At 32.0% G+C, this 115,343-nt stretch carries 84 protein-coding genes (2 of these 84 cut by a window edge); 56 read left to right on the top strand and 28 right to left on the bottom strand.

Annotated features, from left to right (window positions below):
• The 21 genes from ITB9_RS04805 to ITB9_RS04710 all read left to right on the top strand — a co-directional run.
• On the top strand, nt 1–1,377 hold the 3' portion of the coding sequence (locus ITB9_RS04805) for a DUF3987 domain-containing protein (RefSeq protein WP_054851364.1). The gene continues 375 nt to the left of window position 1, outside the view; 1,377 of the gene's 1,752 nt are visible here — the last part of the coding sequence; its start codon lies off the left edge, out of view; the stop codon is at nt 1,375–1,377.
• 155 nt (nt 1,378–1,532) lie between these two features.
• Complete coding sequence (locus ITB9_RS04800) at nt 1,533–1,829, top strand: helix-turn-helix domain-containing protein (protein ID WP_038507003.1); 297 nt, start codon at nt 1,533–1,535, stop codon at nt 1,827–1,829.
• 15 nt (nt 1,830–1,844) lie between these two features.
• Nucleotides 1,845–3,098: a hypothetical protein gene (locus ITB9_RS04795; RefSeq protein WP_013622775.1), complete on the top strand. Its 1,254-nt coding sequence runs from the start codon at nt 1,845–1,847 to the stop codon at nt 3,096–3,098.
• 21 nt (nt 3,099–3,119) lie between these two features.
• Nucleotides 3,120–5,231: a Piwi domain-containing protein gene (locus ITB9_RS04790; RefSeq protein ID WP_054851363.1), complete on the top strand. Its 2,112-nt coding sequence runs from the start codon at nt 3,120–3,122 to the stop codon at nt 5,229–5,231.
• A gap of 63 nt (nt 5,232–5,294) precedes the next feature.
• Nucleotides 5,295–5,690 carry a hypothetical protein gene (locus tag ITB9_RS04785; protein WP_236630970.1) on the top strand — a complete coding sequence of 132 codons (396 nt, stop codon included), beginning with the start codon at nt 5,295–5,297 and terminating at the stop codon, nt 5,688–5,690.
• A gap of 123 nt (nt 5,691–5,813) precedes the next feature.
• Nucleotides 5,814–10,148 carry a CusA/CzcA family heavy metal efflux RND transporter gene (locus tag ITB9_RS04780; RefSeq protein ID WP_054851362.1) on the top strand — a complete coding sequence of 1,445 codons (4,335 nt, stop codon included), beginning with the start codon at nt 5,814–5,816 and terminating at the stop codon, nt 10,146–10,148.
• Nucleotides 10,149–10,152: 4 nt separating this feature from the next.
• Nucleotides 10,153–11,358: an efflux RND transporter periplasmic adaptor subunit gene (locus ITB9_RS04775; RefSeq protein WP_013622779.1), complete on the top strand. Its 1,206-nt coding sequence runs from the start codon at nt 10,153–10,155 to the stop codon at nt 11,356–11,358.
• A gap of 2 nt (nt 11,359–11,360) precedes the next feature.
• Complete coding sequence (locus ITB9_RS04770) at nt 11,361–11,774, top strand: Fur family transcriptional regulator (protein WP_054851361.1); 414 nt, start codon at nt 11,361–11,363, stop codon at nt 11,772–11,774.
• Nucleotides 11,775–11,841: 67 nt separating this feature from the next.
• Entirely contained in the window at nt 11,842–12,204 is a 363-nt protein-coding gene (locus ITB9_RS04765; RefSeq protein WP_013622781.1) for a DUF3703 domain-containing protein, read from the top strand.
• Complete coding sequence (gene merTP / locus ITB9_RS04760; RefSeq protein WP_054851360.1) at nt 12,201–12,788, top strand: mercuric transport protein MerTP; 588 nt, start codon at nt 12,201–12,203, stop codon at nt 12,786–12,788. Before ITB9_RS04765 ends, merTP begins: the two co-directional genes overlap by 4 nt.
• Before the next feature lie 5 nt (nt 12,789–12,793).
• Nucleotides 12,794–13,000 carry a GDCCVxC domain-containing (seleno)protein gene (locus ITB9_RS15315; RefSeq protein ID WP_076692386.1) on the top strand — a complete coding sequence of 69 codons (207 nt, stop codon included), beginning with the start codon at nt 12,794–12,796 and terminating at the stop codon, nt 12,998–13,000.
• A gap of 11 nt (nt 13,001–13,011) precedes the next feature.
• A complete protein-coding gene (locus tag ITB9_RS04755) occupies nt 13,012–14,964 on the top strand; it encodes a heavy metal translocating P-type ATPase (protein ID WP_054851359.1) in 1,953 nt (650 codons plus the stop codon).
• Between the two features lie 71 nt (nt 14,965–15,035).
• The gene (locus ITB9_RS04750; protein WP_036122971.1) at nt 15,036–15,449 is read left to right on the top strand and encodes a hypothetical protein; all 414 of its coding nucleotides are present in this window, start codon (nt 15,036–15,038) and stop codon (nt 15,447–15,449) included.
• A 107-nt stretch (nt 15,450–15,556) separates the two neighbouring features.
• Entirely contained in the window at nt 15,557–19,261 is a 3,705-nt protein-coding gene (locus ITB9_RS04745; protein ID WP_054851358.1) for an efflux RND transporter permease subunit, read from the top strand.
• A complete protein-coding gene (locus ITB9_RS04740) occupies nt 19,261–20,496 on the top strand; it encodes a TolC family protein (RefSeq protein WP_054851357.1) in 1,236 nt (411 codons plus the stop codon). The genes ITB9_RS04745 and ITB9_RS04740 overlap by 1 nt, the downstream gene beginning before the upstream one ends.
• A 4-nt stretch (nt 20,497–20,500) precedes the next feature.
• Nucleotides 20,501–22,996: a heavy metal translocating P-type ATPase gene (locus ITB9_RS04735; RefSeq protein ID WP_054851356.1), complete on the top strand. Its 2,496-nt coding sequence runs from the start codon at nt 20,501–20,503 to the stop codon at nt 22,994–22,996.
• A gap of 18 nt (nt 22,997–23,014) precedes the next feature.
• Nucleotides 23,015–23,497 carry a DUF305 domain-containing protein gene (locus ITB9_RS04730; protein ID WP_027879803.1) on the top strand — a complete coding sequence of 161 codons (483 nt, stop codon included), beginning with the start codon at nt 23,015–23,017 and terminating at the stop codon, nt 23,495–23,497.
• The gene (locus ITB9_RS04725; protein ID WP_054851355.1) at nt 23,487–25,265 is read left to right on the top strand and encodes an efflux RND transporter periplasmic adaptor subunit; all 1,779 of its coding nucleotides are present in this window, start codon (nt 23,487–23,489) and stop codon (nt 25,263–25,265) included. Before ITB9_RS04730 ends, ITB9_RS04725 begins: the two co-directional genes overlap by 11 nt.
• 32 nt (nt 25,266–25,297) lie before the next feature.
• Nucleotides 25,298–25,792, top strand: a complete 495-nt coding sequence (locus ITB9_RS04720; RefSeq protein ID WP_051881039.1) for a heavy-metal-associated domain-containing protein — start codon at nt 25,298–25,300, stop codon at nt 25,790–25,792.
• 1,131 nt (nt 25,793–26,923) lie between these two features.
• Nucleotides 26,924–27,436 (top strand): hypothetical protein, encoded by a 513-nt coding sequence (locus ITB9_RS04715; RefSeq protein ID WP_261975555.1) that lies wholly within the window; start codon nt 26,924–26,926, stop codon nt 27,434–27,436.
• Nucleotides 27,437–27,561: 125 nt separating this feature from the next.
• Entirely contained in the window at nt 27,562–28,203 is a 642-nt protein-coding gene (locus ITB9_RS04710; protein ID WP_054851354.1) for a DUF6266 family protein, read from the top strand.
• A gap of 965 nt (nt 28,204–29,168) precedes the next feature.
• On the opposite strand, the gene ITB9_RS04705 is transcribed toward ITB9_RS04710, so the two are convergent.
• Entirely contained in the window at nt 29,169–29,402 is a 234-nt protein-coding gene (locus ITB9_RS04705) for a hypothetical protein (RefSeq protein ID WP_054851353.1), read from the bottom strand.
• Between the two features lie 469 nt (nt 29,403–29,871).
• On the opposite strand from ITB9_RS04705, the gene ITB9_RS04700 reads away from it, so the two are divergent.
• From ITB9_RS04700 to ITB9_RS04625, 16 genes are all read left to right on the top strand, one after another.
• Nucleotides 29,872–31,650: a T9SS type A sorting domain-containing protein gene (locus ITB9_RS04700; protein WP_082396054.1), complete on the top strand. Its 1,779-nt coding sequence runs from the start codon at nt 29,872–29,874 to the stop codon at nt 31,648–31,650.
• A gap of 12 nt (nt 31,651–31,662) precedes the next feature.
• Nucleotides 31,663–38,307: an RHS repeat-associated core domain-containing protein gene (locus ITB9_RS04695; RefSeq protein WP_054851351.1), complete on the top strand. Its 6,645-nt coding sequence runs from the start codon at nt 31,663–31,665 to the stop codon at nt 38,305–38,307.
• A gap of 29 nt (nt 38,308–38,336) precedes the next feature.
• Entirely contained in the window at nt 38,337–38,708 is a 372-nt protein-coding gene (locus tag ITB9_RS04690; RefSeq protein ID WP_054851350.1) for a hypothetical protein, read from the top strand.
• Between the two features lie 713 nt (nt 38,709–39,421).
• Nucleotides 39,422–40,228: a hypothetical protein gene (locus ITB9_RS04680; protein ID WP_054851348.1), complete on the top strand. Its 807-nt coding sequence runs from the start codon at nt 39,422–39,424 to the stop codon at nt 40,226–40,228.
• A gap of 18 nt (nt 40,229–40,246) precedes the next feature.
• A complete protein-coding gene (locus ITB9_RS15880) occupies nt 40,247–44,611 on the top strand; it encodes a T9SS type B sorting domain-containing protein (protein ID WP_082396051.1) in 4,365 nt (1,454 codons plus the stop codon).
• A 302-nt stretch (nt 44,612–44,913) separates the two neighbouring features.
• Complete coding sequence (locus ITB9_RS04670; RefSeq protein WP_261975554.1) at nt 44,914–45,204, top strand: Crp/Fnr family transcriptional regulator; 291 nt, start codon at nt 44,914–44,916, stop codon at nt 45,202–45,204.
• Complete coding sequence (locus ITB9_RS15815; RefSeq protein WP_261975553.1) at nt 45,153–45,506, top strand: T9SS type A sorting domain-containing protein; 354 nt, start codon at nt 45,153–45,155, stop codon at nt 45,504–45,506. Before ITB9_RS04670 ends, ITB9_RS15815 begins: the two co-directional genes overlap by 52 nt.
• A gap of 392 nt (nt 45,507–45,898) precedes the next feature.
• Nucleotides 45,899–46,282, top strand: coding sequence for an HU family DNA-binding protein (locus tag ITB9_RS04665; RefSeq protein WP_028606379.1), 384 nt, complete (start codon nt 45,899–45,901; stop codon nt 46,280–46,282).
• A gap of 539 nt (nt 46,283–46,821) precedes the next feature.
• The gene (locus tag ITB9_RS04660) at nt 46,822–47,538 is read left to right on the top strand and encodes a hypothetical protein (protein ID WP_054851346.1); all 717 of its coding nucleotides are present in this window, start codon (nt 46,822–46,824) and stop codon (nt 47,536–47,538) included.
• 149 nt (nt 47,539–47,687) lie between these two features.
• Complete coding sequence (locus tag ITB9_RS04655) at nt 47,688–49,373, top strand: type I restriction-modification system subunit M (RefSeq protein ID WP_054851345.1); 1,686 nt, start codon at nt 47,688–47,690, stop codon at nt 49,371–49,373.
• Nucleotides 49,374–49,540: 167 nt separating this feature from the next.
• Nucleotides 49,541–50,908, top strand: coding sequence for a restriction endonuclease subunit S (locus tag ITB9_RS04650; RefSeq protein WP_054851344.1), 1,368 nt, complete (start codon nt 49,541–49,543; stop codon nt 50,906–50,908).
• A 229-nt stretch (nt 50,909–51,137) separates the two neighbouring features.
• Nucleotides 51,138–51,425 (top strand): GIY-YIG nuclease family protein, encoded by a 288-nt coding sequence (locus ITB9_RS04645; RefSeq protein ID WP_054851343.1) that lies wholly within the window; start codon nt 51,138–51,140, stop codon nt 51,423–51,425.
• Nucleotides 51,422–54,292, top strand: a complete 2,871-nt coding sequence (locus tag ITB9_RS04640; protein ID WP_054851342.1) for a type I restriction endonuclease subunit R — start codon at nt 51,422–51,424, stop codon at nt 54,290–54,292. Before ITB9_RS04645 ends, ITB9_RS04640 begins: the two co-directional genes overlap by 4 nt.
• A gap of 79 nt (nt 54,293–54,371) precedes the next feature.
• Entirely contained in the window at nt 54,372–55,301 is a 930-nt protein-coding gene (locus tag ITB9_RS04635; protein WP_054851341.1) for a phospholipase D family protein, read from the top strand.
• A 58-nt stretch (nt 55,302–55,359) separates the two neighbouring features.
• Entirely contained in the window at nt 55,360–55,635 is a 276-nt protein-coding gene (locus ITB9_RS04630; RefSeq protein ID WP_054851340.1) for a hypothetical protein, read from the top strand.
• Nucleotides 55,636–55,868: 233 nt separating this feature from the next.
• The gene (locus tag ITB9_RS04625) at nt 55,869–56,264 is read left to right on the top strand and encodes a hypothetical protein (RefSeq protein WP_054851339.1); all 396 of its coding nucleotides are present in this window, start codon (nt 55,869–55,871) and stop codon (nt 56,262–56,264) included.
• Nucleotides 56,265–56,428: 164 nt separating this feature from the next.
• Here the strand turns inward: ITB9_RS04625 and ITB9_RS04620 are convergent, their stop codons facing one another.
• Nucleotides 56,429–56,824, bottom strand: a complete 396-nt coding sequence (locus tag ITB9_RS04620) for a hypothetical protein (protein WP_054851338.1) — start codon at nt 56,822–56,824, stop codon at nt 56,429–56,431.
• Nucleotides 56,825–56,974: 150 nt separating this feature from the next.
• On the opposite strand from ITB9_RS04620, the gene ITB9_RS04615 reads away from it, so the two are divergent.
• Nucleotides 56,975–57,955, top strand: coding sequence for a hypothetical protein (locus ITB9_RS04615; RefSeq protein ID WP_054851337.1), 981 nt, complete (start codon nt 56,975–56,977; stop codon nt 57,953–57,955).
• Between the two features lie 17 nt (nt 57,956–57,972).
• Here ITB9_RS04615 and ITB9_RS04610 read toward each other — a convergent pair whose 3' ends face one another.
• The 3 genes from ITB9_RS04610 to ITB9_RS15580 are packed head-to-tail and all read right to left on the bottom strand — an operon-like array spanning nt 57,973 to nt 60,743.
• Nucleotides 57,973–58,614, bottom strand: a complete 642-nt coding sequence (locus tag ITB9_RS04610; protein ID WP_215906972.1) for a response regulator transcription factor — start codon at nt 58,612–58,614, stop codon at nt 57,973–57,975.
• Complete coding sequence (locus ITB9_RS04605) at nt 58,615–60,582, bottom strand: tetratricopeptide repeat protein (RefSeq protein WP_054851336.1); 1,968 nt, start codon at nt 60,580–60,582, stop codon at nt 58,615–58,617.
• Between the two features lie 23 nt (nt 60,583–60,605).
• Nucleotides 60,606–60,743 (bottom strand): hypothetical protein, encoded by a 138-nt coding sequence (locus ITB9_RS15580; protein ID WP_187294253.1) that lies wholly within the window; start codon nt 60,741–60,743, stop codon nt 60,606–60,608.
• Nucleotides 60,744–61,364: 621 nt separating this feature from the next.
• Between ITB9_RS15580 and ITB9_RS04600 the strand changes: the two genes are divergently transcribed.
• Nucleotides 61,365–64,586 (top strand): fibronectin type III domain-containing protein, encoded by a 3,222-nt coding sequence (locus ITB9_RS04600; RefSeq protein WP_082396047.1) that lies wholly within the window; start codon nt 61,365–61,367, stop codon nt 64,584–64,586.
• A gap of 136 nt (nt 64,587–64,722) precedes the next feature.
• On the opposite strand, the gene ITB9_RS04595 is transcribed toward ITB9_RS04600, so the two are convergent.
• The 4 genes from ITB9_RS04595 to ITB9_RS04580 all read right to left on the bottom strand — a co-directional run bounded on the left by ITB9_RS04595 (nt 64,723) and on the right by ITB9_RS04580 (nt 71,238).
• The gene (locus ITB9_RS04595; protein ID WP_054851334.1) at nt 64,723–66,984 is read right to left on the bottom strand and encodes a hypothetical protein; all 2,262 of its coding nucleotides are present in this window, start codon (nt 66,982–66,984) and stop codon (nt 64,723–64,725) included.
• Nucleotides 66,972–67,631 carry a DUF1266 domain-containing protein gene (locus ITB9_RS04590; RefSeq protein ID WP_054851333.1) on the bottom strand — a complete coding sequence of 220 codons (660 nt, stop codon included), beginning with the start codon at nt 67,629–67,631 and terminating at the stop codon, nt 66,972–66,974. The genes ITB9_RS04595 and ITB9_RS04590 overlap by 13 nt, the downstream gene beginning before the upstream one ends.
• A gap of 4 nt (nt 67,632–67,635) precedes the next feature.
• Nucleotides 67,636–70,116 carry a hypothetical protein gene (locus tag ITB9_RS04585; RefSeq protein WP_054851332.1) on the bottom strand — a complete coding sequence of 827 codons (2,481 nt, stop codon included), beginning with the start codon at nt 70,114–70,116 and terminating at the stop codon, nt 67,636–67,638.
• 66 nt (nt 70,117–70,182) lie between these two features.
• Nucleotides 70,183–71,238, bottom strand: a complete 1,056-nt coding sequence (locus ITB9_RS04580) for an SMI1/KNR4 family protein (protein ID WP_054851331.1) — start codon at nt 71,236–71,238, stop codon at nt 70,183–70,185.
• A 155-nt stretch (nt 71,239–71,393) separates the two neighbouring features.
• Here ITB9_RS04580 and ITB9_RS04575 point away from each other — a divergent pair, with 155 nt between their 5' ends.
• From ITB9_RS04575 to ITB9_RS04550, 6 genes are all read left to right on the top strand, one after another.
• The gene (locus ITB9_RS04575) at nt 71,394–72,299 is read left to right on the top strand and encodes a hypothetical protein (protein WP_054851330.1); all 906 of its coding nucleotides are present in this window, start codon (nt 71,394–71,396) and stop codon (nt 72,297–72,299) included.
• A 140-nt stretch (nt 72,300–72,439) separates the two neighbouring features.
• Nucleotides 72,440–73,696 (top strand): hypothetical protein, encoded by a 1,257-nt coding sequence (locus ITB9_RS04570; protein ID WP_054851329.1) that lies wholly within the window; start codon nt 72,440–72,442, stop codon nt 73,694–73,696.
• Nucleotides 73,697–73,711: 15 nt separating this feature from the next.
• Nucleotides 73,712–74,137, top strand: coding sequence for a DUF2262 domain-containing protein (locus tag ITB9_RS04565; protein WP_054851328.1), 426 nt, complete (start codon nt 73,712–73,714; stop codon nt 74,135–74,137).
• 29 nt (nt 74,138–74,166) lie between these two features.
• Complete coding sequence (locus tag ITB9_RS04560; protein WP_054851327.1) at nt 74,167–74,694, top strand: hypothetical protein; 528 nt, start codon at nt 74,167–74,169, stop codon at nt 74,692–74,694.
• Between the two features lie 4 nt (nt 74,695–74,698).
• Nucleotides 74,699–75,208 carry an endonuclease V gene (locus ITB9_RS04555; protein WP_054851326.1) on the top strand — a complete coding sequence of 170 codons (510 nt, stop codon included), beginning with the start codon at nt 74,699–74,701 and terminating at the stop codon, nt 75,206–75,208.
• Nucleotides 75,209–75,227: 19 nt separating this feature from the next.
• Nucleotides 75,228–75,656 carry a hypothetical protein gene (locus ITB9_RS04550; protein WP_028291097.1) on the top strand — a complete coding sequence of 143 codons (429 nt, stop codon included), beginning with the start codon at nt 75,228–75,230 and terminating at the stop codon, nt 75,654–75,656.
• Between the two features lie 100 nt (nt 75,657–75,756).
• Here the strand turns inward: ITB9_RS04550 and ITB9_RS04545 are convergent, their stop codons facing one another.
• From ITB9_RS04545 to ITB9_RS04520, 6 genes are all read right to left on the bottom strand, one after another.
• Nucleotides 75,757–76,131, bottom strand: coding sequence for a hypothetical protein (locus ITB9_RS04545; RefSeq protein WP_028291096.1), 375 nt, complete (start codon nt 76,129–76,131; stop codon nt 75,757–75,759).
• A gap of 52 nt (nt 76,132–76,183) precedes the next feature.
• The gene (locus tag ITB9_RS04540; protein WP_028291095.1) at nt 76,184–76,801 is read right to left on the bottom strand and encodes a hypothetical protein; all 618 of its coding nucleotides are present in this window, start codon (nt 76,799–76,801) and stop codon (nt 76,184–76,186) included.
• Nucleotides 76,802–76,966: 165 nt separating this feature from the next.
• Complete coding sequence (locus ITB9_RS04535) at nt 76,967–77,482, bottom strand: GNAT family N-acetyltransferase (protein ID WP_028291094.1); 516 nt, start codon at nt 77,480–77,482, stop codon at nt 76,967–76,969.
• A 75-nt stretch (nt 77,483–77,557) separates the two neighbouring features.
• A complete protein-coding gene (locus ITB9_RS04530; protein ID WP_054851325.1) occupies nt 77,558–77,737 on the bottom strand; it encodes a hypothetical protein in 180 nt (59 codons plus the stop codon).
• Between the two features lie 152 nt (nt 77,738–77,889).
• A complete protein-coding gene (locus tag ITB9_RS04525; protein WP_054851324.1) occupies nt 77,890–78,303 on the bottom strand; it encodes a hypothetical protein in 414 nt (137 codons plus the stop codon).
• Nucleotides 78,304–78,418: 115 nt separating this feature from the next.
• The gene (locus ITB9_RS04520; RefSeq protein ID WP_054851323.1) at nt 78,419–83,419 is read right to left on the bottom strand and encodes a DUF4132 domain-containing protein; all 5,001 of its coding nucleotides are present in this window, start codon (nt 83,417–83,419) and stop codon (nt 78,419–78,421) included.
• A gap of 421 nt (nt 83,420–83,840) precedes the next feature.
• Between ITB9_RS04520 and ITB9_RS04515 the strand changes: the two genes are divergently transcribed.
• The 7 genes from ITB9_RS04515 to ITB9_RS04485 all read left to right on the top strand — a co-directional run bounded on the left by ITB9_RS04515 (nt 83,841) and on the right by ITB9_RS04485 (nt 98,219).
• Nucleotides 83,841–86,960: a PAS domain S-box protein gene (locus tag ITB9_RS04515; RefSeq protein ID WP_054851322.1), complete on the top strand. Its 3,120-nt coding sequence runs from the start codon at nt 83,841–83,843 to the stop codon at nt 86,958–86,960.
• Between the two features lie 35 nt (nt 86,961–86,995).
• Entirely contained in the window at nt 86,996–93,175 is a 6,180-nt protein-coding gene (locus ITB9_RS15810) for a PAS domain S-box protein (RefSeq protein ID WP_054851321.1), read from the top strand.
• Nucleotides 93,176–93,363: 188 nt separating this feature from the next.
• Entirely contained in the window at nt 93,364–93,777 is a 414-nt protein-coding gene (locus tag ITB9_RS04505; protein ID WP_054851320.1) for a hypothetical protein, read from the top strand.
• A 5-nt stretch (nt 93,778–93,782) separates the two neighbouring features.
• Nucleotides 93,783–94,187 carry a hypothetical protein gene (locus ITB9_RS04500; RefSeq protein ID WP_054851319.1) on the top strand — a complete coding sequence of 135 codons (405 nt, stop codon included), beginning with the start codon at nt 93,783–93,785 and terminating at the stop codon, nt 94,185–94,187.
• A gap of 54 nt (nt 94,188–94,241) precedes the next feature.
• Complete coding sequence (locus ITB9_RS04495) at nt 94,242–96,209, top strand: T9SS type A sorting domain-containing protein (RefSeq protein ID WP_054851318.1); 1,968 nt, start codon at nt 94,242–94,244, stop codon at nt 96,207–96,209.
• 2 nt (nt 96,210–96,211) lie between these two features.
• Nucleotides 96,212–97,681 (top strand): hypothetical protein, encoded by a 1,470-nt coding sequence (locus ITB9_RS04490; protein ID WP_054851317.1) that lies wholly within the window; start codon nt 96,212–96,214, stop codon nt 97,679–97,681.
• A gap of 73 nt (nt 97,682–97,754) precedes the next feature.
• Nucleotides 97,755–98,219, top strand: a complete 465-nt coding sequence (locus ITB9_RS04485; RefSeq protein WP_054851316.1) for a hypothetical protein — start codon at nt 97,755–97,757, stop codon at nt 98,217–98,219.
• An 88-nt stretch (nt 98,220–98,307) separates the two neighbouring features.
• Here ITB9_RS04485 and ITB9_RS04480 read toward each other — a convergent pair whose 3' ends face one another.
• A complete protein-coding gene (locus ITB9_RS04480) occupies nt 98,308–99,057 on the bottom strand; it encodes a hypothetical protein (protein ID WP_054851315.1) in 750 nt (249 codons plus the stop codon).
• A 264-nt stretch (nt 99,058–99,321) separates the two neighbouring features.
• Between ITB9_RS04480 and ITB9_RS04475 the strand changes: the two genes are divergently transcribed.
• The 4 genes from ITB9_RS04475 to ITB9_RS04460 all read left to right on the top strand — a co-directional run bounded on the left by ITB9_RS04475 (nt 99,322) and on the right by ITB9_RS04460 (nt 104,406).
• Entirely contained in the window at nt 99,322–101,790 is a 2,469-nt protein-coding gene (locus ITB9_RS04475; protein ID WP_054851314.1) for an ATP-dependent Clp protease ATP-binding subunit, read from the top strand.
• Nucleotides 101,791–101,853: 63 nt separating this feature from the next.
• The gene (locus ITB9_RS04470) at nt 101,854–102,303 is read left to right on the top strand and encodes a hypothetical protein (RefSeq protein ID WP_028291083.1); all 450 of its coding nucleotides are present in this window, start codon (nt 101,854–101,856) and stop codon (nt 102,301–102,303) included.
• Nucleotides 102,304–102,306: 3 nt separating this feature from the next.
• Nucleotides 102,307–103,662 (top strand): DUF5458 family protein, encoded by a 1,356-nt coding sequence (locus tag ITB9_RS04465; protein WP_054851313.1) that lies wholly within the window; start codon nt 102,307–102,309, stop codon nt 103,660–103,662.
• Between the two features lie 96 nt (nt 103,663–103,758).
• On the top strand, nt 103,759–104,406 hold the full coding sequence (locus tag ITB9_RS04460; RefSeq protein WP_054851312.1) for an outer membrane beta-barrel protein: 648 nt from the start codon (nt 103,759–103,761) through the stop codon (nt 104,404–104,406).
• A 173-nt stretch (nt 104,407–104,579) separates the two neighbouring features.
• On the opposite strand, the gene ITB9_RS04455 is transcribed toward ITB9_RS04460, so the two are convergent.
• The 12 genes from ITB9_RS04455 to ITB9_RS04405 all read right to left on the bottom strand — a co-directional run.
• Entirely contained in the window at nt 104,580–105,305 is a 726-nt protein-coding gene (locus ITB9_RS04455; RefSeq protein WP_054851311.1) for a hypothetical protein, read from the bottom strand.
• A 17-nt stretch (nt 105,306–105,322) separates the two neighbouring features.
• A complete protein-coding gene (locus tag ITB9_RS04450; protein WP_054851310.1) occupies nt 105,323–105,814 on the bottom strand; it encodes a hypothetical protein in 492 nt (163 codons plus the stop codon).
• Between the two features lie 11 nt (nt 105,815–105,825).
• Nucleotides 105,826–106,650 carry a hypothetical protein gene (locus tag ITB9_RS04445; RefSeq protein WP_054851309.1) on the bottom strand — a complete coding sequence of 275 codons (825 nt, stop codon included), beginning with the start codon at nt 106,648–106,650 and terminating at the stop codon, nt 105,826–105,828.
• Nucleotides 106,651–106,656: 6 nt separating this feature from the next.
• On the bottom strand, nt 106,657–109,290 hold the full coding sequence (locus tag ITB9_RS04440) for an OmpA family protein (protein WP_054851308.1): 2,634 nt from the start codon (nt 109,288–109,290) through the stop codon (nt 106,657–106,659).
• Between the two features lie 5 nt (nt 109,291–109,295).
• Nucleotides 109,296–109,781, bottom strand: coding sequence for a DUF4280 domain-containing protein (locus ITB9_RS04435; protein ID WP_054851307.1), 486 nt, complete (start codon nt 109,779–109,781; stop codon nt 109,296–109,298).
• 12 nt (nt 109,782–109,793) lie between these two features.
• The gene (locus ITB9_RS04430; RefSeq protein ID WP_054851306.1) at nt 109,794–110,960 is read right to left on the bottom strand and encodes a hypothetical protein; all 1,167 of its coding nucleotides are present in this window, start codon (nt 110,958–110,960) and stop codon (nt 109,794–109,796) included.
• Nucleotides 110,961–110,982: 22 nt separating this feature from the next.
• Nucleotides 110,983–111,534 carry a hypothetical protein gene (locus ITB9_RS04425; protein ID WP_054851305.1) on the bottom strand — a complete coding sequence of 184 codons (552 nt, stop codon included), beginning with the start codon at nt 111,532–111,534 and terminating at the stop codon, nt 110,983–110,985.
• An 11-nt stretch (nt 111,535–111,545) separates the two neighbouring features.
• Nucleotides 111,546–112,577, bottom strand: a complete 1,032-nt coding sequence (locus tag ITB9_RS04420; RefSeq protein ID WP_054851304.1) for a hypothetical protein — start codon at nt 112,575–112,577, stop codon at nt 111,546–111,548.
• Nucleotides 112,564–112,734, bottom strand: a complete 171-nt coding sequence (locus tag ITB9_RS15575) for a hypothetical protein (RefSeq protein ID WP_187294252.1) — start codon at nt 112,732–112,734, stop codon at nt 112,564–112,566. The genes ITB9_RS04420 and ITB9_RS15575 overlap by 14 nt, the downstream gene beginning before the upstream one ends.
• Before the next feature lie 2 nt (nt 112,735–112,736).
• Nucleotides 112,737–114,554, bottom strand: coding sequence for a type VI secretion system Vgr family protein (locus ITB9_RS04415; RefSeq protein WP_054851303.1), 1,818 nt, complete (start codon nt 114,552–114,554; stop codon nt 112,737–112,739).
• Nucleotides 114,555–114,656: 102 nt separating this feature from the next.
• On the bottom strand, nt 114,657–115,070 hold the full coding sequence (locus tag ITB9_RS04410; protein ID WP_054851302.1) for a hypothetical protein: 414 nt from the start codon (nt 115,068–115,070) through the stop codon (nt 114,657–114,659).
• Nucleotides 115,067–115,343 carry the 3' portion of a hypothetical protein gene (locus ITB9_RS04405; RefSeq protein WP_054851301.1) on the bottom strand. It continues 359 nt past the right edge of the window, so the window shows 277 of its 636 coding nt (coding positions 360–636); its start codon lies off the right edge, out of view — the gene reads right to left on this strand; it ends in the stop codon at nt 115,067–115,069. Before ITB9_RS04405 ends, ITB9_RS04410 begins: the two co-directional genes overlap by 4 nt.

Genomic DNA, 115,343 nt, shown 5'->3' with positions numbered 1-115,343 from the left:
CAACAGTATAACAACGAAGTTGCAACAAACGTTGCAACTGTTGTCGATACAGCCAACCAATCAATGCCTACAATACCAGAAACGGTATATGAGAATTTGCCACAGTTTTTACAACAAGTTGTAAATCCTGCTAATGGACAAGAAGAAAAGGACATTTTATTGTTAGGTTCATTAACAGCATTTAGTGCGTGTTTTCCTAAACTCTTTGGTATCTATGACCAACGTAGAGTATTCAGCAACTTATATTTATTTGTAACCGCACCTGCATCTGCAGGTAAAGGAAGACTTAACCAAATTAAAAATTTGGTAGAGCCTGTTCATAAATTAAAACGAGAACAAGCCAAAGTATTAAAGCAGCAATTTCAAGCAGAAACTGCTACTTATAATATGAATAAAGGCAAAGATGAAAACTTGGAAAAACCGAGTAAACCGCCAGAGCGAATGCTGTTCATTCCTGCTAACAATAGTGTAACAGGCGTATATCAATTAATTTCTGATAATAAAGGCAGAGGTTTAATTTTTGAAACCGAAGGCGATACATTAGCACAAGCCTTTAAAAGTGATTATGGCAATTATTCCGATGGATTTCGTAAAGCATTTCATCACGAAACCATAAGCTATTATCGTAGAACAGATAGAGAATATGTAGATATTGAGAAACCGTGCTTGTCAACAGTATTATCAGGCACACCTAAACAAGTGGCAACCTTAATACCCAATGCAGAAAATGGGCTATTTAGTCGCTTTATGTTTTACTATATGAATATAAAACCAACTTGGAAAAATGTATTTCAAAATAGTAATAAGTTAGGTTTAGATGATTACTATAACCAATTAGGTAGTGAGTTTTTAGAATTGTACAAAACGCTAAAAAACAACCCAGAGATTGAAATACGATTAACCACAACCCAACAACAGCAATTCAATACGTTCTTTGAATCCTTACAGACCAAATACATCAACCTACAACCCGAAGAGTACATCGCAACAATAAGGCGATTAGGCTTAATTGCGTTTAGGATAATGATGCTATTCACAGCATTCCGAATTATGGAGGATGGTGATGTAAACGCAACTAAAGAATGTGAGGATATAGATTTTAAAAATGCACTAACCATAATTTCAATTTTAGTAAAACACAGTAGTAAAGTATTTAATGATTTACCAATAGAGCAAAAAGCAACAAAACGCTTAAATAGAAAAGAACGCTTTTTAGAAAGTTTGCCAAAGCAATTTAGCAGACAAGAGTATTTAGATTTAGCCACAAAACAAAGCATCGCACACAAAACCGCAGAAGGCTATATTACCAAATTTGTTGATGCAGGTTTAATATACAGAGAAGCACACAACAACTATTCAAATCCTGCAAAGACATAGTTAAGGATTTTAAGGATTTAAGGATATGATTAAATTGACTTCCTCAAATCCTTAATATCCTCATTACCTGTTAATAACTGTTTATATCTTTTTACTTTCCTTTGGTTTCCTTTTGTTAAATTAGACAAAATTTGACAAGTCTAAATAATTCTATTATGGAGTTTGGAGAGTACATACGTTCATTGCGTGAAAAACGCAATTTGCTATTAAGGGAAATGGCTGCAAACCTAAATATGGATGTTGCCTATTTAAGTAAAATAGAACGAGGAAATCGGATGGCAAGACGCGAACAAGTAGTTGCTTTTGCCAAAACATTAAAAGAAGACGAAAACGAATTAATTAAGCTATGGATGTCCGAACAAATTGTACTAATGCTCAAAAATGAAAAGGAGCGTACGGAAATCCTCAAAATAGCTGAAGAAAAAATTAGTAAGATTGTAAAAAAGGGTTAGGATTTAAAGTAATTTATGTTTAAAGAGAATAAATATTATGGCGAGGTATGGTTTAAATCTGCAGAGGATAATAAGTGCTTTTGTGTATTAGAGTTAATTAATGATGAAGTACACATAACGACCAATTTGTCAGAAAGATTACCTGCCTATCAAATAGAGTTAATTTATGGGGTTTTTACAGGTTTAGGCTATTTAACTTTTGTAAACTGCAAGATTAAAAACAGTAGCAATGGAATAGTAGAGACTAAAACTTATAAGCCTAAATATACGTTTGCTTGTGCATATCATTTAATTGAACCTATAGGTTTGAAAATTAATGAATTTCAAATTGACAATTTAGCAATAGTGAGTTGGGTTAGAAAAATGCATTGGTATAATTCTTTAGAAGACAAACTTGAAAAAGAGGATGACGTAGTCCACAATACGAATATTACTGAAGACTTATCTATTAAAATCACAAAATCAACATCATATACTTCTAACCACAACTTTTTTAGAATGGACAATGTTGGATATGTCGATTTTAAATCAGAAAAAAAATTGAGTATTCTTGAGAGTATAGATTTATATAATTCATTTCAAAAATTATTTCATTTTTTATACGGTAAGTCTGTACAATTTAAAGCTTTTAATTTTAAATGTTTAAGCTGTGGTAATTGGGCTTCGTTATATTACAAGGATGATTTCAACAAAGAAAACATATCTGGTTTTATAGCGCTTGACTATGATACTATTAAAGATGATTTGTCCAATATAATTAAGCATTGGTATAACAATGAAGGCATAGGTTATTGTGCTGATATTATTATCGAAAATTTACTCTCGGTTAAAACGAGCCATAGTAGGCGATTTACAAATTCCTATACAGCTTTCGAAGCTTATAGTTTGAAATTTGGTAATAAGATTAAGAACTCATCTTTTGCCAAAGATTTATTAGAACAAAAGCAATTATTAGTCGATATAACTAATATTCCAGAAGATGATATTAAAACATATGTATCAAAGATTGTTCGTCATCGAGATTATTTAATACATCGCACTAAAACAAAAAACAATATTTTTTCACAGTTTGAACTATTGTATATATCCTTTTTATTAGATTATTTGGTTGGTTTAGGCTTGGTGAAACAAATGGAAGTTTCTGATAAAATTATTGAAAAAATAATAGAGCGTGCTAAATCTACATACCAAGATATGCAGTCTGTAAATAGACTACTAAACAAAGATTTATTAGTTGATAACAATAATAAAGTTCAACCTTCTATGTAAAATTACAATATAATTTCATTTATGCAAGAACACCTCAAAACCAACATACTAAACTTTAAATGGCCTAATAGTGCGCCTACTATTTATTTAACTTTAGAGGATATTGAAGGTAGTCATCCTATCCATAAATCTAAATTTTCAAGGCAGATAAAAGAGGTGTTTCCAGATGCAGACTTATCTAACAAAGACCAAATATTTACAACATTTACAACAGAAATACCAGATGCACCAAGCATTAAGCTAAATTTAGTAGATGGTAGAGAATTAAGAATTTATAAGCAATTCCTTAAACATAAATTAAGAAGCTATTTTAAATCGAAAGACTATATAGTAGTAAAAAACTTCGTTGGTGATGTACAAGTGTGGATGCCTTCAAAAAAAGGGAATACAGCAGACTATAACCTCTACTATAAATTTTCATTTAAGATACAGTTTGCAAAACTCACAGACTTACCAGAGTTAATTGTATCATACGATGGTACTTCAAAAGTCCTTACAACATCGGTTAAGGATATAGAGGATTCAGAGTTAATAAAACGTTGTGTATATGGTCAAAAAACGTTCAATTACCAAATGGACCTCGATACAGAGGAAAAACAAGAATTTTACAATGCTATTCAGTTTGACCAAGCATACCCAATTTTTAATTTGTCATTAGCACGAGCATTAGATATACCTATTGAGGAACCTATAAGACCAATTAATAAATATCAAAAGTACGTAGCACTTATTAATAATTTTGCAACCAACTATCTGTTTAAAGAAGATTTTAAAGTCATATTTCCATTTAAAACTGATACGTTTATAGATGTGCCACTCAATCGTATCAACCATATCGACCCACAAGTAGGTTTATTGGAATTTGGTAAAGACCAATACGGTAACAAGAAAACCCATTTAGTGCCTAAAAAGGCAATGAATATCCTAAACCCTTACAGACGTCCAAACAATCAAAATATCAAGATATTTTTCATTTGCCATACTTCTCATAAAGATTCGGTATTGTCTTTCTATCAAAATTTAAAGGAAGGTGTAAATACAGAAAAGAATTATTATAAAGGATTAGAAGCCTATGTGAACATTAAAGCATCATCATCCAAAGAACACTTCATTGAATTTACCAACGAAAACGACCCAATACCAGAAATAATTGAAAAGTTAGAGAGTTTAACCTTCGACCACGATAATGTGCTTTACGCAGCTTTTTATTTAAGTCCTTTCGATAAGTTCACACAAAATCCCGAAGACCGCGAAATCTATATTCAAATCAAAGAACTGTTTTTAAATGAAGGCATTGTTACACAAGTGGTAGATTATGAAAAAATGGTGGTCAATATCGAGAATCAATACAACTTCCAATTTTCATTGCAAAATATGGCGTTAGCTATTCACGCCAAATTAGGTGGCGCACCTTGGAAACTTGCAGTAACCGATAAAAAAGAATTAGTAATAGGTGTTGGTGCATTTACCAATCAAGGCGAAAACAGACGTTATATAGCAAGTGCCTTTAGTTTTCAAAACAATGGCTTATTTAGAAAGTTCGAATATTTTGACCAAAGCGAAACAGACCTATTGGCAGGAAGTATATGTAAAGCCATTAGAGATTTTACATCGGTTGCAGAAGCAGATAAAGTAGTCATTCACTTCTATAAGGAAATGAGTTACGAGGAACTAAAACCAATTATTAGAGGGATGCATACATTAGGGTTAAAAATTCCGCTCTACATTCTAAATATCAATAAAACAGAAGCAGAAGATATTATTGCTTACGACCTTAATTGGAACAAAAAGTTAATGCCTGTAAGTGGTACATACATACGTATTAGCGAAAATCAATTTTTGTTGTTTAATAATGCACGTTACCCTAATTCACAGCGGTATTCAGATACAGATGGTTATCCGTTCCCAATAAAAATTAAGGTAAGCAGTCCAGATGAAGATGCTTTTGAAGATGCAGATGTAGTGTTAGAATTATTAACACAAGTGTATCAGTTTAGCAGATTATATTGGAAATCGCTTCGACAACAAAATGTACCAATCACAATAAAATATCCAGAAATGGTAGCACAAATAGCACCACGTTTTAATAATGGCGTTCCAGACGATGCTAAAGATGCTCTATGGTTTTTGTAATTTACCAATCAATTTATTTGCAACACCATTGCATTCAATAATTTGTATATTTGTATAAATTATATGAAAATATTTGTTTCCATATCAATGTCTATTTTATTCTTTTTTCAAGGGATAAGCATAGATATGGACTTTTGTGGTCCAATTAAAGAAATTTCAAATGTAATTACCCATTATCAAGACCATAAAGTTTATGGAGACTCTTTCTTTGAATATGTAGTTGAAGATTACATTGAGAGCGATGCTAAAAATGAAGAGCATCATCATAACCCAGATAAGGAGAATACACCAGTCCATTCCCATAATCAATGTTGTCACCCTTTGGTATTAATTATTGCGAACAATAATTTGGCTTTAACCAATCGATTAAAGTTTGAAGAGAAAAAACAATATAATTTACATAAAGTAAACTTCACTTCCAGATATTTGGAATCACTTTTCCAGCCACCTAAAGTATAATTCAGTTTTTTAATGGATAGCTATATCCAATTTTGAGCCTAAAGGGTTCATTTCATTTCGTGTAATTCTATTTTCTTATATCAGAATTGTATCGAATAGTTTAACTGAATTAATACATTTTCTATGATTAATAAAATCATTGATTTTTCAATCAATAACAAATTCATTATTGGTTTGCTTACGCTTACCATAATCGGAACAGGTATTTGGAGTATGACCAAAGTGCCAATAGATGCTGTTCCAGATATTACCAATAACCAAGTACAGGTTATAACACAATCCCCCAATTTAGGTACTGAAGATATTGAGCAAATTGTTACTTATCCAATTGAAGTGGCAATGAGCAATCTTCCTGATGTTCAGGAAATAAGGTCAATTTCTCGTTTTGGCTTATCTGTGGTTACTATTGTATTTGATGATGATATGGGAACATATCTACCTCGCCAATTAGTAGCCGAAAAACTAAACAAAGTCAAAGAGCAAATACCTGCTGGATTTGGCGAACCTACAATGGGGCCTATTTCAACAGGTTTAGGAGAGATTTACCAATACACACTAAAAGTTGCACCAGAGTTTAAAGACAAATACAACATTGCAGATTTACGCTCAATGCAAGACTGGATTGTACAGCGTCAAATGGCAATGGTTCCTGGTGTGGTAGAAGTAAACGCTATTGGTGGAAAAATAAAACAATACGAAGTAGCGGTTGACCCAAACGATTTAAATGCTATTGGCCTTACCATTACAGATGTGTTTAATGCACTTGAAGCCAATAATCAAAATACAGGAGGTGCATATATTGAAAAGAACCATCAAGCCAATTTTATTCGTGGTGAAGGCTTGGTGAGAAGTTTAGAGGACATTAAAAAAATCACTGTCAAGAATATTAATAATATACCTGTCACTATTGGCGATATTGCTACGGTACAATTTGGCTCTGCAATTCGTTACGGTGCATTAACCCAAGATGGTGAAGGAGAAGTTGTAGGTGGATTGGTAATGATGCTAAAAGGAGCTAATTCCAATGATGTTATTGCCAATGTAAAAGAGCGAATGACTCAAATTGAAAAGTCGTTACCAGAAGGCGTAATTATTGAACCATTATTAGACCGAAGTAAATTAATTGGCGAAACAACTTCTACAGTAACAACTAATCTTATTGAAGGTGCATTAATCGTCATTTTTGTGTTGGTCTTTTTATTAGGTAATTGGCGAGGAGGTTTAATAGTTGCCTCTACTATTCCATTATCCTTATTATTTGCTTTTATTTTAATGAATGTTTTTGATGTTTGGGTAAACCTAATGAGTTTAGGAGCAATTGATTTCGGAATCATTGTAGATGGTGCTGTAATTATTGTTGAAAGCACTGTTTTTCTTATAGCATCACAAGTTTTGAAAAAGAAACAACTTACATCTAAAGAAAGAGATAAAGTTGCTTCTAATGCTTCAAAAAAGATGATGAATGCTGCCTTCTTCGGTCAGTTGATTATCCTTATCGTTTTTCTACCCATTTTAGCCTTACAAGGTATTGAAGGAAAGATGTTTAAACCAATGGCTTTGACCTTTATTTTTGCTATGATTGGTGCAATGGTACTTTGTTTAACCTATGTGCCAATGATGTCAGCTTTAATATTAAGAGCACCTAAAAACGATAAAAAATCTTATGGAGATAGATTTGTGCATTGGGTTGAAGATAAATACCAACCTTTATTGGTTAGAGCCTTGCGAAAAGGGAAATGGGTAATTGGTATTGCAGTTGTGTTGTTCGGAATAACCGTTTTTATGTTTTCAAGAATGGGTGGCGAGTTCATTCCGCAACTCGATGAAGGTGATATTGCATTTCACGCTATTTTAAAACCAGGTAGTTCACTTACAGAAACTATTGAAACTACTACCAAAATAGAACAAATAGTAAAAGCAAAATTTCCAGAAGTTGATAAAATTGTGAGTCGTATTGGTGTTGCCGAAATTCCAACCGACCCGATGCCTATGGATATTGCCGATGTTTTTGTAATTCTGAAACCTAAAAGTGAATGGACTACTATAGAATCAAAAGATGAATTGATTGAAGCAATGAAAGAAGCAGTTGAAATGGTTCCTGGTGTTAATTATGAGTTTACACAACCTATTGAAATGCGTTTTAACGAGTTATTAGAAGGTGTTCGTGAAGATATTGCTATAAAACTTTATGGTGAAGACATTGATATTCTATCTCAAAAAGCCGAAGAAATATCTAAAATTATCGCAGGTACTGAAGGTATTGGTGATATGAAAGCGGAAGCCACAACAGGTTTGCCACAAATGACAATCAATTACAACAGGAATAAATTGGCGCAATATGGTCTTCAAATAAATACGCTTAATCAAACCGTACAATCTGCATTTGCAGGTGGTACAGCAGGTGTAATTTTTGAAGGTGAAAAACGCTTCGATTTAGTAGTACGATTAAGCGATCAAAACCGTAAGGATATTTCAGATGTTCAAAACCTGTATATCAATTTACCTTCGGGTGCTCAAATTCCTTTACGTGAAATTGCAGATGTAAGCTATAAAGCAGGACCAATGCAAATCAGTAGAGATAACACCAATAGAAGAACCTATGTAGGTGTTAATGTTAGAGGACGTGATGTAAAATCGTTAGTAACTGAAATTAAATCAAAATTAGATGCACAATTAGAATTACCATCAGGTTATTTTATTCGTTATGGTGGTGCATTTGAAAATTTAGAACGTGCCAGCAACCGATTACAAACCGTTGTGCCTATTGCATTGTTACTCATATTTATACTAATATATTTTGCATTAAAATCTTTACCACAGACCTTAATGATTTACATAGCTATTCCAATGGCAACTATTGGTGGTGTTGTGGCGTTGTGGTTACGTGATATGCCATTTAGTATTTCGGCAGGTGTTGGTTTTATTGTGCTGTTTGGTGTTGCAGTTTTAAATGGTTTGGTAATGATAAGCGGACTCAACGAATTAAAAGAAGAAGGTGTAACCAATCTAAAGGATAGAATAGTTGAAGGTACTAAACGAAGAATCAGACCTATTATGCTAACTGCTTTTACAGATGTATTAGGCTTTCTACCAATGGCTATTTCATCATCAGCTGGTGCAGAAGTACAACGTCCATTGGCAACGGTTGTTATTGGTGGATTATTAACTTCAACTTTGCTTACCTTATTTGTTTTACCAATTTTATATCATTGGGTAGAAAACAAATCTTTTACGTTTAAGCCAAATAAAAAGTTAGTAACAGCAACAGCAGTTGTATTATTACTATTTGGCTTTTCACCACAAAGTAATGCACAAGAGTTGAATGATACAATTCCCGAAATTTCATTACAGGAAGCTGTTAAACTCGCAAAAAGTAATTATCCATTATTGAAGCAAAAGCAGTTGGAAATTACAAAACAAGAACAATTAAAATCGACTGCCTATGATTTCGGAACGACTCAAATTTTTACAGGTGGAGAAGAAATTGATAATGGAAATGGCATCTATACAACCATTGGTATTGGTCAATCAAATATCGATGTATTTGGCATTGGTTCTAAAAAGAAGCTACAAGAACAACGCATTCAATTGGAACAAAAAGCCTTTCAACTTTCCGAGTTGGAATTAGAATTGGAAGTTAAAAAAGCTTGGTCTAATTGCTATCAAATGAAACAAAACTATGATTTGTATAAGGAATTGGATTCCATTTATTCCAAATTCGAGCAAGCAGTAGCTTTAAATTATGAAGTCGAAGCTATTTCTAAATTAGAATATTCGGCAGCAAAAAATCAAGCGTTTCAAATTCAGAATAAAAAAGCGCAAGCCTATAGTAATTATCTTATTGCCTTACAGCAATTCAATTTGTGGTTGGTATCAGAAGAAATTTTTACAGTTTCAGATGAATTTGAGGTAGCGATAGATAGTGATATGGAAACATTCAGTATTGAAAGTCATCCATTGTACAGTATGTCGCAGAGCATTGTAGATGAAGCGGAAGCTAAATATAAAGCTGCAAAAGCAGATAATTTGCCAAAGTTCAATCTTCAAGGTGGTTTACAAAAAGTAAATGGCAATTCAGGATTTTACACCTATCAAGCAGGAATTTCAATTCCGTTTTTATCAGGTTCTAGCAAAGCACAAGTTAGAAGTGCCAGAATTGATAAAGAAATAGCGGAAACCAATGTAGCGTTCAAAAAACAGGAAGTACAATCAAGGTTTGTTCAGGCTAAAGAAAATTATATGAAATGGAAAACATCTTGGGAGTTTTACAAAGACCAAGTTTTACCATTAACAAAAGAGCAAAAAACAGGTGCATTACTGGCATATAGAGAAGGCGAAATTGATTATACTGCATTTACGCAGTTGATAAAAGAAGCAATTCAATCGGAACTGGAAGCACAGACTGCATTAGTAAACTATTTAGAAAGCACATTTCAATTACAATATTTTAATAAATAAGACAATGAAAAACAAAATATATAAAATCCTTACCGTAATGGTGTTAGCCATATTTGTTTCAGCTTGCGGAAATAAAGAAAATCATAACGAGAATGATGGTCATTCCCACGATGAGGAAGAAAAAACAGAAGTTAACGAAGAGCATCACGATGAAGACGAAGTAATGCTTTCACAACAGCAATTCGATGCATTGAAAATGAAAATAGATACGTTAGCATTACGTAATATGAGCGGCTATGTAGAAGCAAACGGAACGTTAGAAGTACCACCACAAAACGAAGCAGCTATTACTACTGTTGTTGGTGCAAATGTCGTTTCAATTGAAGTGATTGAAGGTGATAAGGTTAATAAAGGTCAAGTTGTGGCTTATCTATCGCACCCAAATATCATACAAGCGCAAACGGATTATTTAAACGCTTATAGCAATAGCGAGCTTGCAAAGAAAAATTATGAACGTCAACAAAAATTATACGATGCTGGTGTTGGTTCTGGTGCTAATTTCCAGAAAGCAGAAGCAGAATATCAAGCATCAAAAGCAATGGTTAATGGTTTAGAAGCGCAATTAAGAATACTCAACGTTAACACTACATCAGTTCGCAATGGAACAATTGCACAGCGCATAGCATTGCGAAGTCCAATAGAAGGCTTTGTGCAAAAAGTTGAAGTAAAAACAGGTCAATATGTAGAGCCACAAACCGAATTATTTGAAATTGTAAATACGCATCACGTTCACGCCGATTTAATGGTTTTTGAAAAAGATGTTTATAAAGTACAGAAAGGTCAGAAAGTTAACTTTACGGTACAATCCATACCAGATGCAGAGCTTATCGCAGAAATCTATTCCGTAAGCAAAACCTTTGAGGACAACCCAAAAGCAGTCCACGTTCACGCAGAAATAGAAAACAAAAAAGGTAACTTAATTCCTGGTATGTATATTCAAGGTAAAATTCAAGTAGATAATACCCAAACAAAAGCTTTACCAGAAAGTGCAATTATAAAAGAAGGCGAAAGATATTATGTGTTTTCAGTAGAAAAAGAAAATGACGATTGGAGCTTTAAACCTATCGAAGTTGTATTAGGCACTAAAGATGGTGATTGGGTATCGGTTCAATTTACTGAAAACATAGAAAGTAATACAAAATTTGCTTATAACAATGCTTATTATCTTAACGCAGAAATGAAAAAAGGAGAAGCAGAACACGCACATTAATTATGGAAACAATAGAACAAGTATTAGAGTCAAAAAATATTCGTGTTACAGCAATGCGTTTGCTTATATATAAGTTTCTTACAGAAAAAGAGGTCGCTGTTACTTTAAGTGATATTGAAAATGCTTTCTCAAAAGCAGACAGAACCACTTTATACAGAACTATTAAAACCTTTGAAGAAAAGGCTATTGTGCATCAAATAGACGATGGTACAGGGATTACAAAATATGCATTATGTGAAAAGGGATGTAATTGTGAAATTGAAACCGATTTGCACTTACATTTCCATTGTAATAATTGCAATGAAACCATTTGCTTAACAGAACATAAAATACCTCAAATAAAAGTGCCAGATGGTTTTGTGTCAGAGAATGTAAATTTGGTGGTAAAAGGTATTTGCGATAAGTGTAGTGTCTAATTATTGCACTTCCATTGCACTTCCATTGCACTTACTATTAAAGTACATTTATCCAAAATTAGAGGATATGAAGTTTAATACTAAAATACCTAAACATCTAAAACAGGCGTATAACCAAGAATTAAAACAATACAGTTTCTGTTTAGAAAATAAGCAGTTTGGTAATGCTTGGTATCATTTAGAACGTAGTCATATAATAGGACAATCTTATCCTATAGAACATACCTATTCACATTGGCTTATGCTAAAGTTTGGATTTAGACAAAAAGATACGAAAGAAGTAATAGGTCAAATAATTAGGTTGCTTGTGGGTGGCTGGAAATCATTTATAAATCACGTTCCACTTGGTAATACTGGTGGAGCAAACGTGCCACCATTAAAACGAATGCCTATTCCCAATGACATTGAAAAATTATTAGATATTAAATGAAAAATAAATTAGCGGTTACAAGTATCCTAACAGCAATCACAGCTTCATTGTGTTGCATCACACCTGTTTTGGCATTAATTGCAGGTACAAGTGGTGTAGCTTCAACTTTTTCTTGGATAGAACCATTTAGACCTTACTTAATAGGGCTAACTATATTAGTTCTTCTCTTTGCTTGGTATCAAAAATTAAAACCAGAAAAAGAAATCGACTGTGAATGTGAAACGGATAAAAAACCAAAATTTATTCAGTCAAAAACCTTTTTAGGAGTTGTAACAGTATTCGCAATAGTGATGTTGGCATTACCATACTACTCAAGTATGTTTTATCCAAATTCAGAGAAACAAATTGTTATCGTTGATAAATCAAATATCAAAACAACAGTGTATAAAATAAGTGGAATGACTTGTGCCAGTTGTGAAGCTCACGTAAACCACGAAGTAAATAAACTTAACGGAATTGTAAACTCAAAAACATCATACAAGAATGGTAACGCAATCATTGAGTATGACCAAACTAAAACTAATGAATTAGAAATTGAGAAAGCAATTAATTCTACGGGTTATAAAGTAACTGATAAAAATTAAAATTGATGCAAACTATATTAAAATCGGAAATCACTTGCCCAACCTGTGGTCATAAAAAGAAAGAAGATATGCCAACTAACGCTTGTCAATTCTTTTACGAGTGTGAGCATTGTAAAACGGTTTTGAAACCAATCGAAGGAGATTGTTGTGTGTATTGTTCTTATGGTACAGTTCCTTGTCCACCAATTCAACAAAACAAAAGTTGTTGCTAAAACAAAACTAAATGAAAAAAAAGAAAGTCAATTTAAGAGATTTAAAACCAAATTCAGAAGAGCAACATTCTCACGATGATGGTCACGACCACGGAGATGGAAGTGCATTCAAGACATACATTCCTGCTATTATAAGTTTTGTTATGTTAATGGTAGGTATCGCTGTAGATTATTTTGATGCGATTCCTCAATTTGAAGGATTGATTCGAGTAGTTTGGTACACTTTAGCATATATTCCAGTTGGATTTCCTGTAATTAAAGAAGGATGGAAAAGTCTTATAAAAGGCGATGTTTTTACCGAGTTTTTTTTAATGTCTATTGCCACCATTGGTGCGTTTATCATTGGTGAATATCCTGAAGGTGTGGCAGTAATGCTATTTTATGCAGTAGGAGAATTATTTCAAAACGCAGCAGTTAATAGAGCAAAAGGAAATATTAAAGCCTTATTAGATGTTCGACCAAAAGAAGCCAATGTATTTCGTGATGGTGATTATGTTAGTGTGTCGCCAGAAGCTGTAAATATTGGTGAAAAAATACAAATTCGAGTAGGTGAGAAAATACCGTTAGATGGGATTTTATTATCCGAAAAAGCATCTCTAAACACCGCAGCGTTAACAGGCGAGAGCAAACCAGATTCCATTCAGAAAGAAGCAAAGGTTTACGCAGGTAGTATCAATTTAGAAAGCGTTATTGAAGTTGAGGTAACTAATAAGTTTGAAGACAGTTCTATTGCGAGAATATTAGATTTGGTTCAAAATGCTACAGCTCGTAAGTCTAAAACAGAACTATTTATTAGACAGTTTGCTCGTATCTACACACCAATTGTTGTGTTTTTAGCTATTGGTGTTACTTTTATACCTTACTTTTTTGTAGATGATTATGTATTTAGAGATTGGTTATACAGAGCATTAATTTTCTTGGTAATATCTTGTCCTTGTGCGTTAGTGATTTCAATTCCATTAGGTTATTTCGGTGGTTTGGGAGCAGCTTCAAAAAATGGAATTTTATTTAAAGGTGCTTCATTTTTAGATGCAATGACCAAGATAAGTACTTTGGTAATGGACAAAACAGGAACCGTTACCAAAGGTGTTTTTAAAATCAAAGAAGTAAAAGCAATCGGTTGGAAAGAAACCGAATTTATGCAATATTTAATGGCGATGGAAGAACAATCCACGCATCCAATTGCTAAAGCAATTTTAGAGTATAAATCAGAGGGAGAAGATTTTGAAGCACAAGACGTTTCTGAAATTGCAGGTAAAGGTTTAAAAGGCATTGTAAATGGTAAAACAGTTTTAGTAGGAAATAAAGCCTTAATGACTACTAATAATATTGATGTTCCATCTGAAACGGAATCTATTGTAGAATCTATTGTTTTAGTAGCAATCGATAATCAATTTGCAGGTTATGTAGTCATAGCAGATGAATTAAAGGAAGATGCAAAAGAAACTATTACAGCATTACACAAAGTAGGCATTAAAAATATTATGATGCTTTCCGGTGATAAAGATTCCATCACGCAACAAGTCGCTAAAGAGTTGAATATCGAAAATGCTAAAGGTGGTTTACTTCCAGAAGATAAATTAAACGAAGTTGAAATTTTAAAGAAAAATCCTGAAAACAAAATAGCCTTTATAGGTGATGGTATTAACGATGCACCTGTTTTAGCAGCAAGTAACGTTGGTATTGCAATGGGTGGTTTAGGTAGTGATGTAGCTATTGAAACAGCAGACGTTATCATTCAAACCGACCAGCCTTCAAAAGTAGTTAGAGCCATTAAAATAAGTCGTTCTACAAGAAAAATTGTTTGGCAAAATATCATTTTAGCGTTTGGAGTTAAAGTTATTGTCTTGATATTAGGAGCAGGTGGTTTAGCCACAATGTGGGAAGCTGTTTTTGCAGATGTAGGAGTAGCATTATTAGCAATTTTAAATGCAGTTCGATTGCAGAAAATGAAATGGGATTAAGCAGATTAATCAATTAAACTTCTGTTAAACAAAATCAATAGTTGTTAAAATTTCGTAACTTCGCAATCAATATGAAGCAGATTTTCCATAAAATAATGTCTTTAGCAATGACTTTTGTAGTGTTATTCTCTACAATGTCATTTACTGTGAATATGCATTATTGTGGAGATACTTTAGTAGAATCTGCTATCTTTCAAAAAGCCAAAGGTTGCGGAATGGAAATGGAAAAGCCTTCAACCGAAGAATGTTCTATTACCAAGAAAAATTGTTGTGATGATAAACAATTAGCAATTGAAGGTCAAGACGAATTACAATTGCAAGTTGACAAAATCACGTTTGAGCAACAAGTATTCATCGCTTCATTTGTTTATACTTACATTAACCTTTTTGAAGGTTTAGACAGTAATGTATCTACCTACGAAGAATACAAACCACCACTCGTCATAAGGCAACTCTACAAGATTGACGAGACATACTTAATTTGATTTTTAAACAATAGACTCTTTTATCCTATGACTGCAATGTCGTAAGGATAATTTACTGTATTCGGTGTTTTTACAACACTATTGTCTAATTGTTTAAAATCAATCATATGCTAAATAAAAGCATCAAATTTTTAATAGAAAACAAACTCGTTGCAGTTTTACTACTTGTCCTTTTTATTGGATGGGGAACTGTTAATGCACCTTTTAATTGGGATACAGGATTTTTGCCAAGTAACCCTGTAGCAGTAGATGCTATTCCCGATATAGGTGAAAATCAACAAATCGTATTTACCAAGTGGGATGGTCGTTCCCCACAAGATATAGAAGACCAAATAACCTATCCATTAACCACATCATTATTGGGTATTCCTGGAGTGAAAACCATTCGTAGTTCCTCTATGTTTGGGTTTTCAAGCATCTATATCATTTTTGAAGAGGATATAGAATTTTACTGGAGCAGAAGTCGTATTCTCGAAAAACTTAATTCCTTACCAAGTGGTTTATTACCCGAAGGTGTTAATCCAGCGTTAGGTCCAGATGCCACAGGATTAGGACAAATATTTTGGTACACACTTGAAGGTCGTGATGAGAACGGTAATGTAACAGGTGGTTGGGATTTACACGAATTACGTAGTATTCAAGATTACTATGTTAAATATGCCTTGTCCTCTGCAAGCGGTGTTTCTGAAGTTGCATCAATTGGTGGTTATGTTCAAGAGTACCAAGTGGATGTAAACCCAGAACTAATGCGTCAATATAACATTGGGTTACATCATATTGTTAAAGCTGTAAAAGAAAGTAATAAGGATATTGGCGCACAAACCTTGGAAATTAACCAAGCTGAATATTTAGTTCGTGGTTTGGGGTATGTAAAATCCATTGCAGATATTGAAAATGCTGTAGTTGATTCTGAAAATTTCACTTCAATAAAAATTAAAGACATTGGAAAAGTTTCATTAGGTCCAGCAACAAGACGAGGTTTATTGGATAAAGAAGGTGCTGAAGTTGTTGGTGCTGTTGTGGTGGCTCGTTATGGAGCAAACCCAATGGAAGTCATTAATAACGTAAAGGAAAAAATTAATGAATTAAGTGCAGGATTACCTTCAAAAGTTTTGGCAGATGGAAGAACATCACAAGTTACCATAGTGCCTTTTTATGACAGAACAGAATTGATACAAGAAACTTTAGGTACACTCAATGAAGCCTTAACTCTTGAAATATTGATTACCATTTTGGTTATAATCATTATGGTGTTTAATCTTCGAGCTTCTGTCTTGATTTCAGGATTATTACCAGTTGCAGTCTTAATGGTATTTATTGCGATGAAACTCTTTGGCGTCGATGCTAATATTGTCGCATTATCTGGTATTGCAATTGCTATCGGAACAATGGTCGATGTTGGTGTTATACTATCAGAAAATATCATTCGGCATTTAGATGAAGATGATGGAACACAATCCATTAATACAGTAGTTTACAACGCAACAGCCGAAGTTTCTGGTGCAATCGTAACCGCAGTAATGACTACAATTATAAGTTTCATTCCTGTATTTACAATGATTGGCGCTGAAGGTAAATTGTTCAGACCATTAGCATTCACAAAAACCTTTGCATTAACAGCTTCAATAATTGTAGCATTGTTTTTAATTCCACCTTTTGCAGCGTTTTTATTCAGAAAGAAAAGCATAAAAACGCATTTTAAATATGCTTTAAATGGCGTTTTAATAGTATTAGGGATAATAGCAATAATCTATGGTTATTGGTTAGGATTAATATTGATAGCTTTTGGTATCACAGCATTGTTAAGTACTCAAAATAAAATAACAGAAAAACAATCCAACTTAATTAATATCATAATATGTACAACTGCAATAGTATTTCTGTTAGCGGAATATTGGAGACCTTTAGGAGTTGATAAAAGTATCTTCTGGAACCTCATCTTTGTTGGTGTCATTTGCTTTGGCTTATTGGGTGTTTTCTCATTGTTTATCAGGTATTATACTCGAATTTTAAGATGGTGTTTAGATAATAAATTACTATTTCTTTCAATTCCAACTGCAATTGTCATTGCTGGTTTTTTCATTATGAAAAACACAGGTAAAGAATTTATGCCATCATTAAATGAAGGTTCGTTTTTATTGATGCCTACTTCTATGCCACATTCTGGTGTAGAAGAAAATAAGCGTGTTTTACAGCAGTTAGATATGGCAGTTGCCAGTATTCCTGAAATCGAAACTGTAGTTGGAAAAGCAGGTCGTACAGAATCTGCATTAGACCCAGCACCACTATCAATGTATGAAAATGTTATTCAGTATAAGTCAGAATATATGCTGAATGAAAACCGAGAACGTCAACGCTACAAAGTGAATAATGATGGCTTGTTTGAATTAAAAGATGGTCGATTTATCGCAAATCCAAATAATACAGAAAATGTCACCTTGAGCACAGTCGAAAGGTCTCAACTCATTCCAGACAATAATGGCGAGTTCTATCGAAATTGGAGACCTGAAATACAATCACCAGATGATATTTGGAATGAAATTGTTAAAGTTAACAAACTACCAGGCGTTACATCTGCACCAAAATTGCAACCTATTGAAACCCGATTAGTAATGCTACAAACTGGTATGCGTGCACCTATGGGAATAAAAGTTAAAGGTCAAGACTTAAAACAAATAGAAGCATTTGGTGTTCAGTTAGAAGATATACTTAAACAAGCTGAAGGTGTTAAAGATGAAGCAGTTTTTGCAGACCGTATAGTAGGTAAACCATATTTGTTAATAGACATTGATAGAGAGAAAATTGCTCGTTATGGTGTAACCATTGAGGAAGTTCAAAATGTTTTAAAAGTGGCTGTTGGTGGTATGGTATTAACACAAACAGTAGAAGGTCGTGAGCGTTATGGTGTTAGAGTTCGTTACCCAAGAGAATTAAGAGCAAATCCAACCGATTTAAAACAAATCTATGTGCCTGTTGAAAAAGGAAGCCCTGTTCCGTTAAGTGAATTGGCGACTATAAAATATGAACAAGGTCCACAAGTAATTAAAAGTGAAGATACTTTTTTAGTTGGCTATGTGTTATTTGATAAAATGGATGGTTTTGCAGAAGTAAATGTGGTTGAAAATGCACAAACCTTAATTCAAGAAAAGATAGATAATGGCGAATTGGTTGTACCAAAAGGCATTAACTATCAATTTACAGGAACGTATGAGAACCAATTACGAGCAGAAAAAACTTTATCGGTTGTTGTACCATTAGCTTTGGCAATTATCTTTTTGATACTGTACTTCCAATTCCGTTCTGTTGGAACATCCTTAATGGTATTTACAGGTATTGCAGTAGCATTTGCTGGTGGTTTCTTAATGATTTGGCTCTATGGTCAAGATTGGTTTTTAAACTTTAATTTCTTTGGAGAGAATCTACGTGAATTATTTCAAATACATCCAATTAATTTAAGTGTAGCAGTTTGGGTTGGTTTCATTGCTCTTTTTGGTATTGCAACAGACGATGGAGTTGTAATGGCAACTTATTTAACACAAACATTTGATAGAAATACACCAGAAAATAAAAAAGAAATCAGAGCATCAGTAGTAGAAGCAGGAGAAAAACGTATTAGACCTTGTTTAATGACAACTGCTACTACCATATTGGCATTATTACCAGTATTAACATCTACAGGAAGAGGTAGTGATATTATGATACCTATGGCAATACCAAGTTTTGGTGGAATGTTAATCGCTTTAATAACACTATTTGTAGTCCCTGTTTTATATAGTTGGAAAGCAGAAGTTAAACTTAAAAGAACAGTATAATGAAACATATAAAATCACACATAAAGTCAGTCATTTTTCTTTGTTTTTTAATCTTTGTTCTCAAAGGAAATGCGCAACAATTAGATGTGCTCATTAATGAAGCATTAGATAACAACCCTGAAATTCAAAAATTTGAATTGCAATACAAAAGGGTTTCAGAAAAAGTAAATGAAGTAAATACGGTTCCTAATACAGAATTTGGAGTTGGTTATTTTGTAAGTGAACCAGAAACTCGAACAGGTGCTCAACGCTTTAAGGTGTCTGCAAAACAAATGTTACCGTGGTTTGGTAATATTTCGGCAAGAGAAAATTACGTTAGTTCGTTAGCAGATGTTAAGTATGAAGATATTGTAATTGCGAAGCGAAAACTAATGTCTTCAGTTTCACAATCTTATTATAGACTATATGCTAATAAAGCAAAACAAAAGGTATTAACAGAGAATATCAATCTGTTAGAAACTTATGAAACAATGGCTTTGACTTCTGTTGAGGTTGGTAAAGCATCAGCGGTTGATGTATTGCGTTTACAAATGCGTCAAAACGAAATGCAACAATTAAAAGACGTATTGCAACAACAATTTTTAGCAGAACAAACTAACTTCAATAATCTATTGAATAGAGGTAATGATGTTACCGTGAATGTGGTAGATAGTTTAATGATACCTTCTGAAGACTTTGATATTACTTTTGAAAAATTAGTATTACATCCTGAATTACTAAAATTTGATAAACTCTATCAATCCATAGAGCAATCAGAATTATTGAATCAAAAAGAAAGCAGTCCAATGATTGGTTTTGGATTAGATTATATCAATGTTGCTGAAAGACCAAATATGGATTTCAGCGATAACGGAAAGGATATTGTAATGCCAATGGTTTCGGTATCTATCCCAATTTTCAATAAGAAATATAAATCCCAAACCAAACAAAATGATTTGCAACAGCAGGAAATTACTGCTCAAAAACAGGAACGTTTAAATGCATTGGAAACGCTTTTAGACAAAGCGAATAACGAACGCATTTCTGCAAGAATAAGTTATGCTACCCAAACCAAAAACCTACAGCAAGCCAAAGATGCAGAAGACATTTTAATCAAAAGCTATGAAACAGGAACGATTGATTTTAATGATGTTTTGGATATTCAAGAGTTGCAGCTAAAGTTTCAAATGAACCAAATAGAATCTGTGAAGACCTACTATGTGCAAAGTACAATCATTAATTATTTAATTCAGTAAAACAATGACACACACATATCACATACACGGAATGACCTGCAACGGTTGTCGCAGTCACGTTGAGGAAACGCTCTCTAAAGTAGGAGGTGTTTCAAAAGCAACAGTCGATTTAGATAAGGCAGAAGCTAACATAGAAATGGAATCACATATTCCCATAGAAACATTTCAAGAAGCCTTAAAAAAGGATGGTGGTACATATAGCATTCATAAACAAGGTGAACACCATCAGCATTCAGAAGCTAAAAAGGAAAAGCAACCTAAAGGTACAGGCACATTTTATTGTCCTATGCATTGCGAAGGCGATAAAATCTATAACAAACCAGGTGATTGTCCTGTTTGCGGAATGGATTTGGTGGAAGAACAAAATCTATCAGCAACTTCAAAGGAACAATGGACGTGTCCGATGCATCCAGAAATTGTAAAAGAAGAAGCAGGTTCGTGTCCTATTTGTGGGATGGATTTAGTGCCAATGGAAGCAGATAGTTCAGCAGAAGAAAAAACGTATAAAAAGCTATTAAAGAAATTTTGGATTGCCACAGCATTTACCTTGCCCATTTTCTTAATGGCTATGAGCGAAATGCTCAATAACAATCCGTTGTACGATATAATGGAACAGAAATATTGGAACTGGATTCAGTTTGCATTATCAATTCCAGTAGTGTTTTATGCCACTTGGATGTTCTTTGAACGTGCCTATAAAAGCATTAAGACTTGGAATCTCAATATGTTTACACTTATTGGGATTGGTGCAGGTGTGGCGTGGTCGTTTAGTGTTTTTGGTATGTTCTTTCCAGACGTATTTCCAAGTCAATTTAAAACAGAATCAGGTGCAGTTCACGTCTATTTTGAAGCAGCAACTGTGATTTTAACGTTAGTGCTTTTAGGTCAATTGTTAGAAGCTCGTGCACATAGTAAAACCAATTCGGCAGTAAAAGAACTGTTGAAATTAGCACCTAATAAAGCCATAAAAATAGTAGATGGTGAAGAAGTTGAAGTCAGTATTGACGAGATAGAACTTAATGATATTCTAAAAGTGAAACCAGGAGATAAAATTCCTGTGGATGGTGTGATAACTGAAGGCGAAACAACTATTGATGAATCTATGATTACAGGCGAACCTATTCCTGTAAACAAATCTCAAGAAGATAAAGTAAGTAGCGGAACCATTAATGGGAATCAATCCTTTTTAATGAAAGCAGAAAAGGTAGGAAGTGACACTTTATTATCACAAATCATTCATATGGTTAATGATGCCAGTAGAAGTCGTGCACCTATTCAAAATTTAGCAGATAAAGTTTCAGGCTATTTTGTGCCAGTTGTAGTTCTTATTTCTATTATCACATTTATTGTATGGTCTATTTGGGGACCAGAACCAGTTTATGTGTATGCGTTTGTCAATGCAATTGCAGTACTAATCATTGCTTGTCCTTGTGCTTTAGGTTTAGCAACACCAATGTCTGTAATGGTTGGTGTGGGTAAAGGTGCTCAAAATGGTGTATTGATTAAAAATGCTGAAGCTCTTGAAAAAATGGATAAGGTAAATACGCTTATCGTTGACAAGACAGGAACAATTACCGAAGGAAAACCAACAGTTGAAACCGTTGGAGCTTTTAATGATGCTTTAAGCGAAAAAGAAGTGTTACAATACATCGTGTCATTAAATACAAATAGCGAACATCCTTTGGCAGAAGCGACAGTTAAATATGGCAAAGAACACAACGCAGAAATTTTAAAGTCCGAAGATTTTAGTGCTGTTACAGGAAAAGGTGTTGAAGCTAAAATTGATGGAAAAAATGTAGCATTAGGTAATCCTAAAATGATGGAATATGCTAAAGCGGATATTACTTCTAAAATGAAAGACGAAGCTAAATCTTACCAAGAACAGGGTAAAACAGTTTCTTATTTGTCAATAGATGAAACCGTAGTTGGATATGTAGTTATAGGCGATAAAATAAAAGAAACAAGTGCTAAAGCCATTAAAGCACTTCAAGATAAAGGGATAGATGTAATAATGCTAACAGGTGATAATCACAATACAGCACAAGCAGTAGCATCAGAACTAAATCTTGCAGATTTTAAAGCCAGTATGCTACCAGAAGACAAACTCAAAGAAGTAGAGAAACTACAAAAAAATGGAAAAGTAGTTGCTATGGCAGGTGATGGCATTAATGATGCACCAGCATTGGCAAAAAGTGATGTAGGTATTGCAATGGGTACGGGAACAGATGTAGCGATAGAAAGTGCTATGATAACACTCGTAAAAGGCGATTTACACGGTATTGTAAAAGCAAAAAATTTAAGTAATGCTGTAATGAAGAACATTAAGCAAAACCTATTTTTTGCACTTATCTACAACACTTTAGGTGTGCCTATTGCAGCAGGTGTGTTGTTTCCATTCTTCGGAATACTACTCTCGCCAATGATAGCAGCTTTAGCAATGAGTTTTAGTTCGGTTTCGGTAATAGGTAACGCACTACGATTAAGAACAATTAAAGTATAACTATAAAATCAAATAATTATGGAAAATTCAAAAAAACACTCAAACAAAGGAAATTACAAAACCTTCTTTATAATGTTGGCTTGCTCATTTGTAGCAATGTACATCACAATGTATTTAAACACCTATTCCATAGACCACGTATGGTTTAGTTTAACACGATTCTATATGACGTGTTTAGGAATTTCAACAATGGCAGTAATAATGTGGTTTTTTATGCGAAAAATGTATAATGATAAAAAGAAGAATATCGCAATACTCGCAAGTAGTTTCATTCTGTTTGTAGGTGCATTAGGGTTGGTGAGAACACAAGCACCAATTATTGGTGATGTCCTTTGGATGAAAGCAATGATACCACATCATTCTATCGCTATTTTAACAAGTGAAAGAGCAGATATTCAAGACCCAGAAGTTAAAAAATTAGCAGAAGACATTATAAAAGCACAACGTAAAGAAATAGAAGAAATGAAAGCAATGATAAAACGATTAGAGAATGAAAAATAATAAAATAGTCATATATATTGGCATACTCGTAGTAGGTGTGTTATTGGGTTGGTTGCTTTTTGGTGGCTCATCAAATGAAGAAATAGACCATAATCACGATGCGGTTGCAGCAACCAATCAAATGTGGACGTGTTCTATGCATCCACAGATTATGCAACCAGAGCCAGGCGACTGCCCCATTTGTGGTATGGATTTAATTCCTGCGGAAAGCGGAAGTGATGGCTTAATGGCAGACCAATTTAAACTAACAGAAAATGCGATGGCATTAGCCAATATTCAAACAACTGTTGTAGGCAAGGGAAATGTTGAAGGCAACACCATAAAGTTATCTGGTAAAATTGCTGAAAACGAAGAAGCCAATGCAGTACAGGTAAGTTATTTCGCTGGAAGAATTGAACGTTTGAATGTGAGTTTTACAGGCGAAGAAGTTCGTAAAGGTCAATTATTGGCAACCATTTATTCGCCAGAACTCTATGCAGCACAACAAGAATTAATCACAGCAGCTTCTTTAAAAGAATCTCAACCTGCTTTATACAAAGCAGTCCGTAATAAATTGAAATTATGGAAACTCTCTGAAAATCAAATCAACCAGATTGAAGAAACAGGAAAAGTAAAAGAAAACTTTCCTGTTTATGCAACCGTTTCGGGTACTGTTACAGAAAAATTGGTAGAGCAAGGCGATTACATCAAACAAGGACAACCCTTATTAAAAATTGCCAATCTCAACACAGTTTGGGGAAACTTTGATGTGTATGAAAATCAGATTGACCGCTTTAAAAAAGGACAGGAAGTGATGATAACAACCAATGCTTATCCTAATAAAGAGTTTAAAGGTAAAGTTGATTTCATTGACCCAGTTTTAAACACGAAAACAAGAACTGTAACCTTACGTGTTGTTTTAAGCAATAAGGACGATGTATTTAAACCAGGAATGTTTGTAACCGCAAATATTGAAGGCAGTACAGCTAAAAATGATGAAGTATTATCAATTCCTGCATCTTCTGTATTATGGACAGGTGAACGTTCTGTGGTGTACCTTAAAACAAATCCAGACCAACCTATTTTTGAAATGCGTGAAATTAAATTAGGCAATCAAATTGGTAATGAATATGAAGTTGTAGAAGGTTTATTTGTTGGAAATGAAATAGTGACTAACGGAACATTTACGGTTGATGCAGCAGCACAATTACAAGGCAAAAAGTCTATGATGAATAAAGATGGTGGTAAAGTAATGACTGGACACGAAGGTCATTTAGGTATGGATAACAATGCATCTAACAAAGAAAGTGACCACACTAATATGAATGAGCGTTTGGAAGTATCAGAGAAATTTCAACAACAGTTAAATAGTGTTTACAATGCGTATATCAATTTAAAAGATGCTTTAGTAAAAGAAGATTCAATAAGTACTTCAGCAAACGCAACAACTTTATTAAATAAATTGAACAAAGTAGATATGAAATTGTTGTCAGATAATAAGGCGCATAACCATTGGATGTCATTAGAAGGCGAAATAAAATCTTCTGCAACTTCAATTTCTGAAACGTCCGATATAAAATCACAAAGAGACCATTTTAAACATTTATCATCACATCTAATCAATGCTGTACAACTATTTGGTATCAATGAAAAGGTCTATGTAGAATTTTGTCCAATGGCAGATAACAATAATGGTGCTTATTGGTTAAGCAAAGAAGAAAAAGTAATCAATCCATACTTTGGCGAAGCAATGCTAACCTGTGGTGAAGTAAAACAAGTAATAGAATAATAAATCAAGTAATAACAATTAAATTTTAAACAATGAATTTTTCAAAGAAAAATCACGAACACAAAAACAAAAATGTAATCGACGTGAGTAAAAAAGTAATTTTAAGTGTAGCTGTAATAGCAGCATTAGGTTTAACAAGTTGTAAAAACGAAACCAAAAAAGAAACAGAAACCACAACTACTGAAATGTCAAAAGATATGGCAATGACAGACCTGTCTTTTGGTGTAAGAGGAAATTGCGGAATGTGTAAAAACACTATCGAAAAAGCAGCTAACGGTGTTGAAGGTGTTGCAAGTGCTAATTGGGATGTCGATAAAAAGAAGATTGATGTGTCTTTTGATGATACAAAAACCGATGCAATGGCAATCCATAAAGCAATCGCAGCTTCAGGATATGATACCGAAAAAGTAGCAGGTGATGAAGAAGCATATGATGGTTTACCAGGTTGTTGTAAATACGACCACGAAATGATGATGAATCAATCTGGTGAAGAAGAAAGTGATGACCATTCAAATCACGACCATTAAGCAATAATGAAAGAGTCTTTTTCGGAAGGCTCTTTTTTATTCCCCACAACCCAAAACCCAGTTTTTTCGTACCTCAAAATCCTCTGTCTTTTGTGTTGTTCCGCTCACCTAACAAGTTTAGCGTTTTTTTGTCTTTAAGGTAATAGCATATTACAGCTTTGGTTTTCATAAAATCAAACCAAACTGCAATAAGCTATTCTGTTATTATTATATCATAAAACCCTAAACTCACCCAAGCTATGTTACATAATACAAGTTATAGGAGCAAAAATCCTTTCAATGGTTGCCTATGGCGTTTTATTATATTTTCGTCGCTATAACTGCTATTATGTAAAATATCCGCTAATCCAACGCTCACATCCGAACATTTAACTATATTTTGAACTATTATTAAACAGTAGAAAGTTTAAGTTAATTATAATATTAGTTATCTCATTCAAGCTGCACAAAACCATCGTTAAGTCCAAGTATTCCTTACCTCAAGTCTTTGTTTGTTTCATTTCGCTAACAAATATAAAAGTCCACTTTTCCCCACCACCCAAGTAATAGGATATAAAAAAATAGGTTTAAGATAAATAGTACTACGCCATAGCACATTACTTTTTATCGTGCCTCAAAAAAGCAATAAGCTATTGTCTAAAAGTCCTGTATAAGTAGCTTGTTTAAATGCTGTTTTATCAAACAACTATTTAAAACGCTATATATACAAACGCTTCATCCTATGCTCAAAAACGAACTGAAACCTATTTTTTTAAGTGTTAATTCCCCAGAAAAGTTATATTTAATGTATGAAAAAACTGATTGAATCATTATTTGATTTATTCTTTCCTCACGATATAGATGAAAACGGTAATAAAATCGAAAATCCTGAAGGAGACGATTCTTATTCTACAAAATTTTTCACAATAGTTGTATTGATAATAATAGTAATATTTGCATTTATAGGATTAAAATAAAAAAAGGTAGCAAATATATGTGGCTACCTCTGCCAACCGCACAAGGCTATAAAGGTCAAGCCCTACGGGTTTTGAATAAAACTTTTTTCAAGACCCTTTTTCTTTTGATTTAGACATTCAACTCAAAAAACTTTTATCCAAAAACCTTGACAGCCTTACCCACGCCACAACAACTATGGCTATCTTTTTTCTTTTCAAAAAAAATAATGGCGCGAAGCGTAGCGAAGCAATTTTAAATTGGATAGCTATGTCAACTTTTAAACTGAAAACACATCGAGCAGGAAAAACTTACTCAAACCCTCATTTTTTTATACTAAACAAAGGGCTAAACAGCGGAAAACCACTCTTAAAATCCTGTGCTAACTGTTTCGTTGTCACTACTACAACAGAAGAGGTAAAACACACACTTTTTCACTTATCTATGATGTTACAAATAGGCGGTTTTTACGCTTACTATTTAAAAGGAAGTGTTATTCCGTTTATTTCAATAGATGATTGCAGAAATACTCTAAAAAATAGTTTTATATCATTAATAAATAATGAATTTCAATTGCAAAAGCATATTAATATAGTGTCAGCAATTTGTGAAAAAGAAGCCGAACTTCAAAAAGTCATTTCGAAAATGGCAGATTTGAAAGTATCATATATTCAAAGTTTATTTTCTAAAATGCAAAAAGAAGCAATCTAAAGCAACAAAATCCATATCAAAAGAATAGCATAAAACTTGCCATATATTTCAGCGGAAGGTACAACTTCGTGTTAAGTCCGTACCAAGTCCGAAGAAAATTATGTTTCATTTAAATTATTTATGTTATGGGTAAAATTTCCCAAGGTATTTTAGGAGGGCTTTCAGGTAAGGTTGGAAACGTTATCGGTGGAAGCTGGAAAGGAATTGATTACATTAGAATTAAACCTTCAAGTGTAGCCAATCCAAGAACTGTTGGTCAAGTAAACCAAAGAACGAAGTTTACTGCCACTTTAGAATTTTTACAGGCTGTAAAGCCTTTTATTAAGTTAGGGTATAAAGGATTAGCTGTTAAGAAAACAGAATTTAATGCTGCAATGTCGTATGTGTTGAATAATGCGATTACAGGTACAGAACCAAACTTTGTTGTTGACTATCCAAACGCTTTAGTAAGTCGCGGAGGTTTATCTGGTGCGTTAAACCCGACGACTGATTTAGCAACTGCTGGAGAAGTAACTTTTGGGTGGGATGATAACTCTGCTGAAGGTAACGCAAATGCTACTGACAAGGCAATGTTATTGGTTTACAATCCATCAAAAAAGGAATCTATTTCTTTACTTGATGGAGCAGACAGAACAGTAGGTTCTCAAATTGTTTCAATCCCTACAACTTATGCAGGTGATACGGTAGAGTTATTTATGGCGTTTATTACTGCTGATGGTAGTCAAGTATCAAACAGTATTTATTTAGGCTCTGGTACAGCTAATTAATGCTTGGTGTTTTTATTTGGAAACCGCTCTAATTGAGCGGTTTTTTTTATGCTATATTTGTTGCTTTATTTATTGATGTTTACTCTTTATTTACTCTTTTTATGTGTTTTTTGTATCCTATTTGTTGCCCAAACGGCTTAACGCTAATAGATATAAGGATAGTTAAATATTGTATTGGCAAGTAACTACCTCAAAGTAAATATATAGCAGATATAAATAATTGATTTTCAGTTTTTTTATAATTTAACCCTTTATTTATCTTTTTATTTTGTTTTAATAGTTGTTTATTTTGTACCTATGTGTATATTTTTTGTGTTTTTGCTTATGAGATACAAATATTTTTATTTGCTATTAGTATGAAATAAAGGTTCTTAAGTCCTGTTAATCGCATTTATATACCCTTATGAGCAGTCCGACTTTCAGGATAAATAAGATATGTTAACAACGTGGGATATTGTTTGTAGCTCAAAAAACCACTACTCGATTTTACTCTCATAAAAGCAATTAGAAAACTATAAACTTCGAAAAAAAAATAGAGAAAAAGAAGTTGGCCGAGGCTGATATATCAAATAAGATTATTAGCGTGAAAACTTATGCTGTTAATGTGGAAATATTAAAAACAAAACCATATTTAGCAGTTAAGTAAATTTCAATTTTACTTAATTGCTAAATTGAAACAGTTTATAGGCTTATTGAAAGTAGAGAAATAGAATCCACAAGATTTTCATACGTATGATACGTATAAGATATGTAGATTTATAATAGAAGTTTTAATGACAAGGCTACCTTTCGATTGCTTTTTAAAATAATAATAAAATAATTTTTTAACTCTTCTTTACAACAAATCAAATTTTTCACTGATGAAAACCAACTATCAGTCAAAACATTATCAAAATTCATTTTACCACTACATTTACGCAACATCTATCTAAACAGTTTATTTTTAGTTTTACTGCTTTTACGTTTTAGTTTTCTGTTTTTTCATCGGTTACCAACATGTCTTTTTTGATAAACTCAACACCGCAAGTAAATTGCATACCACCAACTTCCAATAAAGCAGTTAGAAAATTACCCCCTTTTGTAGATCGTCCAAATACTTGGTCATAATACCAAGTGTTTAATTTGCTTTTATCTGTGTATTGCTTTTCTTGTATAGAATAATCAAAACTTAAAATAATGGTTTCTTTAGATTGACTCAATTCTTCAACATAAGGTTTTGCCTTTTTCTATAGAAATTTACTGTCATAAACCCAGTAGATAATGACCTTGTTATTTTGTCGTGCTTTATAGAAAGTAAAGAAGACATCCCTGTCGCTATAGTATAAGATATTGAACTTATCAAATAATCTGTATATAAATCTACAAAAATTAAATTATTTTTACTTAAGGTGAGTTATTAATAAAAAAAAATATACTATTAATTCTTAACTTAAAGAGCAAAAATTAAAATAGAGAAAGAAATCGAAAATAAAGCATTATGACCAAAAAACCTTTTAATAAGTGGATGTACTTATAAATGAAAACATCTTTCCTAAAGTTAATTACGGTTTTCCCGTAATTAACTTTAAATGTAAAATTCTATGGGGGTATTGGAATATTATGATTTTTTTTGTTTTTTTGAACCCTAAAATCTTACAAGATTTTCAACTAATTTTTAAACATTAAAATATGAATTTAAGACTACTTTTTATTTTACTTGTCTTTGTGTCTAGTACTATGGTAACTAATGCACAAAACCTATTAGATACTTCTACTTGGACTGTAGGAAGTGGTTCAGTTGGAGGGTTTTCTAGAAATGGAGAAGTTTCTGAAAATGTGAGAGAATTTGGAACAGATCCTTTTGGCAACTCATCTATCCTATGGAAAGGAGTGAATGATGCTGTAAGTAATGCTGATGGTGGTTGGAATTCAAGTTGGCATAGCATTGATCATGGAGAAACATACCGTTTTACAGTTTGGTTAAAGAAAACAAATTCTAACAATGGGCATTCATATTTAGGTTTCAACGCGAACAATAGTGGCTCTTTACGATTAAATGATACATATAATGCAAATCCATATTTTTGGGTAGGAGATTTACCACAATTAAATAAATGGTATCTAGTTGTGGCTTATGTACACGGAAGTAATTACAACTCAAACTTAAGTTATGGAGGTGTTTATGACCCAGTTTCTGGTACTAAAGTAGTAAATATAACAGATTATAAGTTTAAAGAAACAGCTACATTGGCTAGGCACAGAACCTACTTGTATTATGACACTAATACATCTGATAGACAGTATTTCTATGGCCCAAGAATGGAAATGGTGAATGGTAATGAACCTCCTATTGCTGATTTGTTGGGACTGAATGAAGTTGAAACTAACCTTTTGGATGATTCAACTTGGACTATTGGATGTGGATCTGTTACGGGTTTTTCTAGAAATGGACAAGATTCAGAAAATTGTAGAGAATTAGGAAGAAATCATGTTGGTGATGAAGTTATACTTTGGAGAGGCGGAAATGATTCTGCAAGTGACGCTGATGGTGGTTGGAATTCTAGTTATCAAAATATAAATCATACAGAAACTCATCGTTTTAGTGTATGGATTAAAAAAACAAACTCAAATGCAGGTAATACTTATTTGGGATGTGCTAGTCCGAATAACATATTAAGACTTAATGGAACAGTAAACAATAATCCATACTTTTGGTCTGGCGACTTACCTAAACTCAATCGCTGGTACTTAATTGTTGGTTATGTGCATAAGAGTAGTTATACCTCAACAACAAATCTTGGTCGTATTTATGATGGTTTTACTGGTGAAGAAGTAGCTACGATTACCGATTACAAGTTTAAAAATACAGCTGTTAATGTAAGGCACAGGTCTTATCTTTATCATGACACCAATACTTCTGATAGGCAGTATTTTTGGGCTCCGAGAATTGACCCAGTTACAGGGAATGAACCCACCATAACAGAACTTTTACAAATTAACGAAGATTCAAAACTGATTTTTAGCTACGATGATGCTGGTAATCAAAAACAACGTTTTTATTGTGAAGAGGATGGTTTTTGTTCACCACCAGCACCTACAAGTAGGATGATTAATGAAGAAGGAGTAAAAATGCAAGAAGAACAAGGTGTTGTTGTGGCAGAACAAACCGATGTGCCTCTACCTGGAGAACAAATCAAAGAAGAAACAGAAGTATTAGATGTAAAACATACTATCTATCCTAACCCAACCGATGGCAGAGTAACCATTCAGCTTTCAGGTAAAGATTATAATTTAACAAATTCAATCAATATTTATAGTGTTAATGGTTCTTTAGTTAAAAGAATTAATATCAACAACCCAACTAATCAAATAGAATTAGATGTGTCTAATTTACCTTCTGGAACATATTTTATTCATATGCATTTTTCAAATGGTAATGTAATCAACGAACAAATCATCAAAAACTAAATAGCACCATAAATGAGAAGAATTATATATATACTATCAATAATCTTTTTTGCTCTTGTAAATAAAATAAATGCACAACAAGATCAAATACTAATTGAAGAAGATACATTTACCTATGAAAAAATCGATGTAACCGATAAAGAAGAAGGGGCTTTATCAATTGAGGGTGGTAAAACAAAACAAAAATCAAATACTGAAGCCTCATTTGAAAGTAGAAGTTCTAATTCAGGTATTGGCGAAACTCCAAGTAATTTATCGGTATCATTAACAGGTGGTGCAAATTATGAAATCCCAATTGCTGTACCCTCTGGAATAGATGGTATTGTACCCGAAATCTTCTTGGGGTATAATAGTCAAGCAGGAAATGGGCTAGCGGGATACGGTTGGAATATAAAGGGCGTTTCTTCAATAACAAGAATACCGTCTTCTAAATTTCATGACAATAATATTGATGGCGTGGATTTTGATAATCTTGATAGATTTGCTTTGGATGGTGAACGTTTGGTTTTAAAGAGTGGAACTTATGGTGCTAATGGCGCCCAATACGAAACGGAAAGGTATTCTAATATAAAAATAACGTCTCATGGCACTTCTCCATATGGAGCCTCTTATGGACCATCATACTTTTTAGTGAAGTACCCCGATGGTTCTACAGCATATTATGGTAACACTTCTAATTCAAGATCCCGTTTAAGTTATTCAATTTCATATTGGCAAAATCCTCAAGGTGTTAGAATAAGTTATGAATATATTGGAGGTGACAGTAAATCGATATATAAAATAAAATATGGTAGCCTTGGTACTAATACTCCAATAAACGAAATTCGATTTGGCTATGGTACAAGAAATAGATTAGAACAATCTTATGTGCAAAATGTCTCTATTGTTAGGTCACGTATTCTCAAAAACGTTGAATCTTACAGCAATGGTGTCAGATATAGAAGATATAATTTATCTCACTACAGTTCAGATAGAACAACTTTAGAATATGAAAGATTATCAAGAGTAACCGAATATAGTGGTGATAACACAGAATCTCATTCATCAATTATTTTTTCATATCCCGATTCTAACTCGTTAATAACTTATAATAACTTGACCACTGACTTAACGGTGCAAAATATTGAACAAAGAAATGCAGAAGTAGTGCCATTGGATATGACTGGTAACGGTAAAATGGATTTTATTGTTTATCCAAAAAGTCCAAAAAATAAATTTTGGATGTTCTCTGATATTCAGGTAGGAGGTTTTAATTCGGCAAATCAAGTTAACACTGGAACTTTTGAAGCAATCTTTCCATCTAGACAGTTAAATCATCAAAATAAGGTATTGTCTGGGCAAGGATTAACCATTGTTCAGAAATCAGGGACTCAAGTAAGATTTAAAGTGTATTCTAAGGCACCGCCTTCAACAGGATTACCTATAGGTTACGATTATACAAAAATTTGGAATGCTCCCACTTATTCTTATACATCCTCTCCGACAAGTTCTACACAACGTAGCATACCAATGGAATATATATCTGGAGATTTTGATGGAGATGGCTTAACAGATGTATTGGCAATTGGTAAACCCTATACTGGTAGAAGCTGTTATTATCATGGCGATTGTGATGATCCAGACCCTTGTCCAGACGATGAAATTATCTCAATTGATGACCCTTGCATGATCGGATTTCAAAAAAAATCAGGACAATTAGAAGAAACTAGAAATGTTGATAAAAAATATAATAAAAACGGAAAAGTTGATGAAAGTTTAGAGATAAGTAAACCTTTTGATTTTGAAACTTATAATAACAGAGATTTAACTCCTATAAATTCTAACTGTCCTTATTCTTGTTATTCTTATACATCCAATTATAAGAGTGCTTATTTAATTAATTTGAGAAGAGATGTTTCATCAGGGTTTTCTAATTCTGCAGGCTATCTTCAATTACATTTAAGCGGGAATTATGTACTACGAACAGGAGACTTCAACGGAGATGGCAAAACAGATTTAGCACACATTATTAACGGCAAGATATACGTTTATACTTTAAATAGTAATAACAACTTAAGTCTACTTTGGCAATTAACCGATTCAGATATTACAACTACTGCTCCACCTATAATGGGGGATTTTAACGGGGATGGTAAAACTGATTTAATGGATCCTGAAGCCAATAATAGTAGTATGTTTAATATGTATCTTTCTACTGGAACTCGATTTGTTAAGGGGGCATATTCACAACCGTTTACATACAGGAAAACTAACTGGAATGGTAATAATGGTGTGCTTTCTGGTTATAATTTAGTACCATTAGATGTTAATGGAGATGGGAAAACGGACATTATTGAGTATAACACAGTCACGTATAATGATTCTCCTCTTCCTTGGATACCTACACCAGAAGGTACGCAAACCATAAAAGTATATAACAACCAAGGAATAAACAACGCAAGTTTAGTAACCCGAATAAAGTTTGATTATGTAGGTACTTCGACTAAAACTGGGAATTTGAAACACTTTCCAATTCCCGTCTTTTTAACATCAAGTGAACCTAATAAAAATTTAGACTTTGCATCTATAAGTAATAAGTGGGTCACAAATTTTTCATTTACACATGACCATAGAGAAGATGTACTCCTCAAATCAATAACAAATAATGGTGTAAAATATGAGATTGATTATAACAGCTTAGACCCGGATCAATATAATAATGAATATTACACTAAAATTTATCAAGCAGAATACAATCAAGTTTACCCAAATATAGACTTAAAGATTGCCCCAAGCACAAAAGTCGTATCTGCTTTTAGGCGTTATGGGTATTTAGATTCTGGTACTGTACTTTCAAAAAGAGTTTTTGCCTATAAAGGCGCTGTATTCAACTCCGAAGGATTAGGGTTTTTAGGGTTTAGTGCAATTGCACAAAGTAATTGGCATACAGGTAATTCAGATAGAATATTTTCAGTTTCTAAATACGACCCTAATTTAAGAGGGGTTATGGCAGAAAGTTATTCAATGAAGAATTACTTCAGTTTTAATACACCAACCTCTAATTACATTAGTAAAACCACAAACCAGTATTCATCATCCTTATCAAGTAGTAAAGTATTTAAACTATGGATGGACTCTAGTTTAAATGAAAACTATTTGGAAGGGACTTATACGAATACAACATACCAATATGATACCTATAATAATCCTGAAACTATTTCAGCCACTTATATGGGAGGTAGTAGAACTCAAAACATAAGCTATTCAAATAGTATAGGCTCTAACTATCACATAGGAAGACCAACTAATACGACTATTAGCACCACTATTGGTAGTGAAACATTTTCTACTGAACAACAGTTTATTTACTCAGGTTATTTATTAATTGAAAGAAAGGTTAAAGGTAATGGAACACCGTTTAACTCTGAGACTTATCAATACGATATCTTTGGTAATATTATCAAAGAAACCACCACTCCTAACGGGGAATCATCTCGTGAAATAGAATTTGAATATGATTCATCGGGTCGTTTTATTACAAAATCTATTGATGTTGAGGATTTGGAGACAACCTATGAATACAATATCAATAACGGAAACTTAACCAAAGAAATAAACCCTTTTAATCAAGAAACTACATATGAATATGACTCTTGGAACAGAATGGTTAAAGTTATTGACTATCTAGGTAAAGAAGCTACAACCAATTTTACAGAATCTAATAATGCTTATACAGTTACAGATGCTGCTGATGACGGTAGCGAAATGATTGTAGAGTACGATCAATTACAAAGGACTTCTGTTATTAAAGAAAAGAATGTTCTTGGGGCTTGGATAAATAAAAAGTTTGAATATGATGCCCTTGATCGTTTAGTAAGAGAAAGTGAGCCATATTCAGGCAGTTCACCATCGCAATGGAATGAAGTCACTTATGATGGTTATGGAAGACCTACGTCTCAAACGTTATATACAGGACGTACTATTAATATTAGTTATAACCATCTAACAACTACAGTAGATGATGGTGTTAAAACAGTTACCAGTGTAAGAAATCAATTTGGAAATATAGCATCTGTTACCGATCCTGGTGGAACCATAAATTACACCTATTATGGAAATGGAAATCTTAAATCATCAAATTACAATGGTGTTGTTATTTCTACTGAACAAGATGGTTGGGGTCGTAAAACAAAATTAATAGATCCTTCAGCAGGTACTTATGAGTATGACTATAATGGATTCGGGCAGACACTTAATGAGACCACACCAAAGGGTGCAACAGATTATGTATATTCACCTACAGGTAGGCTAATAAGTAAAAGTATTTCTGGGGATAATACCCCTAACACTACTATTAATTACACGTATAATCCAACATATAAGTATGTAGACGCTATAACGCAGACCAGTGCTGATGGTAATAATAGTACCTATACATATGCATATGATAATTTTCAAAGATTAACTGATGTTTCAGAGTCTAACCCATATGCACAATTTACAAGACAGTTAACGTATGATGACTTTGGAAGAGTAGAAACAGAAATGTATTACGGTAAGTTATTGTCTAATGGTAAAACTAGTACCAAAAAGGTGAAAAATATATACCAAAATGGGGTGCTAAAAACTATTAAGGATTTCAGCACTAATAATAATATTTGGAACGCAACTGGTATTAATGGCAGAGGACAACTTACGTCTGCTTCCATCGGTAATAATATAACTGACAGTAGGTCTTATGATGCTTATGGGTATTTATCAAACACCAATATTGCTAAAAGCACAGGTGGAACTTCACAGGTTTTAATGCAATTAGCAACAGATTTTAATGCAGAAAGAGGTACATTAAATAGTCGTTCTAATAGCATGTTTTCTTGGTCTGAAACCTTTGAGTATGATAACTTAGATAGACTTATAAGTTTTGATGATAATGATGGGGATAATCATATGACCTATGATGATTTTGGAAGAATAACCTTTAACAATACAGTTGGAGGCTACAATTATTCAGGCACATCGTATCAAGTAAGTAATATAGGCCTTAACAATCAAGGCGACTTATATTACCAACAGAACCGACTAGAGCAGGTTAAATATAATGCTTTTAAAAAGCCTTTAGAACTTAGCGAAGTTGGTAAAGAAAAAATTGGTTTTCAGTACAATGCGTTTATGGGACGATCTCATATGTTTTATGGAGACGAAGAAACGGATATATTAAACCGTAATAATCGTAAGCACTACGCCTATGATGGTAGTATGGAAATCAGTTATGATGAGGATGAAGATAAAACCTTATTTGTAACCTATATAGGTGGAGATGCTTATAATGCGCCAGCTATTTGGAGATCTGAGTCTACATCATCAGGAGATATAGCGGATTATTACTATTTACATCGCGATTATTTAGGAAGCATCTTACTCATTACAGATGGTAATGGTAATGCCAAGGAAAAACGCCATTTTGATGCTTGGGGTAAAACCGTAAAAATAGAAGATGGTAACGGTAATACTTTAGATAAACTAACCTTTTTAGATAGAGGTTATACAGGGCACGAACATTTGCAAGGCGTTAACCTTATACACATGAATGGTCGTTTATACGACCCTAACTTAAAACGGTTTTTATCTCCAGATAATTTTGTACAAGATCCATATAACACACAAAATTATAACCGATATGGTTATGTTTTAAATAACCCTTTAATGTATGTAGATCCTAGTGGCGAAACATATAATAATTCAGGGACGGAAACTGGCGGTTTATCTAGTGGTGAGCAAGTAGGTTTAGGTGCAGCAATAGCATCTATTTTATCAAGTATAAACTGGGAAGGTTTAAGGTTTAATGATATTGATAATTGGACTACTAAAAATATATTTAGACCCATACAAAATGCTGCGGACGCTGTAAGCGACTTTTTTGAAGGCTTATTTGGCGGTGGTAAAAAAGATGCGGCTCCTGTGGAATACGCCAATTACGATGGCTTATCCAGTGATCCTATGGCGGGCAGCTCTATGACTACACCAATAGAGTCGTTTAATGCTAGTGGGGCAAATAGTGGTGGCTTAGGTATTACGGCTGGTGATGTTGCCGATGTAGTAACAGATTTTACACCAATTGTAGGTAGCGCTAAAGATATATACCAAGGCTTTAGAGATGGTAACTGGTGGCAAGCTGCTGCTGGAATTGGTGGCTTGATTCTTGATGTAGGTTCTCTTGGAACAGCATCCTTAGTAAAAGGAGCTATTAAAACTGGAATTAAACAAGGTATAAAGTATGGTTCAAAAATTGCAGCGAAAAATATATCAAAAGTTGCTGGTGCTGAAGGATTGCTTAAAGTTTCGGATGACCTTTACGCTTTGAAACCAATTAAAGGTTATGTAGATGTTCTAGTTCATGGTACGCCAACATCTTTAGCATCATCCATTGGAGATATCACTAACAACCTAGCAAAAAAAGGATTAAGTAAAAAGCCTATTAGATTATGTGCTTGCAATGCAGGAGCTTTAGATAATGGTATAGCAAAACAGTTGGCAAATGCTACAGGTCAAAGGGTCATTGCTCCTACTGGTTTTTTGCATACTTTTAAAACAGGTCAACATAGTATACAATCATTTTCAAGACCTCTATTAAGATGGACAAAATCTACAGGTAGGTGGAGAGGCTTTTTACCTGATTAAATATAACTTTAGATTAACAAAAATAAAATATGACTAAAAAGTATATAATTAAAGATATTTTAAACGTAATATTAAATAATGATGAGAGTATTAATTTAGATTTTTTTGATTGTGGTATAATAAAAAATAAGAATATTATAATAAGGTATTTAAGAAATGGATATGAGGTCTCTAGTGTATCTACAGCAAAAGAGTGTGAGATATGTAATAAACCTGTAGGGAGTACACTATATTTATCAGACGGATATTGGATATGGCCAAAGTGGTTGATTCATTATGTACAAGAACATAATATGAAACTTCCAAATGATTTTTTAATACATATAGAATCTAAAGATTTTGAAATAGATCAACGTTTGGTAAAAAAAATAATTGAAAATGAAAATACTGAAATTGCATAATAAAAAAATGCTAGATAAATGGTTAGAAATTTTCATGACGGCTTTTAAATTAAAAAAGACCATTATTGAAACTAAAAATAGCGAGTTTGAATTTAGAGTTTTTAAGTTCAAAAATACAAGTAATGAATATATGATTATTTGAAATGTAAAAACATTGAATGCTTTTACTGTATCTTGAATGAAGGTGGATGAAAAAATATTAGTTGATGTTATTGATATTGATTCTGAGAATAGTGATGATTTGAGTGAACTAGGCTATTTACCTAAAAAAAATAATATTTGAAGATTCTAAACCATACTAAGAACATTGAAAAAAAGTTATCAAATACTTGAACCAGAGGTATTAGAGAAATTATTTAATTATAAAAAATATTCATTAAATATTACTAATTCATTATTATCATGGTTTTCTTATAAACTATCTAATGAACTTAGTAAAAGAAAAATAAATGTAGAAATTGATGTTGTAAAAGTTAAATATCAATCGTAGTATCCTGCTATAGGAGCTTATTACAAAGATCAAGAGCATAGAAATATCGATGATGATGAGGATATAGAAAACTTAATAGAATCATTAAGTAATGATATTTTAAAGAACGCAACATTTTTTGAATATTTAAATTTCATTAATACTCATAATCAGGAAATTAAATATAATTTAACTAACTATAACAACAGTTAATATTCTTCAGATAAATTAAAAAATACTCAAAATGAGAAAACTAATATTTCTAATACCATTATTATATTTTGCTTGTAGCTCTGATGACGAGACAAGCATAGATAATCCCGATGTTTCTACATTTGATGTTACAGTATCACAGGATATAAATACAGCTGTAGTAGACCAAGTAGTAACATTAACAGCTACTGCTAATGAAACTATAAATGAAATTAGCTACTCCACAGATAATGGCGCTACATTTCCTAGTAGTTTTAGTACACAGTTTGGGAATACAGCCAATTTATATTTTAGCTTTGATACTTTAGGCTCAAAAACTATAGTTTTTAGAGTTAAAAATGTAGCAGGCGATATAGCAGATAATACGGTAACTATTACTGTAGAAAGAGGTAATGCTGTGCAATTTCAAAATGTACAGCTTAATTCGTTCTTTGATATGGGAAATAGTTGGGATAGTGAATATCCAACAAGTAACCCAAATCATTTGGCAGATGTGTTTTTTGCATTTTTAAAACCACCGCTTAATGTATTTGATGGCACAAGAAGTGGTGTGCCAACAAGCTCTTGGTTATGGTATACTTCAGCCGTAAGAGAAAATGAAACTAACCTAAACTGGAATATTACAAATGAGAATTTGTATATTAATCCAGAGCTAGTAACACCTTATATTGCATTTGCAGATGATGATGGTGATGGTACTTTAGCAGGAGATTTAATGCTCGGACCACCTTTTGAAAGTATAATTCTTTTGTCAAATTATACAGATACACAACCAAGTTCTGTCACAATCCAAGAAACAAATATTAACTTAGAATATGTTATTGGTTTAGATTGGTAAATAATTTAATGAGATTTGATGATGAGGAGGTTTTGGTTCTTTTTAATAGTACTTTTAATATCAAATATTGGCTTAACTCAAAACGAAGCCAACATTTGGTATTTTGGAGAAAATGCAGGTTTAGATTTTAATTCTGGTAGCCCTGTCGCATTATTGGATGGGCAATTAAACACGCTTGAAGGATGCTCCACTATTTCTGATGCTAATGGTAATTTACTATTCTACTCAGATGGTATAACAGTCTGGAATACAAATCATTTAGTGATGCCTAATGGTACAGGATTAAATGGAGGTACTTCCAGTACACATTCTGCATTAATTGTACCTAAACCTAATGATTCTAATATTTACTACATCTTCACTGTAGATGCTCAAACTGGTTCTAATGGTTTGCAATATTCGGAAGTTGATATGTCTTTAGATTCTGGATTAGGAGCAATCACTGCAAATAAAAATATTCAGTTAGCTACTCCAGTTACTGAAAAACTAACAGCAATTAAGAGTTCAGTTTCAAATGAGTATTGGGTCGTAAGTCATAGATGGGGTGGTAATCAATTTATTGCTTACAATGTAAGTAGTACGGGTGTTAATAATATTCCTGTGAGTAGTGGCGTAGGGTCTTTTGTAGGGGGAAGCGGTAATGCTTTAGCCTCTGTTGGACAAATTAAAATATCTCCTGATGGTACTAAGTTAGCAGTAGTAAGAAGTGTTAGTTATTCTGAAGCTCAATTATTTGATTTTGAAGCTAGTACAGGTGTGGTTTCTAATCCGATTACTCTTTTTGATTTGCCTGATTTCCAATCTCCGTATGGCGTAGAGTTTTCACCAAACAGTAAAGTATTGTACATTTCGGTTACAGGTGATGGTGTTTATCAGTACAATCTAGAGGCAGGATCACCTACGGATATAATTAATTCTGAATATTTAATTACGTCAAATCCGAATTCATATTCTGCACTGCAATTAGCTACTGATGATAAAATTTATATAGCAAATTCGTTAGCACAACATTTAGATGTTATTAATGAACCAAATAATGTTGGTGTCACGTGTAATTACCAAGCAGATGCAGTATATCTTGGAGGTAGAATTGTTCAAAGAGGGCTGCCACCATTTATCCAATCATTTTTTAATGTGACGTTTCAAGTCAATAATTTATGTTTGGGACAACCGACCTCCTTTACCGCCAACACCCCTACTACTTATGATAGCTTGGAGTGGGATTTTGGAGATGGAAATACTTCAAATCTAGAAAATCCAACACATACTTACACAACTGCTGGCAATTATAATGTAAGTTTAACTGTAACTTCTGGGACAGAAACATCTACTGACAGCCAGTACATTACCATTTATGAGCAGCCAACAGCAACACAACCACAAGACATTTTAATCTGTGATGATAATAATGATGGTTTTTATGATTTTGATTTAACGACACAAGATTTGGATATTTCAAACGGTCAAAGCTTATCTATTTTCGAGGTGACTTACTACGCCTCTATGATGGATTATACAAATAACAACCCCATTACAGATCCAAATAATTATACTAATACAACAGCTTATACTTCACAAACCGTAGTAGCCAGTATAAGAAATAGTAATAATATTGATTGTGAGGATACAACAACGTTCAATATTGAAGTTTTTGAATCGCCAACACCAAGCACTAATATTACAAACCTATCTTTTTGTGATAATACCAGTATAGGAACAGATACAGATGGCATAATAGAATTTGATTTAACACAAAATGAATCTATTATTTTAAACGGGCAATCAGTAACAGATTTTACAGTTAATTACTATACGGATTTTGGATTAGTTAATCAGATTACAAATCCATCAACTTATCAAAACATTAATGAAATAGAGACGATTTATGTGGAAGTGGTCAATAACGATAATTTAACTTGTGTAGCACAAACATCTTTTGGTATTATAGTTTTTGAACACCCTACAGTAACACCTTTTGTAACGCTAAGACAATGCGATGATGATCTGGATGGGTTTTCCGTATTCAATTTAACAGAAGTTAATGCTGAACTATCAGCCAACCACTTAAACGAAACCATAAGCTTTTATGAAAGTGCCACAGAAGCAGAAAGCGAAAACAATGCAATCACAAATATAGCCACCTACACCAACCAAACCGTAAGCACCGATATAATTTGGGCACGAATACAAAACTCAAATAATTGCCACAGAACAGCTCAGGTAAACTTAGTAGTTTCTACCACACAAATACCAAATACCTACACACGAGACTTCTATCAATGTGATGATGAGACAGATATAACTAATGGTATTGCCACATTTGATTTTAGTTCGGTAAATACCGAAATTCAAGCACTATTCCCAGTAGGGCAGCAACTCTTCATTAATTATTATCGTAATCAAGCTGATGCCTTATCTGAAACCAATCCTATTGCAGATATTAGTAATTATCAAAATATTGATTATCCTAACATGCAAGATATTTTTATCCGTGTAGATAGCGCATTGGATAATGACTGTTTGGGCTTAGGACACCATATCACCTTACATGTAGAAACGGTTCCAGTTGCCAATTCTGTAATTATAGCAGAGCAATGTGATGCCGATGGTGATACGCAGTTTGAATTTGATACCACAACAATTCAATCCACTTTACTCAATGGACAAACTAATGTGAATGTGACTTATGTAGACGAATTAGGAAATCCACTACCAAGTCCGTTACCAAATCCATTTACAACAGCAACACAAACTATTACAGCAAGAGTCATAAATAGCACATCACAAGATCCTGATGGGGCTTGTTTTGATGAAACGCAAATTACCTTTACTGTAGATGCCGCAGCAGTTGCCTATACTGTACCTGATTTTATAGCCTGTGATGATGATAACGACGGACAATTTGCTTTCGATACGTCTAATGTAGAGACTACTGTTTTAAATGGACAAACAGGAATGATGGTAACCTATACTGACGAAGATGGAAATTCATTACCAAGTCCATTACCTAATCCATTTACTACCGATTCCCAAACCATAATTGTTAGAGTGGAAAATCAATTGAGTGCTATTTGTTTTGATGAAACGACAATTACTTTTACAGTAAGCGAACAACCAGAAGCCTTTGCAGTAACGGATGATTTTGTTTGTGATGATCCTTCCAATGACGGTGAAGCAATCTTTGTGTTTTCAGATTATGATGTTCAAGTTTTAAACGGGCAATCTAGCATAACTTTTGAAGTAATCTATTTTGATGATCCCAACAATGCGCAGAACAACCAATTTCCGTTAGCCAATAATTATGTTGTTAGTTCTACTTCACAACCAATTTACGCCAGAGTTCAGAATATAAATAATTCTAATTGTTTTGCAATTACCTCGTTTACTTTAGGTGTAAATGTATTACCAATCGCTAATCAACCCGATGATATGTCCGTCTGTGATGATGACACTAACGATGGTGAGGAGCTATTTGATTTAAGCAGTCAGAATACAACTATTTTAAATGGCTTATCAGATACAGATTACACCATTAGTTATCATTTATCACTTAATCATGCTGAAAGTGACAGTGACGCAATTAATTCCAATTTTACCAATACAGATACCCCGCAAACCATATATGCGCGTTTAGAAAATAACATATCACCAGGTTGTTATACGACTACACAATTCGATATTATCGTTAATGAGCAACCTGTATTACTTATGGATGACCTATGGCCAATATGTGAAGGTTCTACGGTAGACATCATTGCCGATGCAGGATACGACCAATATATATGGTCAACAGGAGAAACAAGTCAGTCAATTATTATAGACACAGTAGGGACATATGAAGTAACAGCAACTAACATTTATGGGGATTTAAGTTGTAGTATCAGTAAGACTATAACAGTCACCAATTCAAATATTGCCACAATTACTGATATTGAAACTGTTGATTGGACACAAAATGATAATGCAATTACAGTTTTTGTTGAAGGAAATGGAGATTATGAATATTCACTCGACGGTTTTATATATCAAGATTCTAATAAATTTATAAACCTTACAATTGATGAATATACTATTTATGTAAGAGACAAGAATGGTTGTGGTGTTACAACTGAATCTGTATATCTATTATATTACCCAAGGTTTTTTACACCAAATAACGATGGTTATAACGATATATGGCAAATAGTAAATTCCAGTAGAGAACCTAATAATAAAATCTATATTTTTGATCGTTACGGAAAATTACTAAAACAATTAAGTCCCACTGATATTGGTTGGGATGGAACATATAATGGAAGTGGACTACCTACAAATGATTATTGGTTTATGCTAGAAAGACAAAACGGAAGAACCTATCGCGGACACTTTACTTTAAATCGATAAAATGTAATTCAGTATTAATATGGAATAACTAAATGAATTTGAAGCTAAAATAGTATCAGCAAGTCGAGATTTAAAATGGGCAGTTGATCGAAAGATTTTAAGTAATTTTTTTAGATAAAAGGCTCACTAAATACCAATACAATCTTTGATTTGTTATAGTTTTATTTTGTGCTGATTTGATAAGTTTTGTACCTTAAAATTGTATTTTATTGAATATCAATATTAGTTATTTTCTGTATTGGTAAATAAGTCACATAAAAGTTAAGTATTTGTAACACATAAAATTTACAGCAATTTTTATTATGCATGCTAAGTATAATTTACTAAAACAACATTTTGAAGAAATCGTTTCTTTAACCAATGAGGAGTGGGACTTTATACAATCGCACTTTGAATATAAAAGCTTAAAAAAACACCAATTTTTAATACAAACAGGACAATCTGTAGATTTTGAATATTGGATTATCAATGGGCTAGTAAAAGCCTATTCTATAGATGACAAAGGGAAAGAACATATTCTTCAATTTGCTATGGAAAACTATTGGGTGAGCGACCATTACGCTTTTCAGAATATCAAACCAAGACTATTTTAGTTTTAGAGCAAACTGAGTTTTTTGAAGAAGAACCTTCTAATTTAGGACCAATAATAGAAACGTTTACGCTTTATCCTAATCCATCAAATGGCGTTTTTAATGTAAGTATAGAATTGCGAGAAACATTGCCAGTAAGTTTAAAAATATTTGGATTAGCTAATAATACGATGATAGATCATCGCTCATTTCAAGAGGACACCAGTTATACTACCTCTTATAATTTAAACTTACCTTCAGGTGTTTACTTTTTAATTTTGGAGACTGCATATGCCACTCAGTTAAAAAAAATAATCATAGACTAACTCTCATTAAAAACCAATACATAAAAAAAGTCCTATTTGTAATAGGGCTTTTTTTATACCACAACCCTAAATACCTCATCAAAATCATAAAAAATAAGTGTTGTTTTTAAAAAAAACGGTCTAAAACCAAAAAAACACTGATTATCAGCGGTTTAAATAGGGGGTATTTCGTACACATTTATTTGACGTTAACTTATTGATTTTTAGTATTTTAATATGTAAAACCACTATAAAACACACAAATCTTGTTGAATACTTGTTGACAAGTCCTAATAAACTCCCTTTCTAGTCTAAGGCATTAAATGTAGTTTTGTGATGTCAGTTAGACGTTTGATAGTTAATGTGTTAAGCGTACTAAGGCAAATGTTTTTTTTAATTAATATCATTTAAATATGAGTATTAAGTTTAAGGCGCAAGCCAAACGAAATCCTCAGGACATTACGTTACCTGAGAAGTACTACGCTGCTGCAATTGCAGATGGTGAAGTAGATTTGGATATACTTGCTGAGCAGATTGCTTACGAGTGTACCGTAACCGAGTCCGATTGTCATGCGGTCCTATTATCCTTAGAGCGAAACATTATACACTCGCTTAAACAAGGACGAATAGTCAAACTAGGACGATTAGGTAATTTTCAAGTTGGGTTAAGCTCCTCTGGTGTAGATACCATAGAGGCGGTAAATGCCAGTTTAATTACCAAAGCGCGTATTTTGTTTAGACCAGGTAAACGGTTACGACAATTATTAACAGGTTTAACTTACAAAAAAGCCAGCTAGAATCTCGTTTTTAAGTGACCTATTATAAGGTCTTGAGTGTTGTCTTACCACTCAGGGCCTTTTTTTATGCCCTAATCTTACCCTAAAAAGGTGCGCAACTTACAACTCCAAGGTGCTGAGCTTTGCTATACAAGGTGCTGACCTGACACTTTAAAGGCGCTTAGCTTTTAAAATCTTACTTTTTAAGCACAAAAAAAGCCTAAATACCAGCTAGAATCTCTGTGTTTAGGCTATTATTATAAGGTCTTAAGTGTGTCTTACGCACTATGTGTACCAGTAGTACACCACAAATATAGATGTTTTTACATTGTTATCATAAAAAAATAACCCTTTGTTTAATAAGGACTTACTAAAGTGTTGCAGCACCTTTTGTAATAATTACGAGTATTTACAGTATTATTTTTTTAAAAAGGCTTTATATTTAAACCCTCTCCCTAATTATAATTGATTTTTTCAAACATGTATTTTGTTGTTGGTAGAATACTAACGCAAACCTTACATGTGTTATTAAAACCATCTAACTAATAATAATCAATAACATGAAAAAAGCTATTTTAATCCTATTGGTATCACTTTATTTGATGCCACAAAATAGTAATGCTCAAAATGAAGGTGCTGCTGTAGTTGCAGGAGTACTGGCTATTGGTGCAGGTATTGCAGCTGTAGAGCAAATGAAAGAACAAGCCGAGTTAACCGCAACACAATGGGTATTATCCAACCATCCAGAGCTTAGTAGCTTCTCATTACAAACCTTAGATTTTAATGGTAAAAAATTAAAAGACATGTCTGCGGTATCTGTAATGACGTTTAAAATACAAGAGTTTACCCCTTCAGATAAGCCAGAATTAGATGGAAAAAAACAAGTGCTATTTGGTTTTACTTCTGCAGGATGGATTAGTGAGTATGGTATTAATTTTGAAAAAGTAAACTGGTACTTGGTGGACGATGCAGAGTGGTTAAACATGATGGTCTCTTACGTAAAAGTAGCTTCTAGTAAGACCAATACCTCAGACATTAAAAACATTTTAAAAGACGGTAGAGTTGTAAATAAAGGGGTTAAGGTTAAAAGTAAATTAGTAATTCCTTTTTTTAAACTAACAGGAGACATGTATGTAGTTACAGATTATTCTGAAAGCATGAAACTAGTGTATAACGAGCGCTCATTGGGTATCTTTTTAAAAGACACGCAAGATTTGGTTCAAATAAGTCGTAGTGGTATCATAGATATACATTACTTCTTTTTTTCTGAAGAATAATTCATCATTTTTTTAAAAAATAAACAAATCATTTTTTAAAAAGGTTCTATATTTAAACACGTCCTTTTAATATAAATTTCTGATAAAAACAAAGTGCTTATTATTAGAATTTTATAGGTATACAATAAATTTAAACATATAAGTTTTACATGTCCGAAGACCAAAAACAAGCATTACTAAAACAAACCCTGTGGAATATTGCCAATGACTTACGTGGTAATATGGATGCAGACGATTTTAGAGATTATATACTAGGCTTTATTTTTTACAAATATTTAAGCCGAAAAATGAAACTCTACGCTAACGAAATCTTACAACCAGATGGTTTAACCTTTGATGATATTGAAGGTCATGAGCAAGAAGAATTACTAATAAACAACGTAAGAGATTTTGCTTTAGAAAAACTAGGTTACTTTTTAAAACCAAGCGAACTCTTTAGCGAGCTTGCCAAACGCGGAAACTCTGGAGGTAAAAACAACTTTATTCTAGGTGACTTAGCCAATGTGCTAACCAGCATAGAGCAAAGCACCATGGGAAGCGAAAGCGAAGACGATTTTGGTAACCTGTTTGAAGACCTAGACCTTACCAGTAGTAAACTAGGGAAGACCGAAGACGCTAAAAACGAACTGATAGTAAAAGTACTTACCCATTTAGAAACCATCGATTTTGACCTAGAAAACTCAGATAGCGATATCCTTGGTGATGCTTACGAGTATTTAATTGGTCAATTTGCTAGTGGAGCAGGTAAAAAAGCAGGCGAGTTTTACACACCACAACAAGTTAGTAAAATACTAGCGCAATTAGTAACTACAGGAAAAACCAAACTAAAAAGCGTGTACGATCCAACCTGTGGTTCTGGCTCTTTACTATTACGTGTAGCCAAAGAAGTAAACGATGTAGGCGAGTTTTATGGGCAAGAAAGCAACCCAACCACCTATAACTTGTGCAGAATGAACATGATTATGCACGATGTACACTACAAACGTTTTGATATTTATAACGAAGACACCTTAGTCAACCCAAGCCCTAACCATATAGACAAACGTTTTGAAGCCATCGTTGCCAATCCACCATTTTCGGCAAAATGGACTGCAAGTCCTTTATTTATGTCTGACGATAGGTTTTCGGCATACGGTAAACTAGCACCAAAAAGTAAAGCCGATTTTGCATTTGTGCAACACATGGTGCACCAACTAGCGGATAATGGTACTATGGCTTGCGTATTACCACACGGTGTGTTGTTTCGTGGTGCAGCCGAAGGACACATACGCAAGTTTTTAATAGAAGATAAAAACTATCTAGACGCAGTAATAGGTTTGCCAGCAAACATATTTTATGGCACAAGCATACCAACCTGTATTTTAGTATTGAAGAAAAATAGAACAGAAGACCCACGTCATTCTGAACTTGTTTCAGAATCTCACCCAAAAGACAACCAACGTCATTCTGAACTTGTTTCAGAATCTCATCCTAAACGTCACGAATCCATCCTATTCATAGACGCCAGCCAACATTTTGAGAAAGTAAAAACCCAAAACGTTTTACAAGACAAACATATTGATAAAATAGTAGACACTTACAGAGCGTACTGTCATTCAGAGCGCATTCAAAGTGCAACTATTGATAAGTATTCATACGTTGCCAGTTTAGAAGAAGTAAAAGAGAACGACTACAACCTAAACATACCACGTTATGTAGATACCTTTGAAGAAGAAGAACCTGTAGATTTAGCCACAGTAGCCAAAGACCTAAAAGCCTTAGAACAAGACATAGCAGAAACCGATGCCACTATTGCAGACTTTTGTAAACAGTTAAATATTGAAACACCATTTTAAACGTCATTGCGAGTGCTTGTTGCGAGGAACGAAGCAAACTCGACGCGGCAAACTGAAGCAATCTCATGAAAGGAAACGAAAGCCAAACGAAGCAATCTCATGAAACATAGAAGAAATAATAAACAGATTGCCACGACCAAAGGTCTCGCAATGACAGACAAAAACAAATGACTAACACAACAACACATACAAAAACATCATCGCAACCGTCATTGCCTCGCAACCGTCATTGCGAACGCAGTGAAGCAATCTCATTAAAAGAAGCCAAAAGCCTAACACCCAAACTACGCTTTAAAGAATTTGAAGGTGAATGGGAACAGAAGAAGTTAGGTGAAATAGCGGAAAGAATAGGTGATGGACTTCATGGAACACCCAAATATGTTGAAGAGTCAGATATATTTTTTATCAATGGGAATAATTTAATTAATGGAAGGATTACTTTAACAAGTAAAACAAAAAAAGTTGATAAGAGTACATTTCTTAAAAATGACAAAAAATTAGGATTAAATACTTTATTGATTTCATTAAATGGTACGATAGGAAATATTTCGAGATTTAATAATGAAAAAGTTATGCTTGGTAAAAGTGTTGGTTATTTTAATTTTAAAAATAATTCAAATTTTCATTATCATATTTTAACATCTCCAAAAATTCAACAGTTTTTTATATCTGAATTAACAGGTTCAACTATAAAGAACCTTTCACTAACAACTCTTCGAAAAACTAAAATCAACTTACCCAACCTCCCAGAACAACAAAAAATATCCAATTTTCTAACCGCAGTAGACACCAAACTACAGCAACTCACCACAAAAAAAGAAACACTAGCCTTATACAAAAAAGGCGTGATGCAACAACTGTTTAGCCAACAACTGCGTTTTAAACCAGACGTCACCAATGACACCGTCATTGCGAACGCAGTGAAGCAATCTCAAGAAGCAACCTCATCAAGTGAAACGGAATTTCCGGAATGGGAAGAGAAGCGTTTGGGGGAGGTAGTTACACGTATTGGTGATGGTATTCATAGTACACCTAAATATGATGAAAATGGGAAGTATTTTTTTATAAATGGGAATAATTTAACGAAAGGTAAAATAATAATAAATGAATCAACTAAAAAAGTAAATAAATCAGAATTTGAAAAGCACAAACGTGATTTAGATCAGAATACTATTTTATTATCAATTAATGGTACAATTGGAAATATTGCTTTTTATGATGATGAAGATATTGTATTAGGTAAAAGTGCGTGTTATATAAATTTGAAAAATAGTATTGATTTATACTTTACATACTATTTACTTCAAAGTTCTAGTATTCAGAATTATTTTTATTCAGAATTAACAGGTTCAACAATTAAAAATTTATCGTTAAAGACAATAAGAGAAACGAAACTAAAATTACCTTGTTTCGAAGAACAACAAAAAATAGCCAATTATTTAAGTGCCATAGATATAAAAATAGAAGCCGTACAAACGCAAATCATGCAAACGCAAGCGTTTAAAAAAGGGTTGTTGCAGCAAATGTTTGTTTAAAAATGTCACTACCTCGCGTACGTCATTGCGAGGAGTGAGGTACGAACGACGTGGCAATCTCATGAAAAGAAACGTGAACAACAAACAGATTGCTTCGTCCTACGTCCTCGCAATGACGGAACGATAAACAGATTGCTTCACTGCGTTCGCAATGACGAAAAAGAGGCACAATGGCGTAAAGAGTAGAATTAATAATTAACAGATTGCCGCGCTGCGCTCGCAATGACCTATGAAACCAGGATATGTATACCTATTAACCAATAAAAACAACACAACACTTTATGTTGGTGTAACCGCTAATTTAAAACAGCGTATCCTTCAGCATAAAGAAAAACATGATAAAAAATCGTTTACAGCTAGATACAATTTAGACAAACTAGTATACCATGAAGCACACCAACTAATTGGTGATGCTATTGGCAGAGAAAAACAATTAAAAGCAGGCAGTAGAGCAAAAAAAATAGCATTAATAGAAAGTATAAATCCAGAGTGGGAAGACCTCTTTAATGAATTATGACAAAACAATCTGAAGCACAACTAGAAAACAACCTAATTAAACAATTAGTAGGTTTAGGCTACCAAAATGTAACCATACCAGATGGAGACACTTTGGTATCTAATTTAAAATTGCAATTAGAAGCGTTTAACAACACAACGTTTTCTGCTAAAGAGTTTGAGACTATTTTAAACCATTTGGCAAAAGGCAATGTGTTTGAAAAAGCCAAAACCTTACGCGATCGTTTTAATATTACTAGAGATAATGGCGATAGTTTTTATGTACGCTTTTTTAATAGTGAAGATTGGACAAGTAACCTGTTTCAAGTCACCAACCAAATCACCCAAGAAGGAACTTACAAAAACCGTTACGATGTTACACTTTTAGTAAACGGTTTACCATTGGTGCAAATAGAGTTAAAACGTCGTGGTTTAGAAATTAAGGAGGCGTTTAACCAGATTAATCGTTACCAGCGTCATACGTTTTGGTCTAATCATGGCTTGTTTCAGTACGTACAATTGTTTGTTATTAGTAATGGTGTAAACACAAAATATTTAGCTAATAATAAGTTGCAGTCTGTAAAGCAAACCTTCTTTTGGGCAGATGTAAACAATAAAAATATTACAGATTTAACGCAATTTGCTAGTTCGTTTTTAAACCCAAACCATTTGGGTAAAATGATAGCGCAATACGTGGTGCATAACGAAACGCATAAAATATTAATGGTCTTACGTCCTTATCAGTTTTATGCAACAGAGCAGTTGGTAAATCAAGTCACAACAGGTAACGATAATGGTTACATTTGGCACACCACAGGTTCTGGTAAAACCTTGACCTCGTTTAAAGCAAGCCAGATTATTATGGACTTGCCAAACGTACACAAAGTCGTGTTTGTGGTAGACCGTAAAGATTTAGATTACCAAACCATGTTAGAGTTTAATAGCTTTAAAAAAGATAGCGTAGATGTTACAGATAATACGCAGTCTTTGGTAAAACAATTAACAGACGATTCTAAATTGGTGTTAACTACCATACAAAAACTAAACAATGCCATTTCTAAAGCTAATTACGAGAAAAGCTTAACGCATTTACAAGATAAAAAAGTAGTCTTTATTTTTGATGAGTGTCACAGAAGTCAGTTTGGAGAAACCCACAAAAAAATTACCGAATATTTTAATAGTAGTCAGCTGTTTGGTTTTACAGGTACACCTATTTTTAAAGATAATGCGTCTAAAAACGATTTAGGAAAACGTACTACTAAAGATTTGTTTGGTCAATGCTTACACAAATACGTTATTACAGATGCTATTAAAGATCAAAATGTTTTACGTTTTGGTATTGAATATGTTGGTAAATACAAACAAAAAGGAAATACCTTAATTGATATTGAGGTAGAAGCAATAGATACTGCTGAGGTTTTTGCGGATGAAAAACGCCTTGAGAAAATTGCAGATTATATGATTGCGTATCACAATCAGAAAACCTTTAATAAAGACTATTCGGCTTTGTTTGCAGTGAGTAATATTGAGACGCTAATTAAGTATTACGATATTTTTAAACGTAAAAAAGAAGCAGGCGAACATGATTTACGTATTGCAACAATCTTTACTTACGGAACCAATGAGGAGGATGAAGACGCACAAGATTATATTCCTGGAGATGCATTACCGCTAGCAGCAGAGCCAAGAGCACAATACAAAACAAGTCATACCAGAGAAAAGCTAGACGAATATATTGAGGACTACAACCAAATGTATAACACTAGTTTTTCGACTAAAGATAGTCAGCAGTTTGAAAACTATTTTAAAGACCTAAGTAAGCGTTTAAAAGAACGTGAAAAAACAACCTTTCAAGATAAAGACCGTTTGGATATTGTTATTGTGGTAAATATGATGCTTACAGGTTTTGATGCTAAAAAAGTAAACACGTTATACGTCGATAAAAATTTAAAGTATCATGGTTTAATACAAGCTTATTCCAGAACCAACAGGATTTTAGGCGAGCAGAAATCGCAAGGAAATATATTGTGCTTTAGAAACTTAAAAAAAGCAACAGATGAAGCAATTACCTTGTTTTCAAACAAAGAGGCTATTGAAGACATTATTTTACCACCTTATGAAGCGATTGCAGAAAAATTTGATGACGCGTTAAAAAACTTGTTAGACATTGTGCCAACGTTTCAAGAGGTAGATAATTTACCAAGTGAAACCGAAGAGTTAGCTTTTATACAAGCGTTTAGGCGTTTATTACGTGCAAAAAACATTTTAGAATCTTATACAGATTTTGATTGGGACGATTTGGGTATTGATGAGCAAACTTTTGAAGATTATAAAAGCAAGTATTTAGATTTACACGATAAGGTTAAAAACGAAAGCCAAAAGCACAAAACGTCTATTCTAGATGATATCGATTTTGAGTTAGAGTTAATCCATCGTGATCAAATTAATGTCGCTTACATTTTACAACTCTTAGCCAAATTAAAAGACGCTAAATCTGCAGATGCAAAAGCACAGAAAAAAGCCATTATAGATATGCTGTCTGGTGACGTAGAGTTGCGTAGTAAACGCGAGTTAATAGAAAAATTTATTGAAGAAAACTTACCACATATTAGTGATGTAGATGCTATACAAGATGAATTTGAACGCTTTTGGCATGAAGAAAAGATATTAGCTTTAGCCAAAATATGTGAAGAAGAACATTTAGACCAAAAACAATTTAAAGCCTTAATAGAAAGCTACACAGATTATGGAAGAGAACCTTTAAGAGACGATATTTTTAAATGTCTAGACAACAGACCAAGTATTTTAAAAGCACGTGAAATTGGAGAGCGTATTTTAGATAAAATGAAAGAGTTTGTGCAGGTATTTGTAAGTGGTATGGTAGGGTAAAAAAGGCTAAAATCAACAAGTTAATTACAAAACAGAGTTAAATAATTTAAATACATTAAAAGAACAGAATTAACCAATTATGAGTGCATTTTTAACAGGAGATAATCTTAATAACGCTATTGATGATATTATTGCAAATGCCAATAAGTTTATCCATATTACATCGCCTTACATAAAATTAGACGATCATTTTAAAGAACGATTTAATTTAATAAAAAACAATCCATCTATTTACCTTCAAATCTTGTTTGGTAAAAATGAGGATAATTTTTACCGAAGTATGAAAAGTGAAGATTTAGACTATTTTAAATCTTTTCCTAACGTGTCAATTATTTATGAGCCAAGGTTACATGCTAAAAGCTATATTAATGAGTCTAATGGTATTATTACCTCTATGAATTTGTATGATTACTCAGCAGAGAATAATGTAGAATATGGAGTTGCTTTTAGTAAAAGTACGTTAACCGAAAAAGTTTATCAAGAGCATCTAGATCATCATCATTACCTATTAGAAGAAAGCGCACATTGTATTTATATTAAACGACCAGTATATAAAACTATGTTATTAGGCCTGAGTAAAAACTATTTAAGGTCTGAAGTATTGTTAGATATATTTGAGTCTTTTGACCCTAGCAAAAAAGATTATGAGCGTGTTGTTTACAAAGATATAGATGTTATTAGTCTAGATGATAAAGATGTTGTTCCGGAATTAAAATCTAGAGCAGAAAAAAGAAACGAGAAGGTTCTAAAACCAGTTTTAAAAAAGAAACCTTTTAATATAACCCAAAAGGTTGAGTCTAAAGCCCCTAAAACAGGTTATTGTATTAGAACAGGTGTGGAGATTGATTTTAATCCAGAGCGACCATTTTCTTATAAAGCTTATAAATCTTGGGCTCAGTTTGAAAATTACGATTATCCAGAAAATTACTGTCATAAAACAGGTGAAAAGTCTAACGGTAATACTAGTATGACAAATCCTATATTAGGTTATAAAAATCCTGCTTGGTAGTAGCCTAAATAATATAATATTTACCTTAAATTTTAAAAAAAAACTAAAAACCAAACCCATGTTAGAAGCATTTGCAATAGCCTATTTTATTAAACAAATTAAATTAGTAGCCGATCAAAAAGGGATAAAACCCGGAAAATGGATAGCTGGTACCGTTATTACTTGGATTGTTGTGGAAGCCTTAATAATTATAACCGCTTTTATGACTTTAGATTTGTCTCAAGATGATCTTATCATGGTGGCTATTCCTGCCATATTAGTATCTGCTGCATCAGCTTATTTTATTTTAGAACAATTAAAAAAGCAACCAGCTGTTAAACCTACAGAACTGTAATAGTTTTAAACCCTACAGGAATAAAAAAACGCTTTATATAAAGCGTTTTTTTTATGTCTTAACATGATGCATTACAGTGATTAATTTATAATATCACGGTAAACCGTGAGTTAAACTGTTATAAAAAGCACCAAATTTGTGATGCACTTATACAACTAGGCATCTGGTTTTACTGGATTTAAATGTAGTTAGTATAGTCACAAAATAATGATATAAAAACTAAAACACGACACATGGAAGATCAAAATCAATTAAAAATAGAATTAGTATTAAAAAAAGATAGTACCACAAAACAAGTCTTTGCATTAAGCCAGTGTGATTATAATTTTTCGCCATCGTATTATCAAGAAGAGGATAATAAACCACCTATAGCATTTAACTTGTCTGGAGGTGTTAAAAGTATTACAGATCCTATCTTATTAGATTGGTTGTGTGATCAAGAAGGGGAGTGGTCTGGTAGTATAAAGTTATATAAACAAGAGACTTTGACTTTACATATGACCTTTAAAAAATCTAAAGTAACAGGGTGTAGTCAGTCGTTTTCAGAACATCATCAATTTGAAGGACTTGAAACTTATTTTAGTGCTAATTTAGAAGGCGTTACCTTAAATGAAACCACTATAAATTAAACGGATATTAGTTTAGTTGTCCAAAGTCTTTAAGTGTTAAGCTTAAAGGCTTTTTTTTGTTAGTCAACCAGAAGACGTGACAGTGAGGTATAAAAAAAACAGGACCTGTATTACGTGTCCTGTTTTTGGTGGTTGCTATTAATGGTTTGGATAATGCGGTTGTATTATAACTTATTTTCTAAATAGTTTTGTATGGTAATATCAGGAAAAAAACCACTGTGATGTCCGCCCCAACAGGCAGTTAAAGACAACACACCAGCGTCTAATTTTAGTTCTTTTTTAGCTTCGGCACCTTCATTAACGATACAAAACACGTGTATGTTTTTTATTTGATTTTGTACAGCAGTTTTACCCAAATGATCTTGGCAAACCCCTTTTAAGGCATCGGTAAGACGTTGTAAACACACGCTTGGTACAAACTTGATATAGTCTAATTCAAAGGTATCCCAATGGATGGTAATTGGAGTGTCTTGTCCAATAAGTGTATTAATGTCGTTTTGATACGCTGATAAGTATTGGTCTTCAATAGCTTTGGCAGCGCGTTGTTCTTGCAGTCCCATGGGTTTGTGTTTGGGGTTAGTAATACCTCAAAGTTACACGCTTAAGCGCTGTTATTAGCACCATTTTTTAGTGAAACTAAAAACTCACTGATTTCAGTGAGGGTAGCAATACATTAGACGTCTACCTTTATTTTTTAAAGTCAATATGTAATGCGTTACCTACTAATCCCGCTTATTGTTTATATCCTGTATTTAATTGTGTTAGGCTGCTCTAAGTACATTGGCATCTCTACCACTCAGGCTAAAAAGAATTTGAAGACCTACTTAGACCGTGAGTTTGAAGACGATGTCAGTTTTAAGCATTTAAATCGGTTTTTTAATGCAGCAACCATGAATCCAAATATTTTTAGTGTTTTGATTTATAATACCAATATTCCGGAAATAGAATGTTACTTACACCTTAACCTTAAAACCATATTAGAAGATGCGGTTTTACCATTACGTGCTACTGAGCAATTGACCTGTCTGGAGGCCTACCAAGCCTCAAAACAACGGTATGATGCCAGACAGACAGTAATTGCAGCGTTACAGCCTGATTTTGATTTACAATTTGATTATAAAGCGGTAAACATAACATTGGACACCCAACCAACACCAGAAGTTTTAAGGTTTATAATGCAACGCTGTGTAGACACATTAAATAAGTACCATACCGCCTTAGACCATTATGATGATTTTGAAGTGACTATTACAACACCAGAGCAACCACAAGGGTTTGTGACGTTTACTTTAGAAGATGACCGACAACAATGGACCCGTTTGCCATTACAGTTGTCTGTTAATTACAGTAATTATAATCCCTTATTAGCACGACTAACCCGTTATGCTTTACAGCAAATAGCAAGTCTTAAAACACCCTATGCTTTAGCCGAAAGACATACTATTTATATAGATACTAAAACCATGTCTAGAGCAGCTTGGGTACAGTATTTAGACGATACCAGTATAGATAATACAACGCAAGGCGCTTGGATAAACCCACAAAAAGGGATTTATGTGATTTATTTTGACCTGGATTCTAATTTTATTTACAGAGGAACAGTACTAACAGAAACCAATGATACTTTGGATTACACCGAAACTTTTGCACTTATCCAATCTGCACTTACTACCGAAGGTATTGCATTTTAAATGAATATGTTACAGGTTTAGTCAAACAAACCAGACTCGATGGCATATTTTACAGCACCTGTTGTGGTTTTAGAGCCAGTTTTAAGTAAAATATTTTTACGGTGTGTCTCAACGGTATTAACCGATATGAATAGTTTTTCAGAGATTTCTTTAGAGGTTAACTCTTCTGCTAACCATTTAAGGACTTCTTTTTCGCGAGGGGACAGCGTGATGTTTTTATATTTCTTTTTTTCAAAAACACTTTCCATATAGCGTTGTTTAATGATGTCTGAAAAATATTGTTCGTCATTTAAAACCGTACGTACCGCTTTTTGTAATTCGTCTTTACTAGTAAATTTTGGTACAAAACCATCTGCGCCTTTTTGGATGACTTTATGTACAGTTCTGTGGTTGTCTAACATGCTAAGCATGATAATTTTAACGTTGCTATGCTTTTTTTTAATGCTAGTTAGCAACTCCAAACCATCCATTTTAGGCATACTAATATCGCTAATAATTAAGCCTATCTCAAATTGACTAAGTAGTCTAATGACTTGGTTGCCCTCTGTGGCTAAATGGATGTCACCAACCTCTTCCATATCGCTTAATATGGTGTTTATGCCTTCCAGAAACATAAGATGGTCGTCCGCTATGATGATGTTTGTTTTGTTCACTGTCATTTAATTTGTTGGCATGTCTATAGTAATAGACGTCCCATGATTATAGCTACTGTCTATGTCTAAAGACCCTTTTATTTTTTGAAGGCGTTCTTTAATATTACGTAGTCCAATACCTTGTGTTTTAGTGTTTTTAAACCCTTTACCATTATCGTTTATAACAATGTTTAAATGGGTGTCGTGCTTGGTTAAATGTACATCTGCTGTTGTGGCTTCGGCATGTTTTATAATGTTATTGATTAACTCTTGCACAATGCGGTAGGCATCAGCCAGTAATACTTCTGGTAGTTGATCGATCTCGTCTTCAGGAAAAAAATAAGTATTAATTTCAATCTCAGAGGTAGCATTAATTTGAGTTACAAAATCTTTTAAAAAACTGGTAAACCCTATTTTAGAAAAAGCTAATGGATGTAATTGATGCGATAAATTTCTAATATCCTGACAGGCATTATTAATAGCTGTGGCTATTTTTTTAGACTGTGTTTGGTCTTGGTAAGGCTCGCTATAATGCTCAAAAGCAATTTTAATACTTGCTAAGTCACTACCAATACCATCATGGATCTCTCGAGCCAGTCTAGAGCGTTCTTCGTCTTGACCTTCCTGGTAGCGCTCGATAACAGAGAGTTTGTGATCCTTCATCATCTCACTAATTTTCTGTTTTGCATTTTCTTCTTGCTGTAAGTTAAGTTGCTTTTGTATTTTCAAACGTTTTACATAAGACCATCGTAAAATTACTAATATAATTAACGCCAATGCAATACCAGTAATAAGCGTATTTCTTACAAGACGTTGTCTTTTAACAGTAAGTTCTACTTTTTGTAATTCGGCTTCGCTTAGTTTTTGCTCTTTTTCAAGCAGTTCTATTCGGGCTTCTTTTAATTGCGTCTCGTAACGTTCTTGTATGTTAGCTACATATTTTTCTTTGTCTAAAGTCAGCTGTTCTGCACCAGTAGTTACCCCTTTTTGATAAAATTCTAGTGCTTTTTCAAAGTTTTTTTCCTCTTGATAGAGTTGTGCTAAGTTTTTATAGATGTCTGCTTTGTAAAGCAATAACGATTGCTCATCACCAATAGCTAAGGCTTGATTAAAGTAATTAATAGCTTCGGTTTTATGCCCTAATTTGGTTTCGCAAACCCCTAAATCGTTTAAAACTATGGCAATGTCCGAGTTAAACTGAAGCGCTTTTAATAAACCCAAGGTTTTTTTTAAAGCCACAACCGCTTCCTTACAACGTTTTTCCTGCACAAGCATTTGCGACAGGTTGATGTTTATATAAGCAATAACCGCTTGATTTCCTTCTTTTTCTCGGTAGCCTAAAACGGTTTTGTAATGCTCTCGTGCTTGATCAAATTTGCCTTCTTCCTTTAAAATATTAGCAAAATTAAACAGTGTGGTGAGTACACCATCATCATCACCAATCTCGCGATATAAATTGGCAGCACGATCTAAATTTGCTGCCGATTTTTTATACTCCTTTTGCAATAAATATAAGGTTGCAATATTTTGGTATGCATTGGCTTCTTGTGCTTTACTGTTAGTTGTATTTGCAAAACTTAAGCATTGCATGTAGTTATCCATAGCCTTTGGATAGTCACCTAAATTTTTATAAGCTGAAGCTAGAATATTATAACAGGCAGCCTTGCCTTTGTCTAGTTCTAGTGTGTTTAATAAAACAAGCGCATCATTGGTGTATTGTATCGTGCTTTTATAGTCTCCTGTAATATTGCTTAAGTTACCAAGTGCATATAAGGCTCTAACTTCTTGTAAATCTATCTTTTGTTTTTGACTTTCTTCTAGCCATTGTAAGGCAGCTTGTTTTGCAATTACTGGATTTGTTTTTACATGATTGTAATAGACTGTTGCTAACGAGTCTATTAAACCGTTGTTTTTAGATTGTTGGCCTATACAGACGTGGTTAACGCTAATACATAGCGTCAAGAAAAGGATGATATTTTGGGTTAATAATCGCATAGCAACATGCAAAACTAATAACTTTAACTGAAATAGGTTGTGCTTATTTTAGATTTGATTGCTTTTAATCGTTCCGGTTGATTGTTTTCTAATGCTGCGTCAGAATGCATGATTTTTTCTAATAGATTATGACGACTAAAAAGGGCATCTGTTTTAGACATGTCAATCCATTCTAGATGCTTTAATAAGGTACTAACCGAAGGTTGTTTTGATCCTTAGGTAAATTAAAAAGATAAAGCAAAAGAATTGTTTTTGGATGGTGGATACATAGCAGAAAAATAAGCTAAAGTTATTATTAAATGTTAAATGAAAAGCAAAGTATACCAAAAAGAATATTACAATAAACCCGCAAACGCAGTGCGATAACTTACAAATTTAAATCCAAAATTAGAATAAGAGAAGCGTCTTTGATTTGGGATTGCAAAGTGGGCTATGAATGAATTGGTTCTAAAAATTAGTATAGCTATTAGAATTACTAGTTTAATCTCTTTAACCTATAGTCTTTTTAGTAGTTAACCAGTTAAAAGATTAAAAAACAACTTATTAATGGGTAGATAAGTAAAGTGTAAAAGTCATATTTTTCCTTCAAAAATAAAATTTTTATAGTATCATTGTTTCGTGATTTTTTAGAAAGTACTAAACGGGTTCTTGTCTTTTTAAGAAATAAAACTAATTTTTAGAACCCACCTAAAACAGAAATACAAACACAAAAAAAAATCAAACCAAAACACAAACAAACTAAAAAAAAATCAAACCAAAACACACAAACAAACTAAAACAAAATGACACAACAAACTAAAACAAAACGATCCTTTAGCTATTTTCTATGGTGCATGTTTTTTATGACCCAATTATCTATAGCTCAAAATATTTATGTCTCAAAATCCGGTAATAATAGCAACGACGGTTCTACCCCAAACACAGCATTACTTACTATACAAGAAGCTGTTAATACTGCTAATGTCGGAAATACAATTCTAGTCGAAGACGGAATATATAATGAAAAAATATCTTTTTTAGATAAAACAAACGCTAATAACACAAGCAACTACTTAACACTAGAAGCATCTGGAAGCAATGTTGTTATATCTGGATTAGGACTTGTGCCGGATGGTAGAGAAGGACTTATTACTATAGACAACTCCGATAATATTAAAATTGATGGTTTTGAAATTAGAGATTTTAAAACTAGTGATAGTGGGCAAACACCGGTTGGTATTCTTGTCCGTGGATCATCTTCTAATATTTCAATTATCAATAACAAAGTGCATGACATAAAACATTCAAGTACTTGTAATGAGGATGATGGTGACTGTGAAGTCGGAGCACATGGTATCGCAGTGTATGGAAATACGCAAACAGGAATCAAAAACATAACCCTTGAGAATAATGAGGTCTATAACAATATACTACAATCCAGCGAAGCCTTTGTACTAAATGGCAATGTGACTAAGTTTCTAGTAAAAGGCAATTATGTACACGATAATAATAATATAGGATTTGACTTCATAGGGTATGAGGGAGAGTGCTACGAATGTGTAGAGAATGATAATTATAAAGATAGAGTACGTAATGGACTGGTTACTCAAAATATCGCAGAAAACAATAGCTGTGATAGGAATCCTTGGTATAACTTACCTGATGAACCATACGATAAGCGAGATCGAAGTGCAGGTGGTTTTTATGTAGATGGTGGAACAAATATTATGTTTGAGCGTAATATCTCTAGAGGTAATGATTTAGGGTTTGAATTTGCCAGCGAACATAATGGTAAGAAGACAGATAATATAATTATGTCTAACAATGTTGTGTATCAAAACACAGAGGCAGGTGTAGCTATGGGAGGGTATTCTTCAAATGGAACAGGTAGTGCTGATAATATATATATTATAAATAACACTTTTTACAAGAACAAAAATGATTCCGGTTGGGGGACAGAAATTACCTTTCAAAATAGAGTAACAAATATTAGAATAGCCAATAATATTATTTTTGGATCTTTTAGTGTTGGAGGAAACTATGTAGGAATCAACAAAAATGGTAATACTAATATTACATTTAAGAAAAACCTATGGTGGGGAACGTCCACAAGTGGTCAAAATAATTTACCAGGTAACCGTGTCGTTGCTAACCCCCAATTTAATAATATTTCAGAATTTGATTTTAACTTAAGTTCAGATTCACAATCTATAAATAATGGATTGTCGGAAGGATTTATAACAACCTGGATAGATTCATTTTGGGCTGACCTATATCCAAACGGTATCCCTTTAATTGGATTAACCGATTTTAATGGGGAAAACAGAACTGTAGGTTCAGTCGATATAGGAGCTTTTGAATTTATGGCAACTACTGTTAGTGCACCTTTAGCACCATCAAATTTAGAAGGTGTTTCGAATACGACCAATAGTATTTCAATAAATTGGGTAGATAACGCTGATAATGAATCTGGATATAGTATAGAAAGATCGTTAAACGAAAATTCTAATTATCAAGAAATTAGTACTGTAAACACAGATGTCACTTCTTATCAGGATGAGAACCTAAACCCTAATACTACGTATTTTTATAGAGTTAGAGCATATAACGATGTTGGTTTTTCTGAATACAGTAACGTACTAGAATTGACAACCGAAGCAGTTGTGGTTTCTTTGCCTGCACCTTGGGAGAATGCCGATGTAGGAAACCCTACAATCTCTGGAAACGCTTCTTATGATAATGGAACATTTACTGTAAATGGAACAGGATCTGATATCTGGGGTCAATCGGATCAATTTCATTATGTGTATCAACCTTTAAATGGAGATGGAGAAATTATAGCTAAGATTGAAAGTGTTGACAATACTAATAATTGGGCTAAAGCTGGTGTAATGATCAGAGAAACATTGAACCAAGGATCTAAACATGGTATGTTAGTAGCAAGTTATTCTGAGGGTATTGCTTTTCAAAGAAGAACAGCCACTGGTGGTGTCACTACACATACAGGAGCTGCTGGTAGCGCTTCTTTATGGCTTAAATTAGTTAGATTGGGTACTACAATAACAGCCTATCAATCAATTAACGGAAATAATTGGACAAAAGTAGGTGAAGACACTATAGATATGGCAACAAATGTCTATATAGGCTTAGCAACAACTAGCCATAATCAACAAGCTATTTGTTCTGCTGTATTTAACAATGTAGAAGTAAAGGGACCTGTAGATACTGGTGTAGAAATTACTATTGATGGAAATGCTACTGATTGGAGTAGTATTGCATCTATTTCTACAAATGGTACTGGAGGTTTAACTTCTTTAAAAGCATACGATGATAGCGATTACATTTATATCTTGGCTCAAGGTACAATGAATAGCAATTATATTTTCTTTATTAACACAGATAATAACACAACTACTGGGTATAAAAATGGTCTTTGGTCTCCAGAAGGAAGTGATTATAGTATAGAAAATGGAAGCCTATTTGAATACTCTGGATCTGGAACTAATTGGAGCTGGACATTAAAAGGTTCTTCCTCTATTACAGTAGTAAAAAATGCCAATATGATAGAGCTTAAGGTTGCTAAGAGTGCCTTCCCTAATCTTCAAAATGCTATAGGAATTGGTTTAGATATTGAAAATAGTTCATGGAATACCGTAGGAACTTTACCTGCATCTGGTACGCCTCTTGCTTATTACATATTACAAGATGGAGGTAGCCTTAACAGAGTAGGAATAGAAAGTAATAACGCTTCTGTTATAAAAGGAGCCTACCCTAATCCATTCTCTGCTGAAGGTATTAATATAGATATAACCACGGATTCTCCTAAGGAAAACTCAGTTACAATATTTAGTATATATGGTGAAAAACTGAAGCAATTAAAGCCTAGTCAGAAATCTAAAAACGTGTATAGTTACCACTGGAATGGACAAAATGGAAATAACAGGCCAGTATCGCCAGGAATTTATTTAGCTAGAATTAAGTTAAATACGACTTACAAAACGATAAAAATTATTAAAAATAAATAATTGTTTATGGTTTGTAAAATTTAGCAATCCTCTAAACCCTCTTAATATATTAAGGGGGTTTTTTATATCTTGTTATCCCACACGCTATAAAAAGGATAATGTGCTTAGGGAATAATTACATTAAATACTAATAACTTTAACTGAAATAGGTTGTGCTTATTTTAGATTTGATTGCTTTTAACCGTTCCGTTTGGTTGTTTTCAAATGCTGTGTCAGAATGCGTGATTTTTTCTAATATATTATGACGACTAAAAAGGGCATCTGTTTTAGACATGTCAATCCATTCTAGATGCTCTAATAAGGCACTAACCGAAGGTTGATCTTTACTTAAAAATAGCGCATTATATTTGGCGTTATCTTCAACTTTACCCAAGGCTTTCGTTATATTTTTTAAAGTTTGTAACAGCATGTTGTTTTGATCCTTTGGAAAATTAAAAAAGGAATGATCAGGATAGCTTTTTAATAATTGTTTAAAAGCAAGTAAAGCTTGGTCGTATCGTTTTGCTATATACAAGAGGTTTGCATAGTCGTACTCTATATTCCAATCATAGGCTTCAGGCGTTTCTGTTTTAATAACCTCACATATGTCTATGCTTTTTATAGTATTACTCCCTTCTTTAGCACATGCTAACGCTAATTTAAAATAGTAGGCTTTATTAGTTGCTAAAGATGCAGCCTTTACTAAGGCGTCTGCACCAGCATTAGTATCTCCTGTCATCCAATGGATTAAACCATTATTGCGATAGTCGGTAAAAGTGATTGGATCTGGTATTAAATCTTCAATGGAAGCGTCATTGATGTCTTCAGGTTTTTCATTTAAAAAATCATAAAAGCAAATCCATTGAAACACTGGATACAGTTCTGGTAATAAATACTCTTGTTCATGATTATAGATGGCGTATTTATAGCATTCTTCATAATCTTCCTTTTCCAAAAGGACTTCAATAGCCATATTTATGGTACTACAATATTCGCTATCCCCTTCTTGATAATAATAGATTTCAGAATTAAGATCTTCAAAAAAGGCGTCGTAGTTTTGGTTGATTTTATGAATGCTCATGCGTAAGTTATAAAACCAAGGCGCATACGAATGAGGTGGTAAAGGAAATCCAGTTAAAGCGTCATTTATAACCACTAAAGCATCATCAAACTCTTGTAGTTTAACTAATGCTCGTGCTTTAAAATAAAGTGTTTTAAGTGTTGGTGGATTTTTAATATGAAATTGAGCCACAATATCTAAAATACCTTGCCAGCTTTCTATTCTGCTATTAACTTCCAAGAGATATAATAAATATTCGCTTGTTCTGAGTCCATTTTTAAACGCTGCATGATACATAGCTCCTGTATCTTTATAATTAGCTTCTAGAAAAAAGGACTTTGCTTTTAAAACAAAAAATAAAGGGTTATTGGGGTTTAAGGCTAAGCCTTGAGCGATAGCTTGCTCTAAAACCGTTTTATTTTTAGTGTAATAATAAGCAGCGTTACCTATTTGTACATAACTGTGTTGTGCTTGTTGCCAGCCAGCATTAACTAAGGCCTGCATGTAATTTTGATACTGCGTAAAGGTGTTATATTGCACCTCAGGAAATTGTGGTGTTGCAGGTGCTTTTATAATTTGTGCGACCATCTCATACAGCATAAAAGCTTTAGCGTAGTCTGTTAATACAATTTGAGTAGTGACTGATAGGTCCAAAAATTTCCATTCTGTTTTCCATTGTTTTAAAATCTCAACCGATTTATTTTCCCATAAATCCACTTGTATGTTAGCTAGTTGTAAACTGGTTTGATCTAAACGGTCATCTAATTGTAAACCTTTTAAAACGTCTAAATTATGGGTTGATGACGCTAATTCTAATAGTTGATCAGCATCAGATTCTTGAGCAGAACTGCATAATTGATCTAGTAAAGCAGCTTGAATATCTCTTAGTAAAAATCTAGCTTCGGTTAAACTAGGATAACATTCTAAAATGTATTTTAAGGTGGTGATTGCTTCTTCAAAACGCTGTTCTTCTTTTAGTTTTAAGGCATAATGAATGTGTAAAGTTTCGTTTTGAGGGTATAACATTAAGGCTTTATGAAACACGTAGTCTTGACATGTTGCATAATAGCTACAAACAAATTCAAAATCTGAGGCTTGTACTTCGTTTATATTAATTAAAGCATTTAAGTAAGATTCTAAAACCGGTATGTTTATGTCTTCAAAAACACTGATGTATAACATGTACAGTCTGTAATACCTAGCGTAGTCCGTGTGATTGTCCTCGTCTAATGCCTCTAAATTATCCTTAATTATAGTCATTACAGCTTGTAAATCATTATATAAATTGGCTTTATATAATGCTTCAGCACGCTGGATATGTGCAATAACGTCTTCTCTAGATAAACTTATGTGTTCCATACTTTAAACTCATTTTTTTGTTCAATATGTAATCTTTGATACGTGTCCCAAAGGGTATCTGTTCCAGGAAATTTGCTAATATCTTGTTCGGTTGGTCCTAAAACGTATTCATAACCTAAACAGACGTTATTATGGAAGGCTTCCCAACTATTAAAAGTAGATTTTATAGTGTTGTTAGCGTCTTCTAGTCGTAAAAGGACTTCGTGAGTTGTAATAAAGCCAGAGACTAAACCTAATCGCATTTGAAAAATATAGTTGGCCATCTCATAGCCTGTAAGTTTTTGATCTTTAAGGCTAAAACGATACGTCCACACTAATTTGTAAATGTGTTTGGTTTTTGGATTTTGCTCAGCATTATATTTAGCTTCAAAGGACGTGGTTGAATCCATTCTGAATTGTGTGGCTAATTTTTGAAATGTATTGGATACCATTTGTCCACTTTTATAGCGTTGTAAGCTATTACGTAAATGAAACCCAGATTTTATACCATATAAATTTAACAGTCTTTTAGCCATTTGGACCTGTAACGCTTCTGATAAGTCAAATCCTGACCAACTGTTTAAGTCTGCTTTTTTGTGGTGTTTTTTTAAAACTAAAGCCGATAAATTAAGATGATCTTGAATTTTTGGTGTGATAGTGTCTGTCATTTTTTTAAGCGATTATGTCTTTAGCAACTTGTGATAAAACCGTAGATACATCTTCTGGATAAGCTCCGGATTTAACCATTGTTTTTAAACCCATAGCATAAGAACTTGCCATTTTAGTCCCTTGTACTAATTGTACAAACAGTGTTTTACAAGAGTTAGTAAACGTTGCTAATGCAACGTCTGAAGCTAAATTAGTATCTAATAAGGTTATGTAAAGTGCCTGACTAAGTCTAGACCTTATATTATTTGGATCATTTTGTAGCCAAACTTTAAACTCGGTTATGTTGTCCAGTAAAAACGTTAGGGCTTCTGTGTCATAAATTTTGGTTTGAGGGTACTGCTCTAGGTTAGAAAGCACGAACTCTACAAACTTTTGATTAATCTCATTAGGTTGCATTTTTATATCCACAGTATTTAAAGACGTGTTGCTTTTATCAGCTTCGGATTTTGTATTAAAGTATAGGTTGTTTAATGTTGTAATGTTATTATTTAATGTGTCTTGAGAGGTAAAACCATTGGTTTGGACTGTACAGTATTCAAATAAAAAACGAACCGTATTAGCATTAAGTTTGTTTGTTTTTAGTTGATCTAGAAAGTCCATTAAAAAAACTTCTATACTTATCCATGTTTGAGGTGTAGCGTCATTATCGATTTCTGTCTTTTTACTTTTTTGATGTATAGTTATAATGTTTTTTATGACTTTGTCTAAAAAGTAGCTGACATCATCATTAATTTTATTAAAGAAGTTTGCAGTTCTGACACCTTGTGTAGTTAGCATGTCATTTACCCAAATGGCTTCTTGTTTAAAGCTATAATAATAGTCTGACAAATAACTAAACCAAGCTTGTATTTGATTAAGTGTTAACGGAGTATTTGGGTTTAGATAATGTTTAGCAGCAAATGTATTGCAAAGCGTTGTAATACAGGGATCAATATCTTTTAATGCCCAAATTTGGTTTACACGTGTGTAATTACCCGATTCTGCACATAAAATGCTTAATGTGTTAACAATAAATGGAAGGTTTTGGGTTTTAATAGCGTCTTCAGTTTGTGTTGCTGAGTAAGCTAGTTCTAGCAAAAATATTTGTAAAGCTTCAAGCTGCTCTTTATTATATAAATTAAACAATTCTTGATTAGCATCATAAAACACGCGAACTAAAAACTGATTTAAAGGATTTGAAATACCACAGTTTTGAAAACCTTTTAAAAATACATCTAAATTATTAGTGTTTTGAAACACATGTGTGATCACAAAAAGTCCTGTTAGCTTAAAAGTTTCATATTGATAACGCATACTTGGTAATGCATTTTGATTATCATCAAGTAATAATTTTGAAAAAATAGCATTATAAGTTTCGGTTTGACTTTTTATCCCAGATTTTGGATGACAGGTATTAAACCAAAACGCAAGACTTGTTAAAGGTAATACGGAAGCTGTCGCTTGCTGTAATAGTGGTTTGGCAAAATCTGTAAATACTTCGGTATTAAAATGCAGGTTTTTATTTATGCTTAGCCATTCTAAAAATTGCTGATAGCATAGGTCTAATAGATTTTGCGGAATGCCTTTATTAAGGTCACTAAATAAAATAACATCACCAGAGTCCCAAGTTTTTGTACCTAAGGCATTAATAAAAGGGTAGTGGTTGTTATTTGTTTTAAGGTGTAAAAGTGCAGTACTTTTAACTTCTGCAAAAATCCAACGCTCTTTTATTGCTTCAAGCGCTTCTAGTACTGATTGTGTGTTATTTGCATAGTAATCTGCTAGGTCTGACGATAACCAATTAGCTATTATAGTATAGGCACTGGATTTGTAAACATGACCAACAGGTAATATTTGATGAAACGCAGTAATAAAACAGGACCAATCATTATTAAAAAAATGCTTGATAAACGTGTCGTTAATTTTAAACGGATACGTGTCTAGAGTATCTTTGTTTTGATTAGCAGAATACGTCGAATTTAGTATGTTAAATTGAATGCATTGTTGTATCACAAAGTCTGAATTTACGATGTTAGTAAGATCAAAAATACTATCTATTAAAAACTGATTTACAACTATTGAAGCTTCAGATGTACTTTCTGAAAGTAGTTTGATAACTTCAAAAATTTGATTTTTAACGGTTTGATGACAATGTTCAGATTCAAAATAATTTAAATTGAATTTTAAAAAATGAATAAATAGTTCGGTACTTTTTTTGTCAGGAAAAAACCCTTGTTTTACCAACGGAAGCCAAGCCATAACAAAGGTTATACCTTGTTGTGTATTACTATATAGTTTTGGATGATTGTATAGTTGTTGAGCCAGTGTATTAGTAAATGTAGCGCTTAAAGTTTTGGTTGATGCATTGCCTTTAGCATCTTTATAAACCTTACTATCTGTGATGTCTAAAAGTTCTAAAATTGTAATTAGCACTTGTTGTTCTGATGCTTCTAATGTTTTTAGATTAAGGTTAGGCAGTATGTCTTCTTTAAATATAGATGGCATTTATACGGATGTATTCAAATTAAGATTCACTTTTTGTAGTAAACTAGGGTTGGTTGAGTTGCTATTCTAGTTAGTCTGTAGCCACTCAAAATCTTCGATATCAGACTGATCATTAGCAAGGTTTAATAAAAAACTGTTTAAGTTTTTATCTTCTATGTAACCAATTTCTTGATCTGCACCAAACCTGATGATTTGTCCTGGAACCCCTTTTGTATTTGGCGCAAAATCCATAGCTAAAAAGTTTCCGTTTTGTAAGTCAAAAAACGGAATCCAATAGGGTGTTGTGTACATTAATAAGGCTTTACCTTCATTTGTACTGTAGTTATCTAACAAATCGCCTTGTGTCCAATCGTCATAAATCATTTTCCAATTCACCCATTCAAGTACAATTTGCTCGGCAGACATAAAAGCAGTGTTTTTAATACCATTATGCAAGGTTAAAAATGATTTTAAAATCTCAGGAAAGTCAAAACCAGCTTCGTTTTTAAACTTAGCATAAGCAGTATCGTTATTTTTTGCAGGTGTAACGATTAAGTTTTTTTTAGCTACTAAGGTTTCAAAACTCGTTTTAATATCATCCAAATTATAAGTCACGTCTAACTCAATGTAAGGCGTAATAAAATCGGTTTTTTCTTTAGTCAATTGTTCTGCAATAAATTGATTGGGTATCTGATGCATAATAAATTCGCCTGTATTTTTTATGATTAACTCCTTATCATAATTAGACGACGGTTGTTTACTAAATAAGTTATCAGCAAACGAATATATGTTTGAGGAATCTGTTTGTTGGTGTTTGTCCTTTTTGTCAATAGCGTCAAACCAAGTCTTAAAAGTAGGCGTTACTTTAAAGTTTACAGTTGCAATAGTTTTGTTGTCTAAAAACGCAATGCCATAAAATTTTCTGGTTAAACTCTGATCAGGAGTGATAAATAATAGTTTAAATACGGCTTGATTAAAATGGTCTTTTATAGCTTGTAATAAAGCATCTCTAAAAATAAAACTGTTTTTATAATGTGTTGGGTTATCTAGTTTTGGTAAGGTATTGATAGAGATGGTTTCAAAATTAAAATCTTCCCACTTCATGTCTTTTACAAGATCTGTATAATCTACGATTGTCTTCATTTTAGTATAAATTTTGAATGTGCTAAAGTAGTTTAGTCGTTGTAAGTTTTTATCACTGAAACTAATGATTTTAATTTTTAATAAAATAAATATCACTGAAAACAGTTAGAAAAAATCAAAGTAAATAAAGCATATTTGTAACACTAAATTTATTTATGACTTCACTACAATTATCATCTATTGGACTTCAGATAAATACTGTAGCTATCCAATTTCCGGTTTCTATTAGCGCTTTAAAAAGAGTTTTAGATCATGATTTTAGAGCATTTAAAACTAAAAATAATACCATATATACTTGGGATGATTTAGGAATTACGTGTTATTCTAAAAACGGAATTTTAGCAGAGTCTTTAACCGCTAATTTTAAACCTGATGGTTATAATTTTAGTCCTACAAACCATTTTAATGGCCAATTTGAATATCATAATCATGATATTATTGAATATTATAAAACCAATAAAAAAGAGTGTGTTAAGCTTTTTGAAGGTGATGATGGAGGTGCATTAGTCTCTAATACCATTAGTGCTTGGTTTGATGTAGATGAACAAGGGGTTAATGCTATTGAAGTAAGCACTTATAAACCTTATGATAAAAGTGAAGGCATACCAGAAGACAAATACACCATTAGACCTTTAGAGGAAGCGATAATACCTTTTGAAGATTTTGGTTTTAAGTTATCTGTTATAGAAGAGTTAATGTATAATAAAGAGTTGCTTAAACCTAAATTTGATATTTACGAATTTGCTAAATGGTACAAAAAACGTGACATTAATATAGATGAAGAAGGATATAATCAAATCCCTGAAGTAGAACAGTATTTTAAAGACTTACCAATCCCTAAACGCTTGGCACCTGCTTTAACCGAAATTTATCAGGATGGAGGTAATGATATTTATATGAATTTATCACCATTTTCTGGTGGAGCTGTAGACTATTGGGACATTAAAACCAGTGAAGATGTTAAGCATTTTAATAATTTAAAAAAAGCCACATTATGTTATGCAACAGATACTGCGTATGATGAGATGATTGCCTCAGGAATAGATGCAGAGTGGTTGTAGCTGACTGTTAGGTTTTCATAAAAGTCTAATGTGGTTATTTACAGATATCATTAGTTTCAGTGATTAAAACGATAACATTTAATTATAATTTTGAACAACTAATGAAGAACTTTAGTGCTATAACATTAAACGTATAAAAAATGAAACTAACCAATCAGAAAATAAACGAGATAAAAACAGAATGGAATACCTTGGGTAGTCAATATGCTATTGCTGTAAATGAGATGGTTAAATTTGGCGATACCAATGGTTGGGAGAATTGGAAAGGAGAAGACCCTAAAGATGAAAGAGACCATTTGTCTGATGCTGTTTTTCAACTTTTAAAGGATGCTAATACTAACAATACAGTTGCGCAGTTTAGACAAGATTTTCCGCCAGCACACACACCTTTATTAAAATTTTTAAAAGATAAAGGACAAAGTATTTCGCAACTCAATTTTATAACGAAACAAAAAATTGTGTTTTTGGTTGGTTCTGCATATCAAAAACGTCAAGCTTATATTCTTGATAATACCACTGTTTTAGAGTTGGATGCTTCAATAGATATTATAGGTAAATCCAAACAAAACAATGTATTTGCTATAGCTTCAAATAATGCTATTGTAACCACTCAAGGTTGGGAAGGTGAAATAATATCAACGTTTCAATTAAAAGACACAAAAGATATAGCAATAACAGATTTGATTCCGTTTAACGATGGTAAAAAAGTCTTGCTAGTATCATCAGATGGGATTTTTATTATTTCAAATGAAACAGAGCATAGGATTCATCCTTTACCTGATCCAGAAGATGAAGAATGGGAACCATATTTAGATATGGAAAATGCAACACTGTCAAATGATAATAAGTATATAGTTGTTGGCGATCAATGTTACGATCATCGTATTTTAAATAGCAATGGAGCGCAATTAGGAGATATTGGACCACAATCGTCTTATCCGCATTTTTGTTTGTTTTCTAAAAATGATAATCAGCTAATTACAAATTCTTGTCATTTTTACAACGGTGTTACTATTGGTGTAGATACCTCAGACCTTGAAACGATTAGTGTCGAAGCTTATCAAGACAGTGAGGATTTTACGGTTATTGATGATGGTATGCGTGTGTATTGTGGTATAGCGACTTCAAAATACTACATTTTAGGTGATGCTTACGGTTATATAAAAGCTATAGATGCTAAAGGAGATTGCATTTGGAAATACTTTTTAGGATCTACCATTAGCGGAATGACTATTTCTGAAGATGAGAAGACATTATGGGTAGGATCATACTCTGGAATGTTACATAAACTGCAATTGGATAAAGGATTGCGAGATAATCATACTATAGGAACAGGTCAGCATTACGAAGATTTTAGATTGGTGATTTGGAAAGACGAACCTATTAGAACATGGTAATAAGTAATCAGAATTATGAAAATCACTACAAATAACCTTGAGAAAGACCCAGATTTAGAAGGTAGTTACAAAATAGTATTATCGTTTAATGAAGATGCTATTGTATTTAGATTAAGTCCTGATGATGCGACTTTAAACGAAACTTTAGCATTAGCTAACAATGTAGCAAGCAATTTTAAAGCCTATAAACAACTTGCAATAGAAGCTATTACTAGAGACTTTTTAGATAATTATAATGATAATTGGGCAGATGAAGACGAAGGGTATCCGCAATTAACTAAAGAGGCATTTATAAGCAAACTAACCATTACAACTATAAATTTTACTTCAACAGATTTAATAGATGTGTTTTTTAATGAAGATGGTATGTTTGGTTACCATACATTAATTGCTCAATCTTTTGATGGTGAAACTTTTGAAGACACCACTATGTTTGGGTAATTACACTAAAATTATCACAATAAAAAGTTATGGAAAACACAAAGATAGAACAAGCCTATCAACATACATTTTCAGGTTTAACCATGTATTACAGAGATTGCGAGCTTGCAGAACATTTGGTTACACGCTATAAAATAAATCAAATTATACAAGAGCGTGGTTTTACAGATGTCTCTAATCAAGCTGAAGGTTTAGCTAAAACTGTACGCTTTGCTATTGCTTCAAATAACGCTTCAAATTTAGGAGCCATAAATCCTGAAGTGGCTAAATATGGATTTCATTTAATTGCTTCTGGAGCCTATTTTAAAGTCTTGGATATTTATAAAATTGAAGATAAAACCCAAATACTACTAATGCATTTTGATGAGGTCTATCGAGATGTTTTCAACAGCACTACGTCTAATATAGAAGAGCAAATAATACAAGTTGGTAGAAACAGTTTAGAGACAAAAATACAGCTACAACCCAATAGTATATTAAATAATGAAGACTGGACCGAGCGCACAAAACATCCAATCGGGATGCTAGATTCGGGTGTGTTCTTTTTAAATAATTAAACACATGATACTTGCTTTTGACACCTATTATTACGACGGAAAAGCCAAAACCATTGCGGTAAGTTTTGACGATTGGGAAGACGACGAACCAACAAAAATTTATACCGATATTATTGAAGGTGTAGCCGATTACCAACCAGGATCTTTTTACAAACGCGAATTACCATGTATTTTAAGCTTGCTTAAACAAGTGAATTTAGAAACAGTAGACTTAATAATTGTTGATGGTTACGTTATTTTAGAAGAAAAACATTTGGGTTTAGGTGGTTATTTGTACCAGGCTTTAGAAGGTAAAATCCCTGTTGTTGGCATTGCTAAGTCAGAGTTTGTGTCTAAAACTTCGGTGTTTAAAAAAGTGTTTCGTGGTGAAAGTAAAAAACCATTATACGTCACATCTATAGGTGTTGATACAGCTGCCATTTGCAACGCCATACAACGTATGCACGGAAACTACAGAATGCCAACATTGTTGCAGATTGTTGATACAAAAACTAAAGAAAACACTAATAAATAATGTATTAAAGAGTTAAAATATGAATGAAGATTTAATCGTAGACAACGTTAATCTAGCTGATAATTTATTTACAAAACACTATAGCAATTTTATTAAAGAAAAACCAAGAACAGTTACTGTTGAAGAGGAGGATTTTAAACTATTTAGTTTTGAAGAAATGATTGCTCTAACAACCATAGATGGTATGGAAGTAAGTAAAGTTAGAGCTTTAAAAGCCTATGTAAATACTTTAAAAAACATTTTAGGACCAACGGTTTACGATCAAAAAGGAAAACAGTGGTCTATGTTAATGTTATCTGCAAGCCTTACCATTGGTGAAAATACAGAAGGTGATTTATTGTTTATTGACAGACACGATAGTAAAACGCTATATATTTTTCGTCATGATGATGGTAGCTTGTATAAAACAAAAATGACGTTAAACAAACTAATTAAAGCTTATTCTTAGTAAGCTTTAGTTACTCCTAAATAATAAAAAAGCCCGATTACAATGATGTAAAAGGGCTTTTTTTATGGTTTTTATTTGCTTGTAATTCAGTTAAAATGGTTTAAGCAGATATATTATTTATTGCTTCCATACGTTTTAAAATAATGGGTACAAATAAGGCGAATTTTGCATTAAATTCTTCTTGTGTTTTAGAAGTGTTTAGATTTTTACCCATAGTCATCCAGGTATTAAATAGCGCTTCTTCTTTATTTTGTGTTTTGGTATCAATATTTAAAGACTTTATTAGCATGAAATTATCATCATGATTATAAAAATCTGTCGTATTTACAATTTCAAAAACAAGCTCAAAAATACTTCTGGTGTCTAATAATTCGTTAATTTTTATGTCCGATTCTTTTGATGCACTTACCGCATCAAAAACGTCTACCATTAAGTTTTGTACTCTGGCATTAATACTAAAGTCTAGATATTTCAAAATATTATAATTTATAAATTAAGAAAAAGTGTTTTAAACCAATGGTTATTTATTACAACGGTATGTGTCCAACAATGGTTCCTGCTTTTACAATAAAAAACGAATTTGTTATAGGTGCATTCCCAAAGCTGTCATCATTCCAGGTATGGTTATGTAGGTAAGCAAATTTATTTAGTGTGTCTTCATCTGCTTGTCTAGAAACAATAGTCATACAGGTCCTGCGTGGTATTGATACCAATAACTCTTCAGCCTCTAACATAGCATGCGCTTTAAGCATGTGAGATTTAGAAAGTATGATCTCGCTAGAAAAGTCTTTACCGTTGGTAGCAAGTGCTTTATTGTTTAAAGCTCCAACTAATTCAAAATCGCTATCATAACGTTCTAAATTTTCAAAAGCCTCTTTTGTAATTTGCTTACCATCCATAGTTTCTAAATGTTGATTAGTTAAAAACACAAAGTTGTCTGGTGTATCCATACCATAACCAATTACAACGCCATTAGTTTCACCTTCGGCAGGAATTAATGTCGAGCTTAATGCTCCAGCTTTTAAACCAACCCAATTGCTAGGCTTTAAAATAGGATATATTTTTTGATCACTATTTTTAGTTTGTTCTACTATTTTTTCTATTTCTTCTGGTGTTTTTTCTGGACCGTGAATGGTGTTACTCATAATAATTATGTTTGATTGTTTTAAACAAAATTATACAAGTGACTTACTTTTTGTATCACGGAATTCAGCGATTTAAAGATTTAGTTGTTAATCTTTTTTTTTCAAGATTAGTATTTTATATTGTTGTTTGTTAATTGTTTAATCTTGTATTGGAGTAGGGAAGTGTTAGTGTTTTAAAAACATAACATGATTAGGATTGCTATGTGTTTCAGATATTTTAAAATCATAAACACCTACTATTTCAAATCCTTTCTTTTTATAAAAATTAATAGCTTTATGATTCTCTACCCAAACAACTAACCATAATCCATTTTGATTATTTTGCTTTGATAGTTTAATATTGAAATCTAATAATCTAGCCCCTAATTGTTTACCGTGAAAAGCTTCAAGGAGATATATTCTATCTAATTTGGTGATGTTTTGGTCACTAATATTGATGTTTGGTGTTTGTAATTGGATTTTAGAAAAACCAGCCAATGTTTGGTCAACATACAATAAATGGTATACGCTATTTTTATTTTCAAATTCTTTTAAAACAGTAGCTTCGTTATATGTTTTGCTAATAAAATTTGCAACATCTTTTTTTGAAGCACTGTGACCATGCGATTCAAAAAAGGTTTGTTTACCAAGGGTTGCTATTAATTTTGAATGTTCTGGTTTGGCTTTTGTGATTGTAATCATTTCAAAATTATTACTTTTTAATACTGAAGTTTTTTTTGCAAAACTATGTAATTATTCCTTTTAAATTATAACATTTTAATCTAGAATTAAAGTTTGAAGTACAATGTTGTTAGCGTCTAACTGTTGGTAATTACCATGTCCAGAAATTTGTTTTGTAAATCGCTTGTAATCATTATTATAAGACAGACCAAAATTAACGTCAAATGTGAATATTACATATTTAAAACTGAAAGTGTTATTAAAAGTAGTAATCAAAATGTGAGTAGGTTGCAAAGTGACATCCCAATAATTGGAAGCTTCGTTACTTAAATTTGTGTTAGCTAATAAGTTGCTTCATGTTTTATTGTGGTTAACAATTAGTGTTGTTAATTGTTTTTTTAAGATTTTAGTGGTCATTATTAAATCTTCTACCAATAGGTACCAACTAAAAATGTCATTCTGATAAAAGCAATTTGACTATCTGAAGTTATAGTTATGGCTGTTTTTAAGTCTGTTATTGGACTGTCGTCTATAAAAACAACAAATAGTCCATCCTGAAAAGCAAGTAATACATTGTCTATGGATTGCTGTAAATTAGCAAGCGTTTTATTAGTTATTTCACCAAAATCTACTTTTCCGGTTGTAGCTTGATGTTGTATTTCTGAAGGACTTAAAAAACCGACGACGTTTATTTCTAACCGTTTGTTGTTAAATGCTTCTACTTGATTTGTGACACAAGCAATTAATAATTGCTCTAAAGTTTTAGGTGTTTTATCCAGAGTAAACGGAACAAGTTTCTCCTTTTTTTTGCCTATTCTTTTAAGTTGTAATGTTAGTTGCATTGGATGTTTTTTTGCGTTAGGGATTGTCGTGAAAAGCCCACAGTGCGATAGCACGAGGACTTGCAACAAAAGCCCGACCACACCTAAGTGTGGTAACGCCATTATTGTTTTAAAATTAACTGTTTATTTGAGCTAAAATTGTTGGATCTTGTATTGTATTGTCTTCAGAAAGTAGTTTCATCTTAGAAATAATTTCGGCAGATTTTGGGTCTTCATCAACAAAAGGTAAAAATAGTCGACCTCTGTGTTGACTATGTACAGGTATGATAGATAAAGCTAGTCCATTTTTACTAACTTGTCCACTACCTAAATGTATACTGTACTCTCCAAAGGTTCCTTTTATAAATATGTGACGCTCTTTAACCGTAATATTTTTAAGCTGAAATAACCTTGCAGACTCTTCAGCCAATGCAGCACGCATTTGCATTGTACTATGACTAGCTTCGGGATCTACACCACCAACGTGTGCAACGCTAACAACAAGGTCAATGTCTCGCATTATTTCACTAAAAATCACCGAAGGAATCTCTGTTAATGGTATGGTTTTGTAAGTGTCAATGGATTGAAAACAAATGTCTTCTAGCGTTGGTGCTTCTGTGTCTGAAGGCGAAAACCAATCTGCCATAGCATACATGGTAGCAATAAAACCGTGTTTGTGATATACTTTTTGCAAACCATCTTCCATGCTTACAGTCCAGCCACGACCTCTTAATAATGCTACGGTTTTTTTAGGTTGAATTTGATGACCTTGGTAACGCTCTGATCGGTTGCTATGTTCACGCTCGTCGTTAGTTATTAAATACAATTCTCTAAACACTTGTTTAAAGGGTTGTGTAATACGCTCTGCAAACAAATATTTTTGATATAAATCCCATTGTACAGCCTTATACAGCTGTGAGGTATGTGCAATACATAAAATAGTGTCTGCTGTAAGTTTTTGCGATTTACCAATGGTATCAGTTAAACTTCCGTTGTTGTAAAATCCTGATAGTTTTGTTTCTGGGTTAATTAATACTAATTTACTAAGCATTACTTTTACAATAGGATGTTGCATCATCTTATCAATTTCTGAGGCAGTAAATTGGTCTTCGTTTACCATTGCATTTTCTAAGGATATACGCGTGCGACTGTATTGTTTTGATAAATAGTTTTTGTTGTTTTTAAGCGCAATAACTTGTTTGTCTTTTCTTAATTTGGCAGGAATCGCTTTTAAGGTTTTACCAGCTTTGGTAACCTTAATATCAGCTTTACCTATAGCATTAATGACTAGTTCCATTTCAGTATTATCAATGCTTAGTAATGCTTGATCCATAATAGCTTTAGTGGCTTTAGCTTCCATTGCCCAGCCAAACCTAACACGATCTTTATAACCAGCATTTCTAGATAAATTATCTAATGCTATAGTAACAGCAATGGCTTCGCTTTCTTGTCTTTGTGCACCAAACTGTTTACTTTGTTTTAAAAAGTCTTGCAATACATTATAACGCTTTAAAACGTCCTTTTCTGGAACAGTTTTGCTTAAAGGAATTAAACCTAATGCACGAACGTAGTCTTTATCACGCTTATCTTTGATTTTTTTTAGGGTTTCAGTGATTTTAACTTCGCCTAACATGACACTAGAGTATAATTTTACTTGTCTGTGACCATTACCATCAGATATGTATTTGGCTGCTTCGTGAAGCAGTTTCCAGTTGGTTTTACCTAAGCTGTTGTATACTTTGTTAAACCAATCTATATCTATAGCACCAAGGTTGAAATCGTTTTTAGGGATTTCTGAATAACGTGAAATTATAGTTTCCTTTTCACTATTCATATAATCTGAAGCATGAGCCTGAAACCACCAAACAGCATTTTCAAGACGATCTATTTTTAAATATCGACCAACTACATCAGCCCATTGTGTGGCATAACAAGCAAGCTCTATTAATCGTTTTTTAGGGATTTTAGCTTGATCTGCACATTTAGCAAAGTCTGCATAGTCTTCAGTTTCTTTAAAAATGGTCTTTTTTAGTAAGGCACTAAACTTAGATTTTTTACTGTCACCATAATAGCTGTAGCCACGTTCAAAGTTTTCTTTGCCTAAACGTTCTAAAATCCTGAAGACATAATCTACACCTTCAACTTTATGAATCGCACTAACGTATCCTGAAGCAGGTGTTGGAAGATCACCTCGTTCTAACTCTGTTTCTAATAAATTAGTTTTTAAAGGCTGAAAGACGTGTTTAGGAATCATGTTTTGTTTGAGTCCTTTTTTGTAGTTCATTCTGTAATTAAATCCACCATCAATAATGGTCATTAAACTGCTAGAATGTAGTGCTTGAAAGAGTAAGTCGTCTACATTTATTAATCCCTCTTGATATAGCTTAATTGTTATTTCAATATTAGGAAATTCCAGGTTTTTAGGTTTTTTATTACTTTCTGTAATTACATCAATACTTGTCGCATCTGAAGGATGTGAGTAATTTTGAGCAACTAAATACATGTGGATATTCCAGTATCTTAAAAGCTCTTGTTTAGACAGTTGGTTTAACGACTGTACTCCAAAATTAGGAGTCAGTGGTAATATAATACTGGTCCAATTAAATGTGGTTGTATAATGGTAACCATTATCTTGGAAACTGGTTAGCTTATATTTTTTAGGGAAGTTAGCAATAATGTCTTCTAATACATTTAATTTAAACGAACCTATAACATTAGTTTCTGCGTAAGCATAAAACAAACGTTTTAAGATGGTTTTATAGTTGTGTAATTTGACGTGATAGTTGTCTTTTGCATTTAGATTTAAACCGTTTAAATCAGGATAGTATTGTCTTAAAAAAGGTTCTAAAGCTTTGTAGTGTCCAAACGGGTAACTGCAATGGTTTAAGTATCTTATTACAGCGTATAATTCGAAATCATTTAAACCACTATTGTCGTACCATTCAATCCATAAATTAGCTAATGGGATGTTGTGTAACTTATCCAAAGCTGAAGCCTCTTCATTTAATCGTTTTATGTCGTGTATTCCTTTTTCTATGTATAAAGTTTGTATTTCACCTTGATAAGCTTCATGTTGATATTCGTGGTTTTTGTGGTTATTAACAATGTTTATTAATAGGTTAACTTGGATTATAATTTTATTAGTATCAATAAATTCGCTGAATTTAAATCCTGAAGTTTGTGAAGTAGAAATTCCTAATTTATCAAAAAAGCTAGTTTTGTTCTCAAAACAACTTTTAGGTTGGTATAAAGTTGTAAGATTTGAAAAGTCAATGACGCCAAACCCATTACTGAAATTAAACTCTTTATTAGTGTCTGAAAACTTATCTAAATAAACCTGTTCGTTTATAGTGATTTTAGGACGTTGGTTATAAAGGTTTATTTGATCTTCAATAAACAAAGTTTCTTTGTTTTTGTCATGTAATAATGTTAGGATTTCTAAACCAGCAAGTCTTTGATTTATGTTTTTAGCAGATATTAAATGTGTTACGCAAGTCCTCATGCGAAACGTTTTTAACGAAATTATTAAAGTAATTAGGTTGGTGCGTAAGCTTTTGCTTTTTCGTCTTAATAAATCTTGTGCAATCTCTAAATCTTCATCATAAAGATGCATTTTGCTAAAAATATTTAAACCAGTCGCCATCACCATTTCATTACGGTTGTAAACCGCTTGTCTAGCTAAGGTTCTTTTCCAAGACGTTTGATTTAAATCTAATTGGTCTTTTTTATTAGTTTTTTGATTTAAACTGTAAAAAGAGTAACTGTAATGTTTAGGAAATACTTTACAGATATAGTTTTCTCTAAACTCGGTTGGAAGTTGGTCTAAATCCTTACCAAGAATTTCTAATTGTTGCTCTGTGGCACTATTAATTAAAAATCTAAAAAAATAGTTTGGTCCAGGTTTAAAAGTCCACCATGAAAAGATATTACTTTCAATGGTTTTGTCTTTTTCAGAGACCGTTTTGGCAACGTTAAATAATTTTTCAAAAGTCGTATTATCTAATGTTGTTGTTGGTAAGTTTACAGTCATCCAATGGTCTAAAGCATAATCTTTACCAACCTGAGTTATAAAATAGTCAACCAATGCCTCATTACGTCTTTCGGTTTGATAGATAAAATAGAGGGCTAAGATCTTTTTGTTTCTGTCTTCTGAGGTAAAAACAATATCTAATGCTTTAATGTTAGCACGATCTACATCTAAAATACCAATAGACCATAAGGCAATATAGACTTCTAAATTATCTTTGCTTTTTAAAAGCGTATCGACTTCTGCTAGATTTAAAATTAATGACTGAGCAGTTTTTAATACACGATTTAAAGTTGTTTTTTTAGGAGTTTCCCAATTTAAACCAAACCATGTATTAATAGCTCTAGTAACACTACTAAATCGAGTTAAGTTGTTTTCTATAACAATATTGATTATATATTTAAAAGCACCAAGACTGGCATAATCTAAAGCCTCTAAGATGGTTTGTCTTAAACCTTCTTGGCGTTGTGCTGCCAATAAAAGTTTTCCGATCATTTCCCAATGCTTTTGGTCTTCAGACAATAGCATGGCTTTGATAATATCAGCACTTATACCACCAATCTCATCTTCACCTTGAATAATATCGTCTAATAATGTATCAAACATGCCTTCTGCATTGTGTAATACTGTAGCTAAAAAATAACTGTTAGCGTTTGGGTAATAGGTACTGTATTGAAAATGTTCTTGTAGTGATAAACCATTAAAGCCAATACGACTAAAGTTTAAAAACTTTATAAAATAATCTAGTTTATTTATTAAAATGGTTTTGTTTGGTTTAGATCTAAATGCTTTTTTATCATAACCTGTTTGATAGGGTAGTGTGTCAATAAAATCCCATAACGATGCTAAATATGGCGCTTGTATGACTCCGTAAAGTTGTATGCCTAAGCGCATACCTTCAGGATTGGCCCAAGGATTAATAGTAATAGGGTTGTCAAAAGCTTCAATAAAATCGTCAACATAATAATTAACGTGTTTCTCTTTTTCTATTTGACCTAAAATTTTGGCTAATACTCTATATGGTTGTGAAAACAGTCTAAAGTCAAATCTGTCAATTGCTGGTTTGCTATGTGTTTTAATGTATTTATGTGCGTCTTCTACAGGAATCATACTGTAATTTTCTTTTTTATAATTAGTCGTAATTAATAACCTATCTAAATAGGCTTAAATAAGTGTAGGCAATATACTTGTAATTAATTTTTTTGGACTCACTGTATTTAATGATTTTTTTGATTTTAAGACAGAAAGAGAATCCTTTAGTACAAATAGTTTAATGCTATTTTTAAGTTGATTTTATGAAACTGATTTGAAAGGATTTTTTGAGTTTTAATAATAATCTGTTTGAATCTTCTTACAATAATTAGTAGTCTAATATTAGGGTTGATAACCTAATATTGAAATGTTTTTTTGTTTAAATAATTCCTGTATTAAAATTTAATACATTATTTTAATGCTTTATTAGTCTGTTCTCCCTTAATGTTAAATTATTAATAATTTAATAAAACTAAATTGTTGCTGTTGCAAAAAATTTATGACTAAAAAGAAAACCAACATACTAAACCAATTAAACCAATTAAATGGTTTTACGTCTGACTATTTAGAATCTTTAGAAGAAGGTTTTCTAGTCTTTGATACTACTGGCGAAATTATAATTGCAAACGATGCCTTTTGTAACATGTCCGGTTTTTTAAAAAAAGAGCTTTTAGGTGCTAAAGCTCCATTTCCTTTTTGGCCAAAAAATAAACATGATGAATTTAGCGAAAGGTTTGATAAAATCATTAAAAAACAACTTAAAGGTGAGTTTAATGGATTGTATCAACATAAAGAAGGGAATGAATACCCAATAATAGCTTATGTTTCTAATATTAAAGATGAAAACGAGGACGTTATTGCATATATCATATTAGTACAAAATGCTACCGAATATAAGCCATATAACCTTTTTGACTTTTTAAAAAATAACGATTTATCTTCAGTATTAAATTATCGAAAAAAATATTTAGATCTAATAGTTCATAAAAAATTAGCCTATAAACTAGAAAATACTTTAAATCATATTACTGATGGGTTTATTTTATTAGACAGTAATTGGTGCTATGTATATGTCAATAAAAAAGCTGCAGAGTTAATAGAACGTGATCCTAAATCTATTTTAGGTAAACATCTTTGGACCGAGTTTCCTGATATTGTTAAGAGTAAGTTTTATGATGCTTACCAAAAAGCAGTTAAAACACAACGCACACAGTTTTTTGAAGATTATTTTGCACCTAATGATAAATGGTTTGAAAACAGGGTATATCCCACAGAAGATGGATTATCCATATACTTTACAGATATAACCGAAAGGAAAAGATATGAAGAAAAATTAATTGAAAGTGAGCGATTGTTTAAACGATTAACATCTAAAGCACCTGCAGCTATTTTTCAAACAGATATTAACGGGTTTTGCAACTACGTCAACGAGAAATGGACGCAATATGCAGGAATTACCTATGATGAAGCTATGGGTTATGGTTGGTCAAAAGCAATTCATCCTGATGATAAAGACAGAATAGTGGTCGAGTGGGAGCATTACATGAAGTCTGACTCATTTGAACTTGAAACAGATTTTAGATTTAAACATAAAGATAATACTGTTAGATGGGTGTCTGTAAAAACTGTTGGGACTTATGATTCTGAGAACAATCCTAATGGTTACATAGGAATGGCTTTAGATACTACCGACCGAAAAATTGCTGAAGAAAAACTAATAAATAGCGAAAAACTTTTTCGTGGTTTAGCAGCTAATGCTCCAGTCGGAATATTTAAAACAGACTTAAATGGTGCTTGTAATTTTGTTAACCAACAATGGATAGATTATGCAGAGATGCCATTTAAAAAAGCTATGGATTTTGGTTGGATAGAAGCAATACATCCAGAAGATAGGGATGACGTTGTTGATGCTTGGTTGCAAATAGTACCTACAGGTAAAGACTTTAATATAGACTTTAGGTTTTTAAACAAAAAAAGAAAAACTAAATGGGTGTCTGTTAAAGCTGTAGGGACTTATAATGCCCAAAATAAACTTTACGGTTACATAGGTGTTTTAATAGATATTAGTGACCGTAAAATTGCTGAAGATAGATTAATAAATAGCGAAAAATTATTTAGAGGTTTAGCAGCCAATGCACCTGTAGGCATATTTAAAACCAATAAAGATGGTGCCTGTAATTTTGTTAATCAAGAATGGATGAATTATTCTGGTTTATCCTTTAAAGAAGCTTTAGGTTATGGTTGGGTAAATGGACTTCATGAAGAAGATAAAGACCGTGTTTTAAAAGAATGGCAAGCTTCTATAATTGGTAAAGTAGATTTTGAGATAGATTGCAGGTTTATTAATAAAAAAGGAATTGTAACCTGGATGTCTGTCAAGGCAATTGGTTTATTTGATGTTAACAAAATACTATATGGTTATTTAGGGACGTGTTTGGATATTACAGAGCGTAAAAAGTCTGAGGACGAAATTATATCAAGTAAAATTTACTTGGATAATATTATAAATAATATTGGTGATCCTGTTTTTGTAAAAAATGAAAAAAGTGAGGTAATTTTAGTTAATAATGCAGCTTGTGCTTTTTTTAATTTAACTAAAGAAGAGATTTTAAATAAAACAAAAACTATAAATGAATCGTGTGCTACCTCATTCAGCTTTCTAAAAAATGATGCTTCAGTACTTTTCTCAGGATTAGAAACCGTTACTGAAGAAACCTTTGAAGTCTCTAAAACATTAACCAAAACTATTTCGACTAAAAAAACAAGGTTTATAGATAATAAAGGAAACCGTTTTATAATTGGAGTAATTAGAGATATTACACACATTAAAAAAACCGAAATAGAGCTAGAAAAGCATAAAAATAAATTAGAAGAATTGGTGGTAAAACGCACTGCTCAATTAGAAGAAGAAAAAGTAAAAGCGCAATCTGCAGATTTAATGAAATCAGCTTTTTTAGCCACGATGTCACATGAGTTAAGAACACCAATGAACTCTATTATTGGTTTTACTAGTGTACTTTTAAAAGAGTTTTCTGGACCATTAAATGATGAACAGAAAAAACAGCTGTCTATGGTTAAATCTAGTAGTGACCACTTATTAGGTTTAATTAACGATGTTTTGGATATATCTAAAATTGAAGCAGGTAAACTAGATGTTGTTTTAAAAGAATTTGATTATTTATTGACTCTAGAAAAAACTATAGAAATATTAATGCCTCAAGCACAAAAAAAGCAGTTAACCGTCGTGTCAGAAATTAGTGTAACTAAAGTTAATTTGCATAGTGATCAACGCAGAGTAAAGCAAATTTTAATAAATTTATTAAACAATGCCATAAAATTTTCCAACTCTGGTACAATAACAATTAAAGTAGACCAAGATAAAGACTGGTTAGTTACCCAAGTTGTAGATCAAGGTATTGGTATTAGTAAACAAAATTTAAGTCATTTATTTAAACCATTCATGCAGTTAGAAGGTGGCTTAAGCCGAAATCATGAAGGGACTGGATTAGGATTGGCAATAACAAAAAGTTTAGTCGAAAAATTAGGAGGAACAATAGACGTAAAAAGTAAGCTTAATCAAGGTAGTCGCTTCACCTTTAAATTACCATTTAATCAATAATTCAAAATAAATTAAGTAAAGATTACAAACAGCTCATGGATTCTAAAAAAATTTTAATAGTAGATGATACTTTTCAAAACCTATACTTATTAAGAGTAATATTAGAAAAAGAAGGATTCCAGGTACTGGAAGCAAATAACGGACAAGAAGGTTTAGAGACTTTAAAAAGGTATCATGTAGATTTAATAATTTCAGATATTTTAATGCCAATAATGGACGGATATTTGTTTTGTAAAGCGTGTAAAGCTAATAGTGATTATAAAAATATTCCCTTTGTATTTTATACTTCAACATATACAGCCAAATTAGACGAAGATTTTGCTTTAAAATTAGGTGCAGCTTCTTTTTTACGAAAACCAATCGATCACGAAGAATTAATAAAAGAGATAAAATATATATTAGAAAAAAATCAGAAAGCAACCTCTATTAACGATCAAATTAATATCTCTGAAGATGAGGTATTAAAACTTTACAGTCAAAGATTAATAGATAAGCTTAAACAAAAAAGTCTAGATTTAGGTAATGAAGTTTTAGAGCGTAAAAAAGCAGAACAATTGTTAATCCAAAAAAATCAAATCTTAGATTTAATTTCATTAAATACACCTTTAGATTCTATTTTTGATCAACTACTGCTTAATTATGAAAGTAATAATCCTAACTATTTTGGATGCATAAGCTTACTAAGTAAAAACGGAAAACAATTACATCTTAAATCTTCACCATCGTTACCTAAAACTTATACAAAATATATTAAAGTTTTAGAGATACACTCACAAAAAGGATCGTGTGGCACTGCAGTTTTTTCAAAAAAACCAGTTATAGTTTCAGACATAGAGAATGATAAACTTTGGGTAAATGATAAAGAAATAGCATTAAAACATGGTTTTAAATCTTGTTGGTCACTTCCTATTTTAGATAAAAAAAACACTATTTTAGGAACTTTTGCAATTTATAGTAAAGCTATAAGTTCTCCAACTATTGATGAAGTTCAAGAACTTAATTTTGCAGTTAATTTAGCAAAGATTGCCATAATTAAACATAATATTGTCACAGAAATAAAAAGAAAGGACGAAACCTATAAAACATTAATTAATCATGCAAGTGATGCTATTATTGTATATTCTCTAGATGGTACAATTCACGAGTTTAATGATTTTACAGCGAAGGCTTTAGGATTTACTAAAAACCAATTTTCTAAGCTAAAAATTCAAGATGTATTAGTTGGTAATATCAATGTAGATAGTGATAATAATAAGCAATTATTAAACGGAACTCCTGTAGTTTTTGAAAGACAATTCACTAAAAAAGATAACACTATTGTTGATGTTGAAATCTCTTCAAGATTAATAAGCGATGATAAAATATTAGCCATTGCAAGAGATGTTTCTGAACGTAAAAAGTACCTTCAAGAAATCAAGTCAGCTAAAGAGTTTTCAGAAAACCTGATTAAATCCATGCATGAAGGTTTTGTGGTTTTAGGTGAACATACTGAGATTTTAAGTGTTAATCCTGCATTTTGTAAAATGACAGGTTTTAACGAAGAAGAATTGTTGGGTAAAAAAATACCACATCCATTTCATTTGCCAGAACAATTTGAAGAGCTTCAACAAAAAAATAAAACGCTAAAAAAAGGAGCGTTAAACCCTAATATTAATACGGTTTATAAACGAAAAGACGGAACCAAGTTTTCGGCACACGTTATCATGTCTAGTATAAAAAATGAAAACGGAAAATCAATTATAAATTTTGCAACCGTTCAAGATGTAACCGAACGAGAGCAAATATTACAAAAACTAAAAGAAAGCGAATACAGATTAAAACAATCTCAGATAGTAGCAAATATTGGGTCTAAAACCTTAGACCTTAAAACTATGATTTGGGAATCTTCAGAGATTTTAGATAATATTTTAGGTATAGATGAAACATTTACTAAAACATTTGAAAATTGGAAAAAAATAATTCATCCAGATGATGAAGATGATGTTCTTAAAAGTTTAGATTGTTGCATTAAAAAACACAAAAAATTTTATAAAGAATATAGGGTAATTAGACCTGATACCAATAAAATAATATGGGTTTATAATATAGGTAAATTGCTGTTTGGTACAGATGGAGAACTTGTTAAAATGGTGAGTACTGTTCAAGACATTACTGAGCGTAAATTATCCGAAATTAAATTACTTGAAAGCGAGTATAGTTTAAGGCAATCTCAAGAAGTAGCAAGTATTGGATCCATAACGGTAGATTTAAAAACCATGACTTGGCAATCCTCTGAAGTTTTAGACGATATTTTTGGTATTGATGATTCATTTATAAAAACAGTCTCTAATTGGAATGATAATTATATACACCCAGAAGACAGAGATAGCCTTAATAATTATTTAAACGACTGTATTACTAATAACAAACGGTTTTCTAAAGAGTACAGAGTGATTAGACCTTTAGATAATAAAGTGATTTGGGTACATGGTATTGCTGAAGCATTATTTGATAAAAATGATAACCCAATCAAGTTAATTGGTACCATACAGGATATTACAAGTCGTAAATTATCGCAATTAAAATTAGAAGAAAGCGAGTATGTTTTAAAACAATCTCAAAAAATTGGTAACATAGGCTCATACACTATAGATTTATTAGACATGACTTGGGATAGCTCTGAAGTAATGTTTAATATTTTTGGGATAAACCAAGATTACCAACGCACAATAGATAATTGGGTAAATTTAATACATCCATTGGATAGGGACCATGTGTATCAATACTTTTTGGATTGTGTAAAGTCAAAACAGCGTTTTAATAAGGAGTACAGAATTTTAAGGCCAATTGATAGTAACGAGATATGGGTGCATGGTGTAGGGGAAGCTATTTTTGATAATGCAGGTAACCCTATCAAAATGTTGGGTACAATTCAAGATGTTACAGAAAGAAAACTTTCAGAAATTACATTGCAAGACAAAGAGCAATCACTAATTATAGCACAAAAAATTGCTAAAATTGGAAGTTTCAACCTTGATTTAGTAAATAAAATAGCGATAACATCAATAAATTTTAACACGATAATAGGTGTAGAAGAAGAAAAGAATATTCCTTTTGCCTTATGGCAAAACTTAGTAATAGCAGAAGATAAAAAACTTGTTAAACATGAGATGTTAAAATGTCAAAAGCACAATAAAAAGTTTGACTTAGAGTATCGCGTTAAAACATTTAATACAAAAGATGTAAAATGGATTCATGGTTTAGGAGAAATAATCTTTAAAAATAATATACCAGTTAATTTTGTTGGTACAATTCAGGATATAACAGAACGTAAAACAGCAGAGTTAGAATTAAAAATTGCTAATGAGTTTGCAGATAATTTAATAATGTCACTTCAGGAAGGGCTTATTATAATAAATTTTAAAGGAGAAATTCTAAAAGTTAACCCATCGGTAACTAAATTATTAGGCTATAAAGAAGAAGAGTTAGTTGGTATGAAAAGACCATTTCCTTTTGAGTTTTCAGATGATGAAGGATCAATAACCGAAGCAATAACAGAAACCAGAAAGGGTAATAAGCAAAATACAAAAGGTAGATTAATTAAAAAAAATGGAGAAAAAATAATAGTATCCTTTACTACTGGATATATTAAGGATAATACAAATACTTTAACCGCTTTATTTGCGACATTAAAAGATATATCAAAAGAAGAAAAAGCAAAAAAAATCCTAGAAGATTCAGCTTTTAAATCTAATCAGAAAAAAGAAACTATAATATCATTAACAAATTTAATAGGTAAAGACTTAGATCATTCATTTAAAAAAATTACAGAATTAGCTTCAAAAACATTAAACGTAGCTAGAGTTAGTGTATGGCGTTTTAATACAAAGATGAATCAATTAACCAGTCAAAAAATATTTAGTCTTGAGACAGGAAAATATCAGTCAGGAACAGTGTTATCTGATAAAGATAACCCAGAATACTTCCTTGCTTTAGATAAAAAAGAAACTATAACAGTAACAAATGCACAAAAAAATAAATTAACTAAAGCATTTGCTAAAGATTATTTAGTACCAAATAATATAACCTCATTAATGGATGTGTTTATTAATAGCGCAGAGGGTCATTATGGTGTTTTGTGTTTTGAGCATGTTGGTAAACCATTAAAAAAATGGTCTGCTGAGGATCAAGAATTTGCAACAACAATTGCAAGTGTTGTTTCATTAATGGTTGAAGGTACAGAGCGTAAAGAAGCAGAAAAAGAGCTAAAATCAGAAAAAGAATTTTCTGAGGAGTTAATTACGTCATTACATGAAGGGTTATCTGTTGTAGATTTGGACAGTAAGCATATTAAAGTTAATAAAGCGCTTTGTACAATGACAGGTTTTTCTGAAGAAGAATTAATAGGTATAAAACCTCCTTTTCCGTATTGGCCTCCAGAAAAAAATGATGAGGTTTATGACCTGTTTGAAAATGCAAGTCAAAAACTAGGTTCTAATATTAAAGTGACGTTAAAGAGAAAAAATGGCGAGTATTTTCCAGCCTCATTATCCTACTCTATGATAAAAGGTAATAACGGAAAAGTAAAAGCCTATTTTGCAACCATAAACGATATTTCATTAAGTGTTAAAGCTGAAAATATATTAAAAGACAATATAATTTTATCTAACCAACGAAAAAACACCATTATAGAGTTGGCTAACCTTATTGGAGAAGATTTTAATTCATCTATACTAAAAATAGCAAAAACTTCAGCAATAGCTTTAGATATAGCTTTGGTTACCATTTGGAAATATCAAGATGATGATAATGAGTTATTAAGTAAACTTCATTATAATTTATTAACAGATGAAGCTCAAGTTGAAAACTTAACTATTTATAAAAAAGATTATCCTGATTATTTCAACATTTTTGAAACTAAAAACAGTATTAATATATCAGATGTAAATACAGATCCATTAACCAAAGCATTTTCAGAAAAATACTTTAAGCCTAATCAAATAACTTCAAGAGTAGATGTTTTAATCTACGGAAGAAATAAACATTACGGTATTATAAGTTTTGAATGTCGTGTGCCAAATCGTGTCTTTACCCATGAAGAAGAAAGTTTTGCAACATCAATAGCTAGTATTGTTTCTTTAATGGTAGAAAGTAAAGAGCGTACATTAGCCGAAAAAGAAATTGCTAAAACCAACCAGCAATTAACCGAAGCTAATTTAGAGTTAAATGATTTACGTAAACAACTTGAAAGAGAAAATGTATACCTTAGAAACGAGCTAGATCTTGTTTTTAACTATGAAGAAATGGTGTATGGAAGTGCTGAGTTTAGTAACGTGTTGACACAAGTAGAACAAGTAGCACCAACAAATGCTACGGTTTTATTGTTAGGTGAGTCTGGTACAGGAAAGGAATTGTTAGCTAGAGCAATCCACAATATTAGTACAAGAAACAATAAACCATTAATAAAAGTTAATTGCTCTGCAATACCAAGAGAACTTATAGAAAGCGAACTGTTTGGTCATAAAAAAGGATCGTTTACTGGTGCATTTGCAGATAAAATAGGAAAGTTTGAGTTAGCAGATGGTGGAACACTGTTTTTAGATGAAATAGGAGAGCTTCCATTGGATATGCAACCTAAAATATTAAGATTCTTACAAGAAGGCGAAATTGAAGTTGTTGGAGGTGTCGAAACAAAGACTTTAGATGTTAGGGTAATTGCAGCGACTAACCGAAATCTTGAAGAGGAGATTAAGAAAAAACAGTTTAGAGAAGATTTATACTTTAGGCTTAATGTATTTCCTGTAAATGTCCCTTCATTAAGAGACAGAAAGGATGATGTTCCGTTATTGGTAGAGCATTTTGTAGATAAATTTAATAAAGCTTATGACAAGCAAGTTAAATATATCTCTGATGAAGCTATGACAAAATTAAAAGCTTACAATTGGCCAGGAAATATTAGAGAACTTGAAAACTTGGTTGAACGTGCATTAATATTATCTACAGGAGACACTTTAATTGTTCCAGGATTTGAAACCGCTAATCAAAAAATTAAACAACGTATTATTAATAGTAAAGACTTAAGTCTGGATTCTGTATTGCGTAATCATATACTAGAAGTTTTAGAAGGCTGCAATTGGAAAATTAGCGGAGAAAAAGGAGCGTCAGAATTGTTGGGTCTTAAACCAAGTACTTTGCGCGATAGAATGTCTAAACTAGGCATTAAAAAACCTAAATAAAAGTAACGGTATTCCGTGAGTAGTGTTTTTCGTCGTTAAAAAATGACGGAATACCGATTCTTGATAAAGTAATTTGTAAAACAATAAAATATTTTAAATCACTGATATACAGCTGTTTGTTATTTATTTGTATATTTATATAAGCTTTGGCATTCGTATTGTTTATTCATTTTCAAATAAAACAGACAATGAAAAAACAATTGCTAATCAATGACTTAAAGTTTTGGGTTGATCAAAATGTAATCTATTGTAAAGTATTTAATACGTTCTCAGATTGTAACCGACCAGAAGACTTAGATCAAATTTTCAATGAAGCCATTACCAAGCTATCAGAAGGTGTGCATATGCCTATATTATTTAATCTAGAAGCATTGGATTTTAATAACGCTGTTAGAGTGTTTAAGTTGTTGTCTAAAAATAGAATCATCAAATCTTTAACATTATCAAAAACGTTTTTGGTTAACTCGTTTAAGTTAAGTGTGTTATTAAAGGTAGTTAGTTTTTTCTGTAATCCAGCGATGCCAGATTTGATATTTGTAGATACTACATCTGCTATTAAATTTTGTATAGAAGATAACCAAGCCTATAATTCTATCAGTTAAAAAAAATGAAAAAAATGGTAACAGTAGGACAAGCAAAATTTTGGACAGATTATGACAATATACTTTATTTTGAGTTTACTCAAAATCAATCAGATTTTGTTTTAGACTTAAATACAGCAAAAAAATACTTTAATGGGATACTTCAAATTAGTGAAGGTATGTCTATGTCTTCTGTTATAGATTTAAGAGGTTTTAGAGGTGCGTTTTCCACAGAGGCTGCAAAGTTTATTGCTAAAAACAGTCTATTAAATAATTCTAGTATATCACAGGCCTTTATAACAAACTCTATGGCTACTAAATTGTTAATCGCATCTTACAAACGTATTTATGACCCAATTATACCATTTAAAGTTTGCAATGACCTAGAAGTGGCTAAACAATTTTGTTTAGAAACTAGTAATCAAATTTAATAACCTTAATACTAATAACAACTATGAATTCTTTTAATCACTAAAACAACTTTTATGACAAAAAACTATATTATAAGTACTTGTTTTATACTCTTTAGTATGTTTTGTGCAACTGCACAAATTATAAATAAAGGGATTCTTAAAATTGAATCGTCTACTGACGTTTATTTTGAAAACGAGTACACAAACGACAATAGTGCTTCACATGTTAGTGATGGAGAACTATACCTTAACAGTAATTTTATTAATAATGGCTCCACAGCAGCTTCAGACGGAACTACATTTTTCAAAAGTGTAGATAATCCCTTGTTAAGTATTTCTGGAACTACTGAAACCGTAAACTTTAATAATCTGCAAGTAGATATAACTGCAACTAATACTAAAGGCGTGTCTGTAACAGATGGATTTGCTATTAATGTAGAGAACAATGTTAATTTAGTTAGTGGAGATGTAAGATTGGTTGGAGAGTCTCAACTAATTCAAGCACACACTGGCTTGGATGCTAATACAATTTCGACTGGAAAAATAATGGTAGACCAACAGGGTCAAGCTTCGGCTTTTAAATATAATTTTTGGTCTTCTCCAGTTAATAGTTCAGGAACATTTACAATAGCTGGTAATAAATTTGATGGTACAGATTCTGCTATCAATTCATTTACTCCGCAACCTGTACTATTTAATTCAGGAGCTCCATATAACGGATTACCATCTGTTGTGGATGGTAGTGACAATGTTACAACTGCTTTAACTATTAATACTAGATGGCTGTACCAATATGCTCAAGGATCTTCTGGATATGCAGATTGGGCAGTTATTAACCAAAACACCCCTTTAAATCCAGGTATTGGATATACTATGAAAGGTACAAATACAGTAGATGCTACTCAAAATTACGTGTACTATGGAGTGCCAAATAATGGTGAATACACTACACCAATTAACGCAGGAGAAGAGTCTTTAGTTGGTAACCCTTATCCATCAGCATTGGATGTTGCGCAGTTTATTAACGATAACATAACTGTTTTTGATGCTTTGTATTATTGGGTTGACGGAGGATCTACTTCTCATTATTTATCAGACTATTTAGGTGGTTATGCCATTAGAAATATAACAGGAGGTACTCCACCATCTGTGGCATCTCCATTAATTTCTGGTGTTGGTACAGCAGGTAGTATAACAACTCCACCACCTTATGTGCCTGTTGGTCAAGGATTTTTTATAAGAGCGACAGGAACAGGAAATATTCAGTTTAATAATGGACAGCGTATTTTTAGGACAGAATCTTCAGGAGATGCTGTACACTACAGAACAGATCAAGCTGCTGCTGAAAATACTTCAAGTAATCAATACATCAGATTGGGTTATGAAGATCCAGAAGGCTTCCACAGACAATTGCTTTTAGGCTTTTTACCTAATCAGTTAGCAGATATTACTCATAATCCAGGTTATGACGCTTTAATGAAAGTCAATAGAGCTGACGAACTGTATTTTATAATTGATGGTCAAACAGATAATAAATATGCTATTCAAGGTGTGGATGCATTTGATGACAGTTTTGAGTTTCCGTTAGGATTATTAATCTCAGAAAGTGGAACGCATCAAATTATGATAGATGAAGTAGAAAATTTTCAGAATACAATCTATATCAAAGACAATATATTGAATACGACACATGATATAACGGATTCTAATTTTTTAATCAATTTGCCTATTGGCGAATATTATGACAGGTATTCGGTTGTTTTTACTCCTGCTGAAACTTTATCTGTAAACGAAGATGAAATCAAGAATATCAAAATATACTATAACCCAAATAAAACAATAGTATTGAACAACTTGGATAATATTCAAATAAAAAACATACAAGTATTTAATGTTTTAGGTCAAAAAATACTTCAATTAAATTCAAATATTAATCATTCAACTAAAATAGAAATTCCTTTTAACCAAACTGACGGAGTATACTTTGTTAAAGTAGAAACTGAAACAGGAGAAATTTCACAAAAAATCTTAACTCATTAATTATGAAACACTTCAGCTTAAAAATAAAATCGCTTTCACTTTTAGTATTTATATGTTTTAGTTTAAATATAAATGCTCAAGTTGGTATTGGTACTTTAACACCAGATGCATCATCAATGTTAGATTTATCTTCAACAGATAAAGGTTTACTAGCACCAAGAATGACAACAACACAACGCTTAGCAATTACAACGCCAGCCCAAGGATTATTGGTTTATGATACTACTGAAAATTCATTTTACCATCATAATGGAACCATATGGGTTAAAATTGAATCTAACGGTAGGGTTAATCATAAATTAATCCAATCTGCAGCAGATTTAGCAGATGAATTAGCAGCTGGTGGAAACGCTAAATACTTATTAGATACTGATACTTTATATGAGATTAATGGAACTATAGTATTAGCAGTACCTATTGATTTAAATAATGCGTACATCACTGGTTATGATACAAATGAAGATGTTTTGTTTTCTGCAGGAGGTACTATTTTTTCAGGTACAACAGGAGGTAGTGTAAGAAGTGTTACATTATCAGCTCCAGGAGGAACTGTTTTTAGTTTAAATGGTGCAGCAAGCAGTTCTTTTGTTTTTAGAGATTGTATTGTTGCTAATTCTGGCGCAGTAGGTACTATTGAAGGTTTTGGATTAGTTTTTGTTAGTATTGTACAATTTGTTGGTAACAGTGCAGGAGTAACCTATAATGATATCTCTGAATTATTATTAAGTAATGTTGGTTGGTTTGCTAATAATGGTGGGACCTATGAAACCTTTACAGGGACTTTTAACTTAATACAAAAACAAGGTGGTTTTTCTGAGATGAATGGTACTGCAGTTGGTATGGATGTAAGTACTTCAGGATTGAGTGTTGAGAATGGTATTTTATCAGGAGTAAGTTTTAGTGGTAATACTACTTCTGATTATGTTAATAGATATACAACAGGATCTTATCCTGGTTACAACTTTACCAACTCTTGGACAGTAGATTGTCCAGGTATACCTGTAGAATCTGATCAAGTGGCAACTGGTAATATTTATTATGATGGAACTATTACTACAGGTTTTGTTCAAAATGTAACAAATACTAGCCCATTTAATTTAACTGGTAACGCAACATTCCCAAACAATACAACTGGTGTTAACCTTTTTAGAATGTCAACTCCAACAGATAATCGAATTACTTATTTAGGTAAAAAAACTAGAACATTTCAAATTAATGCTTCTATGTCAATAAGAGGTAATACTGCTGTAGGTGAGTTCTATGCCTTCTTTATCAGAAAAAATGGAGTTACAACTTTAGTAGAATCCAACACCTTAATGAGAGTTAATAATACCGCAGATATATCAAGTAACTCTATATCTGCTACTGTCGAATTAGAACCTAATGACTATGTTGAGGTTTGGGGACAAAGACTAATAGGAGGTAGTGTGACATCAATTACGGTATTTTCATTAAACCTTTCTATCAAATAAAATAAAACAAAATATAATCAATAACTAAACAATAGAAATAACCTCAATATCTATCAAAATAAACAATCAATTCATGAAGAACAATTATCAAGTTTTAGATCCTATTTTATCTAGTAGTAATGTATCTGATCCAGAAATGTCAGATCAATTTTACATCATCAATTTATGTAACCAATTATTAATAGGTGATGGGCAAAACGAAAGCTCACTGGGATGGGTTTTAGGAGATTTAAATAACAACGGAAAAGTCAGTGAGACACTACCATTAGCAGTCTTTTATGAAGCAAAAGACTTAGTTATAGAGTGTGTTGTAAATCAAACAAAACCAAATATAGACAATATAGAAGCGTTAATCTCTGGAGATTCTAATACCATTAATAATTATAACAATAAACGTAAGTTAATGTTAGAAAAAAAAGGAGTCAACCTAGTAACTATTGAGCATACAATGCTTGATTGTGATGAAAATAATTACTTATGCAGAGATGAGTATAAAGACACAATACAATTAAAAGCAATTTTGAGTAAATATATTTAATAGCAAAATGTGTGTTTTTGTTTTTTATATTAAACCCAATTTTAAAACTATTTTAAGATTGGGTTTTTATTAATAATAAGTTTTTAACTTATAAAGTTTTTGTCAAAGATTGTATTTTACCATTTACAACAGAGATTTTAAATACTTGACCCTCATCATTATTTGTTTGATACTTTTTTAAAGTATCAAATTTTAAATCGCTTGGTAAAAATGTTGTTTTATCTGTAAATGCAAATGTTCTTAATTTTGGGTTTTTATTGACTATTTCAAAAAAATTCTGACTGTCAGCAGTTGCTTTTTTTAATTGTATAAAATCAACTGTTAAAAGTTTAAAACCTTCCTTAATTTCTTGTTTTCTTATTAAACAATCATAAACAATGGTTTCATCTGTAATCCAATAATTAATATTGGTTTTATCAGTTGGTTTATTAATATCAGTTTTAGTGTTTAAATATTTTGTGCTATTTACACTTTTAGATGCTATTTTTTCTGACGTTACATTTGTTTCAGCAATATTATCCTGTGTGTTTTCTTCAGGTAAAATTAATTTAACTGCTTTCTGACAATTCCATTCTTTAGGTAATATCAATTCATTAGTTTTACTATCAATAGCAATTATCTCGTTTGCAGTTTCAAAAACATCGTTTTTAGTTACTAAACCAGTGATGTATTTGTCGTTATCCCATTGCATAATATAACTGTTGTTATTTACCTTTTTAAAGGTGTAAATCGTGGCAGATCCATCGTTACACTGCCATTCACCATCAAATTTTGAGGGATTTTCATTACAAGATATAAAGCATAAAGCTAAAATAATTGTAGAGACTCTTAAAAACATGTTTGTTTAGTTTAAATGTTTGTAAACGCTTAATTTGTAAAGACTAAATTAAATAGATTATTTTAATTTATTAATAATAAATTATTTTGTTTCATTTTTTATTTATTTTTAGCTGAATTAAAAACACCGTTTCACCTTGCTATTAGTTGTATTAAAATGCTATTCATAGACAAAACCGTACATTTATTCGTTTTTTATATTACCAATCCATATTATTTATATATTTTTAAATCTAAGTCCAACCAAAAACCATTAAGACTTTAAATGGAGTACTCCCTAGATCAATCATTAAACCAAGCAATACATATTGCACAATCCATAGCAAAAGAGTATTCTCACAAAGAATATTCGTCAGCACATTTATTAAAAGCACTTTTACATAAAGACATAGGTATGCTTAAGTACCTAAACAGCATTGACGTTGATGGCTATTATATAGAAGAATGGGCAGAAGTAAGGTTAGAATCTTACCCGAAAACTAATAAAATACCAGAACAACCTGGTCATGATGCTTTTGTAGAAGCTATTTTTAATGAAGCCGAAACAATAAAACTAAAATTAGGTGTAGATAAAGTCAATGCACATTGTGTTTTGGCTGCATTAGCAATTCCTGGTGTAGGGTTTTCTTTTGAACAATTAAAAACGTTTCCGTTACAGGCTGAAGATGTTATAAAACACTCAAGTAAAGCGTCATCATCAAATCAAACTACAAAATCAAGTGCACAGTCAAAAACAGATCAAAATACTTCTAATAAAGTTATTAATTACACTATTAATAAAACAGATTTAGCTAAATCAAATCAGTTAGAAATAATCTCAGGAAGAGATGCCGAACTTAAAATGATTACTGAAATTTTAGGAAGACGCTCTAAACCAAATGTTATTATTTTAGGTGAGCCTGGAGTGGGTAAAACAGTCTTGTTAAACGGATTAACATACACGACTTTAAACACTAATATACCAGAGCAATTAAAAGATGCAGAAGTTTATGAGTTAGATTTTATAAGTTTAGTTTCAGGTGCTGGTTATAAAGGGGAAATAGAAGACCGATTAAAAAAAGTAATAGACCAGGTTAAAGCTCAAGATAAAGCTATATTATTAATAGATCAGCTAAACGTAATTACAGATAAGACTAACAATAATCAAGGTTTAGTAAATATTTTAAAATCAGAATTAGTTAAAGGCGAACTTACAATTATTGCTACAGCTACAAATGATGCTTTTAGGAAACATATTGAAATAGATGAAGGTTTATCTAGACAATTTGAAACTGTTACACTAGAAGAACCTTCGGCAATTGAAGCCTTAAGAATGATTGAAAACACAATATCTTATTATACAGAACACCATAATTTAGATATTGATAGTGAAACAATAACAGAAGCCATAAGATTAGCTAAACGTTATAATAAAGAAAGAAGTTTACCAGATTCGGCAATAGATTTAATAGACCGTACCATGTCTGCTGCTAAATTTATGATTCAAACCTCTGTACCAGAAATTGAAACATTAAAGGAGCGCGTTGAAGCACTTAAAGCAGAAAAACGACCAACAGATCAAGCTATAAGTGAGATAAAATGGATGTATACTCAAATGAAAGATAAACTGAGTTATCTTTTATTTACCGAGTTGGAAGAAGAAAATAAACTAGAACACATCACAACAGCAGCAAAAGGATTTAAAGAGCTTAATTCAATTTTAAAAAATCTATCAAAAGTTGCTTCTAAAGACAAGACACATATCACAAAAAATGATATTGCCTTAACCATTGCTAATAAAACAGGGATTCCAACAGGAAAACTTCAAGCAGACGAAAAAGACAGACTGCTTAATATGGAAGACCAACTTAAAAAACGAGTGATTGGTCAAGATCATGCTGTAAAAGTTATTACAGAAGCTGTTTTAGAATCTAGATCAGGATTAAGTAAACCAGGTTTGCCAATTGGATCCTTTTTCTTTTCTGGACCAACAGGAACAGGTAAAACCGAATTAGCTAAAGCATTAGCTGAATTTTTATTTCAAACCGAAACATCAATCATTAGGTTTGATATGTCAGAGTTTAAAGAAGAACATTCTGCAGCCTTATTATATGGAGCACCTCCAGGATATGTTGGTTATGAAGAAGGTGGTTTACTAGTTAATAAAATTAGACAAAAACCGTATTCTATTGTTTTGTTTGACGAAATAGAAAAAGCTCATCCATCTGTTTTTGATATCTTTTTACAAATTTTAGACGAAGGTAAATTACATGATAGATTAGGTAAGGAAGGTGATTTTTCTAACGCAGTAATATTGTTTACATCTAATATTGGAAGCGATCATATTGTAGATACTTTTAATGCAGGACAAATCCCTAAGTCTAATGATTTATTAGAAATGATGGGTAAACATTTTAGACCAGAATTTTTAGGAAGATTGACCGAGATTATTCCGTTTTCACCAATCATGGAAGACTTTATAACTAAGATTTTTAAAATTCAATTAAAAGATTTACACAAAGCACTTGATAAGCAAGAAATGACTTTGCATTTAAGTGATAAAGCAACAACACATTTAGCCAAAAAAGGATTTACACCAAAATATGGTGCAAGACCATTAAGAGGTGTTATTAGAAAAGACCTTAGATCTCCATTGTCAAAAAAAATAATTTCAGGCGAATTAACAAAAGGCGCTACTATTAAATTAGATATTGACAAAAAGGGAGCATTAACGTGGGATATATCTAATAAATAGATACCGAATAAAAAAATAGTTTTATATTTAACATAATTATTAATCTAATTTGAAACCAAAAAAATGAGTAATACTTACGGAATAGGAGGTAATGAAGTAAAATCTGATTCAGCCGAAGCTCTTCAGGAAATTCCTCAAAACAGAACACTACTTGTAGAAAAATTAACTCAAGATCAACCAATAAAACCAGAAGTTGTTAAAGGGTTAAAAACTATAGACGATGTTTTTGAGCATTATCAACCAAATGTTGAAGTAGATTTTGAAGACTCTGATGGTGTTGGGAAAAAAGAAACCTTGAAATTTAAAAATCTTGGAGACTATGGTGCTCAAGGAATTACAAGGCAAAGTAAGTTTTTAAAAGACCTAAGTACCGAAAAAGACCAGTACATTAAAATTGCAAAGCAATTAAAAACCAATAAAATACTAAAAACAGCTCTTGAAAATCCAGAAGCAAAGGAAGCTTTACTAGAATCTATTAGAGCATTATTAACAGAAATAGAAGAAAATAAATAGATTATGGCAGCCTCTCAAGATAAAGCGCAAGGATTTCAGCCAGTTGAAAACCCTTCAGAGTATTTAAAAACTAATAGCGAGAAACTAGCAAAGTATGGTGGTTTTGATTTAATGGAAGCTTGTGTAGAAGGTGTTCAAAACATGAACCCAGAACGTAAAGCAAGAAAAAAAATATTTCTAACAGAAAATGCTAAAAAAGACGAACGAGAAACATTAAAAAAAGTACTTGAAATGTGGTCTTCAGTATTGTCAGGATCGGATGATATTCCTGAAATGATTGAAGAATCACAAAAATTATCACAAGTAGCAGATGTATCTTTAAAAAAGAATTTAGGTACTGCTATTGATGCAACAAGAGACCTTGAAAGATCTTATAGATCTATGGCTCTTTTTTATAAAAATACAGAAGCAGATAAACTTAAAAACTTATCTATTGTAAATGCAGAATTAGATCAAGTTAAAGATTTAGATAATACAAGATTTATTGATGCTATTTCAGAAGAATTAAACTCATCTTTTGACCGTTTAGATTTAAGAGATAATTATGGCTTACTTGTAATACCAGGTTATTTAGGGTCTAATAAAGTTGTAGAAAAGTGGGCTAAAATCGCTTATGATAACAAAGTAATGTTAGTAACAGATTTTGCTCATTTAGACGAGCCAGATGATGTTATGGAAATGTTTGAATCAGCAAATTTAACAGGAGGAGATAATTATAGATCAAATGTAATTATGTCTTGTAACTGGCTAGTTGGTCGTGGTAAGCATGATGAAGTAGGAGAGGAGGATGACTTATTTGTACCACCAGCAGGAGCATTAGCAGGAAAAATTTATAACACATTAATGTCTCAAGTAACTGCAGGTAAAAAGTTTGGAGGTATTAATGAAATTGATGGTGTGCGTTTTGACTTAAAGAAAAGTGAAATAGCTCAGCTTGAAAAACTAGGTTTAGTACCGATGGTTAATGAGTATGGTAAAGTCATGGCTTTTTCTGCAAAAACGTTATTTAATGGAGATAACTTAGGGTTACAAACTTACTCTGTAGTACGTGTATTTGATTATGTAACTAAAGTGTTAATGGACTTCTTAAACAGACGTGCATTTGAAAACTTTAATGCAAAGACAAGAAAAGAATTAATGGGACAGATTGTTAAGTTTTTAGACAATATTACAGGACCAGACAAATTAATTGAAGATTTTTCTATTAAACGTTTTGAACAAGATCATAACCAGAAAGATCGTATCTATTTAGATGTCCACATGAAACCATATTTTCCAGCCAAAAATTTCATGATTAAGATGGATGGTCAAAAAGGAGATGATGGTAATGCTTGGGATGCTGAGTATGAACAACAATAAACAATAAAATATTAAATGAAAAAAACCCGAAGTTTATTCTTCGGTTTTTTTTGCTTAAAAACATTAATAAATAATTTTAAATTAATAGTAATCACAATGAAAAAACAATTTGCATTATTTGGCCTGTTATTAATAGCTGTTGTAGGATACTCTCAAGAAGTAGAAGAGCCATCATTTTACCTTTTAAAAGGTAATGTAATAGTAGAGGGAATGATTGGTTATAGTAATGATACAGATGCAAGATCAGGAGCAGATTTGTCTGAATATATAATTAATCCTAAAGCTGGTTATTTATTTGGTGATGATTTTGCTGTAGGTTTAGACTTATCATATCAACATTCTGAAGAAAGTGATGATGACACTGAAAAAAATATAGAAGAAACTATTACAGCAGGACTATTTTTAAGGTATTATTTTTTAGACTTAGGAAAAAGGTTTAAAGTATATGGAGAGTTGGGTGGAGACTATGTTAAATTAGAAGGTGGTTTTGAATCTAATACTCAAAAAGCAACCGGATTTCAAGTAGGTCTTAATTTAGGAGTTAATTATTTTGTCAAGGATAATATAGCAATATCATTCGTATTATCTGATGTTGCTAATTATAGATCATTAAATAATGAAGCATATTATATAGGAGATGATTTAGTTAGTGAAGAAGGTAATACAAATAGTTTAAATGTTGATTTAAATGTGTTTAAAAACTTTTTTCAAACTGCTCAGTTTGGAGTTATGTTCAAGTTTTAAAAGCATTTAATAATACTCAAATCAAAAAAAAATCCCAAGATATAAAGTCTTGGGATTTTTTTGTTTTATATAGTTTAGTGTGTCATTAATCTCCAATAAGCAAGCTGACACATTACAATCAATCATATAATAAGGTTTTTCATAATTTTGATTTAATTTTTAAATGTAATTTATTACCTTGATAGTTTAGCTCTAACATCGTTTGAATCTCTTTTTAATTTTTCATCTAAAAAATCTTGATAAGTATAATTTGGATTATCTTTTCTATTTCTAACTTTTAAATAATCTTCCCAGTAACTAAAGGAAGCAGTTAAATTTAGTTCATTTATATCTGAAGAATTAATTTTTACTTCAAGTCTTGCTTTCTCAGTCTCGTCCAACGAATAGTTTAGTAAATACAAGCGATTATTTTCTTTTTCCTCCCATAATAGTGAGGAGAATTTTCCTTTTTCTTTATCTCCAAACCTCATATATCCTGTATAGTCAGGTTCTCCTAATTTTAATTTTAACGCTGATAATAATTTTTCTGCCTGTACTTTAGAATAAATGAAAACTTGATATTTATAAATAATACTGTCTTTTTTGTTATAGTAAAAATTTATTCCGTTAACGCCTCTATTACTGTCTGGATTTTGACGACCAATAAGACTAGTATTGTTAAATATTAGTAACTCTTCTGCTTTGGTTGATATATATTCATTGTTTGTATTACCTAAGGGATATTTTTTTATTTTAGTATCTTTAGTGATTACATCATTAATTTTATCTTTATTAAGTGAGAGTTTTGTTAAATCGAAATTGGATTGTGGTATATTACTTTTTAAGATAAAGCTTCCTACAATTAATGTGAAAAAAACCTTATAATAATTTAAGTTAAGTATAGCTATATTAGTAGTCATTTTTGTTAAATTACCTTTTAGAATACAAATAAATCATTATCAAAGATTGACTCACTAAAGATTATTTTTTGTTTTATGTTTTGAAACTGTTTTGTTTTTGATAGTGTATATTTTTTTTTGTTTTCATTCCATTCAAATTGTACACCAAAAGCATTATCATAGACTTTTACAGATTTACCAAATTTATCAACAAGTGTTTGTTTTATTGATGAAAAAGTTTCTTTACCATTATCATTTACGTTAATGGTATAACCTTTTATCTTATTGTTTTCATAATATACAAAACTATCTTCGTTCATAATTATTTCATGAGAATAATCTCTACTTGGGACTATACAATAGCCATAGTCCTTAGTTCCATTTTTATCGTAATCAGTAAGGATACTGATAGGTTTATTTAACAAGTCTGTTAATTGCATTTTTTTATTAGAGCAATTCACTATTGAACTAGAACATATTATACCTCCAGAGGCAATGATAATTTTTTTTATAAATAATTTACGCTTCATTTAATCTAATCTTAAATAATACTTAATCCTTTATTTAAAGTTTTCATATGTAATTTAATATCAAATTTAACTGTATCATTTATTTCCGGATCAGCAATTTTATATTGTAAAGCAGAGCTTCCGTCTAACCTTACTAACCTTACTAATTTTCCGTATCCCATTATTTGTAATTTAAGATTTGTAGAGTTTAAAGGTAATAGTTCTAATTTTTGACTAAATAATGATGTTGCTCCATTTAAAAAATCAGCTTTACTTTTTTTTGTAAAATAAAAGGCTTTTTCTTGTAATTCCATTTTATCTTTAGATAAATCTAAAAATTTTGAAGCATTATGAGATGCTAGTACACCATGTAATTGGTAATAAAATTTTAAAACTTCATTAAAAAGATCCTTTTCTTTTATTGTTTTTAAATTAATCGAATTTTGCCAACCATTTAAAACAAAAGGTAGATTTACATTAATTTCTGTTGTTATTTTAAAAATTGGGTACTCAATTTTTTCACTTAATCCATTCCATGGTTGTTTTATTCTTGGATGAAATTTTTTACGTGTTTCTTGTAATTTACTTGTATCTCCTTCTGCAATATAAAAATCTAGAGACATGTATTCATCCTTTGTTAAAGTTTTCATCTTGTGTCGTGGAAGCATAATACCTGTAACTTTATAGCTTCCACTTTCTAAAAGTAGATGGTTTATTGGAATATCTCCTGTTACTGTTTTACTGCCAGATGTTGTTATTCCAGAATGAAATGTTAGAGGAACATCGTTAACATATATTTCTCCTGCACAACCCATGCGTCGATATATTGAATAATATGGCTTTAAATAATCTTGCATTGTATATTAATTTATATAATTTTTATCTAGTACTAACGATTCTGGGTCTGTAACTACTTCTGCAAATTCAAAAGATGGTAGATCCCAAAATCCAACAGTTGTTGTTATTTTACCGGTTATTTTAATCCCTGAAAATTTTAATGTCGGTTGGGTAAATATACCGTTTTCATCACTGTCAACAACTAATTCACCACCAAAATAGCCTTCACCTTTTAAGGCAGCTTCAAAATTTATAATAGGCTCTGTTACAGGAGATTGAGAACCTCCTAATCCTATAGTTAATACAAATTCTACTTCTACACCAAACTCTCCTTCTATAGTAGTTTTACCACTTCCTGAAATACCATTTAGAGTATCAAACTTTACAGTTTCCATTGCAAACTTTAATTTACCTACAAAGACTAAATCAAATTTTAAACCTGTACCTAAACTATCTAAGCCATCTCTAGCTTTAGATGCTAATTTTGCAACTGCAGGATTACCAGCTGATCCAACTAGAATTGCTGCAGCAATTAAATCTACTCTTGCTTCTGCTCCTATAATTGGATCAAATTGAAAGGTAATATCTCCAGCTGTAACAATTTTTTTAGAGGTATCATCTCGTTTTAAGTACCAATTAAGAGAACTAACAAACTTAGGGTAAAGTATGTTCATTGTAACAGGAATTGCTGAACTTTTAGCAATTCCAATAGCTACATTTACAGCGCTTTGAAGTACATTAACACCTTTTGAAACAGTTTGAGCAAATGGCTCTATTTTTCTTTTGAAATCTTCAGATAAATTTCTTTCACTTGTATCGCTATCCCATTTAGCTTCCAACTTAAGTCCAATTTTTATTGGGATTTTGCTTTGTTGACCAATACGATATCTAACCAATCCATCTTGTCTATTACTCTCAAATGTATCTGCATAACTACCACCAGCTACTGGCATATTAGTAGAACGAGCATTAGAGATATCCATTTCTATTTCAAGTGCAAATTTCCATTTAATATCAGGATAAGCTTTAATTATAAATGTTTCGAGAGATTTGTTTGAATAATATCTACAAGTGTTTACATGTCCTTTGTAAATAGCTGCAGAATCTATTTTGTCTTTTGTTGCTGTATTAAGTAAATTCCATTTTGGCCATATGTATTGTAATGGAGCAGGGTTTAGTTTTGATACAGTAGAGTGCACTTGAAAACTTAAACTACTACCTGAACCTTCAATTGTTTGGGTATCTGGAGATATTATGGTTATTTTATTTTCATGTTTATTGTTTTCACGATAACAATCATCGGTATTAAATCCATCAATAGTTAATGATGTGTTTTCGGGTGTACTTGGTGCGATAATTTCAAATATTAATGGATTTGCACCATGAGATTTAAAATCGAAAGTTATATCTACTCTTCTCGAATTAATATATTCAGGATCATTTTTTCTGCTAATATTATCAGGACTTTCTGAATTTAATTCTCCAAGTCCTAAACTTATTATTCTACCAGCTTCTAAGCCTCCTTGAACAAAAAAATCTTTAACAGCATCACTACGTAATTGAGAGAGTTCTTGATTGATTTCTACACTACCAATGGCACATGCATAACCTCTCATTCTAATTTGTGTACCAACATTGTCTAATAAGAAACCTAATACATTATTTGCAACTTCTTCTGCCACAGGGTTTATACTTGAGTCATTAAAATCAAATAATACACTTCGTGTTATTTGTTGAGTACTTGTTCTTGGGTTTTCTAATGCTTGTCCTTCTGCAAATATGGTAATATCTTCTGACCCTTTTTGTCCATCTGTTACTTTAGGAACAGTTGCTGTTATTTTTTCGAATTTGCATGGGTCATAACGAATAGCATTTACTTCGGCTTGATAAATTTTTGTTGGTGTAATATTGGCAGAAACATGTACTTTGTCTGTAGCTTCTTCGTATAATATTCTTAAATATCTTGCATGCGCTTCATCACCATTACCATCTAAAACTAAGTTTCCATTAGAGTCTTTTACATTGATATAAAACTCTTGTTCGTCCCACCAACTTGAAACTTTTCCCATCCAGTTGGTAGTATCACCAATGGTGTATAATGCTTCTCCGTCAACAACTCTTACATCACTTTTACTTGTAATTAATGGATCAGAACGAAGGCCTCTTCTATTATAAACTTCTACAGTAATTGTGTCTCCATTTAAACCTTCGGTGTTTAACCATAAGTATAAAAAGTCACCATATTTTATTGGGCTTTGTCTTATGTCACTACCTTCTGCTTCTGAACGCCATTCACTAGTTACAATTTGTTTTTTTGTATAACCATTGATATAAAAATCGTCTTTTACACTGTTTTCGTTTAATATTCCAGAGGTGCTTGATTCTATTAAATAAGTAAAAGAACCGCAAAGTTTCTTGGGTATGTTAAACTCCATGGATCTACCTAAGGCTCTTCTTTTAACCTCTATAGGTCTGTCTGGATCTTTCCAGAACCAATATACTGGTTCTTCGGTTATGTTTCCCAGTGATTCTTCATTTTCCCATTGAGTAACACCTAATGTAATATTAGAATCTGGTTTTATTGTTGCATTGTTTTCTGTAACAGCATAGCATGAACTATGTCCAGCAATAACACTTATTTTTTTAACTTCGGCTCCCATTATTTCTATTTTACACTAATTATTATACCTTCACCTGTATGCTTCTTATTGGTAAAATTAACCATTGGATTTAATTGTGCCTGAGTATCTTCGTCTGAATTATCCATGTTTTGTTGGCTAGGTTCTGATATTTGACCATGATTGGATATTTTTACAACTCCTGACCCTGCAATTGCGCAAATAGCTTTACTATCTTCTGTTAGTATGTTCCCTCCGTTTTTTAAAGTTACATCTTCATAAGCGCCATCCCAACCTGTTATAATTGGTTGACATGGCTTGTAACTGCTACCCGTTGGTTGTAGTTTACATTGGCCAAAGGTTTTATTTTTAAATGGTGTTCCTAACTCCATTGTTGTGCCAACTAACTTTTTACTCCCATCTTTGTCGTTCGCATACTCATTTTTATGCGAGGTAACATTTAGCATATCTGGTACAAATCCTTGTTGGCATTCACAAATTGCTCCATGTACGACTATGTGTTTTTCACTCATAATTTTCGTTTTTTATGAAAATATACTTTTCCAAAAAGGTTTCTTAGTTTTACTTTGTTGTTTTTCTAATTCTTCTTTCTTTTTTAAATATGTATCACCACTTGTTTTAGAAATTGATATTGATACATATTTTTTTTTTGTAAGTTCTAGTTCACATTCTAAAAAAGCAGATTCTGTTATATTGGTAGCTGGTTCTAAAAAATATAAAATACGCAACATACCTTTAACAGTTTGTTTTCTCTTATAAGTAGAAGCTGGAAAATGGATTTTACTTTCTAATTCATTTTTATTTCTTTTATCTAAACACTCTCCTTTTATATCTATTCTAATTTTATTAGTTTTTAAAAATGTATTTGCTTTTCTTTTTGTTTCAAATGCTACAGCTTTGGTATTTGGTACTATAGGAAAATTAATGATTTCAGGTTTTTGTTGTGTTTCTTTAATGTAGGTTGTAAAAACTTTATTAAAGTAAAGTTGAAAAAACCAATCGTTTTTTAAATAATGAAAGCAAACATCTTTGTTTGTAAGTGTTTCCTCAAATAAAGAGACATATTTTTTTGCAGTTTCACCTGAGTAATAATTTAATACTTTTGATTTATGTTTTTTCCATCTTTTTAAAATTTCATCATGATTTTTGATGTTTAACAGCTTGTTATTGTAATCTGTTTGAAGTATAAGTGGATATATAACTTCAGTACATTTTAATGCTAACTCGTCTGCAACTAAGTCTGGTTCTTTATCGTTAATAAAAACTTTAGATACTATATCTATTAATACATATCGTTCGTTAATTTCATTTTTCGGGTAGAACTTTACTCTTTTTTCATACTTAATAGTATTTTCGATATCTCCATTTTTTATAGTTTTTAATACACCATAAAATAAATCTGTTTCTTCAAATTTTCGAGATAATCTTCCTAAATATGGTTCTTTTAAAATATTTGGTTCGGGTTCATTTGGGGTTGCCCAAACTTCTTTTCCGTTTTTAATTATATAACCTTTTGGAGGTAAAATAATTTCTTGTAAAAAAGTTGGAATACGATTTTTTATTTGCTCATGAGATTCTGCTCTTTGGTTATGATATTCAATAAGTTCTTGAGTATCTAAACCATGTTGTTCTGCCACCTTATTAATGGTGTCTTTTTCTTTTATTTTATATGTTCTAAGAGTTTTAATCAATTCTCATAAATATATTAATCAATTAATGATTTTTTTTCTTTTTTAATAAACGATTGAGATAGCACTCAAAATAAGAATTCATTTTTCCTAAGTAAATACAATTATTTTCTTCAGGTGTAATATTTGCATTATCGTTGCATTCTAACTTTTTAACTTTAATGTTTTTTGAGTAAGAGCTTACAATAATTTGCTGAAACACCATATCTTTTTTATAGAAATCTATGATGATATTTTCATTTGTGTCTAAAGCATAATTTGGTATTAGTTGCTTATTAAGTTTTTTTAAAAGTTTTTTTATTTCCTTTTTTGTAAGTTCTCTTTCAGTTATTTTTTTTCTTTTACTTATAGTTTTTTTTGTATTAAAAGAATTCTTTGAATTATAGCTTTCTAAGCTATCTAATGAAACTAATTTTGAGTTTTCTGGAGGTGTAAATGTTTTATCACTAATTGTGTAACTTGAAATTATAACTTTGTTATATAAAGAATCCTCAAAGAAATCTATGGATGTTGATTGTTGAGCACTTACATTAAATGTTATTAAAAAAAATATAAATATTTGTAGCGTATTTTTCATATTCATTGTATTTAAGGTGTCATGGCGTTAATAGTAATTACTGATGTACGATCAAATTTTCCGTAGTTATCAGAATCGATAGTCACATTTAAATGTGTTTTGAAAAAATTTACATTTTGTTGCGTTTTGCTACTAATTGTAAATGAAGGTGTAATTTCAGCATACGTCGCAGGTAAAGCAGCATAAACAGTTATATTTGAGTAATATGCTAAATTTACAGCATAAAGACCTAGATAGTCTTGAGCTGCTATAAATTTTATTTGTTTGAATGATAAATCTATTTTTTTATCAACTACAAAACCAGTACTTAGTCTCTTATTTATAAACCCAACTAAGTCTAAATCTTCTCCATTTAGATTAAAAGCAAAATGATTTGCAGGATATGTGAAAATTTCTGCTTCGTCAATTAAGCTGTTTTTATATTTTACATTTCTTCTTAATCTAGAATACAATGCATTTGAAAGCGTTGGAAAACTACAACCCCAAATTTTCACATAGCCATTAGCATTTAGAGCATTTGTGAATTTAGAGGCTACTGATGGTATTTCATTTTTTCTCATGTCAATATCTACTGGGTCACTTTCATATGTATTAGCTAAAATAGGACCATTCCAATAAGCATGAGAAAATATATGAATTTCCATTAAAGATTTTGAATTTGTAGAACCAATATCACCAACAAGATTATAAATTACATCTTTTGTTATGTAGTTAGTTTTTCCTAGATTATCAAAAACATGACCTGAATAGTTTGTTTTAGTAATTTTATCATAATTAGTAACTGTTTCCGTTATTGTTCCTTCATCGTTTTCGATTTTTGTAATTGTACCAGGAAGAATATCTACTATATAAATAATTTGAATTTCTTTATCATTAGCTAAAGCGTCAATTCGCTTTTTTTCATTTAAAGCATATTTATTAAATGACCAAATGTCATGATAATCTAAACCTGAAACAAGCACATAAGTTTTAACAGGTTTAATTACTGTACTTACTCTTGTAATGGATTCAACCATACCAAAACTTACCTTAGCAGCCGCCATTACTTATAACTTTTTTGTTACTAATTAAACTTAAATCACCATCAATTGCATCTATTATTATTTTGTCTGCGTATTTATCGTATTTGCCACTAACTATCGTATTGTATTTTTTGTTTACAATAACCATGTAGTTTTTTGCTTGTCGTGTTATTGCCATAATTAAAAAAGTTTACTTTTTTCTGCACTGTTAATGTTAATTGATTTAGAACTTTGCATAGTCAAATTGTCTTCTGCACTAAAAAGGGTCATTTCATTTGCGTATTCATCAGATGTAGTGGATTGTCTGCTAAAATCACCATCAATAAGGTCTTTTCTATTTTCAGCCATCTCTGTCATGTTTCCAGATGCGTTTAATAACATATCTTTATTTGCAATTATAGATATGTTTTGTCCTGCAGACTCATCGATGTTTTCACCTGCATTTATTGAAATATTTTTTCCTGCGGAAATATTAATATTTTCTCCTGCACTAATATTGATATCTTTTAAGGCATTTATGCTTATGCTTTCTCCAGCTGTATCTATTATTAAATGATTTCCTTTTTTATCTATGATCGTAATGCTTTCTCCATTGCTAGTATCGTTTAACTCAATAGTATGACCACTACGGGTTTTAATAGCTTTAATATCGTTTTGAGAAGTTTTCCAGCTATTAGGTCTTTCATTTCCATTATACAAACTACCTAACATGTAAGGGTGTTCTGCATTATTACCTTCAAAACCAATAAGTACTTCTTCACCTGTTTCTGGTATAAAATGAAACCCTTTATCACCACCAGCATGTGGTGTTACTATACGTATCCATGGAGTCATTTCTCCTGTTGTTTTCTGCCAAGGCATTTGTACACGTATACGACCTAAGCCTTCTGGATCTGCATTTTCTAAAACTGTAGCAGTTTGCGTACCACTTTTAGGAAATGCATTGATGTTTGTATTTGGGTAAGCATCGAACTCTGCAGTAACAGCTTCAAATCTGTTTTCGTAATCGCCATTTTCGCTATTACTATGAGTAATACTTATAACCCTGTAGTTTGCACCTTCTACGTTCACTATATTTCCTAATTTTACACCAGGATTATCGCTAATACCATTCAGTTTTACCTGTTGTATTTGGATAGCTTTTTTCTGTAATTCGATACTAGAATCTAATCTTTGTTTTGCTTGTGGATCATTATATAAGTTGTGCCATACTTTTGTTTCTTTGGTAAAAATACTATCTGATTTACTAGATACAAAACCACTGTAACCACTGGCACCAGAACTAATATCTTTAGCATCTTTTTCGTGTACATCGTTTAATAAGTAATCATTAGCATAAAATTTATAATTATGTGATTGTGGTGTTAGATTTAAGTTATATTCTTTGAGATCAAAACCATAAGTTAATGTTAATTCTTCTGTTTCCGGAGCTCCAAAGATTAATTTGGAACCATTATAATAGAACCACTCGCCATATTGTGCAGCTAAACGACTAGCGTAATTGTAAGCACTTTCTCCGTTTTGAACAGAGTAGTGTAGGGTAGCGGTATTATTAGGTTGTATTTGGACTTCTAATTTAGATCTGTCATAGTCGCTAAAGGTACGGTCTAATATTTCTGACAATGATAAATCGTTATAGGAGGCATAATGTGGACCATCGTCTGCTATAAAAGTTGGACTTAATGCGGTAATGACAACTTCGTCACCAGAACTTGCTTCATGTCCTTTAATAGTTGTTATTTGTGAGACAATCCCTTTAAATTCTAAGGTTTCATAACCACTGAGAGCACCCAAAGCTGACGTTTGGATTGTTATGGTTTCTCCTAAGTAATTCTTACTAGATTCACCGAGTGCTTGAGTTAGATTTTCTAAAACATCCATACGACAAACTAGCTCTAGTCTGTGATGAGAATCGATACTTTGATGTAATTGTATTGATTTAAATGCCGAAACCTCTGTTCCTGAGATGAAGATAGTTGTGTTGCTTTGTAATGCCATAGTCTTATTGTGTTATTAAAACTGGGTTGATTTGTTATATTTTCAGGCTTTTATTACAAGCCAATATTGTTTTTTATTAAAATGTTTTAATCGATAATAGCGTTAAAATTGATCTGATTTATGATGTTTATAAGCTTTAATTGGCAGCCATTGATTATTCTTTTTTTCATACCATACTTGAATCATATGCTCTCCATCTTTAGTTTCCCAAAAGACATGTTTTATTATGATGTTTTTAACTTTATCTTTATCAAAATAGTCTTCTAAAAAACGACTTGGTCCCATAAAACCATTCCCGTTTACAATCAGCTCGTTATCGGCTATTGTTAACCTACAAGTTGCTATTGCTTTTTTATAATTAGCTTTTGATAAAAAAGGAACCGTTATCGAGTCTTGAATACAAAAATAAGAGGAATCAATAACCGTAGTTTTTGCAATGTTTACTTTTTTACTTTGTTTATTATTACATGATAAAAAGGTCAAGATTAATATATTAAATGTTAATAGAAATTTCATTTGTCTAGAAAAGCTTCAAAAGTAACACCTGGAATCATTTTGTTAACTTTAACTCTAATATCACGAATGTATCTTGTTCTGAGATCATTACCGACATTCATCAAGGCTTTAGTGTCATTGACATAAATAGGGTCGTAATAGTTTCCATTTAGTTTACCATACTCATCATTTACAGCTATTGTATGACCAAACTCATGTTTTACTGTATTTTGATTAATATTGGAAACAATTCTTCTTTTTACATCTGTATGCGCTAGATATATTTTTTTATCT

The sequence above is a fragment of the Olleya sp. ITB9 genome, from assembly GCF_001315805.1.
Taxonomy (GTDB): domain Bacteria; phylum Bacteroidota; class Bacteroidia; order Flavobacteriales; family Flavobacteriaceae; genus Olleya; species Olleya sediminilitoris.
This window is presented reverse-complemented; position numbering and strand designations above follow the sequence as displayed.

What these genes read in the sequence shown, in the direction of transcription:
- ITB9_RS04730 (WP_027879803.1), top strand. Translation starts at nt 23,015, where the DNA reads ATGGAAAATTCAAAAAAACACTCAAACAAAGGAAATTACAAAACCTTC.
- ITB9_RS04645 (WP_054851343.1), top strand. Translation starts at nt 51,138, where the DNA reads ATGAAACCAGGATATGTATACCTATTAACCAATAAAAACAACACAACA.
- ITB9_RS04480 (WP_054851315.1), bottom strand. Translation starts at nt 99,057, where the DNA reads ATGTTTTTAAGAGTCTCTACAATTATTTTAGCTTTATGCTTTATATCT.
- ITB9_RS04665 (WP_028606379.1), top strand. Translation starts at nt 45,899, where the DNA reads ATGAGTATTAAGTTTAAGGCGCAAGCCAAACGAAATCCTCAGGACATT.
- ITB9_RS04455 (WP_054851311.1), bottom strand. Translation starts at nt 105,305, where the DNA reads ATGACTACTAATATAGCTATACTTAACTTAAATTATTATAAGGTTTTT.
- ITB9_RS04555 (WP_054851326.1), top strand. Translation starts at nt 74,699, where the DNA reads ATGATACTTGCTTTTGACACCTATTATTACGACGGAAAAGCCAAAACC.
- ITB9_RS04660 (WP_054851346.1), top strand. Translation starts at nt 46,822, where the DNA reads ATGAAAAAAGCTATTTTAATCCTATTGGTATCACTTTATTTGATGCCA.
- ITB9_RS04745 (WP_054851358.1), top strand. Translation starts at nt 15,557, where the DNA reads ATGCTAAATAAAAGCATCAAATTTTTAATAGAAAACAAACTCGTTGCA.
- ITB9_RS04580 (WP_054851331.1), bottom strand. Translation starts at nt 71,238, where the DNA reads ATGAAGACAATCGTAGATTATACAGATCTTGTAAAAGACATGAAGTGG.
- ITB9_RS04415 (WP_054851303.1), bottom strand. Translation starts at nt 114,554, where the DNA reads ATGGCATTACAAAGCAACACAACTATCTTCATCTCAGGAACAGAGGTT.
- ITB9_RS04540 (WP_028291095.1), bottom strand. Translation starts at nt 76,801, where the DNA reads ATGAGTAACACCATTCACGGTCCAGAAAAAACACCAGAAGAAATAGAA.
- ITB9_RS04515 (WP_054851322.1), top strand. Translation starts at nt 83,841, where the DNA reads ATGACTAAAAAGAAAACCAACATACTAAACCAATTAAACCAATTAAAT.
- ITB9_RS04640 (WP_054851342.1), top strand. Translation starts at nt 51,422, where the DNA reads ATGACAAAACAATCTGAAGCACAACTAGAAAACAACCTAATTAAACAA.
- ITB9_RS04485 (WP_054851316.1), top strand. Translation starts at nt 97,755, where the DNA reads ATGAAGAACAATTATCAAGTTTTAGATCCTATTTTATCTAGTAGTAAT.
- ITB9_RS04740 (WP_054851357.1), top strand. Translation starts at nt 19,261, where the DNA reads ATGAAACATATAAAATCACACATAAAGTCAGTCATTTTTCTTTGTTTT.
- ITB9_RS04445 (WP_054851309.1), bottom strand. Translation starts at nt 106,650, where the DNA reads ATGCAAGATTATTTAAAGCCATATTATTCAATATATCGACGCATGGGT.
- ITB9_RS04490 (WP_054851317.1), top strand. Translation starts at nt 96,212, where the DNA reads ATGAAACACTTCAGCTTAAAAATAAAATCGCTTTCACTTTTAGTATTT.
- ITB9_RS15580 (WP_187294253.1), bottom strand. Translation starts at nt 60,743, where the DNA reads ATGTCTAAAACAGATGCCCTTTTTAGTCGTCATAATCTATTAGAAAAA.
- ITB9_RS04775 (WP_013622779.1), top strand. Translation starts at nt 10,153, where the DNA reads ATGAAAAACAAAATATATAAAATCCTTACCGTAATGGTGTTAGCCATA.
- ITB9_RS04560 (WP_054851327.1), top strand. Translation starts at nt 74,167, where the DNA reads ATGGAAAACACAAAGATAGAACAAGCCTATCAACATACATTTTCAGGT.
- merTP (WP_054851360.1), top strand. Translation starts at nt 12,201, where the DNA reads ATGAAAAATAAATTAGCGGTTACAAGTATCCTAACAGCAATCACAGCT.
- ITB9_RS04780 (WP_054851362.1), top strand. Translation starts at nt 5,814, where the DNA reads ATGATTAATAAAATCATTGATTTTTCAATCAATAACAAATTCATTATT.
- ITB9_RS04670 (WP_261975554.1), top strand. Translation starts at nt 44,914, where the DNA reads ATGCATGCTAAGTATAATTTACTAAAACAACATTTTGAAGAAATCGTT.
- ITB9_RS04620 (WP_054851338.1), bottom strand. Translation starts at nt 56,824, where the DNA reads ATGGGACTGCAAGAACAACGCGCTGCCAAAGCTATTGAAGACCAATAC.
- ITB9_RS04505 (WP_054851320.1), top strand. Translation starts at nt 93,364, where the DNA reads ATGAAAAAACAATTGCTAATCAATGACTTAAAGTTTTGGGTTGATCAA.
- ITB9_RS04690 (WP_054851350.1), top strand. Translation starts at nt 38,337, where the DNA reads ATGACTAAAAAGTATATAATTAAAGATATTTTAAACGTAATATTAAAT.
- ITB9_RS04470 (WP_028291083.1), top strand. Translation starts at nt 101,854, where the DNA reads ATGAGTAATACTTACGGAATAGGAGGTAATGAAGTAAAATCTGATTCA.
- ITB9_RS15575 (WP_187294252.1), bottom strand. Translation starts at nt 112,734, where the DNA reads ATGGCAATAACACGACAAGCAAAAAACTACATGGTTATTGTAAACAAA.
- ITB9_RS04420 (WP_054851304.1), bottom strand. Translation starts at nt 112,577, where the DNA reads ATGGCGGCTGCTAAGGTAAGTTTTGGTATGGTTGAATCCATTACAAGA.
- ITB9_RS04695 (WP_054851351.1), top strand. Translation starts at nt 31,663, where the DNA reads ATGAGAAGAATTATATATATACTATCAATAATCTTTTTTGCTCTTGTA.
- ITB9_RS04615 (WP_054851337.1), top strand. Translation starts at nt 56,975, where the DNA reads ATGCGTTACCTACTAATCCCGCTTATTGTTTATATCCTGTATTTAATT.
- ITB9_RS04595 (WP_054851334.1), bottom strand. Translation starts at nt 66,984, where the DNA reads ATGGAACACATAAGTTTATCTAGAGAAGACGTTATTGCACATATCCAG.
- ITB9_RS15880 (WP_082396051.1), top strand. Translation starts at nt 40,247, where the DNA reads ATGATGAGGAGGTTTTGGTTCTTTTTAATAGTACTTTTAATATCAAAT.
- ITB9_RS04610 (WP_215906972.1), bottom strand. Translation starts at nt 58,614, where the DNA reads ATGACAGTGAACAAAACAAACATCATCATAGCGGACGACCATCTTATG.
- ITB9_RS04500 (WP_054851319.1), top strand. Translation starts at nt 93,783, where the DNA reads ATGAAAAAAATGGTAACAGTAGGACAAGCAAAATTTTGGACAGATTAT.
- ITB9_RS04625 (WP_054851339.1), top strand. Translation starts at nt 55,869, where the DNA reads ATGGAAGATCAAAATCAATTAAAAATAGAATTAGTATTAAAAAAAGAT.
- ITB9_RS04465 (WP_054851313.1), top strand. Translation starts at nt 102,307, where the DNA reads ATGGCAGCCTCTCAAGATAAAGCGCAAGGATTTCAGCCAGTTGAAAAC.
- ITB9_RS04795 (WP_013622775.1), top strand. Translation starts at nt 1,845, where the DNA reads ATGTTTAAAGAGAATAAATATTATGGCGAGGTATGGTTTAAATCTGCA.
- ITB9_RS04790 (WP_054851363.1), top strand. Translation starts at nt 3,120, where the DNA reads ATGCAAGAACACCTCAAAACCAACATACTAAACTTTAAATGGCCTAAT.
- ITB9_RS04735 (WP_054851356.1), top strand. Translation starts at nt 20,501, where the DNA reads ATGACACACACATATCACATACACGGAATGACCTGCAACGGTTGTCGC.
- ITB9_RS04635 (WP_054851341.1), top strand. Translation starts at nt 54,372, where the DNA reads ATGAGTGCATTTTTAACAGGAGATAATCTTAATAACGCTATTGATGAT.
- ITB9_RS04600 (WP_082396047.1), top strand. Translation starts at nt 61,365, where the DNA reads ATGACACAACAAACTAAAACAAAACGATCCTTTAGCTATTTTCTATGG.
- ITB9_RS04755 (WP_054851359.1), top strand. Translation starts at nt 13,012, where the DNA reads ATGAAAAAAAAGAAAGTCAATTTAAGAGATTTAAAACCAAATTCAGAA.
- ITB9_RS04750 (WP_036122971.1), top strand. Translation starts at nt 15,036, where the DNA reads ATGAAGCAGATTTTCCATAAAATAATGTCTTTAGCAATGACTTTTGTA.
- ITB9_RS04475 (WP_054851314.1), top strand. Translation starts at nt 99,322, where the DNA reads ATGGAGTACTCCCTAGATCAATCATTAAACCAAGCAATACATATTGCA.
- ITB9_RS04410 (WP_054851302.1), bottom strand. Translation starts at nt 115,070, where the DNA reads ATGAAATTTCTATTAACATTTAATATATTAATCTTGACCTTTTTATCA.
- ITB9_RS04585 (WP_054851332.1), bottom strand. Translation starts at nt 70,116, where the DNA reads ATGCCATCTATATTTAAAGAAGACATACTGCCTAACCTTAATCTAAAA.
- ITB9_RS04460 (WP_054851312.1), top strand. Translation starts at nt 103,759, where the DNA reads ATGAAAAAACAATTTGCATTATTTGGCCTGTTATTAATAGCTGTTGTA.
- ITB9_RS04435 (WP_054851307.1), bottom strand. Translation starts at nt 109,781, where the DNA reads ATGAGTGAAAAACACATAGTCGTACATGGAGCAATTTGTGAATGCCAA.
- ITB9_RS04605 (WP_054851336.1), bottom strand. Translation starts at nt 60,582, where the DNA reads ATGCGATTATTAACCCAAAATATCATCCTTTTCTTGACGCTATGTATT.
- ITB9_RS04725 (WP_054851355.1), top strand. Translation starts at nt 23,487, where the DNA reads ATGAAAAATAATAAAATAGTCATATATATTGGCATACTCGTAGTAGGT.
- ITB9_RS04440 (WP_054851308.1), bottom strand. Translation starts at nt 109,290, where the DNA reads ATGGGAGCCGAAGTTAAAAAAATAAGTGTTATTGCTGGACATAGTTCA.
- ITB9_RS04650 (WP_054851344.1), top strand. Translation starts at nt 49,541, where the DNA reads ATGACTAACACAACAACACATACAAAAACATCATCGCAACCGTCATTG.
- ITB9_RS04570 (WP_054851329.1), top strand. Translation starts at nt 72,440, where the DNA reads ATGAAACTAACCAATCAGAAAATAAACGAGATAAAAACAGAATGGAAT.
- ITB9_RS04785 (WP_236630970.1), top strand. Translation starts at nt 5,295, where the DNA reads ATGAAAATATTTGTTTCCATATCAATGTCTATTTTATTCTTTTTTCAA.
- ITB9_RS04535 (WP_028291094.1), bottom strand. Translation starts at nt 77,482, where the DNA reads ATGATTACAATCACAAAAGCCAAACCAGAACATTCAAAATTAATAGCA.
- ITB9_RS04710 (WP_054851354.1), top strand. Translation starts at nt 27,562, where the DNA reads ATGGGTAAAATTTCCCAAGGTATTTTAGGAGGGCTTTCAGGTAAGGTT.
- ITB9_RS04630 (WP_054851340.1), top strand. Translation starts at nt 55,360, where the DNA reads ATGTTAGAAGCATTTGCAATAGCCTATTTTATTAAACAAATTAAATTA.
- ITB9_RS04520 (WP_054851323.1), bottom strand. Translation starts at nt 83,419, where the DNA reads ATGATTCCTGTAGAAGACGCACATAAATACATTAAAACACATAGCAAA.
- ITB9_RS04720 (WP_051881039.1), top strand. Translation starts at nt 25,298, where the DNA reads ATGAATTTTTCAAAGAAAAATCACGAACACAAAAACAAAAATGTAATC.
- ITB9_RS15810 (WP_054851321.1), top strand. Translation starts at nt 86,996, where the DNA reads ATGGATTCTAAAAAAATTTTAATAGTAGATGATACTTTTCAAAACCTA.
- ITB9_RS04425 (WP_054851305.1), bottom strand. Translation starts at nt 111,534, where the DNA reads ATGAAAAATACGCTACAAATATTTATATTTTTTTTAATAACATTTAAT.
- ITB9_RS04575 (WP_054851330.1), top strand. Translation starts at nt 71,394, where the DNA reads ATGACTTCACTACAATTATCATCTATTGGACTTCAGATAAATACTGTA.
- ITB9_RS04680 (WP_054851348.1), top strand. Translation starts at nt 39,422, where the DNA reads ATGAGAAAACTAATATTTCTAATACCATTATTATATTTTGCTTGTAGC.
- ITB9_RS04450 (WP_054851310.1), bottom strand. Translation starts at nt 105,814, where the DNA reads ATGAAGCGTAAATTATTTATAAAAAAAATTATCATTGCCTCTGGAGGT.
- ITB9_RS04770 (WP_054851361.1), top strand. Translation starts at nt 11,361, where the DNA reads ATGGAAACAATAGAACAAGTATTAGAGTCAAAAAATATTCGTGTTACA.
- ITB9_RS04715 (WP_261975555.1), top strand. Translation starts at nt 26,924, where the DNA reads ATGGCTATCTTTTTTCTTTTCAAAAAAAATAATGGCGCGAAGCGTAGC.
- ITB9_RS15315 (WP_076692386.1), top strand. Translation starts at nt 12,794, where the DNA reads ATGCAAACTATATTAAAATCGGAAATCACTTGCCCAACCTGTGGTCAT.
- ITB9_RS04550 (WP_028291097.1), top strand. Translation starts at nt 75,228, where the DNA reads ATGAATGAAGATTTAATCGTAGACAACGTTAATCTAGCTGATAATTTA.
- ITB9_RS04525 (WP_054851324.1), bottom strand. Translation starts at nt 78,303, where the DNA reads ATGCAACTAACATTACAACTTAAAAGAATAGGCAAAAAAAAGGAGAAA.
- ITB9_RS04765 (WP_013622781.1), top strand. Translation starts at nt 11,842, where the DNA reads ATGAAGTTTAATACTAAAATACCTAAACATCTAAAACAGGCGTATAAC.
- ITB9_RS04655 (WP_054851345.1), top strand. Translation starts at nt 47,688, where the DNA reads ATGTCCGAAGACCAAAAACAAGCATTACTAAAACAAACCCTGTGGAAT.
- ITB9_RS04800 (WP_038507003.1), top strand. Translation starts at nt 1,533, where the DNA reads ATGGAGTTTGGAGAGTACATACGTTCATTGCGTGAAAAACGCAATTTG.
- ITB9_RS04565 (WP_054851328.1), top strand. Translation starts at nt 73,712, where the DNA reads ATGAAAATCACTACAAATAACCTTGAGAAAGACCCAGATTTAGAAGGT.
- ITB9_RS04590 (WP_054851333.1), bottom strand. Translation starts at nt 67,631, where the DNA reads ATGACAGACACTATCACACCAAAAATTCAAGATCATCTTAATTTATCG.
- ITB9_RS04495 (WP_054851318.1), top strand. Translation starts at nt 94,242, where the DNA reads ATGACAAAAAACTATATTATAAGTACTTGTTTTATACTCTTTAGTATG.
- ITB9_RS04700 (WP_082396054.1), top strand. Translation starts at nt 29,872, where the DNA reads ATGAATTTAAGACTACTTTTTATTTTACTTGTCTTTGTGTCTAGTACT.